The organism is Pseudomonas sp. RP-B7 (genome assembly GCF_059803535.1).
The window spans coordinates 1-111,800 of the sequence record NZ_JAPFHC010000014.1; the positions used below are offsets into that span (position 1 = coordinate 1).

Genomic DNA, 111,800 nt, shown 5'->3' on the forward strand with positions numbered 1-111,800 from the left:
TAACCTGTAAACCATGTCCCCGGTTAGATATGTAAACGATGTCCCCGGTTTGTACCGGGGCAAGCCCGCTCACTACAGATTTTATTTGCGCGGTTTGATGCGGGCGGTGGCTTCGGCTACCAACGGGTCATCCGGCCAGTAGTGTTTCGGATAGCGGCCCTTCAGATCCTTCTTCACTTCGGCGTAGGTACTGCGCCAGAAGTTCGCCAGATCTTGCGTCACCTGCACCGGCCGTCGCGCCGGGGACAGCAGGTGCAGCTTGACCACCTGACGCCCGCCGGCGATGCGCGGCGTATCCGCCAGACCAAACAGTTCCTGCAAGCGCACCGCCAGAATCGGCGGCTGCTCGCTGTAGTCCAGACGCACCGACGAGCCCGACGGCACTTTCACATGCTGCGGTGCCAATTCGTCCAGGCGCTGGGGCAGCGGCCAGGGCAGCAGGTTGTGCAAGAAGCTGGAAATATCCAGGTTGGCGAAGTGGCTCAAGCGCGACACTTTGCCCAGGTACGGCATCAGCCAGTGTTCCAGGCTGGCGAGCAAGGCGCTGTCACTGATGTCTGGCCATTCGCTGGGTTTGCCGGCGTCGAGGTGGCGCAGCAGCATGACGCGGGCTTGCCATTGGCGCAGCTCGGGGGTCCACGGCAGCAACTCAAGGCCTTTGCGTCGCACCAGGTTGACCAGCGCCTGGCTGCGCGCAGATTCGTCGAGGCCGGTGAGCGGCTCGCGGCTCAGCACCAGTTCGCCGACTTTGCGCTGGCGCTCGGCGCGCAGCACGCCTTCGCGTTCATCCCAGTCGAGTTGGTCGACGTTGCGCACTTGCTCGGCGAGCACCGTGTCGAACAGCGTTGGATCAAAATCCGCCGCGAGGTAGATGCGTTCTTCGCGCTGGCCCTGGCGGCTGCCGAGGTCGGCGATCACCAGCCAGGCTTGTTTCATCAGGCTGTCAGCCTCGGCAAACAACGCGGCGCGGCCGTTGGCCAGGCGGTATTCGGCGCCACCGGGGCGACGTTGCTGGGCGACGCGGTCCGGGTAGGCCAGCGCCAGCAAGGCGCCAAGCCAGCGCGGGTGGTCGGGGTCGGCCACTGCCTGCGTGGCCCGGCCCCTCAGGTAGCCACGGTATTGGCGCACCAGTTGCCTGGCCCGTTGCACGCCGCCCTGGCCGCCACGTGCGCGTTCTTCACCGGACAGCAGCGCCAGGCGGCTGTGCAGATCCGCGCCGCCACCGCGCAAAATGTCGCGCTCGCCCAACAGCGCGGCGACATCACACGCGGTGGCCGCCAGCCCCAGGTCCTGCCCGCGCAGTAGCAAATGGGCGATGCGCGGGTGGGCCGGCAGCTCGGCCATTTTCTGGCCGTGAGCGGTGAGTGTGTCGTCATTCAAGGCGCCGAGACGTTCGAGCAAATCCTGGGCCTGGGCGTACGCAGCGGTGGGCGGCACATCCAGCCAGACCAGTTGCGTAGGCGTGACGCCCCAACGCGCCAGTTGCAAGGCGAGGCCGGCGAGGTCGGCGGCGAGGATTTCTGCACTGCCGTAGGCGGCGAGGCCCTCGTGCTGGTCTTCGGACCACAAGCGGTAACACACTCCCGGTTCCAGGCGCCCTGCCCGACCGGCGCGCTGGGTGGCACTGGCGCGGGAAATGCGCTGGGTGTCGAGACGGGTCATGCCGCTGCCCGGGTCGAAACGCGGCACCCGCGCCAGCCCGGCGTCGATCACCACGCGCACGCCGTTGATGGTCAGGCTGGTCTCGGCGATGTTGGTGGCCAGCACCACTTTGCGTTTGCCGGCGGGCGCCGGGTCGATGGCCGCGCGCTGCGCGTTGAGGTCGAGTTCGCCGTGCAGCGGGCATAACAGCACATCGCTGCGTTCAGCGAGGGCGTCAGCCAGTTGCTGGTTGACCCGCCGAATCTCCGCCTGACCGGGCAGGAACACCAGCACACTGCCGCTTTCATCGTGCAGCGCGTCAAGGATCGTCTGCACCACGCGCGGCTCGATGAACTCCCCGGCCTGATACGGCCGGCCCCAGCGCATCTGTACCGGGAACATGCGCCCTTCGCTGCGCAGAATCGGCGCGTTGTCCAACAACACAGATAAGCGTTCGCCTTCAAGGGTGGCGGACATCAGCAGGATTTTCAGCGGCTGCTCATCGCGAAACAGTTCGCGACCGTTGAGGCTCAGGGCCAGGGCGAGGTCGGCGTCGAGGCTGCGCTCGTGGAACTCGTCGAAGATCAGCAGGCCCACGCCGTCGAGTGCCGGGTCGTCCTGCAGGCGGCGCGTGAGGATGCCTTCGGTGACCACTTCGATACGGGTGTTGGGGCCGACCTTGCTGTCGAGGCGGATGCGATAGCCGACCGTCTCGCCGACTTTTTCGCCCAACTCGCTGGCCAGCCGCTCGGCTGCCGCGCGGGCGGCGAGGCGGCGTGGTTCGAGCATCAGGATGGTTTGCCCGGCCAGCCACGGTTCGTTCAACAGCGCCAAGGGCACACGGGTGGTTTTACCGGCGCCGGGCGGTGCTTCCAGCACGGCTTCATGGCGATTCGCCAAGGCGTCACGCAGGGCGGGTAAAACATCATCGATGGGCAACGAATTCATACTGGCTCCAAAGCAGAGCGACGAGTATAACGGCGAACTGCCGAGTACCGGTGATGGTCACAGAAACGGTTAAATGTGGGAGCGGACTTGCTCACAAATGCGGTCTGTCAGTTGATGGATATGCGACTGATACTCCGCATTCGCGAGCAAGCCCGCTCCCACACTGGATCTTCGTCGCTTATAGTCCCGTATCAATCGTATTCAGGAGATTCCCCATGCGTATCGCTTCCCGTGTCATCGGCGGTGTCCTCGCCGTCACCCTGCTGAGCCAATTGACGGCCTGCGGTTCGATCTTCTACCCGGACCGCCGTGGCCAGATCGACGGCAAGATCGACCCGGCGATTGCCGTACTCGATGCCGTGGGCCTGCTGTTCTATGTGATCCCCGGCCTGATCGCCTTCGGTGTGGACTTCGCCACCGGCGCGATCTACTTCGAACCGGGCAAGACCGCCCAGGTGGCCCCCGAGAAGCTGCACGAAGCCATCGGCGCCGACGGCAAGGTCGACAACGCCAAGCTGCAATCCATCATCCAGAAAGAAACCGGCCGCAACCTGCCGCTGGACGACCCGCGCCTGATCCAGTTCAAGGGTAGCGTGCAGCAACTCGCCTCCCTCGGCCTAAAACCCGCCGCCTGAGGTTCGACCCGCCTATGACCAGCAGTCCCGAACACGCCAGGCTTCTGCGCCTGGCTACCCGCGCCTCGGTGGGCGTGGCGTGTGCGTTGATTATCACCAAGGCCATCGCCTGGTGGCTCAGCGGCTCGGTGAGCATGCTCGCCGGGTTGACCGATTCGTTGCTGGACGGGGTGACCTCACTGCTGAATCTGCTCGCGGTGCATTACGCCCTGCGACCGGCCGATGACGATCACCGTTACGGCCATGGCAAGGCCGAATCACTGGCAGGCATGGCCCAGGCGCTGTTTATCGGCGGCAGTGCGGTGTTGATTGCGCTGCAGGCGTATGAACGCTTGCAGCACCCGGAACCGGTCGGTGCGCCGTGGTTGAGCATTGGGGTGATCATCTTTTCCCTGCTGCTGACCGTGGCCTTGCTGATGCTGCAACACCGGGTCGTGCGCGAAACCGGCTCCAACGCGGTGCGCGCCGACTCGCTGCACTATCGCTCGGACTTGTTGCTCAATGGCAGCATCCTGGTAGCCCTGGGGCTCGCGGCATTTGGCTACCACCAGGTGGATGCCTGGTTTGGCTTGGGCATCGCTGTTTATATCCTGTGGAGCGCCATCCATATCGCCCGGGAAAGTTTTGCGGTGTTGATGGATGAAGAGCTGCCGCCGGACGTCAGCCAGCACATGCTGGAACTGGCCCGTGGCGTGCCGGGGGTGTTGGGCGCGCATGACTTGCGCACGCGCATTTCGGGCAACCACTGGTTTGTGCAGTTGCACCTGGAGTTGCCGGGGGAGTTGACCTTGTCCGTGGCCCACGCCATCAGCGACAGGGCCGCCGATGCCATTCACGACGCCTACCCGCGTGCCGAAGTGCTGGTGCACGCCGACCCGCGGGAAGTGGTCACCGGCAACAAGGCCTAGTACTGCACCTGATAGCCGCGACTGCTCAGGCAGTTGCCCTGGGCCTGGCGGTAGGTTTGCACCACCGCCGGGTCGGGGGCATAGGTGACTTGCTGTGGATCAAAGCCGCTTTGCTGCACGGCCCAGCGGTAACAGTCGTAGCCGTCCTGCTGCACCTGGGCCGGTGACTGGCCGTTGGCGGGATACGCCACCACGTCATACCCGTTGCCCTGGGGCGCCGGCTGGGCGACCGGGACTTCGGTCGGCGGTTGCACCACCACATACTGCTGGGTGCTGCTTTCATAGGTGTAATAGGCACCGGCCGCGAGGAAGAACAACGCGCTGCCCACCCACACTTCCCGCGCGTAGTCCGGCAGATATTGCACGCGGATGCCGTAAGGCGGCGTCACCACCACGTAGCGCGGGCCTTGCGGGCGATACCAGTAACCTCCGGAGAAGAAATAGTCCTGACCACGGTAAGGCACGCGGTAGTGGCGGTCGGGGAAGCGGTCGATGACATACCCCGGGCGATGCTGCGGGCCTGGGCCCCAGCCATTGCCGTGGCCATCGGGGCGGCCGGGCCAATGGTTATCGCCAGGCCGGTTATTGTTGTAACCACCGCCGTTGTAACCCGGACGCGACCCGGGGCCGCCGGCCTCCCAGTGTGGGTTGCCGTCGTTGCGGCGAGGGATGTCGCGGTAATTGCCCTGACGCGGCTCCTGGGTCTGGCGCACGGTATCGGGACGGCTCTGGATCGGCAGGTTGTTCGACGGCTGTGGCTGTTGCACCGGCCGGCTCGGTTCATTGCCCGGCTGACGACCTTGCCAGTGGTCGTTCTGGCCACTGTGCTGTTCAAAATGCGGATTCTGTTGGCGCGGCTGATTGTTCTCTGGCCGTGGCTGGTTATTCTCCGGCCGTGGCGCATTGTTCTGCGGGCGTGGCGGTTCATTGCCCTGCTGTCGGCCGCCGCCCTGGCCGCGCTCATGCTGGCCACCGCCTTCAGGACGCGGTGTGTTATCACGCTCGTCGGCCATCACGTGGGCGCCCACGGCGACCATCAGCAAACCTACACCTGTCAAACGCCAGATGCGCTTCATGCTATTCCTCACTGCGGATTGGGGCCTGTCCATGAGACTGGAAAAGCGCGGCCCGGTTCTGAGACAGGTTATCAGTCACGAGAACTATTTTCGTGGGCAAAAGAAAAGGGGTGACCCGTCGGCCACCCCTTGAGAACTTCGTCCGTGCTCAACGCTTTTGACGTTGGCTCACCTCACGCCGTCTTGTGGACAGTGTGCAGCCTGGAGGCCAACTCAACCCTGCTGGGGTGGCGGCCGCAGCGGGCCTGATTGGGCGAGCTGCTTTGGACTGTTGTCCAGGCGGTGATTCTGTTGATAAAGATACCTGCTAGCGCCCGGCAGATGATTGCGAAGATTGCGTCAATAAACAGTGCTTGCGCAATTTTTAACCCTTCATGGATAATTCACCGCAATAGTTACGACAAAGGCCAACCCAATGAGCAAGCTTGACCGATACGACCTGAGTATTTTGGCGGAATTGCAGCGCGACGCGAGGATCTCCAACCAGGAGTTGGCCGAACGCATCGGCTTGTCGCCTTCGCCGTGCTCGCGCCGGGTCAAGCAGTTGGAAGACGACGGCTACATCGCCCGCCAGGTCGCCCTGCTCGACCGCAAGATGCTTGGCCTTAGCCTTACGGCCTACGTTCTGATCGGCATGGACCGACATACACCGGAGCGTTTCGAGAACTTCGAGGCGGCGATCCGCACCCTGCCCCAGGTGCTGGAATGCAGCTTGGTCACCGGGATGGATGCCGACTATCAGTTGAAGGTGGTGGTGCCGGACATGGATCACTATCAGAAACTGCTGCTGGGGCATCTCACCCGCATCGACGGCGTGACCAGCGTGCGTTCCAGCTTTGTGCTGAACCAAGTGCTCAATAGCACTGAGTTGCCGCTGACTCACCTGAGAACCTGAGATCACCACTAAACAAATGTGGGAGCTGGCTTGCCTGCGATGCAGGCAACTCGGTGTGTCAGCAAAACCGAGGTGATGCTATCGCAGGCAAGCCAGCTCCCACATTTTGACCGCGCTCGACGCAGATCAATGTAGTGCCTGCGCCCCTGCCTTATACTCCCCCGCCTGCCTTTGTCGGAAATGCCCCCATGAACAACATCGACCCCGCCCTGTTTGAAGAATGGATGATGACCGGCCTGGTCACGATCCTGATCATTTTCATGGGTTTTATCGTCTGGGACTTGGCGAAGAAATCCAAGGCCGGACGCTTTGGCTCGTTCATCCTGTTTTTCGTACTGGGCCTGGGCGTGGCCGCGTTCATCATCAAGAGCGTGGTGATCGGCCTGATCGAGTCCGGCGCCCTATAGGCGCGCCGGCACTTCCTTCCATTGGCCTTGATCCAGGCCGTCGATCGACCAATCGCCAATCCGTACACGTACCAGACGCAACGTGGGCAAGCCCACCGCTGCGGTCATACGCCGAACCTGACGATTTCTCCCTTCACGAATCACCAATTCCAGCCACGTCGTGGGCACGCTTTTGCGAAAGCGTACCGGCGGGTTGCGCGGCCATAATTCGGGCTCGTCCAACTGCCGGGCTTGGGCAGGCAAGGTCATGCCGTCATTGAGTTCCACGCCGTCGCGCAGGCGTTGCAGTTGCTCGGTGGTCGGCTCGCCTTCCACTTGCACCCAATAGGTTTTCGCCAGTTTGTGCTTGGGGTCGGCAATGCGCGCCTGCAACTGGCCGTCATTGGTCAGCAGCAGCAAACCTTCACTGTCACGGTCGAGGCGACCCGCCGGGTAGATGCCGGGGATGTCGATAAAATCCTTGAGGGTCGCGCGCCCGCCTTCGTCGCTGAACTGGGTCAGCACGTCGAAGGGCTTATTGAACAGGATCAGCTTCGGCTCGGCCGGTGGCGCCTTGGCGACACGCCGTGCGGCGCAATACGGGGGTTTCACGCCTGGGCGACGCGAATCGGGACGGGTGGGACGGGACATGGCAAGGAACATCTAACGGTCAGGACCGACAATGCTAGTGGCCTGACCGTTAAATGACCATCCCAACCGCTTAGCGGAACGGCGGCTCGTCAAAGCTGCGCAGTTTGCGCGAGTGCAGTGAGTTGAGTTCGGTGCGCAGCAAATCCACCGCGGCGATGCCGATCTTCAAGTGCTGGCTGACTGCACGCTCATAAAACGCGTTGGCCGAACCCGGCAGCTTGATTTCGCTGTGCAGCGGTTTGTCCGATACGCACAGCAGGGTGCCGTACGGAACCCGCAAGCGATAACCCTGGGCGGCAATGGTGCCGCTTTCCATGTCCACGGCAACGGCGCGGGACAGGTTGATCAGCGGCCGTTCCTGGGCCCAGCGCAGTTCCCAGTTGCGGTCGTCGTAGGTCAGTACGGTGCCGGTGCGCAGGCGTTTTTTCAGCTCTTCGCCTTTTTCGCCAGTGATATTGGCGGCCGCTTGTTGCAGCGCCATTTGCACCTCGGCCAGGGCCGGGATCGGAATGTTCGGCGGCACCACACGATCGAGAATCCCGTCGCGGCGCATATAGGCGTGGGCCAATACGTAGTCGCCGATGGTCTGGGATTGGCGCAGGCCGCCGCAGTGGCCGATCATCAGCCAGCAATGCGGACGCAGCACGGCAAGGTGGTCGGTGATGTTCTTGGCGTTGGACGGGCCGACGCCGATGTTCACCAGGGTCACCCCGTGGCCGTCGCTGGCCTGCAGGTGATAGGCCGGCATCTGATAGCGGTGCCAGACCACGCCTGCGGCAATCGCCGACGCTTCGCCATGGTCCATGGCCTTGTCGATCACCACGTTGCCCGGCAGCACCATGCGGATAAAACGCGGGTCGCTGCGCAATTGTTCCAGGCCATGCAGGATGAACTGGTCAACGTAGCGGTGGTAGTTGGTCAGCAGGATCCACGGCTGCACATGGCGCCAGTCGCTGCCGGTGTAGTGCACCAGCCGGCGCAGGGAGAAGTCCACGCGGGCCGCATCGAACAGTGCCAACGGCAGCGGGTCGGTGTTTTCCCAGTCGTAGAGGCCATCGGCGATGCCATCGGTGGCGGCCGACAGGTCGGTGCTCGGGAACACGCGGGCCAGGGTCGCGGCAGTCACGCCGGAGCCGGCCAGTTCGTCGCCCTGCTCCACCACGTACGGGTACGGGATGTTCTGCTCACTGACGCCCACTTCCACCGTCACGGTGAAGTCGTGCATCAGCGGCACCAGTTGCTCCAGCAGGTACTTACGGAACGCGGCGGGATGGGTCACGGTGACGCTGTAGGTTCCAGGCAACTGGACCTTGGCGTACGCCCGGGTCGTCTGTGGGACTTCGCCGTGGCAATGGTAGGTCAGGCGCAGTTCCGGGTAGCGAAACAGCGCGCGTTGTTCGGCGTCGGGTTCGACGCGGTCCTTGAGGTATTGCTTGAGGGCTCTGTTGAGTGCGCCGGTAGCACGCTCATGCAGGGCCGCCAGCCGGTCCACGGCTTCTTCGGCGGATTGAACGACAACAAAAGCTTCGGTCACGGTAAGCATCCTGTGTTCTGACGTGCAGGCCTTTATCTTGCCTGTATCCCAGCGCCACTGAAACAGCGGAGTTGGAATGCATTCAATGTGGGAGCTGGCTTGCCTGCGATTACCGTGGGTCAGTCAGCAGTGATTTGACTGACAGACCGCTATCGCAGGCAAGCCGGCTCCCACATTTTGGCCCAGTGCTGTCAGAGAGATTGGGGGGTGGAGCGGGCGACGATGGCTTCCACATCCACCCCACGCGGCAAGGTGCCATACACCCGCCCGGACGACTCACCCAACCGGCTGGCAATAAACCCATCACTGACCGCCGCATTTCCCGCCTCCAGCAACAACTTGGCCTGCAACGCCACGGCGATGTCCTCGGTCAGTTGCCGCGCACGGTACTGAATGTCCTGGGTGTCCATGAACGCCGCTTTCAATTGTTCAACATGCCGCGCCAACAATTTATCGCCATGCCCATCCCCCAGTTCGACGAACAGCGCCTCCAACACTCCCGGCTCCTTCGACAACGCACGCAACACGTCCAGGCACTGCACGTTGCCGGAACCTTCCCACGTTGAATTCACCGGCGCCTCACGGTACAGACGCGGCAGGATACTGTCCTCGACATACCCCGCACCGCCCATGCATTCGGCTGCTTCGTTGATCATCGCCGGCGCACGCTTGCAGATCCAATACTTGCCCACCGCCGTCACCAGCCGGGCGAACTTGGCTTCCCGCGCATCATCCAGATGATCCAGCGCGCCGCCCATGCGCATGCTCAACGCCAGCGCGGCTTCGCTTTCCAGGGCCAGGTCGGCGAGCACGTTTTGCATCAGCGGTTGCTCGCTGAGCAGGCGGCCACCCACCGTACGATGGGCGCAATGATGGCTGGCCTGGGTCAGCGCCTGGCGCATCAGCGCGCTGGAACCGACCATGCAATCGAAACGGGTCATGGCGACCATTTCGATGATGGTCGGTACGCCACGACCTTCTTCGCCGACCATCCAGGCCAGGGCGCCGCGAAACTCCACTTCGCTGGAGGCGTTGGAGCAGTTACCGAGTTTGTTCTTCAGGCGTTGGATGTAAAACTCGTTGCGCGTGTCATCCGGACGGTGCCGGGGCAGTAGGAAACAGGTAAGCCCCTTGTCGGTCTGGGCCAAGGTCAGGAACCCATCGCACATCGGCGCCGAGCAGAACCACTTATGACCCACCAGTTCATACGCCTGGCCAGGACCACCGGCGCCCACCGGGTAGGCGCGGGTGGTATTGGCGCGCACATCGGTGCCCCCCTGTTTCTCGGTCATGGCCATGCCGATGGTGGCACCGCCTTTGTGGGCGATACCGACGTTGCGCGGGTCGTATTCGGTGTTGAGGATTTTCGGTAACCAGATGTCAGCCAAGTCCGGCTGCAAGCGCAGGGCCGGGACGCAGGCGAAGGTCATGGTCAGTGGGCAACCGGTGCCCGCTTCGGCCTGGCTATGCAGGTAGGTCAAGCCAGCGCGGGCCACATGGGCGCCGGGCTGCGGGTGTGCCCACGGCAGCGACGGCAGGCCATGCTCGACGGCGGTGCGCATCAGTTCGTGGTACGCCGGATGAAACGTCACAGTGTCGATGCGATGGCCATAACGGTCATGGCTGCTGAACTCCGGCTTGTGCTGATTCGCCAGGAAACCGGCCGCCATCAGTGGTCCACCGGCCAGCGCGCCGTAGGCATCCAGGCGCGTCTCTGCCCAGCCGGCGCCGAAACGGCGCGACCAGTCTTGCAGGGGCAGGTCGATGCGATACAGGTTGGTGCCGTCCAGGGAGGGCGGCTGGTTGGTGACGTCGTGGGTTTCGGCGAATTGATGCAGGTTCATGACGGGCCTCCTGGAAAAAAGGCCACGGTCATCAGCGGCCTGAATTTCAGTTAAGCACCGGCTCTGCGCTTAAAAAAGTGGCATAGGCGCCTAATGTCCGGCGCTTTCGCCCTCGACCTGGCACAGCACACGACGCTCCAGCACCGCTTGCAACGCGTCGAAACGCACCGGCTTGCCCAGCTGGTCGGTGATGCCGATGCCATGGCACCGCTCACGGTCCGACACATTCAACGACGTGCTCAGCGCAATCACCGGCAATTCACCGCAACCGGGCAGTGCACGAATCTGACAGCACAACGAGAAACCGCCTTCAGGCACATCCAACAATACCGCATCAAAGCTGTCCGCCTGCAAGGCCGCCAATGCCGCCGCGCCGGTGTCCACGGTTTTGACCCGGTAGCCGAGCTTGAGCAGCATGCCACGCACCGCCAGTTGGCCGACGCTGTTGTCGTCCACCAGCAGTACCGTGCAGTCCTGCGGGCAGCGCTGTCGGTCGGGCGCTTTTTTCGGTTCGGACGGCACCGGGCTGACCTCCACCTCCAACTGGAAGCGGCTACCCTTGCGCGGCTCGGAATGATGGGTCAGGCGCCCGCCCAGCAACTCAGTCAACTGTCGGCAGATCGCCAGGCCAATGCCCAGGCCGCCGTACTCACGGGTGGTCGAACCGTCGAGCTGGAAGAAGCGCTGGTACAGCGTGGCCTCGTCAAGAAAGGCAAAACCGATGCCGGTGTCGGTGACGATAAAGCTCAAGCGCAACGCACCGTTGCTATCCGGCACGCCGACCACGCGCAGACGCACGGCGCCCTGGTGGGTGAACTTGAAGGCGTTGTCCAGCAGGCAACCCAGGCACTGGGTCAGTTTGTCGGCATCGCCGAGCACTCGGTCCGGCAGTTCATCGGCCACATCAATCGAAAACTCCAGGCCCTTGCCCTGGGCGCTGGCGTTGAATTGCTGACGCAGGGTATCGAGTACACCGCGCAGGCTGAACACCTGCGGCTGGGCGCTCAGGCGCCCGGCTTGCAGTTCGGTGAGGGTGAGGATGCCGTTGACCATGCGCATCATGTCCCGCGCAGAACCGGCGGCGGTTTGCTGGTAATGCGCGAGGTCGTCGCCCAGGGGCACGGTCTGCATCAGTTCGAGGGAGCCGATCACGCCATTCATGGGGGTGCGCAATTCGTGGGTCAGGGTGGCGAGGAATTCGTCCTTGAGCCGGTTGCTGCGGGCCAGTTGCTGGTTGAGCACTTCGAGTTTCTGGCTGGCATCGAACAGGATCTGCGCTTGCTGCTCACGCATGCCGTTGATGCGATCCGCCAGGGCCAGGGACAGCAGCGCCACTTCGATGGCCGAGCCGATCTGGCTGGCGTACATGGTCAGGAAGATGTTGGGCAGGTAACCCAGCACCATCATCGTGTTGACCACCCCGCCGAGCAGGAACGCCGACCAGGCGATGATGAAATAGCGCGCCATGCGTTGACCACACAGCCAGGCCTTGATCGCGGCAATAAAGATGGTCACGGTGAACACCAGCGCCAAGCCGGTGGCCAGACGCAGGGCCACGGCGTAGCTGGTCAGCAGGGCCAGCGCCATCACCAGCGCGCCACAGGCGGCCAGCGCCAGCAAGATCCGGTCAAGCCAGCGACTGTGCTGAGCGGTATGCAGGAAGCTGCGCGCAAACAAGCTGCCGAACAGCGCGGCCGACCCGATCAGAAACGGCACCGCGGCATTCGTCCACCACGGGCTGTCCGGCCAGAAGTACTCCACGGCCACACCATTGACCGACAACTGGTACAGGCCGAACGAGGCGATATAGAGGATGTAATAGAGGTAGCTGGTGTCGCGCACGCTCAGGTAGATGAACAGGTTGTAGATCAGCATCCCCAGCAGCACGCCGTAGATCGCGCCGAGGATATAGAGGCGCAGCGGTTGTTCTTCCAGGTAGGCGGTGCCGGCCCAGAGGGTCAGGGGGGCCTGGATCGAACCTTCACTTTGCAGGCGCAGGTAGAGGGTTTCCTGCTGGTCGGGCACGAAGTTGAGCTTGAACAGGTAGTTGCTCTGGCGCACTTCACGGCTGGAAAACGGCAGCGCGCTACCGGTGCGGGTGCTCAGGCGGTAGGCGCCGGTGCTGTCGCGCTGGTACAGGTCCAGGTGGTTGAGCGGCGGGTAGGCCAACTCCAGAAACCACGTACGCGGCGCGCGCGGGTCCTTGGCTTGATAATGCAGGTCGACCTTGAGCCAGAACACCGAGCGCGAGTAACCGGCATTCAGGGTGGCTTTGTCATGGGGCTTGAACTGTGCGGCGTAGGCGGGGGAGCTGACCTCGGCGATAGTGAGGGCATCGGTGGGGTCTTCAAGGACTTGCATCACTCGGCCCAGGGGCAGGCTTCGCGTGTCCTGGTTGAACCCGATGGCGTTGGCGAACAGCGGCAGCCCGCACAACAGTAGAATGAAAAAATAGCGCATAGAGCCCCAGCGTGGCCTGTCCGGTTAGTCAAAAGCCCCCCATTCCTTTTGAGAAGACGTATACCGGCGATACTGTTAGTAATTTGGATCCACTCTAGCATAGCCGCTAAAGGCCATTGGACACCATGTAATTAATTTTTACGGAGGCTCTAGCACGGGCCTTTCGGCGCGTTTTATCCGGCAAGGCCAGCGCCAGAAAAGCGTCATTACCGCAGCAAAATTCAGCCATCGCCAGACAGCCACGCAAAAAGCGTTTGGTGGTAAGCTCGCGCACCATGAATATCTACAGCTCTCGCCCCGTTGTCCTCTGTCTCTCCGGCCATGACCCCAGTGGTGGCGCCGGCCTGCAGGCAGATATCGAAGCCCTGCTCGCCCAGGGTTGCCATGCGGCTCCGGCCGTCACCGCCTTGACCGTGCAGAACACGGTCAATGTCAGCGACTTCCGCGTACTCGACCGCGAGTGGGTGTTGGCCCAGGCCAATGCCGTGCTTGGCGATTCCGAAGTCGCGGCGGTCAAGCTGGGCATGCTCGGTTCCACCGCGATGGTCGACACCGTGGTCGAGCTGCTCCAGGCGCACCCGCACCTGCCAGTGGTGTGCGACCCGGTGCTGCGCGCCGGTGGCGGCGGCAGCCTGGGCAAGGACGAGGTCGGTTATGCGATGCGCGAGCGTTTGTTCCCGCTGTCGCTGATCGCCACGCCGAACCTGCCTGAAGCCCGCATCCTCGCCGAGTTGCCCGAAGGTACGGCGGATGAATGCGCCGCGAAGCTATTGCCGTTTATCAAGCACCTGCTGATCACCGGCGGCCATGGCGATGAGCATGAAGTACACAACCGCCTATATAGCCGTGATGGCACGCAGCAGACCTTTACCTGCCAGCGTCTGCCGGGCAGTTATCACGGTTCGGGCTGTACGCTTGCGAGTGCACTGAGTGGGCGGATTGCCCAGGGCGAAGGTTTGGTCAGTGCCGTGCAATCGGCCCTCAACTACACTTGGCGCACCCTGCGTGACGCCGAACAACTCGGCCAGGGCCAGTTCGTACCGCGCCGATTGCCGCTGGATTTCTGCTCGTAAGACCAAGGAACCTGCCCGATGAAACTACGTGGCCTTTATGCCATTACCGACAGCCAACTGTTGGCCGGCAAATTCCTCGCCTACGTCGAAGCGGCGTTGGACGGTGGCGTGACCCTGCTGCAGTACCGCGATAAAAGCAGCGACGAAGCCCGCCGCCTGCGTGAAGCGGAAAAGCTGCGCGAACTGTGCTCGCGCTACAAGACCCAGTTGATCATCAACGACGACGCCGAACTGGCCGCGCGCCTGGGCGTCGGCGTGCACCTGGGCCAGACCGACGGCCCGCTGACTCCGGCCCGTGCGCTGCTCGGTTCCAAGGCGATCATCGGCGCCACCTGCCACGGCCAGATCGAACTGGCCGAGCAGGCCGCCAAAGAAGGCGCGAGTTATGTCGCCTTCGGCCGCTTCTTCAATTCCAACACCAAGCCCGGCGCCCCGGCGGCCACCGTTGAAATGCTGGCCCAGGCCCGCGCGCGGTTGCAGGTGCCGATCTGCGTGATCGGCGGCATTACCCTGGAGAACGCCGAACCGCTGGTGGCCCACGGTGCCGACCTGCTGGCGGTGGTCCACGGCCTGTTCGGTGCCGACAGCACCCAGGAAGTGACACGCCGCGCCCGCGCCTTCAACGCCCTTCTGCGCCTTAAATAGAAAGCAATTCTGACTTCAGAGAGCCCATCATGTCCCGTTCCGAAACGCTGTTTGCCAATGCCCAGAAGCACATCCCCGGCGGTGTGAACTCCCCCGTGCGTGCGTTCAAGAGCGTGGGCGGCACGCCGTTGTTCTTCAAGCATGCCGAAGGCGCCTACGTCACCGACGAAGATGACAAGCGCTATGTGGACTACGTCGGTTCCTGGGGGCCGATGATCCTCGGCCACAGCCACCCGGACGTGCTCGACGCAGTGCGCCAGCAGCTGCAACACGGCCTGTCCTACGGCGCGCCGACGGCGATGGAAACCGAGATGGCCGACCTGGTCTGCTCGATCGTGCCGTCGATGGAAATGGTGCGTATGGTCAGCTCCGGCACCGAAGCGACCATGAGCGCAATCCGCCTGGCCCGTGGTTTCACCGGCCGCGACAGCATCATCAAGTTCGAAGGCTGCTACCACGGCCACTCCGACAGCCTGCTGGTCAAGGCCGGTTCCGGCCTGCTGACCCAAGGCGTGCCAAGCTCGGCCGGCGTGCCGGCGGCGTTCGCCAAACACACCCTGACCCTGCCGTTCAACGACATCGCTGCGGTCGAGCAGATGCTCAGTGAAGTGGGCCAGGACGTGGCGTGCATCATCGTTGAGCCGGTCGCCGGCAACATGAACTGCGTACCGCCGGCGCCGGGCTTCCTCGAAGGCCTGCGCGAGCAGTGCGACAAGCACGGCGTCGTGCTGATTTTCGACGAAGTGATGACTGGTTTCCGCGTGGCCCTCGGGGGCGCACAGGCGTACTACGGCGTCACACCAGACCTGAGCACCTTCGGCAAGATCATTGGTGGCGGCATGCCTGTCGGCTGCTTCGGTGGCAAGCGCGAAATCATGCAGCACATCGCACCGCTGGGCCCGGTGTATCAGGCGGGCACATTGTCCGGTAACCCCCTGGCGATGGCCGCCGGCCTGACCACCTTGCGCCTGATCAGCCGCCCGGGCTTCCACGCCGAGCTGACCGACTACACCACCCGCCTGCTCGACGGCCTGCAACAACGCGCCGACGCTGCCGGTATCCCGTTCGTGACCACACAGGCAGGCGGCATGTTCGGCCTGTACTTCAGCGGTGCCGACGACATCGTCACCTTTGACGATGTGATGGGCAGCGACGCCGACCTGTTCAAGCGCTTCTTCCACCTGATGCTGGAAGGCGGCGTATACCTGGCGCCGAGTGCCTTCGAAGCCGGCTTCACTTCGATCGCCCATGGCGAAGCCGAGCTGAAACTGACCCTGGATGCCGCCGAGCGCGCCTTCGCTGCCTTGAAATAAGCCGATGCATCGCCTGACGCCGCCCCTGGTGGCGTCAGATTTGCTACTTTGCTTACAGACATTTCCTTGTTTTTTCGAGAAATCACCTGCAATCCGGCAGATAACTTGCCCAACCAGCAGAAAAACGAGTAAAGACTTTGTAAGCAGAGGCCTGCTTATTTCATAATGCGCGCTTATTGGATCCCGCGAGGGTCCGCGTGCCCCGTCAGAGGTAAGTCGATTCCCATGAAACGCACCGGCCGCACCCTGGTTCTGGGCTGCCTGTTGCTCCTTCAGCCGCTGCTGGCATATGCACAAGCAGGCGGCAACTCGTTGTTAATCCCAGCGATGGGTCGTTGCACCCTCAATACCCAGCCAGACAGCCAGGCCGAAGCGCTGAGCGCGTGTCAGAAACAGGCCGACGGCGGGGATGCGCAGGCGCAATACGAGTTGGGCGAGTATTACCATGACAGCAAGAACCCCGCCCGCGACCTCAACAAAGCCTTGAGCTACTTCGAGAAAGCCTCGTTGCAGGGCCATGCCGAAGCCCAATTCAAGCTGGGCACCATGTTCTTCCACGGCGAAGGCGTACCGGCCAACAACGTCCAGGCGTATATCGTGCTGAAGATGGCCGCGGTCAACGGTGCCGAGGATGCGCTGGACACGGCCGACGAAGTGGCCGAGCACATGCAGCGTGATGAATTGGAAGTGGCGACCCAGGTGCTGGGGCAGATCTTCCGCAATTATCTGCAGGAATTGCAGAGTGCGGATGGGCGTTCGCCTTTCTCACCCCTCCCCTGAATCTTCAGTGCTTTTGAAGGCCTCTTCGCGAGCAAGCCCGCTCCCACATTTAATCGCATTCCAAATTTGGAACTCGGTCGAATGTGGGAGCGGGCTTGCTCGCGAAGGGAGCGACGCGGTCTAACGCCCTACTTCTCAGGCATCGGCATCGGAAACGGCATCACATTGCCCATCCCCCGCGCCTCACTGATCTTCGGCGTACCCAAACGCTCGACTTCATCGATGCGCACAATCGAATGCATCGGCACAAAGCTGCGCACCACGCCTTCGAATTGCGCCTTGAGCTTCTCTTCGCCCGGATCGACGACCAACTGGGTGCGCTCGCCAAAGACGAACTCTTCCACCTCCAGGAACCCCCACAGATCGCTCTGATAGATCTGCTTGGCGTACATTTCGAACACCTGGCCCTGATTGAGGAAAATCACCTTATAGATTGGAGCTTCACGTTTGGTCATGGTGGGCGAACAACACATCGGGGATATAAAAGAGGGCGCGAACTATAGCATGGCACCCGATGCACAACGCTAGGAACCAATGGGCATGCCCCCTATAATGCGCGGTTCTTTACCACCAGTTGACGATTCCCATGGCCAAGAAGCTTTACATCGAAACCCACGGTTGCCAGATGAACGAGTACGACAGCTCGCGCATGGTCGATCTGCTGGGCGAACACCAGGCCCTGGAAGTCACCGCCCGCGCCGAAGATGCCGACGTGATCCTGCTCAATACCTGCTCGATCCGAGAGCGGGCCCAGGACCGTGTGTACTCCCAGCTGGGCCGCTGGCGCGAATTGAAACTGGCCAACCCGGACATGGTGATCGCCGTCGGCGGTTGCGTGGCCAGCCAGGAAGGCGCGGCGATTCGCGATCGCGCGCCCTATGTCGATGTGGTCTTCGGCCCGCAAACCCTGCACCGCCTGCCGGAAATGATCGACGCCGCGCGCTTCACCAAGCTGCCGCAGGTGGACGTGTCGTTCCCTGAAATCGAAAAATTCGACCACTTGCCCGAGCCGCGTATCGACGGGCCGAGCGCCTATGTGTCGGTGATGGAAGGTTGCAGCAAGTACTGCACCTTCTGCGTGGTGCCTTACACCCGCGGTGAAGAAGTCAGCCGGCCGTTTGACGATGTGCTGTCGGAAATCATCCACCTCGCCGAAAACGGCGTGCGTGAAGTGACCCTGCTCGGCCAGAACGTCAACGGCTATCGCGGCCTGACCGACGACGGCCGCCTGGCGGACCTGGCGGAGTTGATCCGCGTGGTCGCCGCCGTGGACGGTATCGAGCGCATTCGCTACACCACCTCGCACCCGCTGGAGTTTTCCGACAGCCTGATCCAGGCCCACGCCGAAGTGCCGGAGCTGGTCAAACACCTGCATTTGCCGGTGCAATCGGGCTCGGACCGCATTCTCGCGGCGATGAAACGCAACCACACCGCGCTGGAGTACAAATCCAAACTGCGCAAATTGCGTGCGGCGGTACCGGGTATCTGCATCAGTTCGGACTTTATCGTCGGCTTCCCCGGCGAGACCGAGAAAGACTTCCAGCAGACCATGAAGCTGATCGAAGACGTCGGTTTCGACTTTTCCTACTCCTTCGTCTACAGCCAGCGCCCCGGCACACCGGCGGCCGACTTGCTGGACGAGACCCCGGAAGCGCTGAAAAAAGAACGCTTGAATGCATTGCAGCACCGTTTGAACCAGCAAGGGTTCGAGATCAGCCGACAAATGGTCGGGTCGGTCCAGCGCATCCTGGTTACCGACTATTCGAAGAAAGATCCGGGCGAGCTGCAAGGCCGCACCGAGAACAACCGGATCGTCAACTTCCGCTGCGACAACCCGACCTTGATCGGCCAGTTCGCCGATGTGCATATCGACGCGGCGCAACCGCACTCGCTGCGGGGCTCGTTGATCAACTGATCGCAAAAACCTGAAGACAAATGAAGCTCAAATGTGGGAGCTGGCTTGCCTGCGATAGCGATGCAACAGCCAGCCTCTATTTTGGATGTGCCGGCCTCATCGCAGGCAAGCCAGCTCCCACAAAGGTTCTTCATTGTTCTGGAGAGTGGGGTCAGTCCATTTAAGTGCTTTCGCACACAGGCAGCTGGCGTTATTCTCTCTTTCAACTCAACAGCCAAAGGGCGGCTAAAAGCGACCTTGAACGCACCCATAGTAGAACCCCATCGTTTTATCCTCGAGCCGTTTGAGGCTCGTCGTTTCGCCAATCTGTGCGGACAGTTCGACGAGCACCTGCGCCTGATCGAACAACGCCTGAGCATCGAGATCCGCAACCGCGGCAATCAATTCGAACTCATTGGTGAAACCCAGCACACCACGTCTGCGGAAAACCTGCTGCGCCGCCTCTACCGCGAAACCAAGGGTAGCGAGCTGTCGCCGGAAACCGTGCACCTGTACCTGCAGGAATCGGCCGTGCAAGACCTGGCCAACAACCCTGTGGCCGAAGCCAGCGTGGCCCTGCGTACCAAAAAAGGCATGATTCGCCCGCGCGGCTTGAATCAGCAGAAGTACGTCAAGGAAATCCTCGGCAACGACATCAACTTCGGCATCGGACCCGCCGGTACGGGCAAGACCTACCTCGCCGTGGCGTGTGCGGTCGACGCCCTGGAGCGCGAGCAAGTGCGCCGCATCCTGCTGGTACGCCCGGCGGTCGAAGCCGGCGAGAAGCTCGGTTTCCTGCCTGGCGACCTCGCACAAAAGATCGACCCGTACCTGCGCCCGCTCTACGACGCGCTGTACGAGATGCTTGGCTTTGAATACGTGGCCAAGCTGATCGAACGCCAAGTCATCGAGATCGCTCCGCTCGCGTACATGCGCGGTCGCACCCTGAACAACAGCTTCATCATCCTCGACGAAAGCCAGAACACCACCGTCGAGCAGATGAAGATGTTCCTGACCCGGATCGGTTTCGGCTCCACCGCCGTGATCACTGGCGACATCACCCAGGTCGACCTGCCGAAAGGCACCAAGTCGGGCCTGAGCCAGGTGATCGAGGTGCTCAAGGACGTGCCGGGCATCAGTTTCACCCACTTCATGCCCAAGGACGTGGTCCGCCACCCGTTGGTACAGCGCATTGTCGAAGCCTACGAGCGTTTCGAACACCGTGACGATGGCTTGTCCAGGGACGTTCGCCGCGATGCTTGAGCTAGACCTGCAGCTGGCCACCGAAGCGCCCGCCCCCAGCGAAGAGCAGTTCCGTCAATGGTGTGCCCTGGCCCTGCGCCAGCGCACCGCTGACTCGGAACTGACCATCCGCCTGGTGGACGAGCCCGAAGGCCGCGAACTGAACCACACCTGGCGCCAGAAGGACTACGCGACCAACGTGCTGTCCTTCCCCGCCGACGTACCCGACGAGTTGCTGGACATCCCCCTGCTGGGCGACCTGGTGATCTGCGTCGAAGTCGTCGAGCGCGAGGCCAAGGAACAAGGCAAGGCCCTTGAAGCCCACTGGGCTCATCTGGTCATCCACGGCTGCTTGCATCTCTTGGGTTACGACCATATAGACGATGACGAAGCCGAGGAAATGGAAACACTGGAACAAACGTTGCTTGCTGAATTGGGTCACCCTGACCCTTACGCAGACGACGAAAACTGATCGACACCTAACTGAAACAACAAAGGATTTAGAGTAATCGCTATGAGCGAAGACCGATCGAGCAACGGGCAGAAGTCATGGCTGGGTAAACTGACCCAGGCTTTTGCCCACGAGCCGAAAAACCGCCAGGAGCTGCTGGAGCTGCTGCGCGAGGCCCACCAGAACAAGTTGCTGGACAGCGAAGCGCTGGCCATCGTCGAAGGCGCCATCCAGGTGGCTGACCTGCAAGTACGCGACATCATGGTGCCGCGCTCGCAGATGATCAGCATCAAGGCGACCCAGACCCCACGGGAATTCCTCCCGGCCGTGATCGACTCGGCGCACTCGCGCTACCCGGTGATCGGTGAAAGCCATGACGACGTCATGGGCGTCCTGCTGGCCAAGGACCTGCTGCCGCTGATCCTCAAGGAGAACGGCGACAGCTTCAACATCAAGGACCTGCTGCGCCCGGCCACCTTCGTGCCGGAATCCAAGCGCCTGAACGTGTTGCTGCGTGAGTTCCGCGCCAACCATAACCACATGGCCATCGTGATCGACGAATACGGTGGCGTGGCGGGCCTGGTGACCATCGAAGACGTGCTGGAACAGATCGTCGGCGACATCGAAGACGAACACGACGTCGAAGAAGACAGCTACATCAAGCCGCTGCCCAGCGGTGATTTCCTGATCAAGGCGCTGACACCGATCGAAAACTTCAACGAGTTCTTCGACAGCGAGTTCTCCGACGATGAGTTCGACACCGTTGGCGGCCTGGTGATGAATGCGTTTGGCCACCTGCCAAAACGCAACGAGACCACCGAGATCGGCGCGTACCGCTTCCGCATCCTTAATGCGGACAGTCGTCGTATCCACTTGATCCGCTTGACCCCTATTGCCCGCTAAGGACTGACATGCGCCGTCTCACCGCACCCGGCTGGCCCGGTAACCTGCTGGCCGTGGTGGCCGGCGCCACCACTACCCTGGCGTTGGCGCCGTTCGATCTGTGGCCGTTTGCGCTGATCGCCGTCGGATTGTTCTATATCGGCCTGCGGGAACTGAGCCCACGCCAGGCCCTGGGCCGTGGCTGGTGTTTCGGTTTCGGCCTGTTTGGTGCCGGCACAAGCTGGATCTACTACAGCATCCACCATTTCGGCGGCGCCTCGGTGCTGCTGGCTGGCTTCCTGATGCTGCTGTTCACCGCCGCCATCGCCCTGTTCTTCGCCCTGCCCGCCTGGCTGTGGGCCCGCTGGCTGCGCCGCAATGAAGCACCGTTGGCCGATGCCCTGACCTTTGCTGCATTGTGGGTCGGCCAGGAAGCGTTTCGTGGCTGGTTCCTCACCGGTTTCCCGTGGTTGTACTCCGGCTACAGTCAACTCGACGGCCCGCTGACCGGCCTCGCGCCGTTGGGCGGGATGTGGCTGATCTCCTTCGCCCTGGCGCTGACTGCCGCCGTGCTGTGCAACTTGCCGCGCCTGTTGGCGAGCAAGCGCAACGCCTTTATCGGCGCGGGCCTGGTCTTGCTGGTTGCGCCGTGGGCCATCGGCCTGGCCCTCAAGCATCACGCCTGGACCTCGCCGTCCGGCGCACCGTTGAGCGTCGCCGCGATCCAGGGCAACGTCGCACAGAGCATGAAATGGGACCCGGAACAGCTCAACGCACAGCTGGCGCTGTACCGCGACATGAGCTTCGCCTCCAAGCGCGTCGACTTGCTGATCTGGCCGGAAACCGCAGTGCCAGTGCTCAAGGAGTCGGTTGAAGGCTATCTGGGGATGATGGGCAAGTTTGCCGCCGACCGACATACCGCGCTGATCACCGGCGTGCCGATCCGCCAGGAAGTGCATCACCAGAAGCGCTACTTCAACGGCATCACCGTGGTGGGCGAAGGTGATGGCACCTACCTGAAACAAAAACTCGTGCCGTTCGGCGAATACGTGCCGCTGCAAGACATGCTGCGCGGGCTGATCGCTTTCTTCGACTTGCCGATGTCGGACTTCGCCCGTGGCCCGGCCGATCAGGCAATGTTGCAGGCCAAGGGTTATCAGATCGCACCGTTCATTTGCTACGAAGTGGTGTACCCGGAGTTTGCCGCCGGCCTCTCGGCACAGAGCGATTTGCTCCTGACAATCAGCAATGACACGTGGTTCGGCACGTCCATCGGCCCGTTGCAACACCTGCAAATGGCGCAGATGCGTGCCCTGGAAGCCGGCCGCTGGATGATCCGCGCCACCAACAACGGCGTGACCGGCCTGATCAACCCCTACGGGCAGATCACCGAGCAGATCCCACAGTTCGAGCGCGGCATTCTTTATGGTGAAGTGGTGCCGATGCACAACCTCACGCCGTACCTGCAATGGCGGTCTTGGCCGTTGATCATTGTGTGTGTACTGCTGTTTGGCTGGGCACTGCTGGCCGCAAGAATGGCCAAGACGGTCTAAAGGACAACACAAAACCCATGTGGGAACGGGCTTGTGTAGGAGCGGCGGTGCGACGATTCGACTTGCTCGCGAAGGCGGCGTGTCAGTGAACACATCTGATACTGATGCACCGCATTCGCGAGCAAGCCCGCTCCCGCATTTGTCCTGCAGTGCTACTTATAAAACAATCGATAACCTACCTGCCCCACCGCCTCGTTGATCAACTGCCCGCTGCGCCATACCGACACGAACTCCGGCATCCAGCCACCGAGCGGCCGGGAGTTGTCCACCCCCAGAAAGCCGACCGGCCCGGGCACCACGGTGAAACCGGCCTTCTCAAAGCTCCACACCGAACGCGGCATGTGCCACGCCTGAGTCACCACCACCACGCGCTTGATGCCTTGGGGCAATAGAATCTCGGCACTCATCTGCGCATTCTCCCAGGTGGTGCGGCTGCGCTCTTCCTTCCAACGCACCGTCACACCGAAGTCGTCACGCATCGACACCGCCATCAACTCGGCCTCACTGGGCGGCGTGCCGTAGTGCAGCCCGCCGCTGGTCAGCACCGGCAACCCCGACGCCTTGGCCAGGCGCGCCGCATAGCGCTGGCGCTCAAGCCCGACGCCGGTCGGCTGGTCGGTGCCCCACGCCGGATCGCCGCGCTCACGCCCCGAACCCAGCACCACAATGGCATCCGCACGCTGGGCCAGGGTCGACCAGTCTTCCTGCGCCAAAGGCGGCTCCGTCTCCAGGGCCCGGGCGCCCCACTCCACCATCACCGGCAGGCTGATCAGCCACATCCCGCCAAACCCAAGGGCAAAGCACACGCCAGCCAGGCGCGGGCGGCTGCGGCGAAACCACCAGGCAAGTGCGAGCAGCAGCAAGAAAATGCCGGGCGGCAACAACAATTGTTTAATGAAATAACGAAAAGGCATCGGGCATCTCCAAAGATGCCCGAAGCCTAGATGCAACGGGATTTAGCGACAATCTTTACCAGCACATTTTGAGAAGGTTAACGGATAACGCTGTGCTTCACTTGCACCGTACGGCCCGGCGCTTTTCCGGGCCGCGGGCGGTGGGCAAGTCTTTCAGCCAAATCACCTTAGCCGAGCGCGAGGGCTCCTGGGCTGGCGGGGAGGCCTGCCCAAGTGCTGCGCGGTGGTGATTGGACTCCAGGTAAACCTTGATCAATTCAAGCTCTGCCTGGCTCAAGCCACGCAACTCCAGCTCCTGAGGCCGCTCATCACACAAACGGCCTGCGGTATCTGCTGCATCCAATGCACGACCCAAACGGTCGATCAGTCCTTCGTACAACTGCGGTTTCGTTAAAGTTCGCTGCGATTCAGCCATCCCCTCACCTCATTGAAGAAAGTTCTTGCTCCCCAATAAACAGCGTAGCCCCCGTGGCTGCGCCTGCCTGGTGCCGCGACAGACGGCCAGGCCTGCGCAATCAGGGTTTCCCTCGATAGAGTGGGGTCATGTATGCTACGGCGCTTCCTGTAACTCCACTTCCCGCAGGGTTTGGGCACGGACGCGCCGCTTTTTGGTGTCGATCAACCCCGGCCATGCACCGAAGAGGATTAGGCCACCCCTATTCAGTTCAAAAGTAGCCATGCACGAACAATATCAGCCCCGTGAAATCGAAAATGCCGCCCAAGCCTTCTGGGACGAGCAAAAGTCCTTTGAAGTCAGTGAACAGCCAGGCAAGGAGACTTACTACTGCCTATCGATGTTCCCTTACCCCAGCGGCAAGCTACACATGGGGCACGTGCGCAACTACACCATCGGTGACGTGATTTCCCGCTACCAGCGCATGCTCGGTAAAAACGTTCTGCAACCCATGGGTTGGGACGCTTTCGGCATGCCGGCGGAAAATGCCGCGATGAAAAACAACGTGGCCCCCGCCAAGTGGACCTACGAAAACATCGCCTACATGAAGACCCAGCTGCGCAGCCTGGGCCTGGCGGTGGACTGGTCCCGCGAAGTGACCACCTGCAAGCCGGACTACTACCGCTGGGAACAATGGCTGTTCACTCGCCTGTTCGAAAAAGGGGTGATCTACAAAAAGAGCGGTACCGTGAACTGGGACCCGATCGACCAGACCGTACTCGCCAACGAACAGGTGATCGACGGTCGCGGCTGGCGTTCCGGCGCGCTGATCGAAAAGCGCGAAATCCCGATGTACTACTTCAAGATCACCGCCTACGCGGATGAACTGTTGTCGAGCCTCGACGATCTGCCGGGCTGGCCTGAACAGGTCAAGACCATGCAGCGCAACTGGATCGGCAAGTCCAAGGGCATGGAAGTGCAGTTCCCGTACAACGTTGATTCGATCGGCGTTGCTGGCGCACTGAAAGTATTCACCACCCGCCCGGACACCCTGATGGGCGCGACCTACGTCGCCGTGGCCGCCGAGCACCCGCTGGCCACCCAGGCGGCACAGAACAACCCTGAGCTGCAGGCGTTCATCGCCGAATGCAAAGGCGGTAGCGTGGCGGAAGCCGACGTCGCTACCCAGGAGAAAAAAGGCCTGCCGACCGGCCTGTTCGTCGAGCACCCGCTGACTGGCGAAAAGCTGCCGGTATGGGTCGCCAACTACGTGCTGATGCACTACGGCGATGGCGCCGTAATGGCAGTGCCGGCTCACGACGAACGCGACTTCGAATTCGCCACCAAGTACGACCTGCCGATCAAATCCGTGGTGCGCACCAGCTCCGGTGACACCAACCCGGCCCCGTGGCAAGACGCCTACGGCGAACACGGCACCCTGATCAATTCCGGCGAGTTCGACGGCCTGGACTTCCAGGGCGCGTTCGACGCCATCGAAGTTGCGCTGATCAAAAAGAACCTGGGCGCCTCGCGCACCCAGTTCCGCCTGCGCGACTGGGGCATCAGCCGTCAGCGCTACTGGGGCTGCCCGATCCCGATCATCCACTGCCAAACCTGCGGTGACGTGCCGGTGCCGGAAGACCAACTGCCGGTCGTCCTGCCCGAAGACGTGGTGCCGGACGGCGCCGGTTCGCCGTTGGCGCGCATGCCTGAGTTCTACGAGTGCAACTGCCCGAAATGCGGCCAGCCTGCCAAGCGTGAAACCGACACCATGGACACTTTCGTAGAGTCCTCGTGGTACTACGCCCGCTACGCCTCGCCGCACTACGAGGGTGGCCTGGTGGAAAAATCCGCAGCCGACCATTGGTTGCCAGTGGACCAGTACATCGGCGGTATCGAACACGCCATCCTCCACCTGCTCTACGCGCGCTTCTTCCACAAGCTGATGCGTGACGAAGGCCTGGTGAGCTCCGACGAACCATTCAAGAACCTGCTGACCCAAGGCATGGTGATCGCCGAGACCTACTACCGTCGCGAAGCCAATGGTGCCTACACCTGGTTCAACCCGGCGGACGTCGAGCTGGAGCGTGACAGCAAAGCCAAGGTCATCAGCGCCAAGCTGATCTCGGACGGCCTGCCGGTAGAAATCGGCGGTACCGAGAAGATGGCCAAGTCGAAGAACAACGGCGTCGACCCACAGTCGATGATCGACCAGTTCGGCGCCGACACCTGCCGCCTGTTCATGATGTTCGCGTCGCCGCCTGACATGAGCGCCGAATGGTCCGACTCCGGCGTCGAAGGTTCGCATCGTTTCCTCAAGCGCGTCTGGCGCCTGGCACACGCCCATGTGAGCCAGGGTCTGCCGGGCAAACTGGACGTGGCGAGCCTGAGCGACGAGCAGAAAGCCGTTCGCCGCAGCACTCACCTGGCCATCCGCCAAGCGAGCCAGGACGTGGGCCAGAACCACAAGTTCAACACCGCCATCGCCCAGGTGATGACGCTGATGAACGTGCTGGAAAAAGCACCACAGGCAACCGAACAGGACCGCGCGCTGGTTCAGGAAGGCCTGGAAACGGTCACCCTGCTGCTGGCGCCGATCACACCGCACATCAGCCATGAGCTGTGGAGCCGTCTGGGCCACAGCGGTGCAGTCATCGATGCCGGCTGGCCAAAGCAGGATGACAGCGCCCTGGTACAGGACACGCTGCAACTGGTGATCCAGGTCAACGGCAAACTGCGTGGCCAGATCGACATGCCGGCCAGCGCCAGCCGCGAAGACGTCGAAGCCGCCGCACGGGTCAACGAAAACGTGCTGCGCTTCACCGAAGGCCTGACGATCCGCAAAGTGATCGTGGTGCCCGGCAAACTGGTCAACATCGTCGCCAGCTAAATCGGATCAGGCGCGGAGCTCGAGCCCGCGCCGAACTAAACCTTCAGGGCCTCGATAAGGCCCATCTGGTTTCAAGGGGAGCAACACAATGATCAAACGCAATCTGCTGGTGATGGGCCTGGCCGTACTGCTGAGCGCTTGCGGCTTCCAGCTGCGCGGCACCGGCACCAACGAGCTGGCAATCAAGGAACTGGACGTCAGCGCACGCGATGCCTACGGCGATACCGTCACCCAGCTGCGCCAGGTACTGGAAAACAGCGGCGTGCACGTCTACACCGGCGCGACGTACAAGCTGGTCCTGGTCAACGAGAAAGAAACCCAGCGTAACCTGAGCTACGCCAGCGCTGGCCGCGCGTCGGACATCGAACTGGCCACCGAGCTGAACATCGAAGTCCAGGGCCGCGATCACTTGCCATTGATGGGCGACAAGATCGTGGTACAGAAAATCGTCAGCCACGACGGCAACAACCTGGTCGGTTCGGACTCCGAGACCATCCAGGTACGCAAGGAAATCCGTCGCGAGCTGGTACAGCGTGTCGTCCTGCGTCTGCAGATGCTGACCCCGGAAAAACTCGAAACCTTGCAGCAAGCCGCTGACAACAAGGCCAAGGCTGAAGCCGACGCCCTGAAAGCGGCGCAGGAATACGAAGACAACACGCCGAAACAATCGCCTGTTGAAGTCCCTGTCGAGTAAGCCAGACGGGGCGCCCCAAGCGCCCCGTTCGCCCCGCCTATGAAACTCGCCCCCGCCCAACTCGCCAAACACCTGCAAGGTGGCCTTGCGCCTGTCTACATCGTCAGCGGTGATGACCCGTTGCTGTGCCAGGAAGCCGCCGACGCCATCCGCACCGCTGCGCGCCAGCAAGGTTTCGACGAACGCCAGGTGTTTGCCGCCGACGCCAGTTTCGACTGGGGCACGTTGCTGCAGGCCGGTGCGAGCATGTCGCTGTTTGCCGAAAAGCGCCTGCTAGAACTGCGCCTGCCTTCGGGCAAGCCGGGTGACAAAGGCGCGGCAGCCTTGATGGAATACTGCTCACGCCCCGCCGAAGACACGGTGCTGCTGATCAGCCTGCCCAAGCTTGACGGCAGTGCGCAGAAAACCAAGTGGGGCAAGGCGCTGGTGGAGGGTCCGCAGACCCAGTTCATCCAGATCTGGCCGGTGGACAGCAATCAATTGCCGCAGTGGATTCGTCAGCGCCTGTCCCAGTCGGGGCTATCGGCGACGCAAGACGCCGTGGAGCTGATTGCCGCGCGGGTCGAGGGCAACTTGCTGGCCGCCGCCCAGGAGATCGAAAAGCTCAAGCTGATGGCCGAAGACGGGCAGATCACCGTCGAAACCGTACAGGGTGCGGTGGCTGACAGTGCCCGGTTTGACGTATTCGGGCTGGTGGATGCGATCCTCAATGGCGAACCCGCCCACGCCTTGCGCATGCTCGAAGGCCTGCGCGGCGAAGGCGTGGAGCCGCCGGTGATTCTCTGGGCCCTGGCCCGGGAGCTGCGGGTATTGGCCAATATTGCCCTGCAATACAGCCAGGGCACGCCGCTGGACAAGTGCTTCAGCCAGGCCCGACCGCCCGTGTGGGACAAGCGCAAGCCCCTGATGAGCAAAGCCCTGCAACGGCACTCGGCGCAACGCTGGGCACAACTGTTGCTGGAGGCCCAGCGCATCGATGCACAGATCAAGGGCCAGGCGGCGGGTTCGCCGTGGATGAGCTTGAGCCGGTTGTCGCTGCTGATGGCCGGACAGCGCCTGACATTGCCTGCCGAATAATCCCTCCCTCAAAAACACCACAGTCCAATGTGGGAGCGGGCTTGCTCGCGAATGCGTTGGGTCAGTCACTTGGTCTATAAACTGACACTCCGCATCGCGAGCAAGCCCGCTCCCACAGTTTTGACCGTGTCTACCTTTCCTACATTTCGCCGGGCTTTACAGTAGCGTAACTTCGGCAGATGATTTGCACCGCTCCAACCCACCCAGAGAGTATCAAGCATGAGCAAAAAGCCATCCAAGCATGGCCCCAACAAGGCCAAATCCATCATCGCCCAGTCACTGTTCCGCAGCCGTCAGGAACGCGCCGGCAAGGGCAAAGGCAGCTACCGCCGCGAAGCCTTCCAGTCTAATAGCTGGGAGGCTTCTTACTTTCTGGCTGCCTGAAGGCAAGCGCCCCTTCGGCATGATAAGGTCTGCACCTGATTTGTAATCCCTGGACCTGTGCATGCCCTCTTGTCTTTCCCGTCGTTGGCACCTTCGCCAGCTGATCGCTGCCTCCAGCCTCATTCTGCTCGTCGCCTGCGCGGAGAAACCCACCGCCGCGGACGCTCAACCCCTGCCCAAACTCCAGGCCGCACCGGCCGCGGCACCTGCCGTCGTGGCGCCCCTGGCCGTCGACAACCTCGACATCCAGCCGACCCAGACCTTTGCCGAATGGCAGGCCGCTTTCCGCGAGCAAGCGTTGAAAGCCGGGATCACCCCCGCCGTCTTTGATAACGCCTTCGCCAATGTCACGCCGGACATGGCGGTGATCCGTGCCGACCGCAGCCAGCCGGAGTTTTCCCGTCCGGTGTGGGAATACCTCGACGGCGCCCTGTCAGCTCTGCGCGTGCGCAACGGCCAGGCGCTGCTGATCAAGCACGCCGACATCCTGCAGCGCATCGAAGAACGCTACGGCGTCGACCGCCAGGCACTCGTCTCGGTGTGGGGCATGGAGAGCAACTTCGGCCAGTTCCAGGGCAACAACTCGGTGATCCGCTCGCTGGCAACCCTGGCCTACGAAGGTCGTCGCCCGGCGTTTGCCCAGGCGCAATTGCTGGCCGCATTGCAGATCATCCAGCACGGCGACATCCAGGCCGACCAGATGAAAGGCTCCTGGGCCGGCGCCATGGGCCAGACCCAGTTTATTCCTACCACCTACAACACCCACGCCGTCGACTTCGATGGCGACGGCCGCCGCGACATCTGGAACAGCCCGGCCGACGCCCTCGCCTCCACCGCCCACTACCTGCAAAGCTCCGGCTGGCAGAAAGGCCAGCCGTGGGGCTTCGAGGTCAAGCAACTGCCGACGAATTTCGATTACGCCCTGGCCGACGGCGGTGTGCGCAAGACCGTGGCCGAATGGATGAAACTCGGCGTGCAGCTGCCGTTTGGCGCAAGCATGCCGCCGAACGTCGACCAACTGTCTGCCGCCCTGCTATTGCCGGCGGGTTACCGTGGCCCGGCGTTCCTGGTGCTGGATAACTTCCGCGCGATCCTCAAGTACAACAACTCGTCGTCCTACGCGTTGGCAGTAGGCCTGTTGTCGGAACGCTTTGGCGGCGGCGGCGTGATTCGGGGCGATTGGCCAAAGGATGAGCTGCCACTGAGCCGCTCCCAGCGCATCGACCTGCAGACGGCGCTGAGCGCCAAGGGGTATGACGCAGGCAACCCGGATGGGATTATCGGTGCCAATACACGCAAGGCGATCCGTGCGGCGCAGCAGGTGCTGGGATGGCCGGCGGATGGGTATCCGACGGTGAAACTGCTGGAGTCTTTGCAGAACCGCTAGATCTGCTTATGGCTACTGCCGCTATCGCAGGCAAGCCAGCTCCCACATTCAACCGTGTACATCCTTTCGTAGGCGGTCGGATGTGGTGGCTTGCCAGCGATGACGGCACCACAGGCAACAACTATTTAAAGACTACATCCTGCTCCAACACCACCCGCTGCTCCCCCGCATCCAACCGCACCAACGCGCCCATCGGCAGCGTCAGGTTCGGATCACAATGCCCACTGCGCCAACCGGCCAACACTGGAATGCACAGCGGTTCAAAGGTCTGCTTGAGCAACCGCTCCAGCGCCATGCCGTCCACACCCGCCACATCGCCCACCAGCACCCCCGCCACCTGGGCCAGCTTGCCTGCCAGGCGCAGGTGTGTGAGCAGGCGGTCGATGCGGTAAATCGGCTCGTTGACGTCCTCGATCAGCAGGATGATGCCCTCGGCATCGATCTCGTATGGCGTCCCCATCACCGCTGCGATCATCGACAAGTTCCCCCCCAGCAAACGCCCACAAGCGATGCCAGGTGCAATCGTGGTCAACGGGTAGGCCACCGGGTGCGCCAGCACGCTGCCGGCGCCGAGATCGCCGCGCAGCAGGCCCAGTAGCGAAGACTCGGTGGGCGGTTGCTTGCCGCCCAGCAGGTCGGCATTGAGCATCGGCCCGTGGAAGGTCACAAAGCCGGCGTAGCGGTTGATCGCCAGGTGCAGGGCGGTAATGTCGCTGTAGCCCACGAACGGTTTGGGATTGGCGCGCAGCAGGTTGAAATCCAGGCCATCGAGCAGACGTGGCGTACCGTAGCCGCCGCGCAGGCAGAAGATGGCGTCGATCTCGGGGCTGGCGAAGGCGGCGTGGAGGTCGCGCAGGCGCACTTCATCGCTGCCGGCGAGGTAGCCGTCGCGCTCGTAGACGCCAGGGAAGATGTGCAGCTCGTAGCCTCGGGCGCGCATCCATTGGCCGGCTTTTTCGACGTCCAGTGCGGCAGGGCCGGCGGGGGCGATCAGGGCGATGGTGCCTTCTGGTCGCAACGCAGGTACGGCAATGCTCATCCACAATTCTCCCTAAATAACGCAGAACGAAATGTGGGAGCGGGCTTGCCTGCGATGCAGGCACCTCGGTGGATCAGTCGCACCGAGGTGATGCTATCGCAGGCAAGCCAGCTCCCACACAAGCCCGCTCCCAAATTTGAGCAGCGGTATTTACGAAACCAGGCTCGCCTTGACCAGTTTGGCCTGCTCGTCAGCGTGGTACGAAGAACGCACCAACGGGCCCGACGCGACGTTCTTGAAGCCCATCTTGTAGCCTTCCTCGGCGAACCAGGCGAAGGTGTCCGGGTGCACGAAACGTTGCACCGGCAAGTGGCTGCGGGACGGTTGCAGGTACTGGCCCAGGGTGAGCATGTCGATGTCGTGTTCGCGCATGCGCTTCATGACTTCGATGACTTCTTCGTCGGTCTCGCCCAGGCCCAGCATCAGGCCGGATTTGGTTGGGATGTGCGGCATCATCTGCTTGAATTTCTGCAGCAGGGTCAGCGACCACTGATAGTCCGACCCCGGACGCGCAGCCTTGTACAGGCGTGGCACGGTTTCCAGGTTGTGGTTGAACACATCCGGCGGCTCGGCGGCGGTGATTTCCAGCGCCACGTCCATACGGCCACGGTAGTCCGGAACCAGGGTTTCGAGCATCACGTTCGGCGACAGCTTGCGGATCTCGCGGATGCAGTCGGCAAAGTGCTGGGCACCGCCGTCACGCAGGTCGTCGCGGTCAACGGAGGTAATCACCACGTACTTGAGGCGCAGGTCGGCGATGGCGATGGCCAGGCTTTCCGGCTCGTTGACGTCCAGTGGCTTCGGTCGGCCGTGGCCCACGTCGCAGAACGGGCAACGACGGGTGCAGATGTCACCCATGATCATGAAGGTGGCGGTGCCGCCGGAGAAACACTCACCCAGGTTCGGGCACGAGGCTTCTTCGCACACGCTGTGCAGCTTGTGCTTGCGCAGCAGGGCCTTGATACGGTCGACTTCCGGCGAAACCGGGATGCGCACGCGAATCCAGTCGGGTTTCTTCGGCAGTTCGGTGGTCGGAATGATCTTCACCGGGATGCGTGCAACCTTCTCGGCGCCGCGCAGCTTGACGCCGGCTTCCACCTTGGCACGCGGGGCCGGGGCCGGACGTTCGGTAACGTCCACCGTCGGGATCATGGTTTGCACTGCATCAGTAGTCATAATCAGTCGATTCCGCCCGTAAGGGTCGTCTGCTCAGCATAGTCGAGGTGTTTGACGAGCTGCGCACGCAGCCGGGCACTTACCTCGGCAAATTTAATCGGTGTGGCGTGTTCGCTCAGTTGGGTCATCGCCAGCCCGGCATAGCCGCACGGGTTGATCCGGCGAAACGGTGCGAGGTCCATGTCCACGTTCAGGGCCAGGCCATGAAACGAACAACCGTGGCGAATCCTCAAGCCCAGGGAGGCGATTTTCGCGCCATCCACATACACGCCAGGGGCATCGGGCTTGGCCGCGGCGCTCACGCCGTAACTGGCCAGCAGCTCGATCAGGCAAGCCTCCATGCGGCTGACCAGATCACGCACGCCAAACCCTAGCTTGCGCACATCCAGCAAGAGGTATGCGACAAGTTGTCCGGGGCCATGGTAAGTCACTTGGCCACCTCGGTCGACCTGCACCACCGGAATATCCCCCGGCACCAGCAGGTGCTCGGCCTTGCCGGCCTGGCCCTGGGTAAACACCGGCGGGTGTTCGACCAGCCAGATTTCGTCCGGGGCCGACGTACCGCGCTCGTTGGTGAACCGCTGCATGGCATGCCAGACCGGCTCGTAGGCCATCTGGCCGAGCTCGCGAAAGCCCAGGACGCCTGGCATCAAAGCACCATGTGCACGAAGCCGGTGGCCCGCAGTTCGCTGTTGATGTCGTAGAGCTGGTCTTGACCGGTCGCAACGATGTGCAACTGGATCGTGGTGTATTTACCGTTGGTGCTCGAACGCTCGTCCACCCGGTTGTCGTTGATCGTCGCGTGTTTACGCACGATCTCGATAATTTTGTCTTTGTTGCCCACGCCGGTATCGCTGATCACTTTGACGGGATAGTCCGTCACTGGGAATTCGATCTTTGGCGCCTTTACTTCGGTATCGGTCATGGCGTAACGGCCTCGTAAGCGTAAGCCTTGGCGACGACAAAGCCCCGCGTCGGATCAACGCGGGGCTTTGCAGATGCTCAGTGTCAGTTGAACAAGCCGTAGAAGAATAGACGGATGCTATCCCACACGCGGCGGAAGATGCCACCTTCGTCGACGGCGTCCAGCGCGATCAGGTCGGCGCTGTGCACCACCTTGTCGTCCAGCTTCACTTCGACTTTACCGATCACATCACCCTTGGCGATTGGAGCAACCAATTGCGGGTTCATGGTCATGCTGGCGGCGAGCTTTTTCAGCTGGCCTTTTGGCATGGTCAGGGTCAGGTCTTCAGCCAGGCCGGCCTTGACTTGGTGGGTCGCGCCCTTCCAAACCGGCGCCTGTGCCAGTTCGGCACCCTTCTGGTAGAAGGTCTGGGTTTCGAAGAAACGGAAACCGTAGGTCAGCAGTTTTTGCGTCTCGGCCGCACGGGCCTGCTCGCTGTTGGTGCCGAAGACCACGGCGATCAGGCGTTGGCCATCACGTACGGCGGACGACACCATGCAGTAGCCGGCTTCGTCGGTGTGACCGGTTTTCAGGCCATCGACGGTCTTGTCACGCCACAGCAACAGGTTGCGGTTAGGTTGCTTGATATTGTTCCAGAAGAATTCTTTCTGGGAGTAGATCGCGTAGTGCACCGGGTCGACACGAATGATCGCGCGCGCCAGGATCGCCATGTCGTGAGCCGACGAGTAGTGCTCCGGGTTCGGCAGGCCGGTCGGGTTCATGAAGTGGCTGTTGGTCATGCCCAGGTCAGCGACGGTTTTGTTCATCATGTCGGCGAACGCATCTTCGCTGCCGGCGATGTGCTCGGCCAGGGCCACGCTGGCATCGTTGCCGGACTGGATGATGATGCCGTGCAGCAGGTCGCTGACAGTCACCTGCGAGCCAACCTTGATGAACATCCGCGAACCGCCGGTGCGCCAGGCGTTTTCGCTGACGGTCACTGGATCGTTTTCGCCGATCTGGCCGCGACGGATTTCCAGGGTCGCGATGTAGGCGGTCATCAGCTTGGTCAGGCTGGCTGGGGGCAGACGCTGGTCACCGTTGCTCTCGACCAGCACGTTGCCGCTGGCGGCATCCATGAGGACCCAGGCCTTGGCAGCCAGTTGCGGGGAAGCCGGCACCATTTCGACCGCCCAGGCGGCCGGGGTGATGATCAGCGAAAGAAGCAGGCACGTGCGTTTGGCTAAGGTGGTGATGTTCATCCGTCTCTCGAAATTGCTTATGGAAACTTGCCCTCTCGGGCAAAACTTATTCAGACAGCCCGCTACCAGACTGTCGCGTGTTCGGTTGCCCGCTCACCCCTTGCCCCTGGGTTTTATTGTTCAACGAGCCAACAACCACGGCTCAGGCACGCATGCATGCCCGAGCCATCAATCCTCTGTTATTCGGCGGTGACCACGCTGGGTTGCCCCAGGTTGGCCAGGCGCACACTGTTCTGTACTTGCGCGACTTCGCTTGGCGAGCTGATCGGGCCCATGCGCACGCGGTGCAGGGTCTGCTGGTTACGCACGATGGAGCTGATGAAAACCGGCGCGTTGACCATGCCGCTGAGTTTCGACCTTAACAGCTCTGCCGCATCCGGGTTGGCGAAAGCGCCCACCTGCAGGTATTGCCCGCCCGCAAGCGAGGCGCCAGGCGCGGCCCGCGGTACAACCACGGTGTCCGGTGCGTGTTGCTGCGGCGGTGGCGTCCATTGTTCGATCTTGCCGGCCGACGCGTTGACTTGCGGTTGCTGGGTGGTCGGCTCATTGAGCATCAACGGCGCCGGCTTGCCACGCTGGGCCCAGTATTGCGCCGGGTCGATGCCTTCGACCTTCACCCGCGCCGTGCCGGTTTCGGCATAGCCGAGCTTCTTCGCGGCGGCGTAGGACAGGTCGATGATGCGATCCGAATAGAACGGCCCACGGTCGTTGACCCGCAGGATCACCGTGCGGTTGTTGTCCAGGTTGGTCACCCGTACATAGCTGGGCAGCGGCAAGGTCTTGTGGGCCGCGCTCATGCCGTACAGGTCATACACTTCGCCATTGGCGGTGTTCTGGCCATGGAACTTGGTGCCGTACCAGGACGCCGTGCCCGATTGCACGTAGGTCTTGGATTCTTGCAACGGGAAGTAATTCTTGCCCAGCACGGTATACGGGTTGGCCTTGTAGGGCCCGGTGTGCAGGGTTGGCGTGGCATCCGGGATTTTCGAGACATCGACGTCCCACCACGGCGCGCCGTCTTTGTGCGCGCGGTTGATGTCCAGGCCCGGCTGGGAACGGACTACCGCCCCCCCGGACTTCTGCGCCGGACCTCGGCTGGTGGAGCAACTGACAACCAGCAAGGACAACGCGGCAAACGCCACCAGCTTGAGCGGTTTGTTGATCGGCGATACCCGCATTACTTGTTGCCCCGTGCTTGGACCAGCATGTCTGACAGCTGATGCACGGCCATGGCGTACATCACACTGCGGTTATAACGCGTGATTGCGTAGAAATTCTTCAGGCCCATCCAGTATTCCGGGCCGTTTTCGCCCTCAAGACGGAATGCCGTGACCGGCATATCGTCAGGCAGCGCATTCTGACTCGACCAGCCCAGCGCCCGCAACTCCCCGACCGTCTTGGCCGGCTCGATGCCCTGGGTCAGGCCTTCATCGGCGCGCTCCCCGCTGACATCCGCGCGGATCACCACAGGTTCGCCGGCCACCCAGCCATGGCGCTTGAAGTAGCTGGCCACGCTGCCGATGGCATCGTCCGGGTTGCTCCAGATATTGATATGCCCGTCGCCGTCAAAGTCCACTGCATAGGCGCGAAAACTGCTCGGCATGAACTGCGGCAAGCCCATCGCACCGGCGTAGGAGCCCTTGAGGGTCAACGGGTCGACCTGCTCTTCGCGGGCCAGCAGCAGGAACTCGCGCAATTCCTTGCGGAAGAATTCGGCGCGCGGCGGGTAGTCGAAGCCCAGGGTCGATAACGCGTCGATCACCCGGTAACTGCCGGTATTGCGCCCGTAAAAGGTTTCAATGCCAATGATCGCCACGATGACCTGGGCTGGCACGCCGTATTCCTGCTCGGCGCGGGCCAGTACCGCTTCGTGCTGGCGCCAGAAGTCCACGCCCCGCGCCACACGGGCGTCGGTGAGGAACATCGGGCGATATTCCTTCCACTGCTTCACGCGTTCGGCCGGGCGGGAGATGGCGTCGAGGATCGCCTGCTTTTTCTGGGCCTCGCGAAACACGCCCATCAGCTGTTCGCCGGCAAAACCGTAGTCGCGGGTCATTTCACCGACAAATTCGGCGACCTGGGGTGAACCATCGTAGTCACCGGCCTGCGCCTCTTGCGTTGCGCCCAGCAGGCCAATCAGGCCCATCCAGGACGCGTGCCGAGTCGCCCAGCCGCGCATTACTTGCATTGACATCTTCACCTTATTCAAACCTGTGCGATCCATTTGCGATGCGTATGAATCGACATCAAAACCCCAAACGCTGACAGCAATGTCACCAGCGAAGTTCCGCCGTAGCTAATGAACGGCAACGGCACCCCAACCACCGGCAGCAGGCCACTGACCATACCGATGTTGACGAAAACGTAAACAAAAAAAGTCATGGTCAAGGCGCCGGCCAGCAGTTTGCCGAACAGCGTCTGCGCCTGGGCGGTGATCACCAGGCCGCGACCAATCAACAGCAGGTAGATCAGCAACAGCGCGCAAATGCCCACCAGGCCGAACTCTTCGCCCATCACCGCAATAATGAAGTCGGTGTGGCTTTCCGGCAGGAAGTCCAGGTGCGACTGGGTGCCGAGCAGCCAGCCCTTGCCGAACACGCCACCGGAGCCGATGGCGGCCTTCGACTGGATGATGTTCCAGCCGGTGCCCAGCGGATCGCTTTCCGGGTCGAGGAACGTGAGAATCCGCTGCTTCTGATAGTCGTGCATAAAGAAGAACCACATGGCGATCGCCACGGGCACGGCGGCGGCCAGCACGCTGAGGATCCAGCGCCAGCGCAAGCCGCCCATGAAAAGCACGAAAGCACCGCCCGCGAGAATCAGCAGCGAGGTGCCGAGGTCGGGCTGGCGCACAATCAGGATGAACGGTATGCCGATCAGGATCAGGCTGATACCCACGTGTTTGAGCTGCGGCGGCAAGGTGCGCTTGGACAGGTACCAGGCGATGGTCGCCGGCATCAGAATCTTCATGAATTCCGACGGCTGGAAGCGAATCACCCCCGGAATGTTGATCCAGCGGGTCGCGCCCATGGCGTTGTGCCCCATCACATCCACCACCACCAGCAGCAGCACACCGGCCACGTAACCGAGCGGCACCCAGCGCGCCATGAATCGCGGCTCCAGCTGGGCAATCACCACCATCGACAACAGGCCCAGGCCGAACGACGACGCTTGCTTGATCAGCAGGTCCCAGTTCTTGCCGCTGGCCGAATACAGGACAAACAGGCTGCCGGCCGCCAGGGTCAGCAGCAGGATCAGCAACGGGCCATCGATGTGCATGCGTTGCAACAACGTCGCGCGGCGACGCATCACATCCTCGCTGGAGAGGATGCGGTCAAAATTACTCTTCACTGGCCGTAACCTCGGTGCTTGAAGGGGGGCCGCCATATTCGGGCTTGAGCCTGCCGTCGTCGGCCAACAGCCAGGCGTCCATCACTTGGCGCACCACGGGGGCGGCGACACCGGAGCCGGACTCGCCGTTCTCGACCATCACCGCGACCACGATCTTCGGATCGTCCGCCGGCGCGAAGCCGACAAACAAGGCGTGGTCACGGTGGCGCTCCTGGACCTTGGAGCGGTCATATTTCTCGCCCTGCTTGATCGCGACCACCTGGGCCGTACCACTCTTGCCGGCGATGCGGTATTGCGCGCCAATCGCCGCCTTGCGCGCGGTGCCACGGGCGCCGTGCATCACTTGCTGCATGCCGTGGTTGACCTTGGTCCAGTCGGACGGGTCGCGCAGCACGATGTCGGCAATCGGGTTTTCGTCCACCGGTTTCTCGCCTTCGATGGTCTTGGCCAGGTGCGGACGGTTCCAGATGCCTTTGTTGGCCACCAGCGCGGTGGCCTGGGCCAGTTGCAACGGCGTGGCCTGCATGTAGCCCTGGCCGATCCCGAGGATCAGGGTTTCGCCGGGGAACCAGGCCTGGCGGCGGGTCGCGCGCTTCCATTCCCGCGACGGCATCAGGCCAGGGGATTCTTCGAACATGTCCAGGGAGACTTTCTGGCCAAGGCCGAACTTGCCCATGTAGGCAGAGAGGCGGTCGATCCCCAGCTTGTGGGCCAGGTCGTAAAAATAGGTGTCGTTGGAGCGCATGATCGCGGTGTCCAAATCGACATAGCCGTCACCGGTACGGTTCCAGTTGCGGTATTTGTGATCGTAGTTGGGCAGCATGTAGTAGCCCGGGTCGAACACCCGGCTGGAGGCCGTGACCACGCCCGCGTCGAGCCCGGCAATCGCCACCGCCGGCTTGATCGTCGAGCCCGGTGGATACAGGCCGCGCAACACGCGGTTGAACAGCGGCCGGTCGATCGAATCGCGCAACTCGGCATACGCCTTGAAGCTGATACCAGTGACAAACAGGTTGGGGTCGAAACTCGGCTGGCTGACCATCGCCAGCACTTCGCCCGTTGCCGGGTCCAGCGCCACGACGGCACCACGCCGCCCGCCCAGGGCCATCTCCGCCGCTTCCTGCAGCTTGATGTCCAGGCTCAGCACGATGTCCTTGCCCGGCACCGGGTCGGTGCGCTTGAGCACCCGCAGCACACGGCCACGGGCATTGGTCTCGACTTCCTCGTAACCCACCTGGCCGTGCAGTTCCGGCTCGTAGAAACGCTCGATGCCGGTCTTGCCGATATGGTGGGTGCCGCTGTAATTGACCGGATCGAGGCTTTTCAGCTCTTTCTCGTTGATCCGCCCCATGTAGCCGACGGAGTGGGCAAAGTGCGGCCCTTGCGGGTAATGCCGTACCAACTGCGCCACCACTTCCACACCTGGCAAACGGAACTGGTTCACCGCGATCCGGGCGATCTGTTCTTCAGTCAACTCAAACAGGATCGGCACCGGCTCAAATGGCCGGCGCCCCTGCTTCATGCGTTTTTCGAAGACCACCCGGTCTTCCGGGGTCAGTTGCAGCACTTCGACGATCACATCGAGGACCTGCTGCCAGTCGCCGGAGCGCTCGCGGGTCATGCTCAGGCTGAAGCTGGGCCGGTTGTCCGCGACCACCACGCCATTGCGGTCGAAGATCAGCCCGCGGGTCGGTGGAATCGGCTGCACATGCACCCGGTTGTTTTCCGACAGCGTGGAGTGATAGTCGTACTGGATCACTTGCAAAAAATACAGGCGCGCGATCAGCACGCCGATCAACCCCACCACCAGAAACGCACCAAACACCACGCGAGCGCGTACCAGACGTGCGTCTTTCTCGTGGTCCTTGATGCGGATCGGCTGGGTCATCGGGAGGGGCGCAGGCTATTTGTGGTAAGGGTGCCCGGACAGAACTGTCCAGGCGCGATACAGCTGTTCACCGATCAGAATCCTTACCAACGGGTGCGGCAACGTGAGCGCCGACAGCGACCAGCGCTGGTCCGCCCGCGCACAGACTTCCGGCGCCAGCCCCTCGGGGCCACCGACCATGAAGTTGACCGTGCGCGAATCCAGGCGCCAGCGATCCAGTTCCACCGCCAACTGCTCGGTGCTCCAGGGTTTGCCGTGCACCTCGAGGGTGACGATGCGCTCGTTGGGGCCGACCTTGGCCAACATGGCTTCGCCTTCCTGACGGATAAAGCGCGCCACATCGGCATTCTTGCCCCGGGTATTGAGCGGTATCTCCACCAGTTCCAGCGACAGCTCGGCGGGCAGACGCTTGGCATACTCGTGCCAGCCTTCTTCTACCCACTTGGGCATGCGTGAACCGACAGCAATCAGACGCAGGCGCACAGCCGTTCCTTATTCCTGGTCTTTGTTCAGCTTGTCGAAGTGCGCGTGGCCCACTTCCGGGCTGTGGTGCTTGCCATCGGCGGCACGGCTCTGCTCGGCGCCTTTCCACAGACGCTCGAGGTCGTAGAACTGACGGGCGTTGGAAGTCATCATGTGAACGATCACGTCGTCCATGTCCAGCAGGACCCAGTCGCTGTCGCCCTTGCCTTCTTCACCCAGCGGCTTCACGCCTTGGGCTTTGACGGCTTCGCGGACTTTATCGAGCATCGCGCCGATCTGACGGTTCGACGTACCGGTGGCGATGATCATGAAGTCGGTGATGCTTTGCTTGTCACGCACGTCCAGCACCTGGATGTCCTGGGCCTTGACGTCTTCCAGGGCCGCCACGGCGACTTTGACCAGCTCTTCGCCAGCCAGCTCTGGGCCAACGTGGGCTTCAACCGGCAGCGGGGCGCTTTTGAAGGTGCCTTTGCGCTTAACTTTGCTTACGTCTTTGTTCGTCATATAAAACTCGTTTTGCTCGTATGTTCGGGTGCTCGCTGTACGACTGTTCGTACGTTCAAGCACGCCTTTTCAGTTCGACGCACGGTAAAGCCCGTGCGCATCGATGTAGGCCAGGACCGCGTCAGGCACCAGGAAACGTACCGACTTACCGCTGGCCAGCAGTTGACGGATCTGGGTGGCGGACACCGCAAGCGGGGTCTGCCAGACGAATGCAATATTCCCGTTCGGCCCGGTCAGGGCCAAGGGGTCACTTACCGACCGCGCGGCCAGCAGGTTGCGCAAGGCATCCGGCGGTTCGCTGTCGGCATCCGGGCGTTGCAGAACCAGGATGTGGCAATGCTGGAGGAGTTCCTCCCAGCGATGCCAAGAGGGCAGGCCGCAAAATGCGTCCCAGCCCAGAAGCAAAAACAACTGGTCATCGGCGGCCAGTTCGGCGCGCATCAGCTCCAGGGTGTCAACAGTGTAGGACGGTTTATCGCGCTTGAGCTCACGGTCGTCCACCACCAGCGGCGCGATGCCTTCAACGGCAAGGCGCACCATTTCCAGGCGCTGCTGCGGCGACACCTGCGGAGTATCGCGGTGCGGCGGCCGGAAATTGGGGATCAGGCGCAACTCATCCAGCGCGAGGGCATCCGCGACTTCCAGGGCACTGCGCAAATGGCCGATGTGCACGGGGTCGAAAGTACCGCCGAGCAGCCCGATGCGTTTAGCCATCAAGTGCGCACATGTCCGTCGCCGAACACCACGTACTTCTCGCTGGTCAGGCCTTCGAGGCCAACCGGGCCGCGGGCGTGGAGCTTGTCGGTGGAAATACCGATCTCGGCGCCCAGGCCATACTCGAAGCCGTCGGCAAAACGCGTCGAGGCGTTGATCATCACCGAAGCGGAGTCCACTTCGTTGAGGAAACGCCGCGCATCGCTGAAATGCTCGGAGACGATCGCGTCGGTGTGCTTGGAGCCATAGGTGTTGATGTGCTCGATGGCCTCGTCCAGGTCATCGACGATCTTGATCGACAGGATCGGCGCAGTGTATTCGGTGTACCAGTCCAGCTCGGTCGCCTCGATCACGTCCGCGCCGAGCAGCGCGCGGGTACGCTCGCAACCACGCAATTCCACACCTTTATCCCGGTAGATGGCAGCCAGCGGCGGCAGCACGCGCTCGGCAATGCCGGCGTGCACCAGCAGGGTTTCCATGGTGTTGCACGGGGCGTAGCGGTGGGTCTTGGCGTTGTCGGCGATGCGGATCGCCTTGTCGATGTCGGCAGCGATGTCGATGTACACGTGGCACACGCCGTCCAGGTGCTTGATCACCGGCACCTTGGCATCACGGCTGACGCGCTCGATCAGGCTCTTGCCACCGCGCGGCACGATCACGTCGACGAATTCCGGCATGGTGATCAACGCGCCAACGGCGGCGCGGTCGGTGGTTTCCACCACTTGCACCACTTCGGCCGGCAATTCGGCCACGGCCAGGCCCTGCTGGATGCACGTAGCAATGGCGCGATTGGAGTTGATGGCTTCGGAGCCGCCACGCAGGATAGTGGCGTTGCCGGACTTGAGGCACAGGCTCGCGGCGTCGATGGTCACATTCGGACGCGACTCATAGATGATGCCGATCACGCCCAGGGGCACGCGCATCTTGCCAACCTGGATGCCGGACGGCAGGTAGCGCATATCGCGGATTTCACCGATGGGGTCAGGCAGCTTGGCCACCTGACGCAGGCCTTCGATCATGTCGTCGATACGTGCCGGGGTCAGCGCCAGGCGGTCCAGCAGTGCCGGCTCCAGGCCATTGGCGCGGCCGTTGGCCAGGTCCAGTTCGTTGGCGGCGCTGAGCTCGGAGCGCGAGGCATCCAGAGCGTCGGCGGCCGCCAGCAGGGCGCGATTCTTCTGCGCAGTGCTCGCACGGGCGATCAACCGCGAGGCCTGACGGGCAGCGCGACCCAGGCGGGTCATGTAGTCAAGAACGGACTCAGTCATAGTCAGGGAGTCTTGGCAGGGAGGAAAGCGGCAGATTATAGCTGTGACGCCGCTCGACTGACAGCGGTGAGGGGCGGATGGTCGAAATGAACTGTAAAAACCTGGGGTTCAGCGGTAATTAAGGCGGGAGTTGTTACTATTCCATCACTTTTAGCCGTATCAACCCCTGACCGCCATGCCCAATTCAGCCACCCAACGCCCCGCCAGCGCCCTGCCCGACAGCTTCTTCGACCGTGACGCGCAGATTCTCGCGCGGGAATTGCTCGGAAAAGTCATACGTCATCGTGTCGGTGAAATCTGGCTTTCGGCGCGAATTATCGAAACCGAAGCCTATTACGTGGCCGAAAAAGGCAGCCACGCCTCACTCGGCTACACAGAAAAGCGTAAGGCTTTGTTTCTGGACGGTGGGCACATCTACATGTACTACGCCCGTGGCGGTGATTCGCTGAACTTCAGCGCCCAGGGGCCGGGCAATGCCGTGCTGATAAAGTCGGCTTATCCATGGGTCGATGAACTGTCCGGGCCAGCGAGCCTGGCGCAGATGCTGCTGAACAACCCCGATGCCAATGGCAGCCCGCGCGCCGCGCAAAAGCTGTGTGCGGGCCAGACGCTGTTGTGCAAGGCGCTGGGATTGAAGGTGCCGATGTGGGATGCCAAGCGCTTCGACCCGCAGAATCTCTACGTTGAAGACGTAGGCCAGGTGCCGACGCAGACCATCCAGACCACCCGCCTGGGCATCCCCAGCGGCCGCGACGAGCACCTGATGTATCGCTTCGTCGATGCTGGCTACGCGCCTTACTGCACACGGAACCCGCTGCGCAGGGGCCAGGTCGAAGGTCGCGATTATTTTTTGATGTGAACTGATTGGCCAGTTATGCCTGCTGAACATCAATTCGCAGGCACAGCAGACCCTATGTTGGAGCGGGCTTGCTCGCGAAAGCGGTGGCTCAGTCACCGATTTTATCAACCGATACACCGCTTTCGCGAGCAAGCCCGCTCCCACAGTTTGATCTTCAGTGTTTCGGGCTACGCATTACCAAGCGCGCAAGCTGAATAGAATAGATGGAGTGGATTTGTATGGGCCAATGGCTCGATAGCATCACCGGCTGGCTGACCCTCAACCCCGAATGGCTGGCGGTGGCAGTGTTTATCGTCGCGTGCGTGGAGTGTCTGGCCATCGCCGGGTTGATCGTGCCGGGCACGGTGATGCTGTTTGCGATCGCCGCACTCGCCGGCAGCGGCGCGCTGTCATTGAGTGAAACCCTGTTGCTGGGCTTTCTCGGCGGCTTGCTCGGCGACGCAATTTCCTACTTCCTTGGCCGATACTTCCATCAGAACATCCGGCGCCTGCCCGGCCTGCGCCATCATCCTGAATGGATGAACGCTGCCGAGAGTTACTTCCACAAGTACGGCATTGCCAGCCTGCTGGTCGGACGTTTCATCGGCCCCTTGCGCCCTATGCTGCCGATGGTTGCCGGCATGTGCGACATGCCGCTCCCCCGCTTCGTCGCCGTGAGTATTCTGGCGGGCGCTGGCTGGTCGGTGGCCTACCTGCTGCCCGGCTGGGCGACCGGTGCGGCGTTGCGCCTGCCATTGCCGCAGGGATTCTGGCCGGAAGCGGCGGTTGTCGCGGCATCTATCGCCATATTGCTGGGACTGAGCCTGAACAGCAGCCTGCGCGGCCATCGGCGGGCCACGCTGTGGGTGGGTTGCGCCAGCCTGACGCTGTTGATCGCGCTGTTTATCGGCTACCCCCACCTCAATGACTTCGACCAAGGCCTGATCGCGCTGGTACAAGAGCACCGCAGCACATGGCTGGACGAAGTGATGGTGCGGATCACCCAACTGGGTGAATTCAAGAAGATGTTCGTTGCCAGTGCGATCTTCACCGGCTTGCTGCTGCTGGCCCGGCAATGGCGCCATGCGGTGTTTGTCGGCGCCACGCTGGCCGGCGCCGCCGTGATCAACACCGCCGCCAAGTTGTTTTTCGCCCGTGGCCGCCCGGAGATCCTCACCGACCCGCTGACCAGCTTCAGCATGCCCAGCGGCCATGCGTCGGGCTCTTTCGCATTTTTCCTGGCGCTGGCGATGCTGGCCGGCCTTGGGCAACCGACACGACTGCGCATGACCTGGCTCCTGCTGGGCTGCATTCCCGCCGCGTTCATCGCCTTGTCGCGGGTCTACCTGGGCGTGCACTGGCCGACCGACATCCTCGCCGGTACCCTGCTGGCGATGAGCGTCTGCGCCTTCAGCCTGAGCCTCAGCCAGCAGCGCAGCCCACTGCCAGCCTTGTCGCGCAAAGCCTGGTGGCTACTGTTGCCGGCCATCGTCGCGGTACTGAGCTTTATCGCCCTCACCGGCACGCCTCACGCGCTGCTGCGATACGCCTATTGAGTGAAGAGCTCGCCCTGCAACTCGTCGAGCAACATCTGGATCGCATCCAGGCGCTGCTGCGGATCGTCGAGTTGCAGCAGGTCGATCTTGTCGGCCTCGGTGAACGGCAGTAGATAGGCCAACTGGTTGCCCAGGGCTTGCTGGCCGTCGGCGTGGGTGTCCATGTCCAGCGAGGCCACCATCGGATGCTCGGCCAGCGCCTGGAGCAACGCCAGCAGGTCGGCATCCTCCTCTTCCAGCGGCTGGTCCGGCGCCTCGTCCAGCCATTGCACCTCGGCCAGCAGCAACTGGTCCTTCTGCACCCCGGCATCACGCACGCGGAAACGCCGCCCGCCTTCGACACGAATCCCCAGCAGGCCGTTGTCCTGTTGCTTGAAGTCGCGGATCAACGCTTCGCAGCCAATCAACGCGTAGCCATCCGGGGCCAGGCCCACTTCCTTGCCGTCGAGGATGCACACCACGCCGAAGCTTTCGCCCTTTTTCATACAGCGGCTGATCATGTCCAGATAGCGCGCCTCGAACAGTTGCAAGTCGAGAGTGCAGCCAGGGAACAACACGGTATTGAGCGGAAACAGCGCCAGACTCATAAAGGTTTCCTTAAACCCGGTTTAAACGATCACCGACACAGCCAGCGGCAGGAACACCGCCGTAGCCACGCCCATCAGACTCATGGCCAGCGCCGCAAAGGCACCGCACTCTTCACTTTCCTGCAATGCCACCGAGGTGCCGACGGCGTGGGCAGTCATGCCCAGTGCCATGCCGCGCGCCTCGGGACTGAGCACCCCCAGGCGCGACAACAACGCCGGGCCGACCATTGCGCCGACCACGCCGGTGATCAGCACAAACACCGCGGCCAAGGCCGCCACGCCGCCGATCTGCTCGGCCACCAGCATGGCAATCGGCGACGTCACCGACTTGGGCGCCATGGTCATCAGCATCATGTGCTCGGCGCCAAACCACCAGCCCAGCAGCACACACAAGCCGGTGGCCAACACCCCGCCTATCACCAGCGTAGTAAAAATCGGCCAGAACAATTGACGAATGCGCCGCAGGTTCAGATAAAGCGGCACCGCCAGCGCCACGGTCGCGGGGCCGAGCAAGGTGCCCATGATCTCGGTGCTCTTGCGGTACTCGGCGTAACTCAGGCCACAGGTGAGCAAGATGCCGATCACCAGCAGCATGGACACCAGCACCGGCTGCAGGAAGATCCAACGGGTTTTCTCGAAACCGGCCAGCACCAACTGATAGGCGCCGAGGGTAATACCAATGCCGAACAAGGGGTGGTGAATCACTGCGGCCCACGCGCCGTACCAGTCGAAGATCATTGATCCTTCTCCTTGCGCTTGACCATGCGCTGCATCAGCACACCGACAAACCCCATGGCGATCACCAGCGACAGCACCAGCGCGCCGACGATAGCCCAGAAGTCCGCCGCGATGTCCTTGGCATAGACCATCACCCCCACCGCCGGCGGCACCAGCAGCAGCGGCAGATAACGCAGCAGGCTGCCGGCCGCCAGGCTCAGGGGCTCGCCGACCTCACCGTTGCAGATCAGAAAGCCGAGCAGCAGCAACAAGCCGATAATCGGCCCCGGCAATATCGGCAGCAGCAAATGGTTGATCGCCGTGCCGATCAATTGGAACAGCACCAGCCATGTCAGCCCACGTAACAGCATCCGTTCTCTCCCCCGTCAAAACCCGCCCGCATTATAAGCACGCCCGCCCTATGCTCCGGCATTCGCCAAAAGCATGGTGGGTTGACCGAGCCTGTTGCCCATGATGATCTAAGATGGATTTCGCCTACCTATAAAAACCGATGAACCAAGGAGAGACGCAATGCCCTATGTACCTGTAGCGCAGCTCAAAGATTATGTCGGCAAGGAACTGGGACGTTCCGAATGGCTCACCATCGACCAGGCGCGGATCAACCTGTTCGCAGAGGCCACCGGCGATCATCAGTTCATCCATGTCGACCCGGTCAAGGCCGCGCAAACCCCGTTTGGCAGCACGATTGCCCACGGTTTCCTGTCGCTGTCGCTGATGCCCAAGTTGATGGAAGACATCCTGATCATGCCCGAAGGCCTGAAAATGGCCGTCAATTATGGCCTGGACAGCGTGCGCTTTATCCAGCCGGTCAAGGTCAATTCCAAGGTGCGCCTGAACGTGACGCTGACGGACGTCACCGAGAAAAAACCCGGACAATGGCTGTTCAAGGCCACGGCGACCCTGGAAATCGAAGGCCAGGAAAAACCCGCTTACATCGCCGAGTCGCTGTCACTCTGCTTCGTGTAAGCCCGGCCCTGTGATGAGGCACTGAAACTCATCACAGGGTATGTAAATTTATGTATGAACCTCGCGGCTGCGGCATACTCGGCGCTCAATTATCCGGATCCCGCTATGCGCCCACTTGCTCCCCTTGCCCTTGCCCTGTTGCTCACCGCTTGCGGAGACGGCGAATCGCTGTTGCCGCCCGATGCGCGCCTGCCCGATGGCGGCCGCTACCGGGGTGATGTGGTCAATGGTTTGCTGCAAGGCCAGGGCCGCGTCGACTACCCCAACGGCAGCTGGTACGCCGGCCAGTTCGACAACGGCCAGTGGCACGGCCTGGGTGAATGGCACGGCAGCAACGGCGAAGTCTACAAAGGCGAGTTCCAGCAAGGCCTGTTCGACGGCCAGGGCAGCCTGACCACGCCGGGCAGCAGCTATGTCGGTGGTTTCAAGCGTGGCCGACGCAACGGCGAAGGCACCCTCAAAGAGGGGCAGATGACCTATCGCGGCGAATTCAAGGATGATCAGTACTCCGGCCTCGGGCGCCTGGAGTTGGCCGATGGCAGCCAATACCAGGGCCAGTTCGCCCACGGCAAGCCCAATGGCGAAGGCCAGCGCAACGACGACAGCGGCAACCAGTTCAGCGGCCACTTCGTCGATGGCCAGCTCGAAGGCAATGGCACTTTCAATAGCGCCGACGGCGACATCTATGTGGGCCAGTTCAAACAAAACCAGCTCAACGGCAAGGGCCGTTATGAAAACGCCGACGGCGACGTGTGGATCGGCCAGTTCAAGGAAGGCGCGCTGAGTGGCAAAGGCGAGTTGATCGGCGTGGACGGCAGCCATTATGTCGGCCAGTTCAGCGATTGGCGCTTTACCGGCGAGGGCCGCCTGAACCTCACCGACGGCAGTTTCTATATCGGCGGCTTCGACAGCGACAACTACCAGGGCCGCGGCACTCTCGTGCTGACCGACGGCACCGTGCAAGCCGGCACCTGGGTCAACGGCATGCGCGTGCGCGACGCCGACGGCAAACTGCTCCCCGACCCACTGGAAATCGGCGTACTGGCCCAAGGCCAATTGCTCGATGCAGCCCTCGCCGCCGTGCCCGCCTCCACTCCCGCCGTCGAGCTGTACACCCTGGTACTGGCCGGCGACGGTAAACAAAGCGTGTTCCTGCGTGAGGCCGATTACGTCAGCAACATGCTCGCCACCCGCTTCGGCGCGCGCGGGCAGATCCGCCTGGTCAACCACCGTGACCATATCGCCGACCGCCCCCTGGCCACCCGCGAAAGCCTGCGCCGCGCCGTGCAGACCCTGGCCGAACGCACCGGGCCGGAAGACCTGGTGTTTATCTACATGACCAGCCACGGTACCCATGAACACGAACTGGTGCTGGACCAGCCGCGCATGGAGCTGGCTGACTTGCCGGCCGACGAACTGGCCGCCGTGCTCGCACCGCTGAAAAACCGCGACAAGGTCATCGTGATTTCCGCGTGTTATTCCGGCGGGTTTATTCCGACGCTGAAGGATGAGCGTACCCTGATCATGACCGCCTCGCGCGCCGACCGGGTGTCCTTCGGTTGCTCCGAAGAAGCCGACTTCACCTATTTCGGCGACGCCCTCTTCGCCCAGGCCTTCAACCAGACCGACGACCTGCAGCAAGCCTTCAAACTGGCGCAACTGCATGTCAGCGAACGCGAACAGGCAGACAACTTCGAAGCTTCGGAACCGCAGATCTGGGCGCCGAAAGGCGTGATCGCCCACTGGCAGTTATTACGCAAACAGCAGGCACGAAAGGCGCTGGAAAGCGTCTCAATGAATAGCAAGGAAGCCAAAGGCAACTAAGCTGTAACGTGTAACAGGGGGAAACACCATGTACCTGACGCCTCAACATATCCTGCTGGCCGGAGCTACCGGCCTGACCGGCGAACACCTGTTGGATCGCCTGCTCAACGAACCCACCGTGACCCGCGTGCTGGCGCCCAGCCGCAAGCCACTGGCCGAACACCCGCACCTGGAAAACCCGGTGGGCGACCCGGCGGTGGTTTTGCCGCAATTGAGCGGGCGCGTGGACATTGCCTTCTGCTGCCTGGGCACCACCATCAAGAGAGCGGGCTCCGAAGAAGCGTTCCGCGCAGTTGACCTGGACCTGGTGGTGGCTTTCGCCAAGCGTGCACGGGAACTGGGCGCGCGCCACTTGATCGTGATCAGCGCGATTGGCGCCGACGCGAAATCATCGATCTTCTACAACCGTGTCAAAGGCGAGATGGAGCAGGCGCTGAAAGCCCAAGGCTGGCCGCAGTTGACCATCGTGCGGCCCTCGCTGTTGCTGGGTGAACGCCTGGAACCGCGCCTGGCCGAACAACTGGCGGGGCCGTTGTCGCGGCTGATTCCGGGCAAATACCGTGGTATTGAAGTATGCGAACTGGCCCGGGCGATGTGGCGCCTGGCGCTGGAAGAGCAGGATGGTGTGCGGGTGGTGGAGTCGGATGAGTTGCGCAAACTCGGCAAGTGATTTCGCGGTGGCTGGGCGGGCCTCTTCGCGGGCAAGCCCGCTCCCACAGTGGATCAGGTTCACACCGTTCAAATGTGGGAGCGGGCTTGCCTACGAAGAGGCCAGCACAGGCACCCACTTCTCTTAAAGACCGCCCGTGGCGTTGAAGCCAACCCCCAGCACCGTCAACACCGACAGCGGCAACAACAGCGTGTCGAGCAACGCACTGGCCGGCAGATCCACGCCGGGATAACTCGGCGCTTGCGCGCCAAACCGATCCTTGGCGCAACAGCCGCCGTTCATGGCATACAGATCCAGGCGCGTGCCGGCATACACCACCGGCGCGCCGGGTTGCGCCGCATCCAACGTGCGCGCCGTGGCGCATCCCGTCAGGTGCAACGCGACAACCAACATCAGCGCCTTATTCATCGCTGCTCAGATGATGCTCACCCCAACGCGGCAGCATGTCCTGGGGAATGTTCAGCAGGTTGAGGATGCGTGCCACCACGAAATCCACCAGGTCATCGATGGTCTGTGGCTGGTGATAGAAACCCGGCGACGCGGGCAAGATGGTCACGCCCATGTTCGACAACTTGAGCATGTGCTCCAGGTGAATGCTCGAATATGGCGCCTCGCGCGGCACCAGGATCAACTGGCGACGTTCCTTCAAGGTCACGTCCGCCGCGCGCTCGATCAGGTTGTTGCACGCGCCCGTGGCAATTGCCGACAAGGTGCCGGTGGAACACGGCACCACCACCATCGCCGCCGGCGCGCCGGAGCCCGAGGCCACCGGCGACATCCAGTCTTCCTTGCCGTAGACCTTGATCTGCCCCGCCGCCGCACCGGTGTACTCGGTGAGGAACGCCTGCATCATCTGCACCTTCGGCGGCAGCGCGACATCGGTCTCGGTCGCCATCACCAACTGCGCAGCCTTGGAGATCAGGAAGTGCACCTCACGGTCCTCGCGCACCAGGCAATCAAGCAAGCGCAAGCCGTAAGGCGCGCCGGAAGCACCGGTCATCGCCAGGGTGACGCGTTCCGGGCCACTCATTTCAGCGCCTCGGCCAGTTTGCCGTGCAGGCCGCCGAAGCCGCCGTTGCTCATCACCACCACGTGGGTGCCGGGCTTGGCTTGCTGTTTGACGTGTTCAATGATGCCTTCGATGGAATCGCAGACCGTCGACGGAACGGTGCACAACGCAGCGATCGCCGGCAGGTCCCAACCGAGGTTGGCCGGCGCGTACCAGACGGCCTCGTCGGCATCGTTGACGCTTTCCGGCAGGCCATCGCGGTGCGCACCAAGCTTCATGGAATTGGAGCGCGGCTCGACAATCGCGATGATTGGCGCATCGCCCACGCGCTTGCGCAGGCCGTCCAAGGTGGTGGCAATCGCCGTCGGGTGGTGGGCAAAGTCGTCGTAGATGGTAATCCCATTCACGTCGGCGACTTTTTCCATGCGCCGCTTCACGCTCTTGAATGCACTCAACGCCGCAATGCCCATCGACGGCACCACGCCCACGTGCCGTGCGGCTGCCAGCGTGACCAAGGCGTTGGCAACGTTGTGCTGGCCGCTCATGTCCCACTCGACAACGCCCTGGGCCTGGCCTTCGAACAGCACTTCAAATCTGGAACCGTCTTCGCTGAGCAACTTGACCTGCCACTGCCCGCCCGCGCCGGTGGTTTGCACCGGGGTCCAGCAGCCCATTTCGATCACGCGCTGCAAGGCGGGCTCGGTGGTGGGGTGAATCACCAGGCCTTCGCTCGGGATGGTGCGCACCAAATGGTGGAATTGCCGCTCAATGGCTGGCAAATCCGGGAAGATGTCCGCGTGATCGAACTCAAGATTGTTCAGGATCGCCGTGCGCGGACGGTAGTGGACGAACTTGGAGCGCTTGTCGAAGAAGGCGCTGTCATATTCATCCGCTTCAATCACGAAGAACGGCGTATCGCCCAGGCGCGCCGACACCGAGAAATTCTGGGGCACGCCGCCGATCAGGAACCCCGGGCTCATGCCGGCATGTTCCAGCACCCAGGCCAGCATGCTGCTGGTAGTGGTCTTGCCGTGAGTACCGGCGACTGCCAGCACCCAGCGACCTTGCAACACATGATCCGCCAGCCATTGCGGGCCTGACACATACGGCAAGCCTTTGTTGAGTACGTATTCGACCGCCGGGTTGCCACGGGACATGGCATTGCCGATCACCACCAGGTCCGGGACCGGGTCGAATTGCACCGGGTCGTAACCTTGGGTCAACTCAATGCCCTGGGCTTGCAGTTGCGTGCTCATGGGCGGGTAAACGTTGGCATCGGAGCCTGTGACGTGATGGCCCAGTTCCTTGGCCAGAACCGCCATCGAGCCCATGAACGTGCCGCAAATACCGAGAATATGAATGTGCATAGTCGACCTCGTAAAACATCGAGGCAGGTTAGCGCAGGAGGGGGGAAATCGCACTCTTTATACGGGTAGGAGCGCAGCAAGCGCTCCCACCGGCGGCGAACACTTCAGACCTTGGCTAGCGCCTGTTCTTCATTTTCACTTTGTTTGATGGCCGCGAACACGCGCAACTTTTCATACGACTCAGCCATCCGCTCAAAGCGTTTTTCAATCAGCTCGAGACGCCCCTTGGCATCGACTGGAGGTGTCATGCCAGGTTTATAGGGTCTGAAAATAATGCCGTTCTGACGAGTGGCCTTTTTAAGCTGCTGCTCTGATACATCGAGCAGTTTCTCCAGGTTACCCAGACGCCCAGACTCATCTTTTGGCCAACTTTCATTTTTAGTGAACACACTCTTGGTATCACCAAGAATGAACATCACCGTGGAAGCCATTCCTAACAGTTTGGTCTCGGCTTCCTCCAGTTGCGCGCCGAGGGTCGTTTCCGCTGGGGGAGGCGACTGCATTGCTTTGGGCGCGGTCGCGGCGCTCGGCAAAAACGGCGGCGGCAGCACGCCCGGAGCGTACGTCGCCTTGATCGACTCCCCGGCGGCCACGGAGCCAGCATAGGCCCCCACGTTGACCGGCGCACTGACGATGCCGGTAATGCCGGCACTGATAAAGGCATCCCGCGCAACCTGGCTGGCTTTGGGCGCCGAGGAAATCACGCCGGCCTTGACCAGGCTGTCCGCATCGATAAGCCGCTTGGCCGCCTCGGCAACGCTGATTTTCGGCGTTTGCTTGGACAGGCTGGCCAACAGCAACGCGTCATTTTGTTTGACTTTATTGGCATGAATCACCGCGCTCGCCACGTTCTGGAAGCGGTTGTTCGGGGTCGGCAAGGGTTTGTTCAACGGCTTCGGCTTAGGGGGTGCTGACACGGTAGGCTTGGGAGTGACCTGTGGTTTTGGCGGCACGACCACGGGTGGCGCCGACGGCTTACTGCCGAACAACGAAAAAATGCCTTTGTCTTTTATACCGCGCTTGCTGCGCGCCAAAGGCTGTTCGGTGGTTTCGCTGTTGCGCACCACCGTCGGCGCCGCAGGTTTATCGATAGTTGCCGACAGCTGGGGGATATACGCAAACGTTGAAGTTGTAATTATCATCGTGTTCACCCGAGTGATTTTTATTAAATGAAAACACCTTGAGCAGTTGCCCTAATTGAGTGAATAAATGGCATTGACCAGTTCCTATAGGAATAGGCCAACTCAATGTGCGTGGAACTTCCCACTTAACAATAAAAAATCAATTCAGCTGACCGTTGAAAAGAACACCCTCCTACAACTTTCGATTAAACCGAAGCAAAACGGGTAATCCCGTGTTTTCGCAACTTGCGATACAAGGTATTGCGACTGACACCCAGATGCTCCGCCGTTTGCGTCATGCGCCAATGCTGACGCTCCAGCGCCGCCAACAAAGTCTGGCGCTCGGCATCGTCGAGCGGCAACTCGCTGGCCCGGTTCAGCGGGGCCTGGTGCAATAGCGCCGGCAGGTCAGCCAGCCCGATGCGTCCGTGATCACACAGCGCCACCAGGGTGCGCAACACGGTGCGCAATTGCCGCACATTTCCGGGCCAGGCATAGCCCAGCAACGTTTGACGCGCCGCCGGCTCCAAGCTGATCGACTGTCCTTGCGCCTCCTCGGTCAACAGGAAGTCGAGCAACTGCTGCTTGTCACTGCGCTCGCGCAATGCCGGCAAGGCCACTTCCAGACCGTTGAGGCGGTAGTACAAATCCTCGCGAAAGCTGCCGTCCTGCACGCGCGCCAGCAGATTGCGGTGGGTAGCGCTGACAATTCTGACATTCACCGCCTGGGGCGCACCGCCGATGGGTACCACCTGGCGGTCCTCCAACACCCTCAACAAGCGGGTCTGCAACGCCAGCGGCATGTCACCGATTTCATCGAGGAACAAGGTGCCGCCGTCCGCTTGCTGCAACTTGCCGCGCATGCCTTCTTTAAGCGCGCCGGTGAAGCTGCCGCCACGATAGCCGAACAGTTCGCTTTCGATCAGGTTTTCCGGGATGGCCGCACAGTTGAGTGCAACAAACGCCTTGTCTGCGCGCTGGCTGGCCTGGTGCACGGCCTTGGCGAAGGCTTCTTTACCAGAGCCGGTCTCGCCGTTGATCAACAAGGGCACATCGCGCTCGAACACCCGTAGCGCCTTGCGAAACTCGTTTTGCAGCGCCGGATCGCCCAGGCAGATACCGGGCAAGCGCGCCGGCGCGGGCTTGGCCACTGGCATCGACACCGGCACAGTGCGCGACTGACCGCGCAACGCGGCGAACAGGTGCCGGCCGTCACGTGTGCGCAGAGGCCAGCTGGCAGTGGCATTGGCACTGGCGCGTCCGAGCAGTTGATCCAGGGAACAGTCGAAGCATGCGTCTACCGACTGCCCCAGCAAACTGCCGCGCATTTGCCCCAGCAGGTTGAGGGCGCTCTGGTTGACCGCACAAATCCGCCCATCGCCGTCGAACGCCAGCAGTCCTTCGCTGAACAGGCCTACCGACTCGGCCTGCAGATGAAAACGCAGCAGCCAGTGATGTTCAAAGTGGCGCAGGAAATAGCAACTTTCGATCATCTTCGCCGAGAGGTTGACCAGCGCCATCGTATGGAACTGGCTCTGGCGCGATACGGCCTCACGGGCTGAAGACACATCCAGCACCGCCAGCAATTCGCCATGAGGATCGAACACCGGGCTCGCCGAACACGTCAGCCCGGTGTGGCGGCCGCGAAAATGCTCATCGCGATGAATGGTCAGGGACTGGCGCTCTACCAGGCAGGTGCCGATACCGTTGGTACCTTCGCAGGCTTCGCTCCAATCGGCACCGAGCCACAACCCGGCACGCTCGAAGATCTTGCGCTCGGACGGCGCGGTGACACAGTTGAGGATCACCCCGCGCGCATCGGTCAGCAGCACCGCATGACCGGCGCCCGAGAGCTGTTGGTGCAGGCTGTTCATCTCACTGCCGGCAATGTGCAGCACCTGTTGCAGGCGCTCGCGGCTTTCCAGCAAGCGGCCGTGCTCAAGCACGGTGGGCGCGAGGGTCTGCGCAGGGTCGAGGTGATAGTCCTCCAGGCACCGCAGCCAGGACCGGGCGATCGACGGATCACTGGCGGGGCCTTGGGAACGTGCTTGTCCGCGTGTCACGGTCAAGACTTGCTGGGCATGGCGACTGAAATGATCGTTGTGCATTTCTTATTATTCTCCCTGCGTGAGAGCGCCCAGCATCCCCCAGCCATCCGACCAATGCAATCCCGGGCAGACTCACGGGTCACGGTCTGTACCGTTTATGGCACAACCTGTCACATCACCTGTGTCAACGCTGCCACAGTAGCGCCTTGCAACAAAGCCCAAGCCCTTGATTTAGCTAGCCTGCGCAGCGGTGGCCCAACCTTTGCTCTACGCTTATCAAGCGCAGCAGCGCTGCACTCCAAATAAACATAAAAGCCAGGAGATACCCACCATGCGTTACGCACACCCCGGTACTGAAGGCGCGATCGTTTCGTTCAAGGCCAAGTACGGCAACTACATCAACGGCGAGTTTGTGCCGCCGGTCGAAGGCAACTATTTCACCAACACCTCGCCAGTCAACGGCAAGCCTATCGCCGAGTTCCCGCGCTCCACTGCCAAGGACATCGACAAGGCGCTTGACGCCGCCCACGCCGCTGCGGACGCCTGGGGCAAAACCTCAGTGCAGGACCGCTCGCTGGTGCTGCTGAAAATCGCCGACCGTATCGAGCAGAACCTCGAACTGCTGGCCATCACCGAAACCTGGGACAACGGCAAGGCGGTGCGTGAAACCCTCAACGCCGACATCCCGCTGGCCGCCGACCACTTCCGCTACTACGCCGGCTGCATCCGCGCCCAGGAAGGCAGCAGCGCCGAGATCAACGAACACACCGCCGCCTATCACTTCCATGAACCGCTGGGCGTGGTCGGCCAGATCATCCCGTGGAACTTCCCGATCCTGATGGCCGCCTGGAAACTCGCCCCGGCCCTGGCCGCCGGCAACTGCGTGGTACTCAAGCCGGCCGAGCAAACCCCGCTGGGCATCAACGTGCTGCTCGAAGTGATCGGCGACCTGCTGCCACCGGGCGTACTCAACATGGTGCACGGTTTCGGTAAAGAAGCCGGTGAAGCCCTGGCCACCAGCAAACGCATCGCCAAGATTGCGTTCACCGGCTCGACGCCGGTGGGCTCGCACATCATGCATGCGGCGGCTACCAACATCATTCCGTCGACCGTTGAGTTGGGTGGCAAGTCGCCGAACATCTTCTTCGAAGACATCATGAAGGCCGAGCCGTCCTTTATCGAAAAGGCCGCCGAAGGCCTGGTGCTGGCGTTCTTCAACCAAGGCGAAGTGTGCACCTGCCCATCTCGCGCACTGGTGCAGGAGTCGATCTACGACGACTTCATGAAAGTGGTGATGAAGAAGATCGAATCGATCAAACGTGGCGACCCGCTGGACACCGACACCATGGTTGGCGCCCAGGCATCCGAGCAGCAGTTCGACAAGATCCTGTCCTACCTGGAAATCGCCAAGGGTGAAGGCGCGCAGCTGCTCACCGGCGGCAAGGTCGAGAAGCTCACCGGCGACATGGCTGGCGGCTATTACATCCAACCGACCCTGCTCAAGGGCACCAACGCAATGCGCGTGTTCCAGGAAGAAATCTTCGGCCCGGTGGTAAGCATCACCACCTTCAAGGACGAAGCCGAGGCCTTGGCCATTGCCAACGACACCGAGTTCGGCCTGGGTGCTGGCGTGTGGACACGCGACATCAACCGCGCCTATCGCGTAGGCCGGGCAATCAAGGCGGGCCGCGTGTGGACCAACTGCTATCACCTGTACCCGGCGCATGCCGCGTTCGGCGGTTACAAGAAGTCCGGTGTGGGGCGTGAGACGCACAAGATGATGTTGGATCACTACCAGCAAACCAAGAACTTGCTGGTTAGTTATGACATTAATCCGTTGGGCTTCTTCTAACTAACCACTGCCCTCCCACATTTGAAATGCACTTGAAAATGTGGGAGCGGGCTTGCTCGCGAAAGCGGTGTATCAGTTACAGACTTATCAACTGACCTACCGTTTTCGCGAGCAAGCCCGCTCCCACACTTGAAGTTCCATAAGTACTTGCGAACTTCATCCGGCACACAGATGCCGAATTAGAACAATAACAATGAAAGGTACTTCCTCATGCCTAGCGAACCGAGTGGATCTTCTGTCGACTTCGAAAAAGTCGACTCCCAATACTTCCAACAACGCGAACTCAAAAAAGGCGCCGCCGGCTGGGTGCTGTTGGTTGGCCTTGGCGTTGCCTATGTTATTTCCGGCGACTACGCCGGCTGGAACTTCGGCCTGGCCCAGGGTGGCTGGGGTGGCATGTTCCTCGCCACTTTGCTGATGGCCACCATGTACCTGTGCATGTGCTTTTCCCTGGCCGAACTGTCCTCGATGATCCCGACCGCCGGCGGCGGCTACGGGTTTGCCCGCAGTGCGTTTGGCCCCTGGGGCGGGTTCCTCACAGGCACCGCGATCCTGATCGAATATGCCATTGCACCGGCAGCCATCGCGGTGTTCATCGGCGCCTATTGCGAGTCGCTCTTTGGGGTTGGCGGCTGGATGATCTACCTGGCGTTCTACATCATCTTTATCGGCATCCACATCTTTGGTGTCGGTGAAGCCCTGAAGTTGATGTTTGTGATCACCGCTATCGCCGCGATTGCCCTGGGTGTGTTCCTGGTGTCGATGGTGCCGCACTTCAACGTCGCCAACCTGCTCGACATTCCCGTGACCGAAGCCAAGGGCGCCAGCACGTTCCTGCCGTTCGGCTACGTCGGTGTGTGGGCGGCGATTCCTTATGCGATCTGGTTTTTCCTCGCCGTCGAAGGCGTACCGCTGGCTGCCGAAGAAACCAAGAATCCGAAACGCGACCTCCCTCGCGGCCTGATTGGCGCCATTGTGGTGCTGACCAGTTTTGCCCTGCTGATCCTGGTGATTGCGCCGGGCGGTGCGGGCACCTATGCGCTGATCAAATCGGGCAACCCATTGGTTGAAGCGCTGGCGCTGTCCTACGGTGGTTCGACGTGGATGGGCAGCTTCGTCAACCTCGTCGGTCTGGCCGGCTTGATTGCGAGTTTTTTCTCGATCATCTACGCCTATTCGCGGCAGATCTTCGCGCTTTCCCGTGCGGGCTACCTGCCGCGCAAACTGTCCCAGACCAATAAAAGCAAAGCGCCGGTGCTGGCATTGGTCATCCCCGGCATCATCGGTTTTGGCCTGTCTTTGACCGGCCAGGGTGATTTGCTGATCCTGGTGGCGGTGTTTGGCGCAACGATTTCCTACGTGCTGATGATGGCCGCGCACATCACCCTGCGCATTCGTCGCCCCAAAATGGACCGTCCGTACCGCACACCTGGGGGCATCTTCACCTCCGGCGTCGCCTTGGTACTGGCTTGCGTGGCCGTAGTGGCGGGCTTTCTGGTCGATCCACGGGTGGTGATTGGCGCGGCGATCATCTATGGAGTATTAATTGCTTACTTTGCTTTCTACAGCCGGCATCACTTGGTAGCAGGCACGCCCGAAGAGGAATTCGCGGCGATCCAGGCCGCAGAGGCCGCCTTGCACTGACTGCCGTAAACCTCGACGCGAGCGCCGTGCCCGCGTCGTCAAGGAGACACTGTATGGCAAGCTTTTCCCACGCGGTGGGTACACAAACCTACCGCTTCGACAGCCTCAAGGACGTGATGGCCAAGGCCAGTCCTGCACGCTCCGGGGACTTTCTCGCTGGCGTGGCCGCGCAAAACGACGGTGAACGGGTGGCCGCGCAGATGGCGCTGGCGAATATCCCGCTGAAACACTTCCTCGAAGAAGCGCTGATCCCCTATGAAAGCGATGAAGTCACCCGGCTGATCATCGACACCCACGATAAGCAGGCGTTTGCCGTGGTCAGCCACCTGACCGTCGGCGGCTTGCGCGACTGGCTGCTGAGCGACGCGGCCGACGAACATAGCCTACGCGCGCTGGCGCCTGGGCTGACGCCGGAAATGGCTGCCGCCGTGTCCAAGATCATGCGCGTGCAGGATCTGGTGCTGGTGGCGCAGAAGATCCGCGTCGTCACCCAGTTCCGCGGCACCATGGGCCTGCGCGGGCGTTTATCCACACGCCTGCAGCCCAACCACCCAACCGATGAGCCGGCCGGTATCGCCGCGAGCATTCTCGACGGCCTGCTGTACGGTAACGGCGACGCCATGATCGGCATCAACCCGGCCACCGACAGCATCGCCTCGATCTGCGCCATGCTGGAAATGCTCGACGCAATCATCCAGCGCTACGAGATCCCGACCCAGGCCTGCGTGCTGACCCACGTCACCACCTCCATCGAAGCGATCAACCGTGGCGTGCCGCTGGATCTGGTGTTCCAGTCGATTGCCGGCACCGAAGCGGCCAACGCCAGTTTCGGCATCAACCTCAACGTGTTGCAGGAAGGTTACGACGCGGGCCTGAGCCTCAATCGCGGTACCCTGGGCCAGAACCTGATGTATTTCGAAACCGGCCAGGGCAGCGCCTTGTCGGCCAACGCGCACTTTGGGGTCGACCAGCAAACCTGTGAAACCCGGGCCTATGCGGTGGCGCGGCATTTCAAGCCGTTCCTGGTCAACACCGTGGTCGGTTTTATCGGCCCGGAGTACCTGTACAACGGCAAGCAGATCATCCGCGCCGGCCTCGAAGACCACTTCTGCGGCAAGCTACTGGGCGTGCCGATGGGTTGCGACATCTGCTACACCAACCACGCCGAAGCCGACCAGGACGACATGGACACCCTGCTGACCCTGCTCGGCGTGGCGGGGATCAACTTCATCATGGGCATCCCCGGCTCTGACGACATCATGCTCAACTACCAGACCACCTCGTTCCACGACGCCCTGTACGCCCGCCAGACCCTGGGTTTGAAGCCGGCACCGGAGTTTGAACAGTGGCTGGCGAAGATGGGTATCTTCACGCAAGCCGATGGCAAGGTACGCTTCGGTAACAGCCTGCCACCGGCGTTTCGCCAAGCCTTGGCGCAATTGGGATGAAGGAGCCGCCCGTGCAACTCGACCTACCTGAGAATCCGTGGCTGGAACTGCGCCGCCTGACCCCGGCGCGCATTGCCCTGGGCCGTACCGGCACCAGCATTCCCACGCAGGCGCAACTGGACTTCCAGTTCGCCCACGCCCAGGCGCGGGACGCCGTGCACCTGCCCTTCGACCATGCCGGCCTCAGCGGCCAACTGGCCGAACGCGGCCGTGAGAGCCTGTTGCTGCACAGCGCCGCAACTGACCGGCACAGCTACCTGCAACGCCCGGACCTGGGGCGGCGCTTGAGTGATGAGTCGGCCCAGGCGCTGCGCGCGCATGCGGCGGCCAATCCCGGTGGTGTGGACCTGGCAGTGGTGGTGGCAGATGGCTTGTCCGCACTGGCGGTGCATAAACATACGTTGCCGTTTCTGACACGCATGGAAGAACAGACCCACGCCGAAGGCTGGTCCTTGTCACCCGTCATCCTGGTCGAACAAGGCCGTGTGGCCGTGGCCGATGAGATTGGCCAATTGCTCGGCGCCAAGATGGTGGTGATCCTGATCGGCGAACGGCCAGGGCTCAGCTCGCCGGACAGCCTGGGGTTGTATTTCACCTACAACCCCAAGGTCGGCCTCACCGATGCGTATCGCAATTGCATCTCCAACGTACGCCTGGAGGGCTTGAGCTACGGCATGGCAGCCCATCGCCTGCTTTACTTGATGCGAGAGGCGTGTCGCCGGCAACTGTCGGGGGTCAACCTCAAGGATGAGGCGCAGGTTCAGACCATCGAATCGGATGATCCGGACCTGATGAAAGGTAATTTCCTGCTCAGTTCACCGGATGACTGAACGCTGCATGATTGCGCTTTTTCGCGCCGTTAGGCAGCATCGAGTCACGGCCGCTTGTGTGGTCATACCCCATTTGGAAGTTGAGGCCTGGCATGCGGATTACTCAAGCGACCCTGGAACACCTGGACCTGTTGACCCCATTGTTCGTCAAATACCGCGAATTCTACGGCGCGTTGCCCTTCCCAGACTCGTCGCGGGCCTTCCTGGAAAAGCGCCTGCGCCGCAAGGAATCGGTGATCTACCTGGCCCTGGCCGATGATGACGATAAAAAGCTGCTCGGTTTTTGCCAGCTGTATCCGAGCTTTTCTTCGCTGTCGCTCAAGCGCGTGTGGATCCTCAACGACATCTATGTGGCCGAAGACGCTCGTCGGCAACTGGTGGCCGACAACCTGATGCGCACCGCGAAGAAAATGGCCAAGGAGACCCATGCGGTACGGCTGCGGGTGTCTACCAGCAGTGACAATCAAGTGGCGCAGAAGACCTATGAGTCGATCGGGTTTCGTGAAGACACCGAGTTCAAGAACTACGTGCTGCCGATCAGCGAAGACTGACCACTGCCCCCCAAAATCCCCTGTGGGAGCGGGCTTGCCCGCGAATGCGGTGGTTCAGCATCAGATGTGCTGACTGACACGCCGCTTTCGCGAGCAAGCCCGCTCCCACATTTGGATCGGCGTATATTTTCGAAAACCGCGACATCCCCCGCTACAAAACCAACAGGCTTTTCACCTCTCGATCCGTATAATGCGGACCTTTCAGGGATGTAAGAATCGCGACATACCCTTGTAGCCTTACTTACCCCAGCTTCCGCACTGGCCTGCTGAGCCGAGCCATTCACACAGGTGCCATCCATGGATTTCAACCCGCTCGACCTTATCCTGCATCTCGACGTCTACCTCGACCTGCTGGTAACCAATTACGGTCCGTGGATCTACGCTATTTTGTTCCTGGTGATTTTTTGCGAAACCGGCCTGGTGGTCATGCCCTTCCTGCCCGGTGATTCGCTGCTGTTCATCGCCGGTGCGGTCGCCGCAGGCGGCGGCATGGACCCGGTCTTGCTGGCCGGCCTGCTGATGTTGGCGGCGATCCTCGGGGACAGCACCAACTACGTCATCGGACGAACAGCGGGAGAGCGCCTGTTCAGCAACCCGAACTCGAAGATCTTCCGACGCGACTACCTGCAGAAAACCCACGACTTCTACGACAAGCACGGCGGCAAAACCGTGACCCTGGCGCGCTTCCTGCCGATCCTGCGGACCTTTGCACCATTTGTCGCCGGCATCGCCAAAATGCCTTACGCACGCTTCTTCGGTTTCAGCGTGCTGGGCACTATCCTCTGGGTCGGTGGCCTGGTGACCCTGGGTTACTTCTTCGGCAACGTGCCGTTCATCAAGAAGAACCTCTCGCTGCTGGTAGTGTTCATCATCCTGCTGTCGCTGGTGCCGATGATCATTGGCGTGTTTCGCAGCCGCTTTGGTCGTGCCTCCTCCGAAGCCAAGCCGCAGTAACCGCGGATGTGGTCCCTCAGCGCCTGGCGTCGCCGGCGCCTGCTGGCCAAGCACCCGATTGCCGATGACACCTGGCAGCGGGTGCGCCAGCACCTGACCTTTCTCGACGGCATCAGCGCCGAGCAGGATCAATGGCTGCGCGAAGCCTGCGTGGTATTTCTCGCCGAAAAACACCTCACCGCCCTCCCCGGCGTCGAGCTGCATCAGGAACAACGCCTGCTGCTCGCCGCCCAGGCGCAACTGCCGTTGATGAACCTGGGCGACCTCGATTGGTATCGGGGTTTCCACGAAATCGTGCTGTACCCCGACGACTTTCTCAGCCCCCAGCGCCATCGCGACAGTAGCGGCATCGAACACGAGTGGGACGGTGAGCACAGTGGCGAAGCCTGGCAACAGGGTCCGGTGATCCTGGCCTGGCCAGGCGTACTGGCCAGTGGCAACTGGGAAGGCTACAACCTGGTCATCCACGAACTGGCGCACAAACTCGACATGCTCAACGGCGACGCCAATGGCCTGCCGCCGCTGCACAGCGACATGCGCGTGCAGGAATGGGCCAGCGTGATGCAAAGCGCCTACGACGACCTCAATCGCCAGCTGGATGCCAACCCGGACGCCGAAACCGAGATCGACCCCTACGCGGCGGAAAACCCGGCGGAATTCTTTGCCGTTACCAGCGAATATTTTTTCAGCGCCCCGGATTTACTGGTCAATAGTTATCCACAGGTGTACGCCCAACTCAGCCGCTTTTATCGCCAGGACACCCTGGCCCGCTTGAACCAGCTGCAAGCCACGGACCCGCGTTATCAGCCGCAGGGCGAATAACCGTACGACGTCTGGCGCATGGCATCGGCGGCGGAATGTGCCTATAATCGCCGCCACTTTTAGGCCAATCCGGCCAAGTTTCTTGGCCAATTAACGGGGGCAACGCCCAATGAGCTACAGCAAGATTCCGGCTGGCAAAGACCTGCCGAACGACATCTACGTCGCCATCGAGATTCCGGCCAACCACGCGCCGATCAAATACGAAATCGACAAAGACAGCGACTGCCTGTTCGTTGACCGTTTCATGGCCACCCCGATGTTCTACCCGGCCAACTACGGTTTCATCCCTAACACCCTGGCTGACGACGGTGACCCCCTCGACGTGCTGGTGGTAACCCCTTACCCGGTGACCCCAGGCTCGGTTATCCGTGCCCGTCCAGTCGGCATCCTGAACATGACCGACGACGGCGGCGGCGATGCCAAAGTTATCGCAGTTCCACACGACAAGCTGTCCCAGCTGTACGTGGATGTGAAGGAATACACCGATCTGCCGCCACTGCTGCTGGAACAGATCAAGCACTTCTTCGAGAACTACAAAGACCTCGAAAAAGGCAAGTGGGTGAAGATCGACGGTTGGGGCAATGCAGACGCCGCCCGCGCCGAGATCCTGAAATCGGTTGCCGCCTACAAAGGCTGATACCCGTCCGGTATTACCCCGGCAATAGAAAAAGCCCCGACTATTCGGGGCTTTTTTATGCATACAATTAAACACTCGGATCAACAAACAAAAACTAACGTTTAACAATACAAGAAAACTGAAAAATCAGGCCACAACTAAGTAAAAACCTACACGCGCAATTCAACGCATGGTTTATTTGATTTGTTTTTCCCGCCAGTAAACTCTGCGTTTATGAATACATCAGGTGATCGTTTAAAAGCACTGCTACGGGAAGTTCATCTTTCCGCCTCCGACTTCGCCAAGAACCGCGGCGTCACGCCTCAACACGTGAACAACTGGTTCAAACGCGGCGTCCCCATGGGCAAACTCAACGAGATTGCAGAGTTGTTGTGCGTCTCCAGTCGGTGGTTGCACACCGGCATGGGCCCTAAACACCCACCGGTCAACTTTCTGTTGGACGGACCGAACGCAAGGAATGTACTCCCCACCCGCGAAACCACCGGCAAATACCTCACAGGCTCGGCCTGCAACCCAGAAAAAACCGACGTGGAAATCCCCCTCCACCCCACATTTACGTCCACCGAGTGCATCCGCGTCTCCCTGCTCAGCCTCGAAACCCTCAAAGTAAACCCCGAGCGCGCAGTAGGCGCGTACATGGTCGACAACAGCATGACCGACATCATCCAACAGGGCGCCATACTCGCCATCGACAGCGGCCGCACCCAAATCATCGACGGCGAAATCTACGCGGTCGAACATGACGGCATGCTACGCATCAAATACCTCTACAACCGTCCCGGCGGCGGCCTGCGCATGCGCAGCCACAACGCCGGTGAACATCCCGACGAATACCTCACCTACGAGCAACGCTTTGAACAGAACTTCCAGATCGTGGGCTGGGTGTTCTGGTGGGCCACACTCAACACCCGTCGCCCACCCGTGCCGCTGGATGAGCAATTATTGGGCTGGGAAGGCTCTAAATCGGATCCGGAGGTGGGCAATTGAGGTGAATGTGGGTATCATGCGCCGCACATTTGGCAGGGGTGGCGTTCAGCTGTTTCCCCTGTCTGGCGATGCGGAGGAGTTCCCGCGGATGCCCCTACCATTCAGCCAGACGCGACGTTGGCTGAGCGATTTGAAGGCTGGTGAGGCTTGTCAAAAACAAGCTGAAGCAGTCCCCGAGAAGCCGGCCACAAGCCGGCTTTTTAATGCCTGCAATAAATGGCCGAATTGACTTTCAGGGGCCCCACCTCACGCGTCCCCGGAGATAGTCGCGCGCGCTGCTTTTAAGCGAGCTGCGCAAATGGACACAAATCCAACCCGCAGTATATCCTGCGTCTGAAACAACTCGGACACTAGCAAGGCGCTTTGACAGGGAGCTTGATGTGTTTTTTGATTGGGCAGAGTTAAGAGGTAGTAGTGATCACACTCAATGATTTCGAAAAAGAATTTCGTAACTACACAAAAGGCTGGACCTGGGAAATCCAGGGTTTTATTGACGAGCAAAACCGGGTCTACCCCATCGACTCCGATACAAAAGTCATCAGTACTGTATTTGAAAGGCTTGCCAGCCCGGTTCTCAGAACCATCGCACTCAATCACGGGTTTATCGTAGCCAACGCTAATCAGACCACGTATCCCGATTTCACCTTCACCAAGTTCGATAACTATGGCAATGTCGTGCAACGCATCGCCATCGACATCAAAACGACCTATCACGCCCAAGGAAAACCCATGGGCCTGACCCTGGGAAGTTATAAGTCGTTTATCAGGAATGACACCAAGAACATTTTGCATCCGTACTCGACCTACACCCATCATTGGGTGATTGGCTTTATCTACACGCGAAACCTGGCATTTGAAGAGTATGATCTAACCAACATACCAAAAGCCGGCGACATCAAATGCCCTTATGACTTGCAGAGCATCTTCATCAGAGAAAAGACTGATGTTGTAGGATTGAGAGCGGGAAGCGGCAATACCGCCAACATTGGTTCCATAAAGCTGAAAAGCCCTCAGGAGTTCTCGACAGTCAAAGGGCCGTTCTCACATTTCTCTCAAGTAAAAGAAGCCTGCGACTTTTATTGGCAGAACTACGACCACTACAAGGGCGCGATTAAAACCCAGCAAGACCTGCTGGCTCACCCGGACTTCCAGAGATTTCTGTAAACTTTTGCGCGTCCGCATGCCTGTAGTTGAGTGCCCCGTCGCCAACTACAGGCGTGCGATGATAAAAATTTCTTCATTGTCCGCGTTTTTGCTCAGCGCATATTTGTATTCACCTGCCGTGTGTATCTCCACCTGCCTGCCACAACCCTGCATGACCGCCTGGATCTCAAGGGGAGACGGTGTACCGTCGCTTCTATAGCTCATGATGATGGTCGACGAATGAAAATACTCGCATATGTACTTTAATTGCTTGAGCGCAGACTCTTTTTTATGCCAGGCGCTTTCTATATTTACGATGGGTTTGTGCGGGTATCGAGTATCGCCTTTCGAGAAAAGGCTATAGTCACATAAGCCTTCCAGAAAATGATAAAAGTTGGAGTAATTAACCGACACAGACTTCCCATTCATGTAGGGAGGGTCCATATACACAACATCATAATCTTGAGGAAGCGCTTGCAGGCAGGCCGTGTCAACACAGGTTGTTATCGGCTGCCGTGCATCAACAGCAGGCAAGGCTGCCAATTCCTTTATGCACTTTACGGCATGTTCCTTGATTGAGGTTTCCCAGGTCTTCGCGTTACCAAAGGACCTGACGACATCCTTGAGGCGCATATCCAGATTCGCGCGATGAAACAGATTATAAGGTCTCTTCTTGATGAGCGCCTGCCCCACTGCGTAGATATAGAGGCTTTGCTTTAATCCGCAATAGCGCTGTATGTTCTGGCAAAAGTTGTCTATCTCGCTATTTTCATGAGGCTTAAAGTAAACTCCTTGAAACTCGTCAGACACAATAGATTCAAAATCATCGGCACGGTGATTCAGCAAGAAATCCAAGTCCGCATCCAAATCCAGCGCACTCAGCTCTTCCTGTGAGTAATTCAAGAACAAAGAGGCGGTATTTTGATTGTATTTCAAGTAATCGTTTGCCAGAACTCTTTTGCCCAGATAACGAAATAACAATGCCACGATCCCGGATCCGGAATACAGATCAATTATTGAGTCGCACTTTTCAGCTTCTATCAGTGCGGCAATTTCCGGAAGAATCTTTCTTTTTGAACCTTGAAAGCGTGTTGCGGGAAAACGTGGCAATAGCATATTTCTCTCCTCAGCGGAGCACTATATCAGAACGGCTTATGCAGGTAAATTCACCGAAAACAGAACACGATTAAACTTTAATACTCAACCTGCTTATGTTTAAGCCATGCTGTTTTAATTCAATATATCGCCTACGTGCACAAAGTTCCCCTCTCCACTTCAGCCCTGATCAATAACCGACTGACATTCACCAGACATTGCCGAGAAGCCCGTCGTTTTCAATCCAGTATCAAATGCGGCAAAAACCGACTCGAATCCTTCGTTATCAAACTATTATCCTCGCGCACGCCAATCCCCGCCGCCTGGTCCCCGATCACCCAGGAACCAATCAACGTATAACTGTCCCCAAACCGCGGCAGCGGCGCGAACTCCTGAAGGATGAACGGCGCATCCGTATAGGGCCCGTCTTCCTTCACGATCAGCCCATCCACCGTTTGCAATTCAATGTTCGCCCCTTCCCGTGAGAAGAACGGCTTGCGCACCCAGCCCTTCGGCACGGCTTTACCCGGATCGGTATCCAGGTGCGCCGCGAGTAAATTCGGGTGGCCGCTGTTGAACTCCCATAACAGGGGAAGGACGCCTTTGTTGGAGAGGATGGATTTCCATGCCGGCTCGAAGAACTGCGTGTCGCTCTGGGCAATCGCGGCACCAAACGGCTCATGGAAGATGAACTCCCAGGCGTGCAGCTTGAACAGGTGGGGAATCCAGCGATCCTGGAGGTCGACGAAGCGGCCTTCGCTGGTCAGGCCGATGTCTTCGATGTCGATATGACGGGATTCGATGCCGACTTTTTCCGCGACGAGGCGCAGGTAGTCGGTGGTGCCTTTGTCTTCGACCGAGTCTTTCATCGAGGCGAAGTAGAACGGCTGGTTGACCTGCAATTGGGCAAAGGCCTGGTGCAGTTTGGTGTCGATGCTGTTGAACTGGTCGGCGTGCTTGGGCAGCAGGCCGCGCTCGATGCATTGTTCCAGCCAGCCCCACTGAAACGCCGCAGCCTCGTAGAGGCTGGTCGGTGTGTCGTAGTTGAGTTCGAGCAGTTTGGCGGGACCGTTGCCGTTGTAGGAAAAGTCCATGCGCCCGTACAGGTGCGGGTGGCCTTCGAGCCATGAGGTGCGGATCATGTCAAAGAACGGCGCGGGAATGCTCAGGCGCTCGAGCAACTCTTCGCTCTGGACCACACGGGCCACGAGGTCCATGCACATCTCATGGATCTCGGTGGTCGGGTCTTCCAGGTCCTGCTCAATTTGCTTGAGCGTGAACTGGTAGTACGCGCGCTCATCCCAATAGGGCTCGTTGTCGATGGTGTGGAACAGGAAGCCGAGGCTGTCGGCGGTTTGTTTCCAGTCGTGACGTTCTGCGCATTGGATTTTCTTCATGGCCAGCCCTCCTTAGCTGCTCGACCTACCGCCGCCCCAGCCACTGCGTGCGCTGGCCTTGCTGCCGAAGCCACCACGGGAGGTGGCCGACGCAACGGAGCTGGACTTGCTGGAGGAACGCAGCGTGTTGGTGTAATTGCTGCTGCCGTACCTGGCCTGGTTCGAGCGGCCGAAGGTTGCGCCTTTCGAGACACGTTGGTTGAGCGTTGAAGAGGCGTAATCGCCGCGATCATCGCGATAGCGGTACACCGGCTCGGAGCGGTAGCTGTTGCGATTGTTGCTCAGCATGTTGCCGATCAGCAGCCCAGTCAGCAGGCTGCTGGTGGAAAAGCCTGAGCCGCCACTGCTCGCTTGCGCGCCCGCCGCCTGGGCGTTGGCCGCATCGACCTGGGATTGCGTCACCTGGCCTTCGGCGGTCAGTTCGAAACCACCCAGCCTGGGGATGAATTTTCCGCTGGAGTCCTGTTGGCACCAGTCAGCGACAAAGTCTGCATCGCAATCGGCCTGGCTGTCGTACACCGGCGCAATCCGGCGGTGCTCGGCCATGGCGGTCATATAGGCGTCCGAGCAGACGTCCACCGGCAGCTTCTCATCGGCACATTGCTGAACCGACTGGAAGTTGTACTTCTTCTGCAAATCGTAGGTTTTTTCCGTCGGCCCACAGCCGGAGATCGCCATGGCGACCGACGCTGCCAGCGAAAGCTGGACATACTTGCTTCGTTTCATCGGGAGCTCCGTGCGCGATCAGTTCTGGGTAGGCGTCATGCACGCGGCATTCAACATGCCGACGCTGATGGCCACTGCAGCCACGTAGATGCCGGCCGCGAGCTCGCCGTTCCTGATGCGCTCGGACGTGCCTTTGAGCACCAGGCTGGTCAACAAAAACGCCAGCAGTTGGACGACAGCCGCGATGATCGCCCAAACGGCGAAGTCGAGAAGGCTGATCGAATAGGCAATCACGTTGCTGGCAGGAATGGCAAAACCGATGATGGCGCCACCCAGGGCGACCGCCGCGGACACGTTGCCCGCACGGATCAGCTCGAACTCCTTGTGCGGGGTGATGCGGGTGTAGATGAACTGGAACAGCGCGAACAGTACGGCCGCACCGAGGATGTAGAGGACAAACCCGAGTACGGCGGCTTTGTTCAGGGAAATGGAAAGAGCTTCTAGCATGGATGGCTTCCTTTTTTAGAGCGCGGTCAGGTCGGTGGTGTACAGCGAAATGCCCAGCGACGTGCTCAGGCTGATGGTGCCTTCGGCGTCTTCTTCGACAGAAAACAACAGGAACTCGCGTCGATCGGTCAGGCCGGTGTCACGGGCATATAGCATCGAGCGGTGCTCGACGCTGTAGGAATCCTCGGGGCTTATCACCTGCTCGCTCATCGCCACCAATTCTGTCTGGCCGTTTTCGCTGCCCCACACACGGGCGTATTCGACGCCGTCGTGGGTGTAGGTCGGCAACCCGATCAGACTCTGCGGCCCGGCCAGTCGACGCAGTTCGGCTTCGCTGCTGAGGGTGACGTAGCTCAGGTAGTTAAACAGGATCACGGACTCCACCTGCCCGGCGATCTCGCCCGTGGTGTGGACCTGCAACCAGTAATCCTCGTCGTTCATGTAATAGCGCGACAGCCAGGTCGACTGCCCGAGATCCACGGTGCCGTTGCTCCAGATTTCCTGGGAGCCGGGAATCACCACCGAGGTTTTCTCATCGAGCAGCAACTTCAGGCTCGTGTCGAACATCACGCCTTTGCCTGGGGCCAGGCCCAATGGGCCAGTGCTTGGCAAGAGCGGTTTCGACTCGGCATTGGCTCGCGGGGCCTCAAGCCCCATCAACTGTTTAAACCATCCCATTGGAGATTTCCTTGAGGCAGGTAGAGGCGCAGCCTTCAATGCGCATGGCACTGGGCGGACTGATCGAAGCAAGAAGAGAGTTGGCGCAACAACAGGAAAGTCGACATTTTTGCCCCTGGTTCCTTGGGTACTTGATTCCTGAAAGCAGGATGCTCAAGCGCAGTCAGCCGGCATTAAACCTGCTGCGCGGCGCCGAGAGAAGTACCTTGGCTGCAATAAATCCGGCGAACGCACCAAACAGATGCCCTTCGAAGGAAACCCCCTGGCGAGGCAGGAAACCAAGGATCAGGCCACCATAAAGTACCGCCACCACACCGGCCGTTATCAGGTTGGCCCAGCTGCGGTGAAACCAGGCCCGAGACAACAGATAAGCCCACAGCCCGAATACCCAGCCGCTGGCGCCCACGTGTATACCCGCAAAACCGAACAGCCAGACCAATGAGCCGCCCAGCACAATTATGATCGCGCTGACGCTGACGAACCGGTTGAGCCCTTCGATAATGACCAGGGTGCCCAGCACCAGAAACGCGATCAGGTTCGCACTGAGGTGGGCAAAGGACCCGTGCAGGAACGGGGACGCGAGGATGCCAAGCAATCCCTGCACCGTTCTCGGGACCAGGCCGAATGCCATGAGGCTGTACCCGGTCGCGACATTGAGCAGTTGCAGTGCAACCATGCACAAGGCCAGGCCTGCGATTATCTTGAAACCCTTCAAGGCATCCATCCTGACCTCGACGTCGTTAAAAAGCAGATAGGGTAAGAATTGACCTGTGGCGAGGGCGCTTGACGCGAAGCGGCCCCCAGCTTTTGTTTGCGCCGTCCAGCTGGAGCAAGCGCCCTCACCACAGGTGCAGTGTTCGCCCTTGTCGGCCTTACTCGGCTGACTTTTTCTTCAGGCGTTCGAGGATCGCATTGGCACTGCCTTCATTCGGCGTGATGCCGGCTTCACGCAGCTTGCGCTCCAGGTCGGAGCCCGTCGACGCCTCGGCCAGTTCATCCTGGGCTTGCAGTTCAGCCGCGCGTTGCTGCTGCTTGGCCTGCAAGCGATTCAGCGTACCGACAGCGGTCTCCAGCTTGCCGTTGGCACCGCCACTGGCGATGGACGCGCTGACTTGAGCCTTTTGCACGCTTTCACGCGCCTTGGCCATGTCCACTTGCTGGCGCAGGCTTTTGATCCGGCTTTCGGCCTTGGTGATGTCCTTGCGCATGCTGTCCGCGTAACCACCGAACTCGGCGGCCTGCTTTTGCTCGACATCCCGCTCGTTGGTCAGGGTCGAAATGGCTTCGGCCACTTCCAGGGCCAGGTCTTCACGATTGGCCTGGATAGCCGCCATCGCCTTGGACTCCAGGTCTTTGATCTTGGCGTCGTACTCACCGACGCGATCAGTCGCCAGTTTGTGCTTGGCCATGATGCTGACCAACTCACGCTTGGCGTTGGCAAGCGCGGTGTCGGCGTCGCGGATTTCCTGGTCGAGAATACGCAGGGCCTGCTGGTCGACGATCGACTCGCCGACTTCGCTCGCACCGCCACGCAGCGCGGTGAACAATTTGCTCCAGATGGACTGAGTCATTGGGTACTCCCGAATACTTAATTGAAGAAACGTTCGAAGGCTTCGCTGGCGCGCTGCACGTTGTCGACCAGGGTTTTCACCTCGGTCACGATGTTGGTCAGGCTGGAGTCGGAGCTCAACGCGCCGAACATGTTGTAGACAACTTGCCCATTAGGCATGGACTCGATGCCGATCGAGGACAGCGGGAACATTTCCCGGCTGCGCAACACGGCGTCATTGAATTTCGGCACGTCGTTGATGGACTCGACGTCGACCAGCACGGTATCCACGATGATCTGCTCGCCCACCACCGCGATGTAAATCGGCAAGCCACCGAAGTCGTTCATCTCCAGCTTGATGCTGGACTCGGAGCCTTGCACCAGAGAAAGCGTAATGTCATTGGCGACCACTTCGTCCAGGGCCTGGAGAGCGGTGAAGAGGCGATCGATATTCCAGTTGTTACCTGCGCTCATGTAATTCTCCGACATGAATGAGCCAGCCAGGATCGGCTGGCGGAGCTGTTTCTCCATCTGCTTGAGCAGGCTTCGGTTTTCGGGAAGCACCCAAGTCTCGTGTTTCACATACCCGGCGGCCGCCAGGCCCGCGCGCATCTGTTTCATGTAGAAGCTCGATGGCTTTTTCGCGGCCGGTTTCAAGCGCTCTCCTTGAAAGCTTGCGGAATCGGAATCGGACCCGGCGGACGGGCTCGATGGAGAGCTGCTTTTCATGATGCTGACCTCGTAGTGAAAAACTCACGCGTGAGAAAATCTACAGGCAATTTTCATCACGCTCAATAGCTCACGCGTGAGATTTTTTGTATGACTTTTCTTGGCTACGTCCCTCCCAGTACGGGTGAAGATTCAACGATTGTCGCTTTTGAGTTGACGGTATTACCCGTTTCAGCCGATTTATCCACCGCCACCCACCCATTAATCTGTGCCCATGTTGAACGCAACGCCCAACCAACCTAAACAAAAAAGGATTCAACCATGAGCACTCCAACCTACAACCGCTTGAACAAAGACGACGCCGTAGTCCTGCTGGTCGACCACCAGACCGGCCTGATTTCCCTGGTGCAGGACTTCTCGCCCAACGAGTTCAAGAACAACGTGCTCGCCCTGGCGGACCTGGCCAAGTTCTTCGAACTGCCGACCATCCTCACCACCAGCTTCGAGCAAGGCCCCAACGGCCCGCTGGTGCCAGAGTTGAAGGAAATGTTCCCGGACGCGCCGTACATCGCCCGCCCAGGCCAGATCAACGCCTGGGACAACGAAGACTTCGTCAAGGCGATCAAGGCCACCGGCCGCAAGCAGATCATCATTGCCGGCGTGGTCACCGATGTGTGCGTAGCGTTCCCTACCCTCTCGGCACTGGCCGAAGGCTTTGATGTGTTCGTGGTCACCGATGCCTCGGGCACCTTCAACACCACCGTGCAGCAGGCCGCATGGAGCCGCATGACCCAGGCCGGCGCGCAGATGATGAACTGGTTCTCGGTGGCGTGTGAGCTGCACCGCGACTGGCGCAACGACATCGAAGGCCTGGGCAACCTGTTGTCCCAGCGCATTCCGAACTATCGCAACCTGATGAATGGTTATGCGGCGCTGACGGCGCACAAGAACTAAGCAAAGCGCGTTAAACAAAATGCCTGCCCTGAAAAGCAGGCTTTTGTTGTTTGCGCCCCTCTAACCCCCGCAGAAAGTCGGTGACATGCTTGATCAACGCGGTTTCTATGTCGTGCTCCTGCGCGTCCAACGCCAGGCTCAAAAAGTCAAAGCGGGAGCGTTGAGGCAAGCTAGCCAGCGTCATCCAAGGCCACAAAGCACAACGAACGCTTCAGGAAGGGCCTTTCAAGGATTGCAGATCCGTCCTGCTGGCAATTGCAAATAGGCGTATTGCTTGACTCTCCCCTATACAGCACCCCCTACCCTGAACCCCCACTTTCAGGACATCCCGCCATGGCCCACCGCATCCTGGTCATCCTCGGCCACCCCTCCACGACCAGCCTCTGCTCTGCCCTCGCCGACGCCTACATCCGCAGTGCAAAAACCGCAGGCCATGAGGTGCGCGTCCTACGCTTGGGTGAGCTTGATTTCGACCCGATCCTGCACAACGGCTACAACCAGATTCAACCCCTGGAAGCCGATCTGCTCCGCGCGCAAGCCGACATCCTGTGGGCCACACACCTGGCCTTGGCTTTCCCCATCTGGTGGGGTGGCATACCGGCCTTGATGAAAGGCTTTATCGACCGTATTTTCCTACCCGGTTTTGCCTTCAAATACCGAGCAGGCAAGGCGTTTCCTGACAAACTCCTGCGCGGCCGAACCGCACACCTGTTGGTGACCCTGGATACGCCGCCGTGGTATTACCGTTGGTTCTATCACATGCCGGGCGTACATCAGATGCGCAAGACCACCCTGGCGTTTTGCGGCATCAAGCCGATCAAGACGTTGCTGTTCGGGCCGGTCCTCGGATCGACATCCACGCAGCGCGACGCCTGGCTGAAACAAGCCGGCGCACTTCTGGAAAAAGGGAGTTTTCATGTACATCGGCAAAGCCGCGCAACTGTCGGGCACGACCATCAAGGCGATTCGTCACTATGAGGCGATCGGCCTGCTGCCGACGGCCCGGCGCGAGGGCCAATACCGGGTCTATTCAGAGCAAAGTGTCGAGCTGCTGATGTTCATCAAGTGCGCCCAGCAACTGGGATTCAAGCTCAAGGAGTTGCAGGAAATTCTCCACGGCGCCCCGGCAGGTGCGTTGGCACAACAACGGGCGACGGCGGCGATTGCGCAAAAGAAGCATGAACTGGTCACGCAGATTGCAGCCCAGCAGCAGGTGCTGGCCGGTTTGCTGGCCTTTGAGGCCAGCCTGCAAGACGCGCAGGGGCAATGCCAGTTTGAACGCCTGGTTGAAACTGGCCGCCCGTCCCGCACTTAGTTGAGCACGTCCCCCCATTTGCGTTGCACTTCGCGCTCCTGGGCGACGCAGACACGGGTCAGTGCGTCCACCCAGGCCACCGCGCCGGTGTTGGCGGCACGAAGCAGCAACATGATGTCATCCATCTCGAAGTCACCCGGTTCACTGACGGTGCTGTGCTCGTCGAGCATTTTCCTGACCAGCTCGTTGAGCTGCTGCTTGCTCGCCACTTTGGTCATGATCAACAACATCGGCAGCACATCATCGTCCAGATTGAAAGTGCTGGCGGGGTTACGTTCCTCGTAGCTGCTGCAGATCACGCCGAAACCGTTGAGGAATGTCTCGAAAATGTTCTCCTGAGTACGCACGGCCTCCGGCACCTTGTGGAAAGAAAAACCGTACATCAGCGCCAGCACAAAGAAGACCTGGTCCTCGACCTTTTTATCGGGAGCGCCAATCAGTTTTTCCGCCTTGGGAATCAGCGCTTCCAGGAAATCAATGGGCAACTGCCAGATGAACTCGGCATCCGGGTCTTCGAGCTGATCCTGTTTCATCTCCTGCAAAATCGCACGCAGGATGTCGACGGGTTGCTGCCCCGGCCGCAGCTCGGGCTCATCGTCCATCAACAGGTCGTCCAGATCGGCATGGTAGCCACGGCTCACGGGCGCCGCCGGCGTGATGTCCGGCAAGGCAGCCACGCGTTCGGCTTCGCCGGTCAATAGTTTGTCGAGGAGTTTGTTGCGGTTTTCCAGCATGAAGCGCACGAAGGTATCTTCCTTCAGCGCGAGACGAACCACCCCCGGCAGGAAGGCATAAATGAACACGCCCAGCTTCTCGACGTTGGCGTCATCACGCAGTGCAGCCAGGGACGCCTCGCCGGTTTTTTCCTTGAGAAACGGCAGGATCTTGGGCTTGTTTTGCTCGATGGCCACGGCGACATAACCGAGCAGTTTGTCTTTGCCGCTGACCTTGCTCTGCTGCTCGGCGGGACTCCGCACTGGTGTGTCTTCGATGACCGCCAGGGCAGAAATTTCTTCCACCTGCGCAGGCTCCAACACCTCAGGTTCAGGCTCGGGCACCACCTGCTGGGGCGCAGGGGTGTCGTCGACCGAGGCCTGGCGCACATCGATCAACGCCTGGTCGATCAGCGAAAAGAACTCGCCCAATTCCTTTTCGCCTACCTGAGTGAAGGAGCCAACCTTACGCGAGTTGACGTACAGGTCGCGCTTCTCCACCGACAGCCCCTCCAGATGGCGCCAGAAAAACAGGCGCGGTGCTTCAAACACCATTTTCAGCGCCAGCTTGCTCTCGCCCATCAGCACGCCTTCCTTGGCGCCACCGAACAGGGTGTCGTCGATCAGCACCAGCACTTCGTCTTCACGCATATTGGCGCCGTAAGACTCCAGCGCCGCTTGCAGTTTTTTCTGCGGAATGTGCGGGCGCACGTAAACGCGCTCCAAGCCCAGGCGCTCGGCCAGGTTGACGCTCATCTGCACCACCGCCTCGACTTGGGCGGCGCTCAACTCTTGATTGCCGGCGGCAGCTTTCACTTCGGTGCGCTTGGCCGAAGGCGCAGCACCGGACTGGCTGCTCATCCACTCCAGGACCAATGCGAAACAGCGGTTCAGATCCGCCTTGTCCGGCATGTTGAAGGCAATTGCCTGACGCTTGTTGAGGAAGAGTTTGCTGCCTTGGAGCTCCAACGACTGCACTTCGCTGTAGGCGTAGGTGACAGCGTCAGTGAAGGTTTCACGGATCGCCAGGCAGTCGTGCGCGATCAGGCAACCGTCCTTGCCGCTGCCAAACATGGTGTCGTCGACCAACACCACCACGTCGCTGGGGTCCAGCGTCAAATCGTAAGCGGCCAGCGCGTTGCTCAGCAGCTTCTTGGGAATATTGGGTGCTACATAGACACGCCCCGAGCTTGAGTATTTCCTGGCCTGCAAGAACGCCAACAACGACATATCCCTATCTCCTCAAACGCGCTTTTTTTTGCCTGCACTGTCCACGGATGGCTGCAGGTCGTGACGCAGAATAGCACCGGGCCATCATCGAGATAACCGTCAATTAGGCTACACAATCGGCTCACACGCCTGCTGACCACATTTCTATGCAGCAACGTCGAGCAGTACAGCGTGGATCAGCACGGCCTGATCGACCAACGGTGCCTTTTAAGGCATGGCCCTATAAGGGTCGCGGTACGCGCTATCAAATCACTGGCCCAGACGATCGAGCCCCCCACTCATTTGCCCCCATCCCCCATGTCTGCTAGTGTCGCGCCGGTTTACCGTCTACCGGAATAGCCGCCATGGCCCGCAAAAAAGTTGCACTCGATTTCGAACAATCCCTCGCCGACCTGCAAACCCTGGTCGAGCGTCTGGAGAACGGCGAGTTGTCGCTGGAAGACTCGTTGACAGCGTTTGAGCAAGGCATCGGCCTGACCCGCGACTGCCAGAGCGCCTTGGCGCAGGCGGAGCAGAAGGTCCAGGTGCTGCTGGAGCGTGACGGGGAATTGGCCGAAGAACCTTTCGATGCGGAACAGCCGGAATGATCGACGCGTATCAGGCCAGTAGCCAAGCCCGGGTCAATGCGGCGCTGGAGCCCTTGTTTGTTGCGCCAAGCCCCGAACTCACACGTCTTTATGCAGCCATGCGCTATAGCGTGATGAATGGCGGCAAGCGCGTGCGCCCGTTGTTGGCCTATGCCGCCTGCGAAGCCCTCGGCGCGCCTGCCGAGCAGGCCAACGGCGCGGCGTGCGCGGTGGAGTTGATCCACGCCTATTCCCTGGTGCATGACGATTTGCCGGCCATGGACGATGACGATCTGCGTCGCGGCCAGCCCACCACCCACAAAGCCTTTGACGAAGCCTGCGCGATTCTGGCCGGTGACGGCCTGCAAAGCCTGGCGTTCAGCGCACTGCTGGACCCGACGCTGAGCGACGCCAACGCCGAGATCCGCTTGCGCATGGTCACCGCCCTGGCCCTGGCGGCGGGCCCCGCCGGTATGGTCGGCGGCCAGGCCATCGACCTGGGTTCGGTCGGCCAGAAGCTCGATCAACACGCCCTGGAATACATGCACCGCCACAAGACCGGTGCGCTGATCGAAGCTGCCGTGCAACTCGGCGCCCTGGCCAGTGGCCGTGCCGACGCTGCGCAGTTGGCTGCGTTGAAGACCTATTCCCGCGCCATCGGCCTGGCTTTCCAGGTGCAGGACGACATCCTCGACGTCGAAAGTGACACCGCGACCCTGGGCAAACGCCAGGGCGCCGACATCGCACGGGACAAACCGACTTATCCTGCGCTGCTTGGGCTTGAATCGGCCAAGGCCTACGCCTTGGAACTACGCGACCAGGCCCTGGACGCCCTGCGACCTTTCGACGCGGCAGCCGAGCCACTGCGCGACCTGGCGCGGTATATCGTCGAACGCCGGCACTGATTACTGCGGCCATTGCAGCCGCATATCAGCCAAGTTCGGCGCTCTGCGTGGGCAGTTTGCGATGCTTGAGGTAAACTGCCGCCTCTTCTATACCTATAACGATTCGCCTGATGCCCACGACGTTTCAAGAGATTCCCCGCAAGCGCCCGTCCACGCCCCTGCTCGACCGTGCTGCCACGCCGGCCGGCCTGCGTCGTCTGGGTGAAGCCGAGCTGGAAACCCTGGCCGATGAGTTGCGCCTGGAATTGCTCTACACGGTCGGCCAGACCGGTGGGCATTTCGGTGCCGGTCTGGGCGTCATCGAGCTGACTATCGCCCTGCATTACGTGTTCGACACCCCGGACGACCGGCTGGTGTGGGACGTGGGCCATCAGGCGTATCCGCATAAAATCCTCACGGGCCGCCGCGACCAGATGGGCAGCCTGCGCCAGAAGGACGGCATTGCCGCCTTCCCGCGTCGCTCCGAGAGCGAGTACGACACCTTTGGCGTCGGTCACTCCAGCACCTCCATCAGTGCCGCGCTGGGCATGGCGATTGCCGCCCGCCTGCAAGGCAGCGATCGCAAGGCGATTGCGGTGATCGGTGATGGCGCGCTGACCGCCGGCATGGCCTTCGAAGCGTTGAACCACGCGCCGGAAGTGGACGCCAACATGTTGGTGATCCTCAACGACAACGACATGTCGATCTCGCGCAATGTCGGTGGCTTGTCCAATTACCTGGCAAAAATCCTTTCCAGCCGCACCTACGCCAGCATGCGCGAAGGCAGCAAAAAAGTGCTCTCGCGCCTGCCCGGCGCGTGGGAAATTGCCCGGCGCACCGAAGAATATGCCAAGGGCATGCTGGTTCCCGGCACCCTGTTCGAAGAATTGGGCTGGAACTACATCGGCCCGATCGACGGCCATGACCTGCCGACCCTGATCGCCACGCTGCGCAACATGCGTGACCTCAAGGGCCCGCAGTTCCTGCACATCGTCACCAAGAAAGGCAAAGGCTTCGCGCCTGCGGAAGTCGACCCGATTGGCTACCACGCCATCACCAAGCTGGAACCGCTGGACGCCCCCGCCGCCGCGCCGAAAAAGGCCAGTGGGCCGAAGTACTCCGGCGTGTTCGGCGAATGGCTGTGCGACATGGCCGCTGCCGACCCGCGCCTGGTGGGGATCACCCCGGCGATGAAGGAAGGCTCCGACCTGGTGGCCTTCAGCGAGCGCTTCCCGCTGCGCTACTTCGACGTGGCGATTGCCGAGCAGCACGCGGTGACGTTCGCCGCTGGCATGGCCTGCGAAGGTGCCAAGCCGGTGGTGGCGATCTACTCCACGTTCCTGCAACGCGGCTACGACCAACTGGTACATGACGTCGCCGTGCAGAACCTCGACGTGCTCTTCGCCATCGACCGCGCCGGCCTGGTTGGCGAAGACGGCCCGACCCACGCCGGCAGCTTCGATTTGTCCTACTTGCGCTGCATCCCCGGCATGCTGGTGATGACCCCGAGCGACGAGAACGAACTGCGCAAGATGCTCAGCACCGGCCACCTCTACAACGGTCCGGCCGCCGTGCGTTACCCCCGCGGCAATGGCCCGAATGCAGTGATCGAGAAGGACCTGGCGCCTATCGAGATCGGCAAGGGCATCGTGCGACGCCAAGGCCGCAAGACAGCGTTCCTGGTGTTTGGCGTGCAACTGGCCGAAGCCCTGAAAGTGGCCGAGAAGATCGACGCTACCGTGGTCGACATGCGCTTCGTCAAACCGTTGGATGAAGCCTTGGTCCGCGAGATGGCCGCCAGCCATGAGCTGCTGGTGACGGTTGAAGAAAACGCCATCATGGGCGGCGCGGGTGCGGCGGTCAGCGAGTTCCTGGCGCGGGAGAACATCCTCAAGTCGGTGCTGCACCTGGGCTTGCCGGATGTGTACGTCGAACACGCCAAGCCGGCGCAAATGCTGGCGGAATGTGGTTTGGATGAAGCGGGTATCGAGGCGGCGGTACTCAAGCGCACGGTACAACTGGGCCTGTAACCCGGATCAGAATGTGGGAGGGGCAAGCCCTTCCCACATTGGTTTGGACTACCTTCAGAGGCTCGGCGCAATCACCTGACACAAGCGCGCCAGCGCCTGCACCATCTGCCCACTGGGCCGCTCCAGCCCTTTGTCCGGCACCACCCGAACCCGCATCGCCATCGCCGGCCAGGCATTCCAGGCCTCTTTCTGCGCCTGATCACCGACCAGAATCACCTGCGGATCACGCTGCAACACCGACTCGATGCTCACCTGCGGCGCAGGCAGCTTGAGGTCATCGAACACATTGCGTGCGCCGCACACCTTCAGCGCATCACTGATGATCTGCTCACCGCCCACGGTATACAGCGGCTGGTTCCACACCTGGTAAAACACCCGCAACGGCTCGGCGCGCTGGTAACGCCGGCGCAGTTCAACCAGTTGTTCGCGCAAGTTGGCGGCCAATCGGCGGCCAGCGTCCGCACGCCCCAGTTGCACGGCAATCGCGTCCACCTGAATGACCAGTTGTTCAAGGCTATGGGGGTCGGCGAGGTAAACCGGAATATTCAAACGCTGTAGCTGCTCACGCTGCGCCGGGCCGACACTGCCGGGCCACAGCAGGATCAGGTCGGGTTTGAGGCTGAGCAGACGCTCCATGTCCAACTGGCCGTAGCGCCCGACTGACGGCACCTCTGCCAAGGCTGCCGGCCGTTCGCCGCCGTCGAGCACGCCCACCAGCAGGTCGGCGGCGCCCAGCTCAAGCACGATTTCAGACAGGGATGGCGCCAGGCTGACGACACGCTCAACCGCCAGCACCTGAACGCTGGATGCCAGCAACACAAGCGCCAGCCAGTGGCGCTTCATCCCAGTTGGCGAGGGATGCGGTAGAGGTAAAACAGCACCAGCGTCGACAGCGCCAACAAAAACAGTGGCACCGCTTCGAGGCCGACAAACACCGCCAGCGCGCCGATCCAGGCCGGTATGGCGGCAATCAGCAAGGCGGTACGTCGGCGGGCTGCCAGGGTGATCCAGGCCGCGGGCTCTTCAGGGGTATCGAGGGCTTTGGAGGTGGCGATCAACGCGTGTTTATAGCCGTGAAAGTAACGCAGGCTGAGAAACATCGAGGCCACGCCGGCGATAAAGAACGGCATGGCCAGTACCGGCAGCAGGGCTTCGGTCTGGCCAAACACCAGGTTGATCACAAACAAAGGCAGCAGCGCCAGGGCCAGGTACTGCCACCAGTTGAAGGACAGTCGCCGTTTCACCTGGCCACGGGTCACGCGCGGTCGACCTCGCCCTGATGCTCATTGCCCATCATGTGGTCGAGCTTGCTGGCTTTGGTGGCCAGGTAGAGCTTGTTGTGCGGGTTGTGCCCGGTGTGCAGCGGCACACGCTCGGCGACGGTGATACCCATTTCGGTCAAGGCCTTGACCTTGCGCGGGTTGTTGGTCATCAAGCGCAGGGACTTGACGCCCAGGTGCTCGAGCATCGGCAGGCAGATCGCATAGTCCCGCTGGTCGGCGGCAAACCCCAGGCGCTCGTTGGCTTCGACGGTGTCGGCGCCGCCATCTTGCAACTCATAGGCGCGGATCTTGTTCATCAGGCCAATGCCACGGCCTTCCTGGCGCAGATACAGCAACACACCACGGCCTTCACGGGCGATGGCACGCATGGCGGCTTCCAGTTGTGAACCACAGTCGCAACGCTGGCTGAACAGTGCGTCGCCAGTCAGGCATTCGGAGTGCACGCGGCCAAGCACCGGCGCGCCGTCAGCGATGTCGCCAAGGCTGAGCACAACGTGCTCGCGGCCGGTGGCTTCTTCGAGAAAGCCGTTCATGGTGAACGTGGCAAAAGGGGTAGGCAGCTTGGAAGCGGCGACGAAAACGACGGGCACCGTGTGCTCCTGATTTCAGTTTTTACAAAGGCGGCCATTGTAACAGCACGTTCCTACAGACGCTTAAGCTGAATTATCGCTGATAAAGATCAATCGGTTCGATTGGCCTTCATCCCGGTTCTATGCAGGTCAGAACGGATACGGCTGTTTCCAGCGTTCAAAGATCGGCTTCAGCTCGCCGCTGCTCACCAGGGCCGCCATGCGCCGGTCAAATACCGCCATCAGGCTGCGGCCTCGTTCGGTATCGGCAAAACCCACGTACAGCGGCAGTTCCGCGAGATGCGTCAGTTTGAACCTGGAAGGGTCCGGCGCTTGCTTGAGGACTTCGCTGACCTCGGTCAGGGCATCGATATAGAAGTCCGCCCGGGCATGCAGGAGCATTGACGTGACGCTGTCGCGCCGCTCGATCTGGTTGAAACGCTGCACATTGGGCAGGTAGCCCTCGTACTTGTAGCCGCGCACCCAGGCCAGGCGATAGTTGCCCAATGTGGCCAACGTCGGCGGTGGCGTGCTGGCCAGTCCAAGGGCGTAGATATGGTCGGAGTCGAAATTCGAGCGGGGATACAACACCCCGGTGGCTTCGTCGCGATAGGCGCCCACCCAGCCGTCCACCTCGCCGCGCTGGGTAAGGCCGACCGAGCGTGTATAGGGTTCGGTACGGGTTTGCAGGGTGATTCCCTCCGGCTCGAACACCTGGCGCAAGACGTCCCAGGCCAGACCGCTGCCATCGGTATTGGTGTAGTCGTCCCAGGCTTCACTGGCGAGCAGAACCTTGCCGGGCACCTGATCGGCCTGAGCCAAAGATGTCATTGCGCACAGTAGGATAAGCAGCCAGCGGCGCACATCCATACGGACAACCTCCTACTTCGTAACCATCGGATAGAGGGTAGCGCAGCGCGCCGACTTACGGCGCATCGCGAAAGTGCTGATAACCGCGCACGGCCGGGGTGATGTCCCGCCCGTTGGCGTCCAGCAGCGTCACGCCCTGCCCCACCTCGACCCGGCCAATCACCCGCACCGGCCAACCGCTGGCCAGCAACGGCGCCAGTTCGGCAGGTGGCAGGGTGAACGCCAGCACATAATCATCGCCGCCACTCAACGCGGCCACACGCGCTTCGTCATCGCCGACAAACGCCAGCAACGCCTTTGACAGCGGCAATCGCTCGCGCTCGATCAACAGGCTGACGGCCGAAGCCTTGGCGATATGCCCGCAATCAGCCAGCAGACCGTCGGAGATGTCCATCGCAGACGTAGCCTTGCCCCGCAGCGCCAGCCCCAGGGCCAGTTGCGGTTGTGGCGACCAGTAATGGGCCAGCAACGGTTCGGTGATGGCTGCGTCGGCGCTGCGCTGCCCCAGGACCAACGGCAAGGCACCGGCGGCGTTGCCCAGCTCACCGCCCACGCACAGCAGGTCGCCCGGCTGCGCACCGCTGCGGGTCAACGCCTGCCCGGCCGGCACACGACCGAACACGGTCAGGGTCAGGCTCAGCGGGCCACGTGTGGTATCACCGCCCACCAGGCCCACACCACAACTCTGCGCCATGGCGTTCAAACCTTGGGCATAGCGTTGCAGCCAATCGGCATCCACGGTCGGCGTGGTCAGGGCAAGGGTAAATGCGAGGGGATGGGCGCCCATGGCAGCCAGGTCGCTTACCGCCACGGCCAACGAGCGCTGGCCGAGCAGGAACGGGTCGCAAGGGTCGGAAAAATGCACCCCAGCCACCAAGGTATCGGTGGAGATTGCCAACTGCTCCCCAGCGGGGAGCGCCAGCAAGGCGCAGTCATCGCCGATCCCCAGGGCAATGCCTTCGCCGCCCTGCGCACAGGGCGCGGCGGCGAAGTATTTACGGATCAGCTCAAACTCGCCCATCAAGAATTCAAGCGCAGGTTAGCGCTTGTACGCCTTCACTTCGGCTTCGCGCAGGCGCGGGGCCAGCTTGTCGAGCACGCCATTGACGAACTTGTGACCGTCGGTCGAACCGTAGACTTTCGCCAGTTCGATGCCTTCGTTGATCACTACGCGGTACGGCACGTCGACGCGATAGAGCAGTTCCCAAGCGGACAGGCGCATCACGCACAGTTCAACCGGGTCCAGTTCGTCGATGGTCAGGTCCAGGCAAGGTGCCAGGGCCGTGTCGATCTCGGTCAGGTGCGCATGCACGCCGTGCAGGATGTCGTGGAAATACGGCAGGTCGGCGAAGGTGAAATCGTTGTCGACGCGAAACTGCGCTTCGATTTCGTTCAGCGAAGCACCGGCCAGGTGACGTTGGTACAGCGCCTGGGTCGCCAACTGACGAGCAGCGCGACGCTTCTCGTTCTTCGATGGCTTGCCGGCATCGGCTGGACGCTCGTCGCGTGGGTTGAAACGATCGCTCTCGTCGGAAATCACTTGGCCTCCAACTGCGACAGCAGGCTGACCATTTCCAGGGCGGACAGGGCAGCTTCAGCACCTTTGTTGCCGGCCTTGGTGCCGGAACGCTCGATGGCTTGCTCGATGGAATCAACGGTCAGAACGCCGAACGCAACCGGCACGCCGAACTCCATGGACACCTGGGCCAGGCCCTTGGTGCATTCGCCAGCCACGTATTCGAAGTGCGGAGTGCCGCCTCGAATGACCGCGCCCAGGGCGATGATCGCCGCGTATTCGCCCTGTTGAGCAACTTTTTGCGCAACCAGCGGAATTTCGAAGGCGCCAGGCGCACGGATGATCGTGATGTCGCTCTCGCTCACACCGTGGCGAACCAGGGCGTCCACGGCACCGCTTACCAGGCTTTCAACCACGAAGCTGTTGAAGCGGCCAACCACCAGGGCGTAGCGGCCTTTGGGGGCGATGAAGGTACCTTCGATGGTCTTCAGGGTCATTCGACAAATCTCTTAAAGAGCGGGGACGCGAAAAGTGCGTCCCTTAGTGATGATTTAACCGCGAACAAGGGGCAGAAATCGCCGGCCTTTATTCGGAGGGCACGTATTCTACAACTTCCAGGTCGAAACCGGATATGGCATTAAATTTCATCGGTGCGCTCATCAGGCGCATTTTGCGCACGCCCAGATCACGCAGGATCTGCGAACCGGCACCGACAATGCTGTAGGTGGTCGGCTTTTTCACCGGCGCGTGGTCGGCCGTTTCACGGATATGCGCCAGCAGCACATCGCCATCCAGCGGGTGACCGAGCAACAGCACCACACCGCTGCCGGCCTCGGAAACCGCAGCCATCGCGGCGCGCAGGCTCCAGCGGCCCGGCTGCTTGACCATCAGCAGATCGCGCAGTGGGTCCATGTTGTGCACGCGCACCAGGGTCGGCTCTTCGGCGCACACGGTGCCCAGGGTCAGGGCCATGTGCACGTCGCCTTCCACTGAATCACGGTAGGTCACCAAATTGAATTGGCCCAGTTCGCTGTCCAGTGGCTGCTCGGCAATCCGCTGAACGGTACGTTCGTGGATCATCCGGTAGTGAATCAGGTCGGCGATGGTGCCGATCTTGATGTCGTGTTCGGCGGCAAACGCCTCGAGTTCGGTGCGACGGGCCATGGTGCCGTCGTCATTCATCACTTCGCAGATCACGCCGCTGGGCTCGAAACCGGCCATGCGCGCCAGGTCGCAGGCGGCTTCGGTGTGGCCGGCGCGGGCCAGGGTGCCACCCGGTTGGGCCATCAACGGGAAGATGTGGCCGGGGCTGACGATGTCTTCGGCCTTGGCGTCCTTCGCGGCGGCCGCTTGCACGGTGCGAGCGCGGTCGGCAGCGGAGATACCGGTGGTGACGCCCGTCGTCGCTTCGATGGACACGGTGAACTTGGTGCCAAACCCGGAGCCGTTGCGCGGCGCCATCAACGGCAGCTTGAGCAATTCGCAGCGCTCGCGGCTCATGGGCATGCAGATCAGCCCACGGGCGTGCTTGGCCATGAAGTTGATGTGCTCGGGCTTGCAGGCCTCGGCGGCCATGATGATGTCGCCTTCGTTCTCGCGGTCTTCGTCATCCATGAGGATGACCATCTTGCCTTGGCGGATGTCTTCAACCAGTTCTTCGATGCTATTGAGCGCCACGTGGCACCCCCTTGGTCAGGATTTCAGGTAGCCGTTAGCGGCCAGAAAACTTTCGGTGATGTTACTTCCGGTTGGCTCTGCGGCCTTATCGCCCAGTAGCAGGCGCTCCAGGTAACGGGCAAGCAAGTCGACTTCCAGGTTCACCCGGCGCCCTGGCTGGTAGGACGCCATGATGGTTTCGCTGAGGGTGTGGGGAATGATGGTCAGTTCGAATTCGGCGCCGTTCACGGCGTTCACGGTCAGGCTGGTGCCATCGACGGTGATCGAGCCTTTGTGCGCGATGTACTTGGCCAGCTCTTTGGGCGCACGGATGCGGAATTCCACGGCACGCGCGTTTTCGCTGCGGGCTACCACTTCGCCGACGCCGTCGACGTGGCCGCTGACCAGGTGACCGCCGAGGCGAGTGGTCGGGGTCAGGGCTTTTTCCAGGTTCACCGGGCTGCCAGCCTTGAGGTCGTTCATCGCGGTGCAATCCAGGGTTTCCCGGCTGACGTCGGCGGCAAAGCCGTTGCCCGGCAACTCGATGACGGTCAGGCACACGCCGTTGATCGCGATGCTGTCACCCAGCTTGACGTCGCCGAGGTCGAGCTTGCCGGTTTCAACCGACAGGCGCACATCGCCGCCTTTTGGGGTCATGGCGCGGATGCTGCCGATGGATTCGATGATGCCGGTGAACATGGCCTTCTCCTGGAAAACGGTGCGGGCACTTGAGCGCCCGGTCAGAATTATACGCTCGCGGGTGGAAGCGGGATGGCAGTGACTCGCCAGTCGTCGCCTACAGCGCGCATTTCAGTGATCTTGAGTTGGGGGGCGTCGGCCAGTTTCTCAAGCGGCCAGTCCAGCAACGGCCGTGCAGCGGAACCGAGGAACTTGCCGGCGATGAATATCACGTACTCATCCACCAGGCCTTGCTGGGCAAATGCCCCCGCCAGGCTCGGGCCTGCCTCGACCAACACTTCGTTGACGCCACGGGCGGCCAGCGCCACCAGCGCCGAACGCAGGTCGACCTGGCCATCGACACCCGGCACCACCAGGCATTCGGGGCCACGTGGGAACTGGTTCTCCGGGGTCACGCAGGTGATGACCAGCGCCGGCCCGGCCTTGAAGAACGGTGCGTTGAGCGGCACGCGCAGGCGGCCGTCAATCAGTACACGTAACGGCGGGCGCGACATGGCCAGGGCCGTGGTGGCTTCGTCCAGGCCCAGTTCGGCAGCGCGCACGGTCAGGCGGGCGCCGTCGGCGAGCACCGTGTCGGCGCCGGTCAGCACCACACTGGCCTCGGCACGCAGGCGCTGCACGGCGGCGCGGGCAGCCGGACCGGTGATCCATTGGCTTTCGCCACTGGCCATGGCGGTGCGACCGTCCAGGCTCATTGCCAGCTTGACCCGCACGAAGGGCAGGCCGTGTTCCATGCGTTTGAGGAACCCCGGATTCAATGCGCGGGCCTGGGCTTCCAGCACGCCACTAAAGACCTCGATCCCGGCTTGCGCCAGACGCTGCATGCCGCGCCCGGCCACTTCGGGGTTCGGGTCCTGCATGCCGGCCACGACGCGCGCGACACCGGCCGTGACCAAGGCATCGGCGCACGGCGGTGTACGCCCGTGGTGGCTGCACGGTTCGAGGGTCACGTACACCGTGGCGCCCCGGGCCTTGTCACCGGCGGCGCGCAGGGCGTTGGGCTCGGCGTGGGGCTCGCCGGTGCGCTCATGCCAACCTTCACCGACAATCTGCCCATCGCGCACGATCACGCAGCCGACCCGAGGGTTGGGATGGGTGGTGTACAAGCCTTTGCGCGCCAATTCGAGGGCGCGGGCCATGTAGTGGGCGTCCAGGACAGCTTGTTCGGCAGACGGTGGGTTCATTGTTTGGCAGGCTCCCGGGCCAGGCGGTCGATCTCTTCGCGGAACTCATTGAGGTCCTGGAAGCGTCGATAGACCGAGGCGAAACGGATATAGGCGACTTCGTCGAGCTTTTGCAGCTCGCCCATCACCAATTCTCCAACCACCAGGCTCTTGACCTCGCGCTCGCCGGTCGCACGCAGCTTGTGCTTGATATGCACCAGCGCCGCCTCCAGCCGCTCGACACTCACCGGGCGTTTTTCCAGAGCGCGCTGCATACCGGCGCGCAGTTTTTCTTCGTCGAAAGGCTGGCGGCTGCCGTCGGACTTGATCAGGCGCGGCAATACCAGTTCGGCGGTTTCGAAGGTGGTGAAACGTTCACCACAGGCCAGGCATTCGCGCCGGCGACGCACTTGATCGCCCTCGGCGACCAGACGTGAGTCAATGACCTTGGTGTCGTTGGCACCGCAGAAGGGACAGTGCATGGTGGCAGGCAACAAAAAAAGGGAGGGCCATGGTAGCGCATCCCCGTGGCAAGACAAGCCATAGCCTTTACGGTATATAGGCTGACTATTATGTTTCATATTTTTTAAGCCACGGATTTTGCCCTTTCTGGAGCCGTACATGCAGTTACGACCACTTGTATTACTTACCGTGTTCAGTTTCCTGGTCGCCTGCAGCAGCGAAGCCCCCAAACCTTCCGCGCCCGCCCCTCAGCCTGCGCAAGAGAAAAAAGTCCCTGGCCTTGAAGACCTCGGTCCGCTACCGGCCTATCAGCGTGAAATCAACGGCAGCCTGACCAACGTGCCGGCCGGCGCCGAAGTCGAGATGGCCCTGCTGGTGATCGACGATCGCTCGCGCCCACAACAGTTGCTCGCCAGCAGCGTGCTCACCGGCAATGGCAAGCCCCTGGCCTTCCGCCTGCGTTTCAACCCCCAGGCCTTCCCGGCCGGCGCCCGCGTTGAATTGCGCGGCCGCGCCAGCCAGTCCGGCCAGTTGATCCTGCACCTGCCCGCCGTGCGCATCACCCAGGCGATCACCCAGACCACCGGCCCCCTGCAACTTGTCAAGGCACCATGACGCCACCGCTGGCCCTGCAAGCGGCACTGAGCGAGCTGATCGGCGACGCCCAACTGATGCCCTGCCCGCTGCCGGGCACCGAGTTGTCGTTATGGCTGCTGGATGCAGACAACATGGACCGCGCCTTCAGCCCCGAAGAAACCCGGCGCATCCTGCATGAACCGCCCTACTGGAGCTTCTGCTGGGCCAGCGGCCTGGCGCTGGCGCGGTATCTGGCGGCGCATCCCGAGTGGGTTGCCGGCAAGCGCGTGCTCGATTTTGGCGCCGGCTCCGGTGTAGCCGGGATTGCGGCGGTCAAGGCCGGAGCCCTGGAAGTGGTGGCGTGCGATCTTGATCCGCTGGCGCTGGCGTCTTGCCGGGCGAATGCCGAACTCAACGGTGTGGAACTGGGGTATTCACAGGACTTCTTTGCCGAAACCGACCGCTTCGACCTGATCCTCGTGGCCGACGTGCTTTACGACCGCGCCAACCTGCCGCTGCTCGATCACTTCCTGACCCGCGGCCGTGAGGCACTGGTGGCCGATTCGCGGGTGCGCGACTTTCAACATGCGGATTATCAAAGACTGGAGGTCCTGGACGCGTTGACGCTGCCGGACCTGGCCGAGCCTTGGGAGTTTCGCAAGGTGAGCCTGTACCACTCGCGGCGGCCTTGAGGCCATCGCCGGCAAGCCCGCTCCCAGATTCGCACTGCCGCGTCCTGTTGAAATGCATTCCCCTGTGGGAGCGGGCTTGCCCGCGATAGCGATCTTGAACCCGCCGTGCTTTCAGCCAACTGCGCCAGCCCTTATAGTTCCCCCCATTCCCGCTTTATTCGAGACGCCCCATGAGTGAGCCCACGCCGTATATCTTCGATGTCACCACCGCCACATTCGACCAGGCAGTGATCGAGAACTCCTTCCACAAGCCCGTGCTGGTGGACTTCTGGGCCGAGTGGTGTGCGCCGTGCAAGGCGTTGATGCCGTTGTTGGCGCAGATTGCCGAGAGTTACCAGGGCGAGCTGCTGCTGGCCAAGGTCGATTGCGAGGCCGAACAGGACATCGTTGCGCGCTTTGGCATTCGCAGCCTGCCGACGGTGGTGCTGTTCAAGGATGGCCAGCCGGTCGATGGGTTTGCCGGGGCGCAGCCGGAGTCGGCAGTGCGGGCAATGCTGGAGCCGCATGTGCAGATGCCACCACCGGCGGCAGCCGATCCGTTGGAGCAGGCCCAGGCGTTGTTTGCCGAAGGCCGCATCAACGATGCCGAGGCCGTGCTGGTGACGCTGCTGGGCGAGGACAACACCAACGCCGCCGCGCTGATCCTGTATGCACGCTGCCTGGCCGAGCGCGGTGAGCTGGGCGAAGCCCAAACCGTGCTCGACGCGGTCAAAAGCGACGAGCACAAGGCCGCCCTCGCCGGCGCCAAGGCGCAGATCACCTTCCTGCGCCAGGCCGCCGACCTGCCGGACGCCGCCGACCTGAAAAGCCGCCTGGCGCAAAACCCGCAGGATGACGAAGCGGCCTACCAACTGAGCATCCAGCAACTGGCGCGCCAGCAGTACGACGCGGCGCTGGAAGGTTTACTCAAGTTGTTTATCCGCAACCGCAGCTACAGCGAAGGCTTGCCGCACAAGACCTTGCTGCAGGTGTTCGAACTGCTGGGCAATGATCACCCGCTGGTCACGGTGTACCGCCGCAAGCTGTTCGCTGCGTTGTACTAATCACCGATCCAGCTGTACAGCGGCGTATCCCCGCCGCTGGCGACTTTCACCTTGGCGTTATGGCGCAGGCGCACCAACAGGCGCTTGCCCGCCGAGGCGTCGCCGGCCAGGCCTTCCAATTGATCGAGCAACTCCAGACCGCTGAGTTGCCCGGCGCTGCGCAATACATCCTGGGCCTTCTGCCATAGATCTTCATCCTGCTTGACTGGCACTGCAGCCGGCGCACTTGGCGCGGGGGCAGCCTGCAACTGGGCGCCCAAGCGTGCCCAATCGCCGTCGTCCAGCTCCAGGGTCAAGTCCACCGGCAGGTCGCCGACGGTTCCACGAATTCTCAACATCATCCGTACTCCTGCATTTTTTCTGACGGGCATGCTCCCATGCGGCTTGCGCAACGCCAAGCGGGCGGTCAAACTCTCAGCCCTATTGTTATAAGATCACATAACAAAACTTTCATCTCTGGAGCCGCCCCATGCGCCGTCTGTTGCTTGCTTTGCCGTTTGCCCTGCTGCCACTGGCGGTTGCCCATGCCCATGAAGAGCACGACCACGAGCACGGCAGCCTCGGCGCTCACGAACATGGCGTCGGCCGCCTCAACGCAGTGCTAGACGGCCAGACCCTGGAGTTGGAACTGGACAGCCCGGCAATGAACCTGGTGGGTTTCGAACACCCAGCCACCAGCGCCGCCGACAAAGCCAAGGTCGCGGCCGTGCGCAAACAGTTGGAGAACCCGCTGGCCCTGTTCAACCTGCCCAAGGCCGCCGGTTGCGTGGCCAGCTCCCAGGAACTCAACAGCCCACTGTTCGGCGACAAGCCCGAAGCCGATCACGACGACGATGATGACCACGATCACGACGCCAAAGACGGCGAGCATCATCACGACCACAGCGAAATCCACGCCCACTACCAATTCACCTGCGCCACGCCGACGGCCCTGAGCAACCTCGACCTGACCCAGGTGTTCAAGACCTTCCCCGCCACCCAGAAAATTCAGGTACAACTGATCGGCCCGAGCGGCCAGCAAGGTGTTGACGCGACGGCCACAGCCGCCACTCTGAAGTTCTGAGTTCACATGACCCAAGCACTGATCGAACTGTCCGACCTGGGCTTCAACTGGCCCGGTCACCCGCAGTTGCTCGACATCCCCGCGTTCCGCCTGGACGCGGGTGAAAGCCTGTTCCTCAAGGGCCCTAGCGGCAGCGGCAAAACCACGCTGCTGGGCCTGCTCGGCGGTGTGCAAACGCCCAGCCAGGGCAGCATCCGCCTGCTCGGCCAGGAGCTGACCGAGCTTTCGGCCGGCGCCCGCGACCGCTTCCGCGTCGACCACACCGGCTATATCTTCCAGCAGTTCAACCTGCTGCCGTTCCTGTCGGTGCGCGAGAATGTCGAGTTGCCCTGCCACTTTTCCAAGCTGCGTGCGCAACGGGCCAGGCAGCGCCACGGCAGTGTCGATCAAGCCGCCGCGACCTTGCTCGCGCACCTCGGTTTGAAGGATAAAACCCTGCTGGAACGCCGCGCCGATTCACTGTCCATCGGCCAACAACAACGCGTCGCCGCCGCCCGAGCATTGATCGGCCAACCGGAACTGGTGATCGCCGACGAGCCCACCTCGGCCCTGGACTACGACGCCCGCGAGGCTTTCCTTCAGCTGTTGTTCGCCGAATGCCGCGAAGCCGGCGCCAGCCTGCTATTTGTGAGCCACGATCAAAGCCTGGCTGCGCTGTTCGACCGCCACCTGTCGCTGGCCGAACTCAATCGCGCCGCCACGCCCGCAGAGGTTTGAGATGTATCTGTTCCGTCTAGCCATGGCCAGCCTGGCTAACCGCCGCTTTACCGCGATCCTCACGGCCTTCGCCATCGCCCTCTCGGTGTGCCTGCTGCTGGTGGTAGAGCGTGTGCGCGTCGAGGCGCGCAACAGTTTCGCCAGCACCATCAGCGGCACCGACCTGATCGTCGGCGCCCGCTCCGGCTCGGTGAACCTGCTGCTGTACTCGGTGTTCCGCATCGGCAATGCCACCAACAACATCCGCTGGGACAGCTACGAGCACTTCGCCGCCAACCCCCAGGTGAAATGGGCGATCCCGATTTCCCTCGGCGACTCTCATCGTGGCTACCGAGTGATGGGCACCAACGAATCCTACTTCGAGCACTATCAGTACGGCCGCAAGCAACACCTCGAACTGGCCAGCGGCCGCGCCTTCGCCAGCGACCCGTTCGAAGTGGTGCTCGGCGCCGAAGTCGCCGAGGCGTTGCACTACAAGCTCGGCGACAAGCTGGTGCTGGCCCATGGCGTGGCGGTGGTCAGCCTGGTCAAGCACGACGACAAACCCTTCACCGTGGTCGGCATCCTCAAACGCACCGGCACCCCGGTAGACCGCACGTTGCACATCAGCCTGGGCGGCATGGAGGCGATCCACATCGACTGGCACAACGGCGTGCCGGCCCAGGGCAAAGGCCGTATCAGCGCGGATCAGGCGCGCAACATGGACCTCACCCCCCAGGCCATCACTGCGTTCATGCTGGGCCTGAACAACAAGATTTCCACGTTCGCCCTGCAACGGGAGATCAATGAATTCCGTGGCGAGCCGATGCTGGCGATCTTGCCGGGCGTGGCGCTGCAAGAGTTGTGGAGCATGATGAGCACCGCCGAAAAAGCGCTGTTCGTGATCTCGCTGTTCGTGGTGCTGACCGGTTTGATCGGCATGCTCACGGCGATCCTCACCAGCCTCAACGAGCGCCGCCGCGAAATGGCGATCTTGCGCTCGGTGGGCGCACGTCCGTGGCACATCGCGACACTGCTGATCTTCGAGGCCTTCGCCCTGGCGCTGTCCGGCGTGGTCGCGGGCATTGGCTTGCTGTACGTGTGCATCGCCGCCTCGCGTGGGTATTTGCAGGCCAACTACGGCCTGGACTTGCCGATGGCGTGGCCAAGCGAATATGAATGGACGTTGCTCGCCGGTATCCTGGCCGCCGCGCTGTTGATGGGAGGCGTGCCCGCGTGGCGTGCCTATCGACAATCCCTGGCCGACGGCCTGTCCATTCGTTTATGAGGAAGGCTTCGATGCGTCGTGCCCTGTTTGCGCTGTTGCTGCTGATGAGCGTGCCTGCCTGGGCTGCCGGGCAGCCCAAGGATTTGTCGTGGCAGGAGATGATTCCGCCGGATGCGCCGCCGGAAGTACCGAACATGAAACCGCTGCACGACCTGTCGAACATGGCCGATACCTTATCGGTCGAAGCGGCGCCGGCCGCCAAGCAGGACCTGCCCAACGCCCCCGTGGTACAGGCCCTCGACGGCCAGCACATCCGCCTGCCGGGCTATATCGTGCCGCTGGAAGTCAGCGAAGAAGGCCGCACCACCGAGTTCTTGCTGGTGCCGTATTTCGGCGCATGCATCCATGTGCCACCGCCGCCGTCGAACCAGATCGTGCATGTCAAAAGTGAAGTCGGCGTGAAACTCGATGAGCTATACCAGCCGTATTGGATCGAGGGCGCGATGCAGGTCAAGCCGTCCACCAGCGAGCTGGCCGACGCCGGTTACCAGATGGAGGCCGAGAAGATTTACATGTACGAACTGCAGTAATAACGCTGATCACCCTTTCATTGAGCTGAATCAAAAGACCGCACGGAACGATCTTTACCATTGGACCTACAACTTTTAAACGTCCCTTGGAGCTCCCATGAACAAGTCACTGCTCGGCGCGTCCCTCTTCGCGCTCGCCCTCGTCGCCCCTGTTGCCCACGCTCACGAAGCGGGCGACATCCTGGTTCGCGCCGGTGCCATTACCGTCAACCCGAAGGCCGACAGCGGCACCGTAAAGGTTGACCAGGGCCCACTGGCAGGCGCCAACCTGGGCGGCAAGGCGACCATGAGCAGCGACACCCAACTGGGCCTGAACTTCGCCTACATGCTGACCAACCACGTCGGTATCGAACTGCTGGCCGCCACGCCGTTCGAACATGACGTGAAGATCAAGAACACCGCCCTCGGCGCCGCCAACGGCAAGCTCGGCACCCTGAAACACCTGCCGCCGACCCTGAGCGTCGTGTACTACCCGCTGGACAACAAGTCTGCCTTCCAACCGTACGTGGGCGCCGGTATCAACTACACCTGGATCTACGACGAGCACGTCGGCAGCCGCGCTCAAGGCGCCGGTTTCAGCAACTTCAAGGCTGAAAACTCCTGGGGCTGGGCCGCACAGATCGGTGCGGACTACATGATCAACGACAAGTGGATGATCAACGCCCAGGCGCGCTACATCGACATCAGCACCAAGGCCACCGTGGAAAACAATGCCGTGGCACCTGGCACTCGTGCCAAGGTCAATGTGGACGTGGACCCGATGGTCTACATGGTGGGTATCGGCTACAAGTTCTAAGCGGCACCGCATAACCCATGTGGGAGCTGGCCTCTGTGGGAGCTGGCTTGCCTGCGATAGCAACACCTCGGTATCACTGATACACCGAGGTGTCTGCATCGCGGGCAAGCCCGGCTCCCACAGCGGTCAGCTCCCACATTTGCGTTTGGGCTGTGTCAGCTGTGACGGTAGTAACGATCCAGCAACGCCGGCAACCCCGCCCGCCAGGCCCGTGGCTTGATACCAAAGGTGTGCAGGATTTTCTTGCAGGCCAGCACCGCATGCTGCGGTTCGTCACCCGCATCCGGCCGGGCCGCATGGGCCTGGGCGGTGGGTGACTCGATGGCCAATGGGTGGTAATTGCGCGCTTCGGTGAGGATCGCCTGGCCCAGCGCCAACGGTGTGGTCGCCTCTTGGCCCGCGTAGTGATAAGTGCCCCACAACGGCGCCGCGCAATCGAGCTGCTTGAGCACCGAAATGATCACCCGCGCCGCATCGTCCACGGGCGTCGGATTGCCGCGACGGTCGTCCGCCATCAGCAATTCGTCCGGTTTCTCGGCACGGGCCAGGAAGCGCCCGAGGGAGCCGTCGACACTGTCATCCAGCAGCCAGCCAAACCGTAGCAACACATGTTGCGGGCAGGTGGCGCGCACGCTCTGTTCGATACGCCACAACGCCTGGCCGCGCAGGCCCAGGGGCACCGGCTCGTCTTTTTCGCTGTAGGCGGTGGCGCGGGAGCCATCGAACACCCGGTAGCTGGAGGGTTGCAGCAAGGTGATGGTGTGGTGCTGGCACAGTTCGGCCAGGCGTTCGATGGCGAACTCCTGGGCGGCCAGACGGGTTTCGCTGACGGCTTCGGCCTGGAACCAGTCGAAATAGTAGGCGAGGTTGATCAACGCATCGGGACGGGTGTCGTCGAGCAATTGGGTAAGGCTCGCGGCATCCCAGCCGTCTTGGGGCGGTTTGGGGGCGAGGAAACCGATGTCTTCCTCTGCACCGAGGCGAATCAGCGCCTGCCCGAGGGCATTCCCGCCGCCCAACAACATAAGGCGCATTCGCATAGATTGAGCAGGCCCGGTCAGTTTGGAACGATGGCTATTTAAGTATTGGTCAGAATCGTTGCATTTTGCGGGTTTGTAGCGCAACCGTCACGGATTAACTGTTTTCGTGCCGGCCACGGCCGGGTCATGCTCAAGGGTTGCTCGTGCGGGCACCAGGACCTGCTGTGGATAAGTCTGCGCGAACTGCACCTCGGCACAGTTATCCACAAGCTTTTTCAAGCGCTGGTTGAACGCACGGCTCACCGCGTATTGCCCGCCCGACACCGTGCGGAACTGCGCCGTGAGCACCACGCCATTGAGGTCCATCTTGTCGACGCCAAACACCTCCAGCGGCCCTTGCAGGTTGTACTTGAGGAACACATCGTCGCGAATCGACTGCCCCGCCTCGCGGATCAACTCTACGGCCTTGTCCACATCGGTGTCGTAGGTGAACTGCACCGAGAAGAACGCATAGGCAAATTGCCGCGACTGGTTGGTGACCGCCTTGATCTGCCCGAACGGCACCGAATGCACAAACCCCTTGCCGTCACGCAGGCGCAACGTGCGAATGGTCAAGCCCTCGACCGTACCGGCGTGGCCCGAGTCGAGCACCACCCAGTCGCCGATGGACAGCGTGTCTTCGATGATGATGAACAGCCCGGTGATCACATCCTGCACCAGTTGCTGCGAACCAAAACCAATCGCCAGGCCGACCACTCCGGCACCCGCCAGCAGCGGCGCAACGTTGATCCCCAGATTGGCCATGGTGGTGATCGCGCAGATCACCACCAGGATGATCTTCACCGCATTGCGCACCAGCGGCAGGATGGTTTTCACCCGAGTGCTCGGCTGGCGGCTGGAGCGTTTGTTCACCGGCGGTTTCAAGGCTTCCTGGATCGCGGTGTCGAGCACCACCCAGAACAGCCAGGTCATCAACAGGATCAGGCCGATGCTGCTGAGTGAGTCGCTGATCGCCCGGCCGATGGAATTGCGCTCGGCGAACTCGAACAACGAGACACCCCAGATGCGCCCGAGGATCTCGATAAAGCCGATCGCCATGGCAATGCGCAGGATTGCGTGCAGCAGGCTGAGAAAACGCTCCTTGTAGGCACTGCTGCGCTGGATCGCCACCTGGCTGCGCGACTTGAACAGATGTTGCAGCACGGTACTGAGGAACACGGTGCCGATCAGCAGGATCGTGGTGAACAAGGCGCAGCGCAGGGCTTTTTGATTGTCGTCGCCGGCGCCAATCAGGTTGATCGCCGAGACCAGCACCATCAACAGGATCGGCCAGTACCACAGCCCGGAAAACACCCGCAGGGATTGTTGCAACGCCGGATGTTTCAGGCGCTGGGCCAGCGGCCGATTGCGAATCAGATGGGCCACCGGGCGGCGCAGGCGCACGACCAGTACGCCAAAGATCACGGCGGCAAACAGGCCGGTAAATACCGCGACGCTGCTGGTGATATTGCCACCGAGTTGGCGAGCGATTTGCGGGCTGGTCAGCGCATCACTGAGGGCAGCCAGGAAGCCGATCAGGAACAGCGGCTTGGGACAATAATTGCGAATAATCCGCACCGCCGAACGCTTGTGGCCGAGATTGAACATGACGATCACGCAGAGCAGCATCGATGTGGAAAAGATCCCGCTGCTGGTGGCGTAGGCAAAACACAGCGCCAGCGCACGTCCTACGGAAGTCGGTAAAAAGTGGCTGACATAGAGGGTCAGCGGCAGACAAATCAGTGCGGGAATCGTATAGGGCACCACGTACCCGAGCAGCGCCTGCAGGCGCTCGCGCGGCTCAAACCATGCGCGTCGCCCCAAGCGCTGCACAATCAAACGCCCGAGCAACGTCAGCAAGGCAAACGCACCGACCCACACCCCGGACAACACGACGAAGTCCCCGGCCACGCTCCATGGCGAACGCTCGGACGTCTGATCGACCAACCGCCCTACTTCATCCGCCGCGCGATCGGCGCGCAGGCGCCAGGCGTCGATGAGGCCCTGGTTGAGGTCGAGCTGCTGTTGCACATCGTCGATGCTGGAACTGATGGCCCCCAACAACCCGCCTTCCACCAACAACTCAGGCTTGGCCGGCGCTTGGGCTTCGGGCGCGGAATCCGCGGCGTACAGGGCGCCGCTGGCGCACAACAGCAGCGCGGCGAGCAGGAATGCAGTCTTGAAATTCAGCAAAACACCGGACTCCTTGCAGATGGGTCTGTAAGGAACTGACGGGATTGAGGCTTGATCGTTCCCCCGCGCGGCCATGTTTATGCCATCCGTAGGACGCTGGAAACTTTCCGCGGCCCCTTAGAGTCAGCCTTAAACGAGGGTAAGCCCCCCACTCTTTTTCAGGAGCAACCATGGCTGCGATCCCCGACTGGATGCCCATCACGCCCAACGTCGCCATCACTCGGTTCACGGTGCTGACGGTCAATATCCACAAGGGTTTTACCGCCCTGAACCGGCGATTCATCCTGCCCGAGCTGCGCGAAGCGGTGCGTGCCGTGGGCGCGGACATGGTGTTCCTGCAGGAAATCCATGGCACCCACGAACGCCACCCGCAGCGCTACAGCGACTGGCCCAACATGCCACAGTACGAATTCCTCGCCGACAGCATCTGGCCGCAGTTCGCCTACGGACGCAACGCCGTCTATCCCCACGGCGATCACGGCAATGCGCTGCTGTCGAAATTCCAGATCGTGCGCTATGACAACCTCGACATTTCCCAGAGCGGCCATGAAAACCGCGGCCTCCTGCATTGTGTGCTGCGCCTGCCGGGCAGCGGCCATGAGGTGCACGCGATCTGCATCCACCTGGGCCTGCGCGAGGTCCATCGCCAGCAACAGTTGCGCCTGCTGGAGCAGCGCATTCGCGAGATTCCCGCCGAGGCGCCGCTGGTGGTTGCTGGCGATTTCAACGACTGGCGGCAGAAGGCCGACTTGAGCCAGAGCGGCCTCACCGAAGTATTCGTGCAGGCCCATGGCAAGCCGGCGCGCACGTTCCCGGCGCGGCTGCCGTTGCTGCCTCTGGACCGCATCTACGTGCGCAACCTCAAGGTACACAACCCCCAGGTGTTGACCACGCGGCCCTGGTCGCATTTGTCTGACCATGTGCCGCTGTCGGTGGAGATCGAGCTATGAACATTGCCGTCGAACACATCGCCACCGACCAGCCGCCGGATCAAACCAAGGCCCGTGACCTGGATTACGGCTGGCAGAGCGGTAACCAGGTTGAGTTGCTGGAAAACGGCGAAGCGTACTTCCCCAAGGTGTTCGAGGTATTGCGCCAGGCGCAGCGGGAGATCCTGCTGGAGACCTTTATCCTGTTCGAAGACAAGGTAGGCCTTGAGCTGCAAGGCGTGCTTATTGAGGCGGCCCGACGTGGGGTGAAGGTGGTGGTCAGCCTGGACGGTTTTGGTTGCGGTGAGTTGCGGCCGGCGTTTCTTGGCGAACTGGCCGACGCCGGAGTGACGGTGCAGATGTTCGACCCCGCGTCCAAGACCCTGGGCATTCGCACCAATTGGTTTCGCCGCTTGCACCGCAAGATTGTGGTCGTGGACGCCAACGTGGCGTTTATCGGCGGGATCAATTTTTCGGCGGATCACCTGGGGGATTTCGGCCCTGAGGCCAAGCAGGATTACGCCGTGCAGGTGATGGGCCCGGCGGTGGCGGACTTGCATCACTTCGCCCTGGCGCAGAGCGGTCGCCAGGTGCGTATGCGGCGCGGCTGGCGGCGGCGCCAGCAACCACCGTCAGCGTGGCCCGGTGATCAAGGCGAGGGGCTGGTGCGCCTGATTTACCGTGACAACCTGCAACACCGCGATGACATCGAAGAAGCCTATATCCATGCCCTGGGCAAGGCGCAGACACGTGTGGTGATCGCCAACGCGTACTTCTTCCCCGGCTACCGCCTGCTGCGCGCAATCCGCAATGCGGCGCGCCGGGGCGTACAGGTGCAACTGATCATGCAGGGCCAGCCCGATGTGCTGCTGGCCAAGCTGGCGGCGCGCATGCTCTACGACTACTTGCTCAAGGACGGCGTGGTGATCCACGAATATTGCCAGCGCCCATTGCACGGCAAAGTCGCGCTGGTGGATGAAGAGTGGAGCACCGTGGGCTCAAGCAACCTCGACCCGCTGAGCCTGTCGCTGAACCTGGAGGCCAACGTGTTGATTCATGACCGCCGGTTCAACCAACAGCTGTACGAGCGCCTGCAAACCCTAGCGAAAGACCACTGTCAGACCATGCCGGAAAACCGCAAGCCGCGTTTATGGCTATGGCGGTTGACCGTGGGGTTCCTGGTGTTTCATGTGATGCGTCACTTCCCCGCGCTGACGGGTTGGTTGCCGGCGCACAAGCCGCGGTTGAAACCCATCGAGAGCCAGGCCCATGACCTCTGAAGCCAGTGCTTCGCGCTTTGCCAACTGGAAGAAACCACTGACCGTGTTGTTCTTCCTGGCGCTGATTGTGCTGTTCACCCTCCTCGCCCGACGCATCGATTGGAGTGAAGTGCTGCAGACCCTGGGCGATTTCAAGCTGCGCACCTTGTTGATCGCGGGCGCGCTGACGCTGTGCAGTTTTCTGGTGTACGCCAGCTTCGATCTGATCGGCCGCACTTACATCCGCCAGAACCTGGGCTGGAAACAGATTCTGCCGGTGGGGATCATCAGTTATGCGTTCAACCTCAACCTCAGCGCATGGGTCGGCGGCATTGCCATGCGCTATCGATTGTATTCGCGGCTGGGGGTGAGCAACGGCAATATCGCCAAGATCCTCGGCCTGAGCCTGGCAACCAATTGGTTTGGCTACATGGCGCTGGCCGGGGTGGTGTTCAGCAGCGGCCTGGTGCGCATGCCGCCGGGCTGGAAAGTCAGCACTGGCGCGTTGCAGGGCATTGGCCTGGTGTTGGTGCTGGCGAGCCTGGGGTATCTGGCAGCGTGCCAGTTTTGCAAAAAGCGCGCGTGGGCGATCCGGGGCATGGAGATCAATCTGCCGTCGGTGCGCATGGCATGCCTGCAACTGGCCTTGGGCGCGTTGAACTGGTCGCTGATGGCGGCGGTGATCTTCACCCTGCTGCCGGCCAAGCTCGATTATCCACTGGTGTTGGGGGTATTGCTGATCAGCGCGATTGCCGGTGTGCTCACCCATGTTCCTGCGGGTTTGGGCGTGCTGGAGGCGGTGTTTATCGCGCTGTTGCAGCATGAGGCGTCGCGGGGCAGTTTATTGGCGGGGTTGATTGCCTACCGGGCGATTTATTTTATTGTGCCGCTGTTGATTGCATTGGTGATGTACCTCGCGGTGGAGGCCAAGGCCAAGGCGTTGCGGGTGAAGAAGGCACCGGCTTGAATCACTGTTGATTGATCTATTGCCTTCGCGGGCAAGCCCGCTCCCACAGTTGGAATGCATTCTCCCTGCTGGAATGCACTTTCCCTGCTGGAATGCATTTTCCCTGCTGGAATGCACTCCCCTGTGGGAGCGGGCTTGCCCGCGAAGGCGGTGTCAATGACACCCCGCTTATCGGGACTGGATGATGCTCAAGCGCTCCCCCACCACCATCTCGGTAATCCAGTCCACCAGGATCGAGGTGTAGGCCTGCTGTGACACAGGATCGCTCAACGAATGGTCGGCACCATCGATGATGCGGTGGGTCAACGAGTGAGTCTGCTGGCACGCCGCGAGGTAGCTCATGATGGTGGCATGGGGCACGTGGTCGTCCGTCTCGGATTCGACGATCAGCACATCGCCGGTAAATTGCGCACAGGCATGCAAGGCTCGATTGGTCTCGGCGTGTACCAGGGTGCTGCGGTAGTCCATCAGGTCGACCTTATCCAGGTCACGCTTGGGTTTGAGCCATTGCTGGTCGCGGTACAGTGCTGGCACCCGCAGCGCCAGCCAGCGTACCGGGCGCAAGGAAGTGAGGATGGCGGCCAGGTAACCGCCGTAGCTGGTGCCCACCACCGCCACCGCCGAGGTGTCGATGGCCGGGTGGGCGAGCAACCGGTCGTAAGCCGCCAGTAGATCGCGCAGGTTGTCTTCACGCGTCACGCGTGACAGCGCAATGCCTGTGTCGGCGTGACCGCGCAGGTCGAAGGTGAGACACACGCAGCCCAGCCCGGCGATGCCCTTGGCGCGCTCGAGGTCACGCTCCTGGCTACCGCCCCAGCCGTGCACGAACAGCACCCCTGGCACCTTGGATTTCGGGCTCAGGAAGGTGCCGCTCATTTGCTCGTCGTCAATGTCGATTGCAATGCTTTCGCTTCTAGCCGTCATAGGATTTGACCGTCACATACTTGAGAAGAAAGTCACTGTTTTGCGCCGGGCCCCGATACACCTCGATCGCATCCGCCGGCAGCGCCCGGTCCACGTAGGTCTCCACCGAAGACACACGAATGGCGCGCAGGCCGGGGTGGTTGATAAAGCTTTGCAGCGCCGCCACTTCGGCACTGCTGGCGCCGCCCATGCGCCAGGATTGTTCGAGCACACCACTGCGGCGCTGGCCGTTGCCGTCCAGGCCCTGGGCAATGTCGTAATTGCGCCGGGACGCGTAGAAGCCTGGATAGGCCTCGTCGGCGGCGTTATCGAAAACCCGGGCTTGCTCGATAGCCAGGCGTACATCCCCAGGCAATGGGAGCTTGAGCAAGTCTTCATAGTCGCCCGGCACCACCAGCAGGTCGGAGCCGCCGTAGACATCTTCACCCTGCCCGTCCTGGGTCAGGTATTGCTCGCCGCAGTAGCTGAATACGTGATCGCCGATAAAGCTCTGACCGACACTGTGGGTCATCACGTCCTGCAAATCCTGCTCCAGCACCAGGCCTTCATCAATCAGTGCCGCAGCGCCGGGACGCGCCAGCACTGCCTCGAATTCATCCAGGTTGTGGATAACTTCCTGGCCTCGTCCGGCGCAAGCATGCACGGGCTTCAGGCGGATCGGCCCACACTTGAGCAGGTGCGCGGCGGCGGGCCTGGCGTCCTCCAACGCGAAGACGCTCACGCCATCCAACACGACTTTTCGTACGCGCTCAGCGAACAGGGATGACCAGCCTTCCGGGGCCTTGGCCTGCGGGTTGAACAGGCCGTGGCTGATCGCCTTGGTGCAGATGAAGTCGTGATCGACATAACCGCCCCACAGGTCTTGCGGGCCTCTGACTCGAAGCGCTCGCGCTTGCGCGGCGCCGACCAGGGTCTGGGTGGGCAGCACGTAGAGTTCCCGGCCGGCATGCTGCTGCGCGTCGTAACTGCCGCCGAACTTGAGGCCGAGAATCTGCGCCAGCCAGCGCGCCAGCGCGTGGTTGGTGTCGACCTCATGCTGCGCAGCCCCCTCTCGGGTGGAGTGGGCGACTACGAGTTTCTTGCGTTGTGTCGGGGTCATGCGTTCCCCTCGGCTGTGCAGCCCTGTGTGTAGGGGAAGGAATGCAGGGATCACGCCATGGCCCGCAGAGTACAGAAGGCTGTCAAATCAAGCTGTTAAGCAAAAAGCGATGGCATAACGCCTGTTTTATTCTGCACGAGGCGGCCGTGATTCGGTGGTGTTCTGCACGATCAGACACCAAACCGACTGCGGTAATCACTGGGGGCCAGGCCGGTGATTTTCTTGAAGGTGGCACGAAAGGCGCTGGGGTCTTGGTAACCCACGGTCCAGGCGATGTGGTCGATGGTACCGTTGGTGAATTCAAGCATTTGCCGCGCCTTGCCCACACGCAGGTGCTGACAGTATTCGGTGGGTTTCAACCCCGTGGCACTGCGAAAGCGCCGTAGGAAAGTGCGCTCTTCCAGGCCCGCCTCTTGCGCCATGGCCGCGACGCTGACATCCACTGCGCCGCTGGCTTGCAGCCAATGCTGAACCTTGAGGATCGCGCCGTCGCCATGCCCGAGAATCGGCGCGAAGTTGCTGCCGCATTGGCTGGCGCTGTCACTGTGTTCGATCACCAGAAAACGCGCAGTATCCGCTGCAACACTCGGGCCCATCAGCCGGTCGACCAGGCGCAGGCCCAGTTCGGACCAGGCCATCAGCCCGGCGGTGGTGATCAGGTCGCCGTCATCGACGATGGGTTTGTCCGCTTCCAGGCGCACAGCGGGAAAGCGCCTGGCGAAGGACTGGGCGGAGGACCAGTGGGTGGTGGCGCTACGCCCGTCCAACAGACCGCTGCGCGCCAGCATGATCGAACCGATACACACGCCGCCGAGCACCGTACCCATCGCGTGCTGCTGGCGGATCCATTCCAGCAGCGCCGGCGGCGCTTGTTCTTCGGTAAAGTCGCCAATGGCGGGTGGCACCAAGACGGCCATCATCGGTTGATCAGGGCCAGGATGGCTGTCGAATACCCGCGCAGGTGTGCCGGTGACATCCACCTGCCAATGACTGACCCGCAGCAACGGCAACTGCGCAGATTGATGCTCGGCGGCGATCCGGTTGGCCACGCCAAACAGGTCGGTCAAACCGTGCACGGCGGCCAGTTGCGCGCCTTGGTAGATCAACACACCCAATTCAACAACAGCCATTGTCAGTTTTCCCCCTGTTTTTGTCGGTGCAGCCAATCCCGGGTGCACACGCCAGCTAAGATACTGGGCCTATCAACCCATCACGAGGCAATACACATGGCCAAGAGAGCACTCATCCTAATCGATATACAGAACGACTACTTCCCGCAGGGCAAGTGGCCGCTCGACGGCGTGGACGCCGCTGCGGACAAGGCGGCGCAGGTGCTGCAAGCGTTTCGGCAGGCCGGGGATGCGGTGATTCACGTGCGCCATGAGTTCACCTCCGAGGACGCGCCGTTCTTCACACCGGGCTCCGAAGGCGCGCATTTGCATGCAAAGGTGCTGAACCAAGGCAACGAGCCGGTGGTGCTGAAGCATTTCGTCAACGCGTTTCGCGAAACCAACCTGCGTGCATTGCTGGAGCAACGCAGCATCACCGAACTGGTGGTGGTCGGCAGCATGAGCCATATGTGCATCGATGCCGTGGTGCGGGCGGCGGCGGATCTGGGCTACAAGGTCACGCTGATTCACGATGCCTGTGCGACGCGGGACCTGGAGTTCAATGGCCGAGTGATTCCGGCCGCGCAAGTGCACGATGCGTATATGGCATCGTTGGCGTTCGGTTACGCAGGCGTGGTTTCGGCGGACGAATACCTGAAGGCGCAAGCGACGGCGGCATGACCGTCACTTGCTCGGCCGGTGTCAGCGGGAAGCGATGATAAACAGGCGCGGGAATGGCAGCAGGACAGTACCATCGGCCAGGGCTGGGTAAGCTTGGGTAATCCGTGCCTGGTATTGCTGTAGGAACGCAGCCTTTTCGCTATCGGTAAGCGCTGCAAGGAATGGGCGTAATGCCGAGCCCTTGAACCACTCCACCACGGCCACGTGATTCGCCAACGGGTGCAGGTAGGTGGTGCGCCATATATCGACGGTGCTGCAATGTTGGCTAAGCAGCTCGTAGTAGTAACTCGCGGTGTGGCGTTCGTTGTGTCTGACCGCACCGATCTTGGCGGCCCAGGGTCCATCAGTTGCGACTTCGCGGGCGAGCCGGTGGGCGGGTTCGTCGAGGTTGTCCGGGGTTTGCACGGCCAGGGTGCCGCCGGGTGCCAGTTGACTGACCAGGTGCGGATAGAGTGTGGCGTGGTCCGGCAGCCATTGCAGCGAGGCGTTGGCCAGGATCACGTCGAGTGGTTTCGCCGGGCTCCAGGCGCCAATATCCGCCAGTTCGAAATTCAGCGCCGGCAGGCGTTTACGCGCGTCGGCCAGCATGTCGACGGAGCTGTCCATGCCAGTGACGTGAGCGTCTGGGAAACGCTCGGCCAATACTTCAGTGGAATTGCCGGGGCCGCAGCCCAGGTCGACGGCGCTGTGGACTTCGGTGTTAGGAATGGCCGCGACCAAATCCCGGACTGGGCGGGTACGCTGTTGTTCGAACATCGTGTACTGCTTGGCAGACCAGGTCATGGCGACTCTCCTTCGCTTGGGGTGGGCCACAGCCTAAATCTTGTGAGGCGTGACGACAAACCCGCCGAAACACCACGCCGACTATTTCATGCGCGTCAAAATGCCCAGATAGGGATCGCCAAACAGGGTGAAGTTTTGGCGCAAGATGCCGTCGGACATTGGCGTCAGGCTGGTCGGAATCCGCTGCTTGTGTTTGGGTGAGGGAAACGACGAAGAATTATCCGAGTAGGTGTAACTCTGAAAGTGCAGTTCGTCGCCGACCCAATGCACATCGTTATAGAGGTAATGCCAGGTTCCGTCGCCGGGCATGCTCAGGTAAAAACCGTCGGCGGCGTCTCGCAGGATTTCAACCACAGCGACGTTGTTGGACCCCCATGTCCCAAGGTATCGCTCCATGCCCGGGTGTTCGGGAATGGCCGGCGCGGCGACAAAGTCACTGCTCGCATAGGGGGTATTGCGCGCCTTCTCCGCCTTGAGTTCCGGGTATCGCTCACACACTGAGTCGACGTCGTCGACTTTCTCGAAGTCGTACCTGATTTCCATCCCCCCGGTACGAGAGGTGAGCTGCATGAACTGCGGCGAGAAGGTCAGCACTTTCAGCTCGATGGTTTTGGTCGGCAAGATCATGTTGATCACCTTGCCGTCATCGGCCACGGAATAACGCATCACATCGGTCGGTTCCTGACTGGATGCCACACAGTTGAACGCGTGCAGCAACAGTTGGCCGTCAGGCCTGAATTCGGCCACATTGGTTCTGCCTTCGTTCAACGCCTGCATGGCCCAGATGCCTACGACCAGTTTTTTGTCGCCCGCAAGGGACGCCGAGGCGTTTGGGGCCGCTTGCGGCGTAGTGCAGACGCCAACAAAAATCGCACTGAACAGGAAGACCAGAAGAGTGTTTGGCACGGTGTTCATCCTTGAGGGTGTTTTTCGCAGGCAAACAAAAAGCCCCGAGAGCAGGGCTCAGGGGGCTTTTTGGAAAGACGCTGCACGGCAGGTCCGGGCGGTATCCTAGAACGGGATATCGTCATCAAAGCTGTCGAAATCCGGAGCCGGTTGCGGAGCAGCCTGCTGTGGCGCTGGACGCGACTCACGCTGTGGCTGCTGGCTTGGCTGCGGACGCGACTGCTGTGGGCGCGGTGCCGAGTTGGACATGCCGCCCTGGCCCTGTTGGTCGCCCTGTGGACGGCCGCCCAGCAGTTGCATGGTGCCTTGCATGTCGACCACGATTTCGGTGGTGTAACGCTTGATACCGTCTTTTTCCCACTCGCGGGTTTGCAGCTTGCCTTCGATGTAGACCTGCGAACCTTTGCGCAGGTATTCACCGGCGATCTCTGCCACCTTGCCGAACATCGACACACGGTGCCATTCGGTTTTCTCGACCTTCTGGCCGGTTTGCTTGTCGGTCCACTGTTCGCTGGTCGCCAGACTCAGGTTGGTCACGGCGTTACCGTTAGGCAAGTAGCGAACTTCGGGATCCTGGCCGCATGTACCGACCAATATGACTTTGTTAACCCCACGGGCCATAACGTTCTCCTAGGCTGGGCGCGCTGTCGGCACTGGATTGACCAGTTGCTCGAGCGTCGCGCGATCCAATAATTCGGTGTCCAATTTGATGTAGATGGCGGCTTCTTCGGCGATCACTACCGCATCTGTTACCCCAACAACGGCCTTCAGGCGCTCTACCAGGCCGGCTTCACGAATGGCTTCGGGCGACAACGGCAGGCGCAGGCTTGTGACGTATGGGGGTTCGCGCATGGTAACAGCAAAGGCTAGCCAAAGTGCAGCCAGCCCAGCGCATCCGAGGAACACAACCGACAAACCGCCATGCTGGAACATCCAGCCACCCATGATGCCGCCCAATGCAGAACCAAGGAACTGGCTGGTGGAGTACACCCCCATCGCCGTGCCCTTGCCACCGGCCGGTGAAACTTTACTGATCAGCGAAGGCAACGAAGCCTCCAGCAGGTTGAACGCGGTGAAGAACACCACCGTACCGATGACCAGCGCTCGCAGGCTATCGCCGAACTGCCAGAAGAATAGCTCAGTGAGCATCAGCGTCGCGACGGCGCCGAGCAGCACTTGTTTCATTTTGCGTTTCTTCTCGCCATAGATGATGAACGGGATCATGGCGAAGAACGAAATCAACAGCGCCGTGAGGTAGACCCACCAGTGCTGCTCCTTGGGCAGGCCGGCTTTTTCCACCAGGGCCAGGGGCAAGGCGACGAAGCTGCACATCAGCATCGCGTGTAATACGAAGATACCTAAATCCAGGCGCAGCAGGTCGGGGTGCTTGAGTGTCGGCAACAACGCCTTGCGCGCAACCCCGGACTCACGGTGCTGCAATGTGCCAGTGGAGCGCGGCACCATGAAGGCGACGATCACGATGCCGAACAACGCCATGCCGCCCGTGGCGAGGAACAGCCCGTGCAAGCCGAACGCGCGGGTCAGCAAGGGGCCGACCACCATGGCCACGGCAAACGACAGGCCAATGGTCATGCCGATCATGGCCATGGCCTTGGTGCGATGCTGTTCGCGGGTCAGGTCCGACAGCAGCGCCATGACGGCGGCAGAGATCGCACCGGCGCCCTGTAGGACGCGACCGGCGATCACGCCCCAGATCGAATCGGACTGCGCCGCGAGCACACTGCCGAGGGCGAACACGATCAGCCCCAGGTAAATCACCGGACGACGGCCAACGCGGTCGGAAATGATCCCGAACGGAATCTGGAAAATTGCCTGGGTCAGGCCGTAGGCGCCAATCGCCAGGCCGATGAGGGCGGGGGTCGCGCCTGCGAGATCCATTCCATAGGTCGCGAGTACCGGCAACACCATAAACATGCCAAGCATACGGAAGGCGAACACCAGGGCCAGACCGCTTGCCGCTCGGGTCTCGCCGCTACTCATGCGTTCGCTGTGGGGATCGTGCATGGAAAAACCTCGTGTGAACCGGCGGCGATTCTACCAGTCCCATCGATTGAGAGGGTATATGCGGCGCTTTGCCGCGCAGCTTTCATGTAAGGCTGCAAGCGGCCACTTGACAGTGTATATTCATCCAGTCTTTAGCCGTATACTCCTGCATTATTTACGCCCGCCGTGCGAGGCCATCTTGGACAAGATCCTGATTCGTGGGGCTAGAACCCACAACCTGAAGAACATCGACCTGACCCTGCCCCGGGACAAACTGATCGTCATCACCGGCTTGTCCGGGTCCGGCAAATCGTCCCTGGCGTTCGACACGCTGTATGCCGAAGGCCAGCGGCGCTATGTGGAATCGTTGTCGGCCTATGCCCGGCAGTTCCTGTCGATGATGGAAAAACCCGACGTCGACACGATTGAAGGCCTCTCGCCGGCGATCTCCATCGAACAGAAGTCGACCTCCCATAACCCGCGCTCCACCGTGGGCACCATCACCGAAATCTACGACTACCTGCGTCTTCTCTATGCGCGCGTAGGTATCCCGCGCTGCCCGGACCACGACATTCCCTTGGAAGCCCAGACCGTCAGCCAGATGGTTGACCTGGTACTGGCACAGCCGGAAGGCGCCAAGCTGATGCTGCTGGCGCCGGTGATTCGCGAACGCAAGGGCGAACACCTTTCCGTCTTCGAGGAGCTTCGCGCACAAGGTTTCGTACGCGCGCGGATCAACGGCAAGCTCTATGAGCTGGATGAAGCGCCGAAACTCGACAAGCAGAAGAAGCACTCCATCGATGTCGTGGTGGACCGCTTCAAGGTGCGGGCCGACCTGCAACAGCGCCTGGCGGAATCGTTCGAGACAGCACTGAAGCTGGCAGACGGCATTGCCCTGGTGGCGCCGATGGACGACGAGCCGGGTGAAGAAATCATCTTCTCCGCGCGCTTTGCCTGCCCGATCTGTGGGCACGCCATCAGTGAGCTGGAACCCAAGCTGTTTTCCTTCAACAACCCGGCCGGCGCGTGCCCGACTTGCGATGGCCTCGGTGTGAAGCAGTTCTTCGACATCAAGCGCCTGGTCAACGGCGAGCTGACCCTGGCGGAGGGCGCGATACGCGGCTGGGACCGGCGCAACGTCTACTACTTCCAGATGCTGGGCTCGTTGGCGTCACACTACAAATTCAGCCTCGAAGTGCCGTTCAACCAACTGCCGGCGGATCAGCAGAAGGTCATCCTCCACGGCAGCGGCACGCAGAATGTCGACTTCAAGTACCTGAACGACCGTGGCGACATCGTTAAACGCTCCCACCCGTTCGAAGGCATCGTGCCGAACCTGGAGCGCCGCTACCGCGAAACCGAATCGGCGAGCGTGCGCGAAGAACTGGCGAAGTTCCTAAGCACCCAACCGTGCCCGGATTGCCGGGGCACTCGTTTACGTCGCGAGGCGCGGCATGTGTGGGTAGGCGAGAAGACGTTGCCGGCGGTAACCAACCTGCCTATTGGTGATGCCTGCGAGTACTTTGGCGTGCTTAAACTGACAGGCCGTCGCGGGGAAATTGCCGACAAGATCCTCAAGGAAATTCGCGAGCGACTGCAGTTCCTGGTCAATGTGGGCCTGGACTACCTGTCGCTGGATCGCAGCGCGGATACCTTGTCGGGCGGTGAAGCCCAGCGGATTCGCCTGGCCAGCCAGATTGGTGCCGGTCTTGTCGGGGTGCTGTACATCCTTGATGAGCCGTCCATTGGCTTGCACCAACGGGACAACGATCGCCTGCTCGGCACGCTGAAACACCTGCGGGACATTGGCAACACCGTGATCGTGGTCGAACACGACGAAGATGCGATTCGCCTGGCGGACTACGTCGTCGACATTGGCCCGGGCGCCGGTGTGCATGGTGGGCATATTGTCGCTGAAGGTACGCCTGCCGAAGTCATGGCGCACCCGGACTCACTGACCGGCAAGTACCTGTCTGGTCGCGTCAAGATTGAAGTGCCGGCCAAACGGACACCGCGCAACAAGAAGCTGGCGTTGCACCTCAA

General features: G+C 61.4%; 112 protein-coding genes (1 of these 112 running past the window's edge). 52 read left to right on the forward strand and 60 right to left on the reverse strand.

What is annotated here, in order from left to right:
• Positions 1-81: 81 nt before the first annotated feature.
• On the reverse strand, positions 82-2,589 hold the full coding sequence (gene hrpB / locus OPU96_RS14645) for an ATP-dependent helicase HrpB (protein WP_498559281.1): 2,508 nt from the start codon (positions 2,587-2,589) through the stop codon (positions 82-84).
• A 215-nt stretch (positions 2,590-2,804) separates the two neighbouring features.
• On the opposite strand from hrpB, the gene pmcY reads away from it, so the two are divergent.
• Together pmcY and OPU96_RS14655 are read left to right on the forward strand one after the other, a co-directional pair.
• The gene (gene pmcY / locus OPU96_RS14650) at positions 2,805-3,224 is read left to right on the forward strand and encodes a periplasmic Zn2+ metallochaperone PmcY (RefSeq protein WP_192299011.1); all 420 of its coding nucleotides are present in this window, start codon (positions 2,805-2,807) and stop codon (positions 3,222-3,224) included.
• Positions 3,225-3,238: 14 nt separating this feature from the next.
• The gene (locus OPU96_RS14655; RefSeq protein ID WP_305391575.1) at positions 3,239-4,132 is read left to right on the forward strand and encodes a cation diffusion facilitator family transporter; all 894 of its coding nucleotides are present in this window, start codon (positions 3,239-3,241) and stop codon (positions 4,130-4,132) included.
• Here the strand turns inward: OPU96_RS14655 and OPU96_RS14660 are convergent.
• Positions 4,129-5,208 carry a DUF6515 family protein gene (locus OPU96_RS14660; RefSeq protein WP_498559282.1) on the reverse strand — a complete coding sequence of 360 codons (1,080 nt, stop codon included), beginning with the start codon at positions 5,206-5,208 and terminating at the stop codon, positions 4,129-4,131. The genes OPU96_RS14655 and OPU96_RS14660 overlap by 4 nt on opposite strands.
• 415 nt (positions 5,209-5,623) lie before the next feature.
• Between OPU96_RS14660 and OPU96_RS14665 the strand changes: the two genes are divergently transcribed.
• Positions 5,624-6,103: an Lrp/AsnC family transcriptional regulator gene (locus OPU96_RS14665; RefSeq protein ID WP_017735654.1), complete on the forward strand. Its 480-nt coding sequence runs from the start codon at positions 5,624-5,626 to the stop codon at positions 6,101-6,103.
• A gap of 197 nt (positions 6,104-6,300) precedes the next feature.
• Complete coding sequence (locus OPU96_RS14670; RefSeq protein ID WP_025999909.1) at positions 6,301-6,510, forward strand: DUF2788 domain-containing protein; 210 nt, start codon at positions 6,301-6,303, stop codon at positions 6,508-6,510.
• Here the strand turns inward: OPU96_RS14670 and OPU96_RS14675 are convergent.
• The 4 genes from OPU96_RS14675 to OPU96_RS14690 form a co-directional block, all read right to left on the reverse strand.
• A complete protein-coding gene (locus OPU96_RS14675; RefSeq protein WP_305391577.1) occupies positions 6,505-7,140 on the reverse strand; it encodes a pseudouridine synthase in 636 nt (211 codons plus the stop codon). The two genes, OPU96_RS14670 and OPU96_RS14675, sit on opposite strands and share 6 nt — an antisense overlap.
• Before the next feature lie 70 nt (positions 7,141-7,210).
• A complete protein-coding gene (gene amn, locus OPU96_RS14680; RefSeq protein ID WP_305391578.1) occupies positions 7,211-8,683 on the reverse strand; it encodes an AMP nucleosidase in 1,473 nt (490 codons plus the stop codon).
• A gap of 182 nt (positions 8,684-8,865) precedes the next feature.
• The gene (locus OPU96_RS14685; RefSeq protein ID WP_226455797.1) at positions 8,866-10,518 is read right to left on the reverse strand and encodes an acyl-CoA dehydrogenase family protein; all 1,653 of its coding nucleotides are present in this window, start codon (positions 10,516-10,518) and stop codon (positions 8,866-8,868) included.
• Positions 10,519-10,608: 90 nt separating this feature from the next.
• On the reverse strand, positions 10,609-12,978 hold the full coding sequence (locus tag OPU96_RS14690; RefSeq protein WP_498559283.1) for a hybrid sensor histidine kinase/response regulator: 2,370 nt from the start codon (positions 12,976-12,978) through the stop codon (positions 10,609-10,611).
• A gap of 275 nt (positions 12,979-13,253) precedes the next feature.
• Here OPU96_RS14690 and OPU96_RS14695 point away from each other — a divergent pair, with 275 nt between their 5' ends.
• From OPU96_RS14695 to OPU96_RS14710, 4 genes are all read left to right on the forward strand, one after another.
• Complete coding sequence (locus OPU96_RS14695) at positions 13,254-14,051, forward strand: hydroxymethylpyrimidine/phosphomethylpyrimidine kinase (protein ID WP_192299017.1); 798 nt, start codon at positions 13,254-13,256, stop codon at positions 14,049-14,051.
• Between the two features lie 18 nt (positions 14,052-14,069).
• Complete coding sequence (gene thiE / locus OPU96_RS14700) at positions 14,070-14,696, forward strand: thiamine phosphate synthase (RefSeq protein WP_305391581.1); 627 nt, start codon at positions 14,070-14,072, stop codon at positions 14,694-14,696.
• A gap of 29 nt (positions 14,697-14,725) precedes the next feature.
• Complete coding sequence (gene hemL, locus OPU96_RS14705) at positions 14,726-16,009, forward strand: glutamate-1-semialdehyde 2,1-aminomutase (protein ID WP_017136069.1); 1,284 nt, start codon at positions 14,726-14,728, stop codon at positions 16,007-16,009.
• 225 nt (positions 16,010-16,234) lie between these two features.
• Positions 16,235-16,789 carry a tetratricopeptide repeat protein gene (locus OPU96_RS14710; protein ID WP_305391582.1) on the forward strand — a complete coding sequence of 185 codons (555 nt, stop codon included), beginning with the start codon at positions 16,235-16,237 and terminating at the stop codon, positions 16,787-16,789.
• A gap of 128 nt (positions 16,790-16,917) precedes the next feature.
• On the opposite strand, the gene OPU96_RS14715 is transcribed toward OPU96_RS14710, so the two are convergent.
• Positions 16,918-17,244: a DUF1820 family protein gene (locus tag OPU96_RS14715; protein WP_017735645.1), complete on the reverse strand. Its 327-nt coding sequence runs from the start codon at positions 17,242-17,244 to the stop codon at positions 16,918-16,920.
• A 131-nt stretch (positions 17,245-17,375) separates the two neighbouring features.
• Between OPU96_RS14715 and miaB the strand changes: the two genes are divergently transcribed.
• From miaB to lnt, 5 genes are all read left to right on the forward strand, one after another.
• The gene (gene miaB, locus OPU96_RS14720) at positions 17,376-18,704 is read left to right on the forward strand and encodes a tRNA (N6-isopentenyl adenosine(37)-C2)-methylthiotransferase MiaB (protein ID WP_192299021.1); all 1,329 of its coding nucleotides are present in this window, start codon (positions 17,376-17,378) and stop codon (positions 18,702-18,704) included.
• Positions 18,705-18,941: 237 nt separating this feature from the next.
• Entirely contained in the window at positions 18,942-19,946 is a 1,005-nt protein-coding gene (locus OPU96_RS14725) for a PhoH family protein (RefSeq protein WP_305391583.1), read from the forward strand.
• On the forward strand, positions 19,939-20,397 hold the full coding sequence (gene ybeY, locus OPU96_RS14730; RefSeq protein WP_017735642.1) for an rRNA maturation RNase YbeY: 459 nt from the start codon (positions 19,939-19,941) through the stop codon (positions 20,395-20,397). Before OPU96_RS14725 ends, ybeY begins: the two co-directional genes overlap by 8 nt.
• 42 nt (positions 20,398-20,439) lie before the next feature.
• Positions 20,440-21,279 carry a CorC family transporter gene (locus OPU96_RS14735; RefSeq protein WP_017528925.1) on the forward strand — a complete coding sequence of 280 codons (840 nt, stop codon included), beginning with the start codon at positions 20,440-20,442 and terminating at the stop codon, positions 21,277-21,279.
• Between the two features lie 8 nt (positions 21,280-21,287).
• Positions 21,288-22,811 (forward strand): apolipoprotein N-acyltransferase, encoded by a 1,524-nt coding sequence (gene lnt / locus OPU96_RS14740; RefSeq protein WP_305391585.1) that lies wholly within the window; start codon positions 21,288-21,290, stop codon positions 22,809-22,811.
• A gap of 152 nt (positions 22,812-22,963) precedes the next feature.
• Here the strand turns inward: lnt and OPU96_RS14745 are convergent, their stop codons facing one another.
• On the reverse strand, positions 22,964-23,725 hold the full coding sequence (locus tag OPU96_RS14745) for a YdcF family protein (RefSeq protein WP_192299024.1): 762 nt from the start codon (positions 23,723-23,725) through the stop codon (positions 22,964-22,966).
• A gap of 97 nt (positions 23,726-23,822) precedes the next feature.
• Positions 23,823-24,140 (reverse strand): hypothetical protein, encoded by a 318-nt coding sequence (locus OPU96_RS14750; protein ID WP_192299025.1) that lies wholly within the window; start codon positions 24,138-24,140, stop codon positions 23,823-23,825.
• Positions 24,141-24,402: 262 nt separating this feature from the next.
• Here OPU96_RS14750 and leuS point away from each other — a divergent pair, with 262 nt between their 5' ends.
• The 5 genes from leuS (at position 24,403) to OPU96_RS14775 (ending at position 30,551) form a co-directional block, all read left to right on the forward strand.
• Entirely contained in the window at positions 24,403-27,009 is a 2,607-nt protein-coding gene (leuS, locus tag OPU96_RS14755; RefSeq protein WP_498559284.1) for a leucine--tRNA ligase, read from the forward strand.
• 88 nt (positions 27,010-27,097) lie between these two features.
• Positions 27,098-27,703, forward strand: coding sequence for an LPS-assembly lipoprotein LptE (locus OPU96_RS14760; protein ID WP_192299027.1), 606 nt, complete (start codon positions 27,098-27,100; stop codon positions 27,701-27,703).
• A 39-nt stretch (positions 27,704-27,742) separates the two neighbouring features.
• A complete protein-coding gene (gene holA, locus OPU96_RS14765) occupies positions 27,743-28,780 on the forward strand; it encodes a DNA polymerase III subunit delta (RefSeq protein ID WP_192299028.1) in 1,038 nt (345 codons plus the stop codon).
• Between the two features lie 219 nt (positions 28,781-28,999).
• Positions 29,000-29,164: an alternative ribosome rescue factor ArfA gene (gene arfA / locus OPU96_RS14770; protein WP_498559285.1), complete on the forward strand. Its 165-nt coding sequence runs from the start codon at positions 29,000-29,002 to the stop codon at positions 29,162-29,164.
• A gap of 61 nt (positions 29,165-29,225) precedes the next feature.
• The gene (locus OPU96_RS14775; RefSeq protein WP_498559286.1) at positions 29,226-30,551 is read left to right on the forward strand and encodes a lytic murein transglycosylase; all 1,326 of its coding nucleotides are present in this window, start codon (positions 29,226-29,228) and stop codon (positions 30,549-30,551) included.
• Between the two features lie 121 nt (positions 30,552-30,672).
• Here OPU96_RS14775 and OPU96_RS14780 read toward each other — a convergent pair whose 3' ends face one another.
• From OPU96_RS14780 to OPU96_RS14840, 13 genes are all read right to left on the reverse strand, one after another.
• Positions 30,673-31,590, reverse strand: coding sequence for a S66 peptidase family protein (locus OPU96_RS14780; protein ID WP_498559287.1), 918 nt, complete (start codon positions 31,588-31,590; stop codon positions 30,673-30,675).
• 150 nt (positions 31,591-31,740) lie between these two features.
• Positions 31,741-32,742 (reverse strand): lipoyl synthase, encoded by a 1,002-nt coding sequence (lipA, locus tag OPU96_RS14785; RefSeq protein WP_166794335.1) that lies wholly within the window; start codon positions 32,740-32,742, stop codon positions 31,741-31,743.
• A 26-nt stretch (positions 32,743-32,768) separates the two neighbouring features.
• Positions 32,769-33,416 carry a lipoyl(octanoyl) transferase LipB gene (gene lipB / locus OPU96_RS14790; protein ID WP_226455805.1) on the reverse strand — a complete coding sequence of 216 codons (648 nt, stop codon included), beginning with the start codon at positions 33,414-33,416 and terminating at the stop codon, positions 32,769-32,771.
• The gene (locus tag OPU96_RS14795) at positions 33,416-33,691 is read right to left on the reverse strand and encodes a DUF493 domain-containing protein (RefSeq protein WP_192299032.1); all 276 of its coding nucleotides are present in this window, start codon (positions 33,689-33,691) and stop codon (positions 33,416-33,418) included. Before OPU96_RS14795 ends, lipB begins: the two co-directional genes overlap by 1 nt.
• Before the next feature lie 83 nt (positions 33,692-33,774).
• Positions 33,775-34,932, reverse strand: a complete 1,158-nt coding sequence (locus tag OPU96_RS14800; RefSeq protein WP_192299033.1) for a D-alanyl-D-alanine carboxypeptidase family protein — start codon at positions 34,930-34,932, stop codon at positions 33,775-33,777.
• 179 nt (positions 34,933-35,111) lie between these two features.
• On the reverse strand, positions 35,112-36,110 hold the full coding sequence (locus OPU96_RS14805) for a septal ring lytic transglycosylase RlpA family protein (RefSeq protein ID WP_192299034.1): 999 nt from the start codon (positions 36,108-36,110) through the stop codon (positions 35,112-35,114).
• Positions 36,110-37,120, reverse strand: coding sequence for a lytic murein transglycosylase B (mltB, locus tag OPU96_RS14810; RefSeq protein ID WP_192299035.1), 1,011 nt, complete (start codon positions 37,118-37,120; stop codon positions 36,110-36,112). Before mltB ends, OPU96_RS14805 begins: the two co-directional genes overlap by 1 nt.
• Before the next feature lie 17 nt (positions 37,121-37,137).
• Positions 37,138-38,241 (reverse strand): rod shape-determining protein RodA, encoded by a 1,104-nt coding sequence (gene rodA / locus OPU96_RS14815; protein WP_050572452.1) that lies wholly within the window; start codon positions 38,239-38,241, stop codon positions 37,138-37,140.
• Between the two features lie 31 nt (positions 38,242-38,272).
• Complete coding sequence (gene mrdA, locus OPU96_RS14820) at positions 38,273-40,171, reverse strand: penicillin-binding protein 2 (RefSeq protein WP_192299036.1); 1,899 nt, start codon at positions 40,169-40,171, stop codon at positions 38,273-38,275.
• A 15-nt stretch (positions 40,172-40,186) separates the two neighbouring features.
• The gene (rlmH, locus tag OPU96_RS14825) at positions 40,187-40,654 is read right to left on the reverse strand and encodes a 23S rRNA (pseudouridine(1915)-N(3))-methyltransferase RlmH (RefSeq protein ID WP_003176297.1); all 468 of its coding nucleotides are present in this window, start codon (positions 40,652-40,654) and stop codon (positions 40,187-40,189) included.
• Positions 40,655-40,663: 9 nt separating this feature from the next.
• The gene (rsfS, locus tag OPU96_RS14830; RefSeq protein ID WP_003176298.1) at positions 40,664-41,158 is read right to left on the reverse strand and encodes a ribosome silencing factor; all 495 of its coding nucleotides are present in this window, start codon (positions 41,156-41,158) and stop codon (positions 40,664-40,666) included.
• A gap of 69 nt (positions 41,159-41,227) precedes the next feature.
• Positions 41,228-41,872 carry a nicotinate-nucleotide adenylyltransferase gene (gene nadD, locus OPU96_RS14835; RefSeq protein ID WP_120450098.1) on the reverse strand — a complete coding sequence of 215 codons (645 nt, stop codon included), beginning with the start codon at positions 41,870-41,872 and terminating at the stop codon, positions 41,228-41,230.
• On the reverse strand, positions 41,872-43,137 hold the full coding sequence (locus OPU96_RS14840; protein ID WP_192299038.1) for a glutamate-5-semialdehyde dehydrogenase: 1,266 nt from the start codon (positions 43,135-43,137) through the stop codon (positions 41,872-41,874). The genes nadD and OPU96_RS14840 overlap by 1 nt, the downstream gene beginning before the upstream one ends.
• A 175-nt stretch (positions 43,138-43,312) precedes the next feature.
• Here OPU96_RS14840 and OPU96_RS14845 point away from each other — a divergent pair, with 175 nt between their 5' ends.
• Together OPU96_RS14845 and OPU96_RS14850 are read left to right on the forward strand one after the other, a co-directional pair.
• Positions 43,313-43,996: a DNA-3-methyladenine glycosylase gene (locus OPU96_RS14845; RefSeq protein WP_226455807.1), complete on the forward strand. Its 684-nt coding sequence runs from the start codon at positions 43,313-43,315 to the stop codon at positions 43,994-43,996.
• 218 nt (positions 43,997-44,214) lie between these two features.
• Entirely contained in the window at positions 44,215-45,531 is a 1,317-nt protein-coding gene (locus OPU96_RS14850; protein ID WP_498559288.1) for a bifunctional DedA family/phosphatase PAP2 family protein, read from the forward strand.
• Here the strand turns inward: OPU96_RS14850 and OPU96_RS14855 are convergent.
• The 3 genes from OPU96_RS14855 to OPU96_RS14865 are packed head-to-tail and all read right to left on the reverse strand — an operon-like array spanning position 45,525 to position 47,206.
• On the reverse strand, positions 45,525-46,118 hold the full coding sequence (locus OPU96_RS14855) for an LON peptidase substrate-binding domain-containing protein (protein WP_226455809.1): 594 nt from the start codon (positions 46,116-46,118) through the stop codon (positions 45,525-45,527). The two genes, OPU96_RS14850 and OPU96_RS14855, sit on opposite strands and share 7 nt — an antisense overlap.
• A gap of 21 nt (positions 46,119-46,139) precedes the next feature.
• Positions 46,140-46,856 carry an LrgB family protein gene (locus OPU96_RS14860; protein ID WP_498559289.1) on the reverse strand — a complete coding sequence of 239 codons (717 nt, stop codon included), beginning with the start codon at positions 46,854-46,856 and terminating at the stop codon, positions 46,140-46,142.
• Entirely contained in the window at positions 46,853-47,206 is a 354-nt protein-coding gene (locus OPU96_RS14865) for a CidA/LrgA family protein (protein ID WP_226455811.1), read from the reverse strand. The genes OPU96_RS14860 and OPU96_RS14865 overlap by 4 nt, the downstream gene beginning before the upstream one ends.
• Before the next feature lie 160 nt (positions 47,207-47,366).
• Here OPU96_RS14865 and OPU96_RS14870 point away from each other — a divergent pair, with 160 nt between their 5' ends.
• The 3 genes from OPU96_RS14870 (at position 47,367) to OPU96_RS14880 (ending at position 50,316) form a co-directional block, all read left to right on the forward strand.
• Positions 47,367-47,822: a MaoC family dehydratase gene (locus OPU96_RS14870; protein ID WP_003194496.1), complete on the forward strand. Its 456-nt coding sequence runs from the start codon at positions 47,367-47,369 to the stop codon at positions 47,820-47,822.
• A gap of 105 nt (positions 47,823-47,927) precedes the next feature.
• Positions 47,928-49,646 carry a C13 family peptidase gene (locus OPU96_RS14875; RefSeq protein WP_192299044.1) on the forward strand — a complete coding sequence of 573 codons (1,719 nt, stop codon included), beginning with the start codon at positions 47,928-47,930 and terminating at the stop codon, positions 49,644-49,646.
• Positions 49,647-49,674: 28 nt separating this feature from the next.
• Entirely contained in the window at positions 49,675-50,316 is a 642-nt protein-coding gene (locus OPU96_RS14880; RefSeq protein WP_226455812.1) for an oxidoreductase, read from the forward strand.
• A gap of 123 nt (positions 50,317-50,439) precedes the next feature.
• Here OPU96_RS14880 and OPU96_RS14885 read toward each other — a convergent pair whose 3' ends face one another.
• The 5 genes from OPU96_RS14885 to OPU96_RS14905 form a co-directional block, all read right to left on the reverse strand.
• Positions 50,440-50,724 (reverse strand): YceK/YidQ family lipoprotein, encoded by a 285-nt coding sequence (locus OPU96_RS14885; RefSeq protein WP_192299046.1) that lies wholly within the window; start codon positions 50,722-50,724, stop codon positions 50,440-50,442.
• A complete protein-coding gene (ubiX, locus tag OPU96_RS14890) occupies positions 50,717-51,346 on the reverse strand; it encodes a flavin prenyltransferase UbiX (RefSeq protein WP_017735613.1) in 630 nt (209 codons plus the stop codon). Before ubiX ends, OPU96_RS14885 begins: the two co-directional genes overlap by 8 nt.
• On the reverse strand, positions 51,343-52,692 hold the full coding sequence (mpl, locus tag OPU96_RS14895; RefSeq protein ID WP_226455814.1) for a UDP-N-acetylmuramate:L-alanyl-gamma-D-glutamyl-meso-diaminopimelate ligase: 1,350 nt from the start codon (positions 52,690-52,692) through the stop codon (positions 51,343-51,345). Before mpl ends, ubiX begins: the two co-directional genes overlap by 4 nt.
• A 104-nt stretch (positions 52,693-52,796) precedes the next feature.
• Complete coding sequence (locus tag OPU96_RS14900; RefSeq protein ID WP_498559290.1) at positions 52,797-53,834, reverse strand: hypothetical protein; 1,038 nt, start codon at positions 53,832-53,834, stop codon at positions 52,797-52,799.
• 185 nt (positions 53,835-54,019) lie between these two features.
• Entirely contained in the window at positions 54,020-55,921 is a 1,902-nt protein-coding gene (locus OPU96_RS14905) for a sigma-54-dependent Fis family transcriptional regulator (protein WP_226455816.1), read from the reverse strand.
• Positions 55,922-56,192: 271 nt separating this feature from the next.
• On the opposite strand from OPU96_RS14905, the gene exaC reads away from it, so the two are divergent.
• The 10 genes from exaC to OPU96_RS14955 all read left to right on the forward strand — a co-directional run bounded on the left by exaC (position 56,193) and on the right by OPU96_RS14955 (position 66,750).
• Positions 56,193-57,713, forward strand: a complete 1,521-nt coding sequence (gene exaC / locus OPU96_RS14910) for an acetaldehyde dehydrogenase ExaC (protein ID WP_305391592.1) — start codon at positions 56,193-56,195, stop codon at positions 57,711-57,713.
• 210 nt (positions 57,714-57,923) lie between these two features.
• A complete protein-coding gene (gene eat, locus OPU96_RS14915) occupies positions 57,924-59,357 on the forward strand; it encodes an ethanolamine permease (RefSeq protein WP_192299050.1) in 1,434 nt (477 codons plus the stop codon).
• A 53-nt stretch (positions 59,358-59,410) separates the two neighbouring features.
• Positions 59,411-60,805 (forward strand): ethanolamine ammonia-lyase subunit EutB, encoded by a 1,395-nt coding sequence (locus OPU96_RS14920; RefSeq protein WP_124525118.1) that lies wholly within the window; start codon positions 59,411-59,413, stop codon positions 60,803-60,805.
• The gene (gene eutC, locus OPU96_RS14925) at positions 60,802-61,635 is read left to right on the forward strand and encodes an ethanolamine ammonia-lyase subunit EutC (protein ID WP_226455818.1); all 834 of its coding nucleotides are present in this window, start codon (positions 60,802-60,804) and stop codon (positions 61,633-61,635) included. Before OPU96_RS14920 ends, eutC begins: the two co-directional genes overlap by 4 nt.
• 92 nt (positions 61,636-61,727) lie before the next feature.
• Positions 61,728-62,186: a GNAT family N-acetyltransferase gene (locus OPU96_RS14930; RefSeq protein WP_192299052.1), complete on the forward strand. Its 459-nt coding sequence runs from the start codon at positions 61,728-61,730 to the stop codon at positions 62,184-62,186.
• A gap of 297 nt (positions 62,187-62,483) precedes the next feature.
• Positions 62,484-63,140 carry a DedA family protein gene (locus OPU96_RS14935; RefSeq protein WP_192299053.1) on the forward strand — a complete coding sequence of 219 codons (657 nt, stop codon included), beginning with the start codon at positions 62,484-62,486 and terminating at the stop codon, positions 63,138-63,140.
• A gap of 6 nt (positions 63,141-63,146) precedes the next feature.
• Positions 63,147-63,962 (forward strand): M90 family metallopeptidase, encoded by an 816-nt coding sequence (locus OPU96_RS14940; RefSeq protein ID WP_226455819.1) that lies wholly within the window; start codon positions 63,147-63,149, stop codon positions 63,960-63,962.
• A 109-nt stretch (positions 63,963-64,071) separates the two neighbouring features.
• A complete protein-coding gene (ppa, locus tag OPU96_RS14945; RefSeq protein ID WP_003219382.1) occupies positions 64,072-64,599 on the forward strand; it encodes an inorganic diphosphatase in 528 nt (175 codons plus the stop codon).
• Positions 64,600-64,812: 213 nt separating this feature from the next.
• Complete coding sequence (locus OPU96_RS14950; RefSeq protein WP_226455820.1) at positions 64,813-65,586, forward strand: LexA family transcriptional regulator; 774 nt, start codon at positions 64,813-64,815, stop codon at positions 65,584-65,586.
• 414 nt (positions 65,587-66,000) lie between these two features.
• Positions 66,001-66,750, forward strand: a complete 750-nt coding sequence (locus OPU96_RS14955; RefSeq protein WP_192299056.1) for a type II restriction endonuclease — start codon at positions 66,001-66,003, stop codon at positions 66,748-66,750.
• A gap of 45 nt (positions 66,751-66,795) precedes the next feature.
• Here the strand turns inward: OPU96_RS14955 and OPU96_RS14960 are convergent, their stop codons facing one another.
• The 8 genes from OPU96_RS14960 to OPU96_RS14995 form a co-directional block, all read right to left on the reverse strand.
• Positions 66,796-67,845: a DNA adenine methylase gene (locus tag OPU96_RS14960; RefSeq protein WP_305391595.1), complete on the reverse strand. Its 1,050-nt coding sequence runs from the start codon at positions 67,843-67,845 to the stop codon at positions 66,796-66,798.
• A 218-nt stretch (positions 67,846-68,063) separates the two neighbouring features.
• Entirely contained in the window at positions 68,064-69,221 is a 1,158-nt protein-coding gene (locus tag OPU96_RS14965) for a glutathionylspermidine synthase family protein (RefSeq protein ID WP_226455822.1), read from the reverse strand.
• A gap of 12 nt (positions 69,222-69,233) precedes the next feature.
• On the reverse strand, positions 69,234-69,947 hold the full coding sequence (locus tag OPU96_RS14970; protein WP_192299059.1) for a DUF1190 domain-containing protein: 714 nt from the start codon (positions 69,945-69,947) through the stop codon (positions 69,234-69,236).
• An 18-nt stretch (positions 69,948-69,965) separates the two neighbouring features.
• Positions 69,966-70,394, reverse strand: a complete 429-nt coding sequence (locus OPU96_RS14975) for a DUF350 domain-containing protein (RefSeq protein WP_498559291.1) — start codon at positions 70,392-70,394, stop codon at positions 69,966-69,968.
• A gap of 15 nt (positions 70,395-70,409) precedes the next feature.
• Complete coding sequence (locus OPU96_RS14980) at positions 70,410-71,072, reverse strand: DUF2491 family protein (protein WP_305391596.1); 663 nt, start codon at positions 71,070-71,072, stop codon at positions 70,410-70,412.
• A 163-nt stretch (positions 71,073-71,235) separates the two neighbouring features.
• Complete coding sequence (locus tag OPU96_RS14985; protein WP_192299062.1) at positions 71,236-71,796, reverse strand: rhomboid family intramembrane serine protease; 561 nt, start codon at positions 71,794-71,796, stop codon at positions 71,236-71,238.
• A gap of 148 nt (positions 71,797-71,944) precedes the next feature.
• Positions 71,945-72,643, reverse strand: coding sequence for a PspA/IM30 family protein (locus OPU96_RS14990; protein WP_192299063.1), 699 nt, complete (start codon positions 72,641-72,643; stop codon positions 71,945-71,947).
• Positions 72,644-72,660: 17 nt separating this feature from the next.
• Positions 72,661-73,242 carry a YjfI family protein gene (locus tag OPU96_RS14995; RefSeq protein WP_192299064.1) on the reverse strand — a complete coding sequence of 194 codons (582 nt, stop codon included), beginning with the start codon at positions 73,240-73,242 and terminating at the stop codon, positions 72,661-72,663.
• A 369-nt stretch (positions 73,243-73,611) separates the two neighbouring features.
• On the opposite strand from OPU96_RS14995, the gene ycaC reads away from it, so the two are divergent.
• The 3 genes from ycaC to OPU96_RS15010 all read left to right on the forward strand — a co-directional run bounded on the left by ycaC (position 73,612) and on the right by OPU96_RS15010 (position 75,559).
• The gene (ycaC, locus tag OPU96_RS15000) at positions 73,612-74,244 is read left to right on the forward strand and encodes an isochorismate family cysteine hydrolase YcaC (RefSeq protein ID WP_192299065.1); all 633 of its coding nucleotides are present in this window, start codon (positions 73,612-73,614) and stop codon (positions 74,242-74,244) included.
• A 333-nt stretch (positions 74,245-74,577) separates the two neighbouring features.
• The gene (locus OPU96_RS15005; RefSeq protein ID WP_226455825.1) at positions 74,578-75,222 is read left to right on the forward strand and encodes an NAD(P)H-dependent oxidoreductase; all 645 of its coding nucleotides are present in this window, start codon (positions 74,578-74,580) and stop codon (positions 75,220-75,222) included.
• Positions 75,161-75,559, forward strand: coding sequence for a MerR family transcriptional regulator (locus OPU96_RS15010; RefSeq protein ID WP_226455826.1), 399 nt, complete (start codon positions 75,161-75,163; stop codon positions 75,557-75,559). Before OPU96_RS15005 ends, OPU96_RS15010 begins: the two co-directional genes overlap by 62 nt.
• Here the strand turns inward: OPU96_RS15010 and OPU96_RS15015 are convergent.
• Positions 75,556-77,502: a hypothetical protein gene (locus OPU96_RS15015; RefSeq protein WP_498559292.1), complete on the reverse strand. Its 1,947-nt coding sequence runs from the start codon at positions 77,500-77,502 to the stop codon at positions 75,556-75,558. The genes OPU96_RS15010 and OPU96_RS15015 overlap by 4 nt on opposite strands.
• Before the next feature lie 344 nt (positions 77,503-77,846).
• Here OPU96_RS15015 and OPU96_RS15020 point away from each other — a divergent pair, with 344 nt between their 5' ends.
• The 3 genes from OPU96_RS15020 (at position 77,847) to dxs (ending at position 80,982) form a co-directional block, all read left to right on the forward strand.
• Complete coding sequence (locus tag OPU96_RS15020) at positions 77,847-78,089, forward strand: exodeoxyribonuclease VII small subunit (protein WP_003176346.1); 243 nt, start codon at positions 77,847-77,849, stop codon at positions 78,087-78,089.
• Positions 78,086-78,973 (forward strand): (2E,6E)-farnesyl diphosphate synthase, encoded by an 888-nt coding sequence (ispA, locus tag OPU96_RS15025; protein ID WP_305391602.1) that lies wholly within the window; start codon positions 78,086-78,088, stop codon positions 78,971-78,973. The genes OPU96_RS15020 and ispA overlap by 4 nt, the downstream gene beginning before the upstream one ends.
• 110 nt (positions 78,974-79,083) lie before the next feature.
• A complete protein-coding gene (dxs, locus tag OPU96_RS15030; protein WP_305391603.1) occupies positions 79,084-80,982 on the forward strand; it encodes a 1-deoxy-D-xylulose-5-phosphate synthase in 1,899 nt (632 codons plus the stop codon).
• A gap of 54 nt (positions 80,983-81,036) precedes the next feature.
• Here the strand turns inward: dxs and OPU96_RS15035 are convergent, their stop codons facing one another.
• The 11 genes from OPU96_RS15035 to nrdR form a co-directional block, all read right to left on the reverse strand.
• Complete coding sequence (locus OPU96_RS15035; RefSeq protein ID WP_498559293.1) at positions 81,037-81,825, reverse strand: cobalamin-binding protein; 789 nt, start codon at positions 81,823-81,825, stop codon at positions 81,037-81,039.
• Complete coding sequence (locus tag OPU96_RS15040) at positions 81,822-82,241, reverse strand: nuclear FMR1 interacting 1 family protein (protein WP_192299072.1); 420 nt, start codon at positions 82,239-82,241, stop codon at positions 81,822-81,824. The genes OPU96_RS15035 and OPU96_RS15040 overlap by 4 nt, the downstream gene beginning before the upstream one ends.
• Positions 82,238-82,855 (reverse strand): GTP cyclohydrolase II, encoded by a 618-nt coding sequence (gene ribA / locus OPU96_RS15045; protein WP_016978544.1) that lies wholly within the window; start codon positions 82,853-82,855, stop codon positions 82,238-82,240. The genes OPU96_RS15040 and ribA overlap by 4 nt, the downstream gene beginning before the upstream one ends.
• A gap of 129 nt (positions 82,856-82,984) precedes the next feature.
• Complete coding sequence (locus OPU96_RS15050; protein ID WP_498559294.1) at positions 82,985-83,704, reverse strand: substrate-binding periplasmic protein; 720 nt, start codon at positions 83,702-83,704, stop codon at positions 82,985-82,987.
• A gap of 55 nt (positions 83,705-83,759) precedes the next feature.
• Positions 83,760-84,725, reverse strand: a complete 966-nt coding sequence (thiL, locus tag OPU96_RS15055; protein ID WP_498559295.1) for a thiamine-phosphate kinase — start codon at positions 84,723-84,725, stop codon at positions 83,760-83,762.
• A gap of 18 nt (positions 84,726-84,743) precedes the next feature.
• Positions 84,744-85,244, reverse strand: a complete 501-nt coding sequence (nusB, locus tag OPU96_RS15060) for a transcription antitermination factor NusB (RefSeq protein ID WP_226455833.1) — start codon at positions 85,242-85,244, stop codon at positions 84,744-84,746.
• On the reverse strand, positions 85,241-85,717 hold the full coding sequence (gene ribH, locus OPU96_RS15065) for a 6,7-dimethyl-8-ribityllumazine synthase (protein ID WP_003176356.1): 477 nt from the start codon (positions 85,715-85,717) through the stop codon (positions 85,241-85,243). Before ribH ends, nusB begins: the two co-directional genes overlap by 4 nt.
• A gap of 88 nt (positions 85,718-85,805) precedes the next feature.
• Positions 85,806-86,897, reverse strand: coding sequence for a bifunctional 3,4-dihydroxy-2-butanone-4-phosphate synthase/GTP cyclohydrolase II (ribBA, locus tag OPU96_RS15070; protein WP_192299076.1), 1,092 nt, complete (start codon positions 86,895-86,897; stop codon positions 85,806-85,808).
• 15 nt (positions 86,898-86,912) lie between these two features.
• Positions 86,913-87,575, reverse strand: coding sequence for a riboflavin synthase (locus OPU96_RS15075; protein ID WP_017736638.1), 663 nt, complete (start codon positions 87,573-87,575; stop codon positions 86,913-86,915).
• 47 nt (positions 87,576-87,622) lie between these two features.
• Positions 87,623-88,759, reverse strand: coding sequence for a bifunctional diaminohydroxyphosphoribosylaminopyrimidine deaminase/5-amino-6-(5-phosphoribosylamino)uracil reductase RibD (ribD, locus tag OPU96_RS15080; protein ID WP_192299077.1), 1,137 nt, complete (start codon positions 88,757-88,759; stop codon positions 87,623-87,625).
• Positions 88,756-89,220 carry a transcriptional regulator NrdR gene (nrdR, locus tag OPU96_RS15085; protein ID WP_185708644.1) on the reverse strand — a complete coding sequence of 155 codons (465 nt, stop codon included), beginning with the start codon at positions 89,218-89,220 and terminating at the stop codon, positions 88,756-88,758. The genes ribD and nrdR overlap by 4 nt, the downstream gene beginning before the upstream one ends.
• Positions 89,221-89,359: 139 nt before the next feature.
• Here nrdR and OPU96_RS15090 point away from each other — a divergent pair, with 139 nt between their 5' ends.
• The 3 genes from OPU96_RS15090 to trxA all read left to right on the forward strand — a co-directional run bounded on the left by OPU96_RS15090 (position 89,360) and on the right by trxA (position 91,511).
• The gene (locus OPU96_RS15090) at positions 89,360-89,815 is read left to right on the forward strand and encodes a YbaY family lipoprotein (protein WP_192299079.1); all 456 of its coding nucleotides are present in this window, start codon (positions 89,360-89,362) and stop codon (positions 89,813-89,815) included.
• On the forward strand, positions 89,812-90,468 hold the full coding sequence (locus OPU96_RS15095) for a class I SAM-dependent methyltransferase (protein WP_305391604.1): 657 nt from the start codon (positions 89,812-89,814) through the stop codon (positions 90,466-90,468). The genes OPU96_RS15090 and OPU96_RS15095 overlap by 4 nt, the downstream gene beginning before the upstream one ends.
• 170 nt (positions 90,469-90,638) lie before the next feature.
• The gene (gene trxA / locus OPU96_RS15100) at positions 90,639-91,511 is read left to right on the forward strand and encodes a thioredoxin (RefSeq protein WP_192299081.1); all 873 of its coding nucleotides are present in this window, start codon (positions 90,639-90,641) and stop codon (positions 91,509-91,511) included.
• Here the strand turns inward: trxA and OPU96_RS15105 are convergent.
• The gene (locus tag OPU96_RS15105; protein ID WP_192299082.1) at positions 91,508-91,849 is read right to left on the reverse strand and encodes a hypothetical protein; all 342 of its coding nucleotides are present in this window, start codon (positions 91,847-91,849) and stop codon (positions 91,508-91,510) included. The genes trxA and OPU96_RS15105 overlap by 4 nt on opposite strands.
• A gap of 131 nt (positions 91,850-91,980) precedes the next feature.
• On the opposite strand from OPU96_RS15105, the gene OPU96_RS15110 reads away from it, so the two are divergent.
• The 5 genes from OPU96_RS15110 to OPU96_RS15130 all read left to right on the forward strand — a co-directional run bounded on the left by OPU96_RS15110 (position 91,981) and on the right by OPU96_RS15130 (position 95,884).
• Positions 91,981-92,574: a DUF2796 domain-containing protein gene (locus OPU96_RS15110; protein ID WP_226455835.1), complete on the forward strand. Its 594-nt coding sequence runs from the start codon at positions 91,981-91,983 to the stop codon at positions 92,572-92,574.
• 6 nt (positions 92,575-92,580) lie between these two features.
• Positions 92,581-93,291, forward strand: a complete 711-nt coding sequence (locus OPU96_RS15115; RefSeq protein WP_192299084.1) for an ABC transporter ATP-binding protein — start codon at positions 92,581-92,583, stop codon at positions 93,289-93,291.
• Position 93,292: 1 nt separating this feature from the next.
• Entirely contained in the window at positions 93,293-94,558 is a 1,266-nt protein-coding gene (locus tag OPU96_RS15120) for an ABC transporter permease (protein ID WP_498559296.1), read from the forward strand.
• A gap of 11 nt (positions 94,559-94,569) precedes the next feature.
• Positions 94,570-95,088, forward strand: a complete 519-nt coding sequence (locus OPU96_RS15125; protein ID WP_192299086.1) for a DUF3299 domain-containing protein — start codon at positions 94,570-94,572, stop codon at positions 95,086-95,088.
• 97 nt (positions 95,089-95,185) lie between these two features.
• Entirely contained in the window at positions 95,186-95,884 is a 699-nt protein-coding gene (locus tag OPU96_RS15130) for an OmpW/AlkL family protein (protein ID WP_192299087.1), read from the forward strand.
• A gap of 155 nt (positions 95,885-96,039) precedes the next feature.
• Here OPU96_RS15130 and OPU96_RS15135 read toward each other — a convergent pair whose 3' ends face one another.
• Together OPU96_RS15135 and OPU96_RS15140 are read right to left on the reverse strand one after the other, a co-directional pair.
• A complete protein-coding gene (locus OPU96_RS15135; protein ID WP_226455838.1) occupies positions 96,040-96,924 on the reverse strand; it encodes a sugar nucleotide-binding protein in 885 nt (294 codons plus the stop codon).
• An 87-nt stretch (positions 96,925-97,011) separates the two neighbouring features.
• Complete coding sequence (locus tag OPU96_RS15140) at positions 97,012-99,096, reverse strand: mechanosensitive ion channel family protein (protein ID WP_498559297.1); 2,085 nt, start codon at positions 99,094-99,096, stop codon at positions 97,012-97,014.
• Positions 99,097-99,266: 170 nt separating this feature from the next.
• Here OPU96_RS15140 and OPU96_RS15145 point away from each other — a divergent pair, with 170 nt between their 5' ends.
• The 3 genes from OPU96_RS15145 to OPU96_RS15155 are packed head-to-tail and all read left to right on the forward strand — an operon-like array spanning position 99,267 to position 102,251.
• Positions 99,267-100,046, forward strand: coding sequence for an endonuclease/exonuclease/phosphatase family protein (locus OPU96_RS15145; RefSeq protein WP_192299090.1), 780 nt, complete (start codon positions 99,267-99,269; stop codon positions 100,044-100,046).
• Entirely contained in the window at positions 100,043-101,305 is a 1,263-nt protein-coding gene (gene clsB, locus OPU96_RS15150; protein ID WP_226455841.1) for a cardiolipin synthase ClsB, read from the forward strand. Before OPU96_RS15145 ends, clsB begins: the two co-directional genes overlap by 4 nt.
• Positions 101,295-102,251 carry a lysylphosphatidylglycerol synthase domain-containing protein gene (locus OPU96_RS15155; protein WP_192299092.1) on the forward strand — a complete coding sequence of 319 codons (957 nt, stop codon included), beginning with the start codon at positions 101,295-101,297 and terminating at the stop codon, positions 102,249-102,251. Before clsB ends, OPU96_RS15155 begins: the two co-directional genes overlap by 11 nt.
• A gap of 168 nt (positions 102,252-102,419) precedes the next feature.
• On the opposite strand, the gene OPU96_RS15160 is transcribed toward OPU96_RS15155, so the two are convergent.
• The 3 genes from OPU96_RS15160 to OPU96_RS15170 form a co-directional block, all read right to left on the reverse strand.
• A complete protein-coding gene (locus OPU96_RS15160) occupies positions 102,420-103,175 on the reverse strand; it encodes an alpha/beta hydrolase family protein (protein ID WP_498559298.1) in 756 nt (251 codons plus the stop codon).
• On the reverse strand, positions 103,165-104,274 hold the full coding sequence (locus OPU96_RS15165) for a DUF3182 family protein (RefSeq protein WP_226455844.1): 1,110 nt from the start codon (positions 104,272-104,274) through the stop codon (positions 103,165-103,167). Before OPU96_RS15165 ends, OPU96_RS15160 begins: the two co-directional genes overlap by 11 nt.
• Positions 104,275-104,444: 170 nt before the next feature.
• A complete protein-coding gene (locus OPU96_RS15170; protein ID WP_192299093.1) occupies positions 104,445-105,404 on the reverse strand; it encodes a GlxA family transcriptional regulator in 960 nt (319 codons plus the stop codon).
• Between the two features lie 96 nt (positions 105,405-105,500).
• Between OPU96_RS15170 and OPU96_RS15175 the strand changes: the two genes are divergently transcribed.
• Positions 105,501-106,064, forward strand: a complete 564-nt coding sequence (locus OPU96_RS15175) for a cysteine hydrolase family protein (RefSeq protein WP_192299094.1) — start codon at positions 105,501-105,503, stop codon at positions 106,062-106,064.
• 21 nt (positions 106,065-106,085) lie between these two features.
• Here the strand turns inward: OPU96_RS15175 and tam are convergent, their stop codons facing one another.
• The 4 genes from tam to OPU96_RS15195 form a co-directional block, all read right to left on the reverse strand.
• Positions 106,086-106,847 (reverse strand): trans-aconitate 2-methyltransferase, encoded by a 762-nt coding sequence (tam, locus tag OPU96_RS15180; protein ID WP_498559299.1) that lies wholly within the window; start codon positions 106,845-106,847, stop codon positions 106,086-106,088.
• A gap of 81 nt (positions 106,848-106,928) precedes the next feature.
• Positions 106,929-107,762, reverse strand: coding sequence for a hypothetical protein (locus OPU96_RS15185; RefSeq protein WP_305391611.1), 834 nt, complete (start codon positions 107,760-107,762; stop codon positions 106,929-106,931).
• Between the two features lie 96 nt (positions 107,763-107,858).
• Positions 107,859-108,374, reverse strand: coding sequence for a single-stranded DNA-binding protein (locus OPU96_RS15190; protein ID WP_003232445.1), 516 nt, complete (start codon positions 108,372-108,374; stop codon positions 107,859-107,861).
• A gap of 9 nt (positions 108,375-108,383) precedes the next feature.
• Positions 108,384-109,778, reverse strand: a complete 1,395-nt coding sequence (locus OPU96_RS15195; RefSeq protein WP_192299097.1) for an MFS transporter — start codon at positions 109,776-109,778, stop codon at positions 108,384-108,386.
• Between the two features lie 178 nt (positions 109,779-109,956).
• Here OPU96_RS15195 and uvrA point away from each other — a divergent pair, with 178 nt between their 5' ends.
• Positions 109,957-111,800, forward strand: partial view of an excinuclease ABC subunit UvrA gene (gene uvrA, locus OPU96_RS15200; protein WP_305391612.1) — the 5' portion only. Its footprint extends 991 nt past the window's final position; only the first 1,844 of its 2,835 coding nucleotides appear in the window; the start codon lies at positions 109,957-109,959; its stop codon lies off the right edge, out of view.

Bases quoted from the DNA above. Each gene is read 5' to 3' on its own strand.
- OPU96_RS14850 (WP_498559288.1), top strand. From the start codon at position 44,215: ATGGGCCAATGGCTCGATAGCATCACCGGCTGGCTGACCCTCAACCCC.
- OPU96_RS15115 (WP_192299084.1), top strand. From the start codon at position 92,581: ATGACCCAAGCACTGATCGAACTGTCCGACCTGGGCTTCAACTGGCCC.
- OPU96_RS14750 (WP_192299025.1), bottom strand. From the start codon at position 24,140: ATGGCTGAATCGCAGCGAACTTTAACGAAACCGCAGTTGTACGAAGGA.
- rsfS (WP_003176298.1), bottom strand. From the start codon at position 41,158: ATGACGAACAAAGACGTAAGCAAAGTTAAGCGCAAAGGCACCTTCAAA.
- mrdA (WP_192299036.1), bottom strand. From the start codon at position 40,171: ATGACCCAGCCGATCCGCATCAAGGACCACGAGAAAGACGCACGTCTG.
- dxs (WP_305391603.1), top strand. From the start codon at position 79,084: ATGCCCACGACGTTTCAAGAGATTCCCCGCAAGCGCCCGTCCACGCCC.
- OPU96_RS15130 (WP_192299087.1), top strand. From the start codon at position 95,186: ATGAACAAGTCACTGCTCGGCGCGTCCCTCTTCGCGCTCGCCCTCGTC.
- ppa (WP_003219382.1), top strand. From the start codon at position 64,072: ATGAGCTACAGCAAGATTCCGGCTGGCAAAGACCTGCCGAACGACATC.
- ribH (WP_003176356.1), bottom strand. From the start codon at position 85,717: ATGACCCTGAAGACCATCGAAGGTACCTTCATCGCCCCCAAAGGCCGC.
- OPU96_RS14990 (WP_192299063.1), bottom strand. From the start codon at position 72,643: ATGACTCAGTCCATCTGGAGCAAATTGTTCACCGCGCTGCGTGGCGGT.
- OPU96_RS15120 (WP_498559296.1), top strand. From the start codon at position 93,293: ATGTATCTGTTCCGTCTAGCCATGGCCAGCCTGGCTAACCGCCGCTTT.
- OPU96_RS14710 (WP_305391582.1), top strand. From the start codon at position 16,235: ATGAAACGCACCGGCCGCACCCTGGTTCTGGGCTGCCTGTTGCTCCTT.
- OPU96_RS14715 (WP_017735645.1), bottom strand. From the start codon at position 17,244: ATGACCAAACGTGAAGCTCCAATCTATAAGGTGATTTTCCTCAATCAG.
- arfA (WP_498559285.1), top strand. From the start codon at position 29,000: ATGAGCAAAAAGCCATCCAAGCATGGCCCCAACAAGGCCAAATCCATC.
- nadD (WP_120450098.1), bottom strand. From the start codon at position 41,872: ATGGCTAAACGCATCGGGCTGCTCGGCGGTACTTTCGACCCCGTGCAC.
- OPU96_RS14960 (WP_305391595.1), bottom strand. From the start codon at position 67,845: ATGCTATTGCCACGTTTTCCCGCAACACGCTTTCAAGGTTCAAAAAGA.
- OPU96_RS14845 (WP_226455807.1), top strand. From the start codon at position 43,313: ATGCCCAATTCAGCCACCCAACGCCCCGCCAGCGCCCTGCCCGACAGC.
- OPU96_RS14665 (WP_017735654.1), top strand. From the start codon at position 5,624: ATGAGCAAGCTTGACCGATACGACCTGAGTATTTTGGCGGAATTGCAG.
- OPU96_RS14745 (WP_192299024.1), bottom strand. From the start codon at position 23,725: ATGCCTTTTCGTTATTTCATTAAACAATTGTTGTTGCCGCCCGGCATT.
- miaB (WP_192299021.1), top strand. From the start codon at position 17,376: ATGGCCAAGAAGCTTTACATCGAAACCCACGGTTGCCAGATGAACGAG.
- OPU96_RS15015 (WP_498559292.1), bottom strand. From the start codon at position 77,502: ATGTCGTTGTTGGCGTTCTTGCAGGCCAGGAAATACTCAAGCTCGGGG.
- OPU96_RS14965 (WP_226455822.1), bottom strand. From the start codon at position 69,221: ATGAAGAAAATCCAATGCGCAGAACGTCACGACTGGAAACAAACCGCC.
- OPU96_RS15090 (WP_192299079.1), top strand. From the start codon at position 89,360: ATGCAGTTACGACCACTTGTATTACTTACCGTGTTCAGTTTCCTGGTC.
- OPU96_RS15095 (WP_305391604.1), top strand. From the start codon at position 89,812: ATGACGCCACCGCTGGCCCTGCAAGCGGCACTGAGCGAGCTGATCGGC.
- OPU96_RS15005 (WP_226455825.1), top strand. From the start codon at position 74,578: ATGGCCCACCGCATCCTGGTCATCCTCGGCCACCCCTCCACGACCAGC.
- OPU96_RS15165 (WP_226455844.1), bottom strand. From the start codon at position 104,274: ATGACCCCGACACAACGCAAGAAACTCGTAGTCGCCCACTCCACCCGA.
- OPU96_RS15185 (WP_305391611.1), bottom strand. From the start codon at position 107,762: ATGAACACCGTGCCAAACACTCTTCTGGTCTTCCTGTTCAGTGCGATT.
- OPU96_RS15010 (WP_226455826.1), top strand. From the start codon at position 75,161: ATGTACATCGGCAAAGCCGCGCAACTGTCGGGCACGACCATCAAGGCG.
- OPU96_RS15175 (WP_192299094.1), top strand. From the start codon at position 105,501: ATGGCCAAGAGAGCACTCATCCTAATCGATATACAGAACGACTACTTC.
- OPU96_RS14900 (WP_498559290.1), bottom strand. From the start codon at position 53,834: ATGATAATTACAACTTCAACGTTTGCGTATATCCCCCAGCTGTCGGCA.
- OPU96_RS14675 (WP_305391577.1), bottom strand. From the start codon at position 7,140: ATGTCCCGTCCCACCCGTCCCGATTCGCGTCGCCCAGGCGTGAAACCC.
- tam (WP_498559299.1), bottom strand. From the start codon at position 106,847: ATGACCTGGTCTGCCAAGCAGTACACGATGTTCGAACAACAGCGTACC.
- eat (WP_192299050.1), top strand. From the start codon at position 57,924: ATGCCTAGCGAACCGAGTGGATCTTCTGTCGACTTCGAAAAAGTCGAC.
- OPU96_RS14950 (WP_226455820.1), top strand. From the start codon at position 64,813: ATGAATACATCAGGTGATCGTTTAAAAGCACTGCTACGGGAAGTTCAT.
- OPU96_RS15035 (WP_498559293.1), bottom strand. From the start codon at position 81,825: ATGAAGCGCCACTGGCTGGCGCTTGTGTTGCTGGCATCCAGCGTTCAG.
- OPU96_RS14920 (WP_124525118.1), top strand. From the start codon at position 59,411: ATGGCAAGCTTTTCCCACGCGGTGGGTACACAAACCTACCGCTTCGAC.
- ycaC (WP_192299065.1), top strand. From the start codon at position 73,612: ATGAGCACTCCAACCTACAACCGCTTGAACAAAGACGACGCCGTAGTC.
- ybeY (WP_017735642.1), top strand. From the start codon at position 19,939: ATGCTTGAGCTAGACCTGCAGCTGGCCACCGAAGCGCCCGCCCCCAGC.
- OPU96_RS14985 (WP_192299062.1), bottom strand. From the start codon at position 71,796: ATGGATGCCTTGAAGGGTTTCAAGATAATCGCAGGCCTGGCCTTGTGC.
- holA (WP_192299028.1), top strand. From the start codon at position 27,743: ATGAAACTCGCCCCCGCCCAACTCGCCAAACACCTGCAAGGTGGCCTT.
- rodA (WP_050572452.1), bottom strand. From the start codon at position 38,241: ATGCGTCGCCGCGCGACGTTGTTGCAACGCATGCACATCGATGGCCCG.
- thiL (WP_498559295.1), bottom strand. From the start codon at position 84,725: ATGGGCGAGTTTGAGCTGATCCGTAAATACTTCGCCGCCGCGCCCTGT.
- eutC (WP_226455818.1), top strand. From the start codon at position 60,802: ATGAAGGAGCCGCCCGTGCAACTCGACCTACCTGAGAATCCGTGGCTG.
- OPU96_RS14695 (WP_192299017.1), top strand. From the start codon at position 13,254: ATGAATATCTACAGCTCTCGCCCCGTTGTCCTCTGTCTCTCCGGCCAT.
- lipA (WP_166794335.1), bottom strand. From the start codon at position 32,742: ATGATCCCGACGGTGGACGTTACCGAACGTCCGGCCCCGGCCCCGCGT.
- lnt (WP_305391585.1), top strand. From the start codon at position 21,288: ATGCGCCGTCTCACCGCACCCGGCTGGCCCGGTAACCTGCTGGCCGTG.
- mpl (WP_226455814.1), bottom strand. From the start codon at position 52,692: ATGCACATTCATATTCTCGGTATTTGCGGCACGTTCATGGGCTCGATG.
- OPU96_RS14975 (WP_498559291.1), bottom strand. From the start codon at position 70,394: ATGCTAGAAGCTCTTTCCATTTCCCTGAACAAAGCCGCCGTACTCGGG.
- OPU96_RS15170 (WP_192299093.1), bottom strand. From the start codon at position 105,404: ATGGCTGTTGTTGAATTGGGTGTGTTGATCTACCAAGGCGCGCAACTG.
- OPU96_RS14885 (WP_192299046.1), bottom strand. From the start codon at position 50,724: ATGAATAAGGCGCTGATGTTGGTTGTCGCGTTGCACCTGACGGGATGC.
- lipB (WP_226455805.1), bottom strand. From the start codon at position 33,416: ATGCCAGGCGTCCTGGGCTTTCGCGAGCTCGGCCAGATGGCCTACGAG.
- OPU96_RS14660 (WP_498559282.1), bottom strand. From the start codon at position 5,208: ATGAAGCGCATCTGGCGTTTGACAGGTGTAGGTTTGCTGATGGTCGCC.
- OPU96_RS15160 (WP_498559298.1), bottom strand. From the start codon at position 103,175: ATGACGGCTAGAAGCGAAAGCATTGCAATCGACATTGACGACGAGCAA.
- OPU96_RS15020 (WP_003176346.1), top strand. From the start codon at position 77,847: ATGGCCCGCAAAAAAGTTGCACTCGATTTCGAACAATCCCTCGCCGAC.
- thiE (WP_305391581.1), top strand. From the start codon at position 14,070: ATGAAACTACGTGGCCTTTATGCCATTACCGACAGCCAACTGTTGGCC.
- exaC (WP_305391592.1), top strand. From the start codon at position 56,193: ATGCGTTACGCACACCCCGGTACTGAAGGCGCGATCGTTTCGTTCAAG.
- OPU96_RS14865 (WP_226455811.1), bottom strand. From the start codon at position 47,206: ATGCTGTTACGTGGGCTGACATGGCTGGTGCTGTTCCAATTGATCGGC.
- OPU96_RS14870 (WP_003194496.1), top strand. From the start codon at position 47,367: ATGCCCTATGTACCTGTAGCGCAGCTCAAAGATTATGTCGGCAAGGAA.
- OPU96_RS15155 (WP_192299092.1), top strand. From the start codon at position 101,295: ATGACCTCTGAAGCCAGTGCTTCGCGCTTTGCCAACTGGAAGAAACCA.
- OPU96_RS14995 (WP_192299064.1), bottom strand. From the start codon at position 73,242: ATGAAACAGATGCGCGCGGGCCTGGCGGCCGCCGGGTATGTGAAACAC.
- ribD (WP_192299077.1), bottom strand. From the start codon at position 88,759: ATGAACCCACCGTCTGCCGAACAAGCTGTCCTGGACGCCCACTACATG.
- OPU96_RS15050 (WP_498559294.1), bottom strand. From the start codon at position 83,704: ATGGATGTGCGCCGCTGGCTGCTTATCCTACTGTGCGCAATGACATCT.
- OPU96_RS14795 (WP_192299032.1), bottom strand. From the start codon at position 33,691: ATGACCGATACCGAAGTAAAGGCGCCAAAGATCGAATTCCCAGTGACG.
- leuS (WP_498559284.1), top strand. From the start codon at position 24,403: ATGCACGAACAATATCAGCCCCGTGAAATCGAAAATGCCGCCCAAGCC.
- OPU96_RS15135 (WP_226455838.1), bottom strand. From the start codon at position 96,924: ATGCGAATGCGCCTTATGTTGTTGGGCGGCGGGAATGCCCTCGGGCAG.
- OPU96_RS14880 (WP_226455812.1), top strand. From the start codon at position 49,675: ATGTACCTGACGCCTCAACATATCCTGCTGGCCGGAGCTACCGGCCTG.
- OPU96_RS15075 (WP_017736638.1), bottom strand. From the start codon at position 87,575: ATGTTCACCGGCATCATCGAATCCATCGGCAGCATCCGCGCCATGACC.
- OPU96_RS14940 (WP_226455819.1), top strand. From the start codon at position 63,147: ATGTGGTCCCTCAGCGCCTGGCGTCGCCGGCGCCTGCTGGCCAAGCAC.
- ispA (WP_305391602.1), top strand. From the start codon at position 78,086: ATGATCGACGCGTATCAGGCCAGTAGCCAAGCCCGGGTCAATGCGGCG.
- ubiX (WP_017735613.1), bottom strand. From the start codon at position 51,346: ATGAGTGGCCCGGAACGCGTCACCCTGGCGATGACCGGTGCTTCCGGC.
- clsB (WP_226455841.1), top strand. From the start codon at position 100,043: ATGAACATTGCCGTCGAACACATCGCCACCGACCAGCCGCCGGATCAA.
- OPU96_RS14855 (WP_226455809.1), bottom strand. From the start codon at position 46,118: ATGAGTCTGGCGCTGTTTCCGCTCAATACCGTGTTGTTCCCTGGCTGC.
- pmcY (WP_192299011.1), top strand. From the start codon at position 2,805: ATGCGTATCGCTTCCCGTGTCATCGGCGGTGTCCTCGCCGTCACCCTG.
- OPU96_RS15145 (WP_192299090.1), top strand. From the start codon at position 99,267: ATGGCTGCGATCCCCGACTGGATGCCCATCACGCCCAACGTCGCCATC.
- OPU96_RS15110 (WP_226455835.1), top strand. From the start codon at position 91,981: ATGCGCCGTCTGTTGCTTGCTTTGCCGTTTGCCCTGCTGCCACTGGCG.
- trxA (WP_192299081.1), top strand. From the start codon at position 90,639: ATGAGTGAGCCCACGCCGTATATCTTCGATGTCACCACCGCCACATTC.
- OPU96_RS14735 (WP_017528925.1), top strand. From the start codon at position 20,440: ATGAGCGAAGACCGATCGAGCAACGGGCAGAAGTCATGGCTGGGTAAA.
- OPU96_RS14875 (WP_192299044.1), top strand. From the start codon at position 47,928: ATGCGCCCACTTGCTCCCCTTGCCCTTGCCCTGTTGCTCACCGCTTGC.
- mltB (WP_192299035.1), bottom strand. From the start codon at position 37,120: ATGCAAGTAATGCGCGGCTGGGCGACTCGGCACGCGTCCTGGATGGGC.
- OPU96_RS14860 (WP_498559289.1), bottom strand. From the start codon at position 46,856: ATGATCTTCGACTGGTACGGCGCGTGGGCCGCAGTGATTCACCACCCC.
- hemL (WP_017136069.1), top strand. From the start codon at position 14,726: ATGTCCCGTTCCGAAACGCTGTTTGCCAATGCCCAGAAGCACATCCCC.
- OPU96_RS14780 (WP_498559287.1), bottom strand. From the start codon at position 31,590: ATGAGCATTGCCGTACCTGCGTTGCGACCAGAAGGCACCATCGCCCTG.
- OPU96_RS14690 (WP_498559283.1), bottom strand. From the start codon at position 12,978: ATGCGCTATTTTTTCATTCTACTGTTGTGCGGGCTGCCGCTGTTCGCC.
- OPU96_RS14760 (WP_192299027.1), top strand. From the start codon at position 27,098: ATGATCAAACGCAATCTGCTGGTGATGGGCCTGGCCGTACTGCTGAGC.
- OPU96_RS14980 (WP_305391596.1), bottom strand. From the start codon at position 71,072: ATGGGATGGTTTAAACAGTTGATGGGGCTTGAGGCCCCGCGAGCCAAT.
- OPU96_RS14800 (WP_192299033.1), bottom strand. From the start codon at position 34,932: ATGAACATCACCACCTTAGCCAAACGCACGTGCCTGCTTCTTTCGCTG.
- hrpB (WP_498559281.1), bottom strand. From the start codon at position 2,589: ATGAATTCGTTGCCCATCGATGATGTTTTACCCGCCCTGCGTGACGCC.
- OPU96_RS14905 (WP_226455816.1), bottom strand. From the start codon at position 55,921: ATGCACAACGATCATTTCAGTCGCCATGCCCAGCAAGTCTTGACCGTG.
- OPU96_RS14775 (WP_498559286.1), top strand. From the start codon at position 29,226: ATGCCCTCTTGTCTTTCCCGTCGTTGGCACCTTCGCCAGCTGATCGCT.
- amn (WP_305391578.1), bottom strand. From the start codon at position 8,683: ATGCTTACCGTGACCGAAGCTTTTGTTGTCGTTCAATCCGCCGAAGAA.
- OPU96_RS14935 (WP_192299053.1), top strand. From the start codon at position 62,484: ATGGATTTCAACCCGCTCGACCTTATCCTGCATCTCGACGTCTACCTC.
- OPU96_RS14970 (WP_192299059.1), bottom strand. From the start codon at position 69,947: ATGAAACGAAGCAAGTATGTCCAGCTTTCGCTGGCAGCGTCGGTCGCC.
- OPU96_RS14805 (WP_192299034.1), bottom strand. From the start codon at position 36,110: ATGCGGGTATCGCCGATCAACAAACCGCTCAAGCTGGTGGCGTTTGCC.
- nrdR (WP_185708644.1), bottom strand. From the start codon at position 89,220: ATGCACTGTCCCTTCTGCGGTGCCAACGACACCAAGGTCATTGACTCA.
- OPU96_RS15125 (WP_192299086.1), top strand. From the start codon at position 94,570: ATGCGTCGTGCCCTGTTTGCGCTGTTGCTGCTGATGAGCGTGCCTGCC.
- OPU96_RS14655 (WP_305391575.1), top strand. From the start codon at position 3,239: ATGACCAGCAGTCCCGAACACGCCAGGCTTCTGCGCCTGGCTACCCGC.
- OPU96_RS15195 (WP_192299097.1), bottom strand. From the start codon at position 109,778: ATGCACGATCCCCACAGCGAACGCATGAGTAGCGGCGAGACCCGAGCG.
- OPU96_RS14685 (WP_226455797.1), bottom strand. From the start codon at position 10,518: ATGAACCTGCATCAATTCGCCGAAACCCACGACGTCACCAACCAGCCG.
- OPU96_RS14840 (WP_192299038.1), bottom strand. From the start codon at position 43,137: ATGACTGAGTCCGTTCTTGACTACATGACCCGCCTGGGTCGCGCTGCC.
- OPU96_RS15105 (WP_192299082.1), bottom strand. From the start codon at position 91,849: ATGTTGAGAATTCGTGGAACCGTCGGCGACCTGCCGGTGGACTTGACC.
- OPU96_RS14930 (WP_192299052.1), top strand. From the start codon at position 61,728: ATGCGGATTACTCAAGCGACCCTGGAACACCTGGACCTGTTGACCCCA.
- OPU96_RS15190 (WP_003232445.1), bottom strand. From the start codon at position 108,374: ATGGCCCGTGGGGTTAACAAAGTCATATTGGTCGGTACATGCGGCCAG.